Genomic DNA, 115,343 nt, shown 5'->3' with positions numbered 1-115,343 from the left:
GGGCTTTGCCGGTGGCGCGCTGTTGATCGGCTCGGCGATTGCGGTGGTGGTATTGCTCAAGTACTTCACGAAGATTTCGTCGGTGGCGCTGTTCTGGGTGGCGTTCGTGCTGACCCGGCCGTTTGGCGCGACCTTGGGCGACCTGATGACCAAGTCCCATGAGAAGGGCGGACTGGACTTCGGCACCATCGGTTCGTCGGCAGTGCTGGCGGGGATTCTGTTGGTGATGATCGTGGGCGCGTCTTATGCGCAGAAGCGCTATGGCGGCAAACAGGGCGTTGCCGAATTGTCCTGATCGGGAAATCGGACAGGTAAGAAACGCGCGAAGGTCTTGCACCTTCGCGCGTTTTTTTGCGATCAGTCAGTGACGATGCGCGAGTGTTTCTGGGTGTCTTTCATGGTGATGTACACCAGCAGGGACACCGCGATGCACGCGGTCACGTACCAGTAGTAACCGGTTTCCATGCCGATGCTCTTGAACCACAGCGCGATGTATTCGGCGGTGCCGCCGAAGATCGACACGGTCAGTGCATACGGCAGGCCGACGCCCAGGGCGCGGATTTCGGTCGGGAACAGTTCGGCCTTCACCACGGCGTTGATCGAGGTGTAGCCGCTGACGATGATCAGCGCCGCCATGATCAGGAAGAACGCGCCCCACCAGGTCTGGATGGTGTGCAGGGTCATCAGGATCGGCACGGTGAAGATCGTCCCGAGCACGCCGAAGGCGATCAGGATCGGGCGACGACCGATCTTGTCGGACAGGCCGCCGATGATCGGTTGCAGGCACATGAACAGGAACAGCGTGGCGGCGGAAATGGTGGTGGAGTCGGAGATGCTCATGCCGACGGTGTTCACCAGGTATTTCTGCATGTAGGTGGTGTAGGTGTAGAACGCCAGCGTACCGCCCATGGTCAGGCCGACCACGGTGAGCAGTTCCTTCGGATGGCGCAGCAAGGTGCGCATGGCGCTTTCCTTGGACTTCTCTTTCTTGGTGAACGACTCGGTTTCTTCCATGCCGCGACGCAGGTACAGCGCGACGATTGCGCACAGCGCACCGATGGCGAACGGAATACGCCAGCCCCACGCGTACAGTTGCTCGGTGGTGAGCATCTGTTGCAGCACGATCAACACGCCCAGCGCGATGAGCTGGCCGGAGATCAGGGTCACGTACTGGAAGCTGGAGAAGAAGCCGCGACGTTCCTTGGTCGCCATCTCCGACAGGTAAGTGGCGGAGGTGCCGTATTCGCCACCGACCGACAGGCCCTGCAGCAGACGGGCGAACACCAGCAGGATCGGCGCGCCGATGCCGATGGTTTCGTAGTTCGGGCTGAGGGCGATCAGCAGGGAGCCGAAGCACATCAGGTACACCGAGGCCATCAGCGCTTTTTTACGGCCGACCTTGTCGGCGTACAGGCCCATCAGCCAGCCACCGATCGGGCGCATCAGAAAGCCCACGGCGAAGATCGCGGCGGTGTTCATCAACTGGGCGGTGGTGGAGCCGGCGGGGAAGAAGGTCTTGGCGAAGTACAGCGAGAAGGCGGCATAGACGTACCAGTCGTACCACTCGACCATGTTGCCGACGGAACCGCTGAAGATCGACTTGATGCGACTGGCGGTGGTTCGTTCTTTGGCCGGCACGGCAGCCGACCCAAGAGGCAGGGCGTTGGAGTTATCCATTGAAGGATCCTTCGTTTAATTGTTTTTGTGGAGCGCGTTGAAACGCAGCCTGCGGGGGCTATAGCAGGAGCTGTGCCAACGGGGAGAGGGCCGGTTTAGAGGGGGGAGGGGGAGTTGCTGAGCGGTTTTTTGCCGATGAGCCGGAGTGAATGAGCGGATTTCCGCTCATTCAGGTACGAACATTTCCCGGGTCAGTCCATGCCGCTGCATCTTTTCATTGAACGTGCGACGCGGCAGTTGCAGTTCTTCCAGCACGGCTTTCACATCCCCCTTGTGCCGGGTCAACGCCGCCCGCAGACATTGCGCCTCAAACGCTTCCTGCTGCGCGGCCAGCGACTGGCCCGGATCAATGCCCTGCACCGGTTCATCCAGCCCCAGCACCTGCCGCTCGGCGACGTTCGCCAGTTCCCGCACATTACCCGGCCAGTCATGACTCAGCAGGTGACTCAATTGCGCACCACTGAGCGGCGGAAAAGACCGCCCCAATCGCTGGGCAGCGTTCTGCGCGAAGGATTCGAACAACAACGGAATGTCTTCGCGACGATCCCGCAGCGGCGGCAGGCGCAATTCCGCGACGTTCAGTCGATACGCCAGGTCCTCGCGAAAACGCCCGGCCCGGGCTTCGTCCAGCAGATCGGGTTTGGTCGCCGCGACGATCCGCAGGTCCACGCGAATGCTCTGGTTCGATCCCAGTCGTTCAAGTTTCTGTTCCTGCAACACCCGCAGCAGCTTCACTTGCTGGGCCAGCGGCATGCTTTCGATTTCATCGAGAAACAGCGTGCCGCCATCGGCGTATTCCAGCTTGCCGATGCGCTTGCCGGAGGCCCCGGTGAAGGCGCCGCTTTCATGCCCGAACAACTCGGCTTCGAACAACTGCTCGGGGATCGCCGCGCAGTTCAGCGCCACGAAGGGCTTGTCGGCACGCGGGCCGAAGTCGTGCAGGCAGCGGGCGACCAGTTCCTTGCCGCTGCCGGTCTCGCCACGGATCAGCACGTTGACCGGCAGCGTCGCCAGATCCAGCACCTGCCGGCGCAAGGTCTGCAAGCCTCGGGACACGCCCAGTAACGTTGAATCGAGTCTGGCGCGGTTGTCGGCCTGTTCGTGCAGGGCGCGGTTTTCCAGCACCAGTCGGCGCTTGTCCAGCGCCCGGCGCAGGCTGCCCAGCAGGGTCTCGGGGCTGAAGGGTTTTTCTAGAAAGTCGTAAGCGCCATCGCGCATGGCTTCGACCGCCATCGGCACATCGCCGTGGCCGGTGAGCAGAATCACCGGCAGGTCGGCATCCCGGCGCTGCACCTCGGCCAGCAGTTCAAGACCGCTGAGGCCGGGCATGCGCACGTCGCTGACAATCACCCCGGCAAAATGCGCGGGCAGCGCCGCCAGGCATTCCTCGGCGCGGCTGAACAGTTGCACCTCGAAACCGGACAGGCTCAGCCACTGTTCGACGGCACTGCGAATGCTGCTTTCGTCATCGACCACCATCACCGCATTGAGCATCAGATGTGCGCCTCCAGATCGATCGGCAAGGTCAGGCTGAACACCGCGCCGTTGTCGCCGTTCTCGGCGCTCAGGCGCCCGCCGGATTCGTGGACGATGGCGAAGGATACTGCCAGTCCGAGACCGAGGCCGTCACCCACCGGTTTGGTGGTGAAGAACGGATCGAATACCTGACCCAGATGTTCTTCGGCGATGCCGCCGCCATTGTCGATGACGCTCAGGCGCCACAGTTGCTCGTCGGCCTCCAGGCGGATTTCCAGGCGCTTGCACGGTTTGCCCTGCATCGCATCGAGGGCGTTGCGCAGCAGGTTGATCAGCACCTGTTCGAGACGGATCGCATCGCCGCGCACCCAGGCCGGACGGGTCAGGTGCAGCACCAGACTGACCTGTTCGTCGCGCATTCTCGCATCGAGCAATTGCAGGGCCTGATCGACCACCGTCGACAGATCCAGCCGCTCGCGCAAACCGCTGGGGCTCTTGCGGGCGAAGGTTTTCAAATGACCGGTGAGGGCCGCCATGCGCGTGAGCATCTCATCCACCGGTTTGAGTGCCTTGTAGGCGTCATCGACCCGGCCGTGATCGAGCAGCAGCCTCAGCGTTGCAAGCTGCATGCGCTGGGCGGTCAGCGGCTGATTGATTTCGTGGGCCAGGGCGGCGGACATTTGCCCCAGTGCCGCGAGTTTCGCCGATTGCACCAGACCATCCTGGGCGGTGCGCAAATCCCGGGTGCGTTCCTCGACCAGTTGCTCAAGCTCTTCGCGGCTGCGCTGGCGCATCTTCGCCAGACGCCAGCGCTGGTTGAGGAACAACAACAGGAACACCAGCGCCAGCCACACCCCGGCCGCGGCGAGCCCGGCATTGCGCTGGTCTTCGAAGGACAGTTGCGGACGGCGCAACAGGTGCAGGGTCCAGCCTTCGGCGGTCAGCGGCAGGGATTCCCACAGGTAATCCGCCGTGCCTTGCGGAGCCTCGACACGGCGCAGATCGCTGTTGTCGTCGAAGCGGCGCAGGGACAGATGAGTCAGCGGCACCAGCGACTGCTTGTCGTATTGGCGGGTAGCCTTGATCTCTCGGTAATCGGCCGGGGTCAGCGGATGCAACAGGCGATAGCGCCACTCGGGCTGGTTGGCGATGAAGACGATGCCCCGGGCATCGCTGACCAGCAGGGTGTCGTTGCCATGGCTCCATTCGCGTTCAAGCTCCGGGAATTCGAGCTTGACCACCATCGCCCCGAGGAACTCGCCGTTGTCACCCAGTACGGCGCTGGACAGAAAATACCCGGGAATCCCGCTGGTCACGCCGACCGCATAAAAGCGCCCGGTGCCCTGGGTGCGGGTCTGACTGAAGTACGGGCGAAAGCCGTAGTTGTGGCCCACGTAACTGCTGGGCAGGCGCCAGTTGCTGGCGGCCACCGCAAGGCCGGTGTGATCGAGCAGCTCAAGGGTCGAGGACTGTGCGGCGCCGTTGATCTTTTCCAGCTTCAGATTCAGCGCCGCTTGCTGTTCGGCATTCACCGGGCCGGACAGTGCCGCACGCAATTGCGGGTCCAGCGCCAGCACGGCGGGCAGGGCGCGGTAGCGGTCGATCAGGGTGTGCAGCGAATTGGCGTACAGCGCCAGCTGTTGATTGGCCCGCGCGGCGTCTTCTTCCAGCGCCTGGCGCTCGGCGTGGCGGATCGCAAGTGTCGCGGCGAGGGCGGCGCCGGCGAGGATCAGCAGGGTGTACAGCGACAGACGCAGGGTACGGGAAGTCGGCAGCATGCTGGGCAAACGAATGGCAGGTCAGGGCGGGCACGATAGCATGCGGCCGCTTGACCTCGTCAGACGATATTGCATGGGCGCTCAGGCTTCGTGACGGGGCGCAGATTGAGCTGACCTAGCCTTCGCGTGTCCACCATTTATACAACCGGGAATGAGATTTTGTGGCCGGATGGGCTTGCGCTCTCAAGAAACGGTTATCCGTGGTGTTCATTTCCTTGTAGGCGTTGATGCCTGCGAGGCCATGGGCGATCTCGGTGCGGGTGGCGAGGGTTTGCTCGCGCAGGCCGGCCAGGCTGATGGATGGCTGAAGTGGCCCGGTTCCCGGGATGACGTCAACGCCCAACTGACCGAATGCCTCTTCATAGGCAGCAGCATGTTCACCGACAGCCTTTTGCCATTCTTGGTACATGTTTTCTATCTTGCCGATTTTGGCCGGATCCAGGCCGTTTTTAATGTCTTCGACTTCCATGGCCCGGGCAAACATGCTGATTGCGCCTGGGATGATCGATATCCAGCTCGCCATCAACCTGCCCATCACGAACTCAGGATTGAGCACCGAATCGAGGGCCGGGCTCAGACGCTGGGTGACGACGTCTTCCCAGTTGTTGATCTTTTTGCCTGGCGCATCTATGCCGAGCGAGCCATTGATGCTTTCGACCGACATTGTCGATGTTTGGGGAATCAGTGGGCCTGGCCGGACCCCCGCTATGTCTGCAAGGGGATTGAAAACCTGGTCGGCCATCGCCCCTGTCACATCTCCGGCAATGTTGCCTCCGATCACTCCTCCGGACGTCAGATAGGGCACACCCGGTACGCTGGGCAGGATGCTGTCGACGAAGCCGGCCGCCTGGACGCCGGCTTCATATCCAATGACGCCTTTTACTGTCTCGGCTGCGAGGTTGGCGAACAGATTTCGCTTCAGGTGCTTCTGATGGGTGACGTCGTGCATGACCTGATTGGTATGTTCTGCGAAGCCGCCCACGATTGAGATGAAGTCCGAGGCCAGCCTGATTTGCGCTTCTGACTTGTTGCTGCCGGCGGCATCCATATATCGCAGCGGATTGTTCCCGACAAACACATACAGATTCAGTCCGTCCACATCGCCCGCCGGGTCGGCACTGATCCAGCGCCCCAGCCAGTCGGCGTAGTAACGGGCGCCGTAGTAGTACAACCGGGTGACATCCATTTCCTTGCCCGAGTATCGAATGAACCGGTATTCCACTTCGATCAGTGTTCGCGCGGCCATCCACGCAGTGGCGCCAAACGGCAGGTAGCCTTCCTGGCTGATCAGCTGTGCCTTTGCATCCAGTTCCTGAACCGCTGAACCCAGGTGATCCGTCAGCGTGAATCGCAGCTGGTCAGCGCCGATGTTGGCAGGGTCCTTCTCCCAGTGCAGGCAGCGTGCGTCGCCGGCCCCGAAGTCGAGCGTGATGACGTGCAGTTCCTCTCCATTGTCCTGGGTGCGGATCTCCAGCCCCGGCAGATAACGCACTTCGTGGAAGTGACTGACTGTTGTCGTATGGGTGTCGAGGCGTTTGTAGACCCGTTCGCCCTGGCTGTAGCGGTAATACTCTTCATCGTTGGCGCCGCTGCCATTGCGGTCGACCAGGGTAACTTTTTCCAGTTCACCGCGATTGTTCCACTGTGCGGGCAGGCCGGGCTGAAGAAACCGCAGATTGCCGGCCGGGTCGAACAGCCGGGAAAAGTCCGGTACCTGATCGCCGGGTTTCCAGCGCACGCCGCGATTGCTGGCGGGGTCGATGAAGGTTTCGACGATGTGATTGGCGCCCTCACGTTCGTGAGTGGTTTTGACGAGGTTGTTGCCGGGATCGTATTCATAACGCTCGATGTAGTTGCGCCGGTCGTTGGGATCCGTCGGCTGTGGCCGGGCCAGATTGTCCGAAGGCGGGGCATCGGCGTAACCGGTGGCGCGAATCAATCGGTACAACGTGTCATAACCGAACTCTCGATGGCCATCGACTCGCTGGTTGTGAAAGTACGTCGCTCTGTAGGCATGATCGAGAATTCGAGTGATGTTGCCCATCGGGTCGTACTCATGCTCGAAATCCTGAAACGTCTCTCCCGACGCTTTCTGCGCGTAGTGGCGATGCAGACGCCCGTCGCCGGCGCGATAGTGCCAGCGGCTGATCACCCCGTTGCCGGCCTGTTGCTCGATGATGTGTGCGGCGGCGTCGTACCGGGCGCTGTTCAACACGATTTGCCAGTCGGGCTGGCCATTGAGCTTGAACCGGGTGTGCAGGAGCTGCCCGGCAACGTCATAAGACGATTGCCGGGTATGGCCGCAGGCGTCGGTCGTTTCCAGCACTGTGCCTGTCGGACCGAGCATGTGACGGCTGACAAAGGCTTTGCCATCGTGAAAGGTGCGGGTCTCGCGCAGCCCGTTGCCCGTCAGTCCGATGCTGTGAAAATCGAGGGTGCCGGACGGCTCGTTCAGCTTGACCAGTTGCCCGCGCAGGTTGTGTCCGGGATCGGCCGAATGATCGGCATAGGTGAACCTTTCGATATCGGGTGTGCCGTTGACTTCAACAGTTTCAGGGCGCAACTGAGTGTCGTAGGTCATACGTCGGTGATTGCCGTTCGCGTCCCAGGTCTGCCGGGATTCGCCGGCCAGTCCTGGCAGCGTGACGGTCACGCCGGCATCGACGCCGACCATATTCAGCGCCTGCCCGTTCAACGCAAAAACCGTGGTGGCGTTCGGTATCGTCAGACGTGGATCGCGTTGCGCCACCGGCCGGCCGGCGACGTCATGTTGCTGACGGGTGATGAGCGCCTGTGCGGTTTCATCCGCGGCCTTGCGCAGGTACTCGACCTGCCGGATCCCGAGCCCGCGCGGATCATTGACCTGCAACAAGGGGGTGTGCCAATGCACATTGGCGTTCATGACTTGACCCTCTGCGACGGCTTTTTCTGCGCCGGTCCGGCAGTTTTCTTCAAAGGTACTTTCGCCGGTCTGGAAGGGGGCGTGTCGTCTGTGTCATTGAAGTCATAACTGAGCTTGAACCACGGATGCAGAACGTCGAACGCCAGATGTCCGAGCGCATTGATCGTCTGGATCAGCCGGCCCAGTGCATCGTAGAACATCCGGTCGTGGTAGCCGTGCTTGCGCATGGCGCTGTCATTGATGCAGCGATGACTGTTGAGGAAATAGGGCCGGTAGACCCGGATGGTCTCGCCCTTGTGGTTGAATTCCACGCGACTCTGCACCCGCCAGCGCTGAAGGGCTGGCAGTTCAATAGGCTTGCCATCGGCGCCGGTTGCGAGGCCGTCCTCGGCCGTGGCGACAAAGGCATCGCCCGGCGGGACGAGCTGTTTGTTTTGCAACTCGCGGCCGAAGCCGTCGACGTAGCTGATCGTTCTCTGAATCTGTTGCAGCGAGTCGGTGTGGTAGCGGTCTGCGACCATTCTGAGGCTATGCACTGGTTGCCTCAGGGCTGTATGGATGATCTTCAGCAGGGTCTGTTCGCTGGCCGTACGTTTTTTGCGTTGGTTCAACCAGCCCAAGGCTGAGGCACGGATGCGACCATCAGGAAGGATCAGGCCTTTGGCGATCCATTCCTTTCTTTTGAGCGGCAATGTCTTGAGCGGGAGCAACGGCATCCAGCTGAACAGCTCGGTGCGCACTGTTCTGGCTGCGTGGGCGAGAACGAGCTGCGGATTGGCAAGGGCGTATTCGACGCTCAGATCAGACTGCGGCGGGTAGGCGGACAAAGGCGCGAATCCGGCCGGCAATCCCTCTTCGGTGCCATGAAAACTGAGCACCATGGGCTGACCGCCTGCGTCATAGAGAACTTCCTGAATGTTCTCGTTGGGATCGGTGACTTTGAGCGGCAGCAGGGTGTGCATGTCGTAAGTCACCGATGTCACGCAGCCGTCCGGCAGGGTGATGGCAATGGTCAGCAGATGGTCTGCATCCCAGGTGATGTGCGTCACGCCATGGCTGGCGGTCTGCTGCACTTCGGTGACGTGGTAAAAACCGCTGGCATCGGCGTAGGTGAAAAAGCCGCTCAGAGCTGACCACAGATTTAGCAACAGATCCTGTGCTGGATCTTCCGGGAAGAACAGCTTCATGGGGCTGTAGCCGATTTTTCTCAGCTCGTCCCGAATGACTATCGAGACGTCGTCGTAGGCCGCAAGGGCCTTTTTGTCGAACACGGCCTGCTCGGTCGGCCCGGCCAGCGGCGGGTAGAGCATCTTGCCAGCGGATTCCAGATACGTGTGTTGCGAGAGTGAGGTCAGCTCCCGTGCGGCTGTCCACTCGAGGCTGTCTTTATACCGGTCGAATTTTTCGAAACTGATGTCCGCCGCTTGCAGCCCGCCCGGCAGAGCACCCTTTGGCAGCATCATTGCGTTGCTGCGCTGGCGCCAGGGCAAGCCGAGCAGCCAGTGGCCGTCAGTGGTCAGGTGAATGAAGGCAGCGCGTGTTTCCGTCAGATAAAAGTACCGTTGCTGCTCATCGTGACTGTCCACCCAGGCTCGAAGCTGGTCTTCTCGATCGAAGGGCGGTTTGTCCGTCTCGGAGCGACGGCGAGCACAGGCGACCGTCAATCCGTGAGTCAGGTGGCCGTACGCGTCGAATGCCAGATTGACTGCATGCTGGCAGTTCGGGTCGTCCATGAAACGTTCGTATTGATGGGCGCGGGTTTCCAGTTCCAGCACCAAAAGACTGGACGGATTTCCTTTGACGACTCGAACCAGGTAGCGCGATTCGCTCAGGGAGAACAGACGCGCCGGGGCGGGATCGTCTGCCTGACACACCTCGGTGCGCAGTAGACGACCGGCCAGGGCATAGGCGATTTCGGGATCGTCGTCGGTCTTGCGTCGCGTGCGAACACGCTCCTTTCGGCCTTTGGCATCGAACGTTGAAATAACCGTGGGCCCCAGCGGCGTGATTTCGCCGTCGAGTTCGCAGACGCCTTTCAAGTCAGGATTGATGCATCTGCCGGTATGGAACCAGTGAGTCGTCCGCATTGGTGCAGTGTGGCCACTTTCGGCTTTGCCCGGCTCCAGCTCACTGTCGGTCTGGCAGACTTTGCCGAAACCGCGAAATTCACGTTCGTAACCGTCGTAGTAGCCTTCGAAATATTCGTGGAACTGCATCAGGTAATTGCCGGTGATTTCATCGTCCTGGCGCAACCAGTGAAGCACCATCTGGGGAAAGGGCAGAAGGCAGACCGGACGCCGGCGCGCCATCAGTTCCAGACGTTTCTCATCCAGCCAGAATTGCACACTGCTGCGATATTTCAGCGTGGCACCGTAGCCCATGTTGTTGTTGCAACCCGTGAGCAGGTACGGCCTTGCATTGACGAAGTGATACACCCAGTGCTGCGGTTTCATGTGGGGTTTGGTGAACAGCAGGCTGGCGCATCCGATACCTTGCAGATCGGCGAAGGTCACCTGGCAGAGGTTGTCGTAGCGAATGCCTTCCGGCCACGCAACGATGACCGGGACTTGCTCAAAGGCATTGCCCCCGTAATTCCGGTAGATCTCGAAGTGGTCGGAACACAAGCGAATCAACGCCGGTGCGCCAGAGCCGTCGAGATCGGCGAAGCGAATGTGATCGGCATTGAAATCCGGATACTCGAAGGGCAGCGCGCTTATCGCAATCCGTTTGCCGAAATGGCCGTGGCCCAGATTGGCCCAGGTCTCGATCCCGTCGTGACGAACCCTGCACAGCCCCGAGAGGTCACTGGCGTGCAGGTTGCCGAACATCACAAGCTCGGTGCGGGCGTCGCTGAACAGCGGCAAGCGGTTCGGGGTATGGGGTACATCCTTGCCGGGCGCGAATCCGTTCTCCCGAACGTTGGCATACACCCGGACGCTATTCGGGCCGATCAGGGCCATGGAATCCAGGCCATCGCCGCTCAAGTCTCCCAGTTGCGCCAGTTGATGGAAAAACTCCACAGGAAACCGGATGAACGACTTGAACAATGACCAGTTGCCATCCGGATTGAGCGTGTAATACCCGCTGCCACCGGGTTGCGCGACGACCCAGTTCAGGCGCCCGTCACCGGTGAGGTCGATCAGGATCACGACAACAGGCCTGCTGCTATCGGCATTCGGAATCAGCGGCAGCAATGTCCAGGGGCCGTAGACGATTTCGTCCGTACCGTGCGTGCCGCGCAAGGGTTCGCGGTAATACCAGGCATTGTCGTACCGGCAGAGAAAACCGGGCAGGCCTTCACCGTAAAGATCGACGCAATGGTAGGGCTGGCCGTCGTTGAGACCGGGCATGTGATCGAGTTGCAGAAAGGGTTTGGGGGCGGTGTCGAGTATCAGCGCTTCATAAAAGTATTCGAGGGGCGGCATGTGCCTGACGCGACCTTTAGCGTCGTAACTCATGTAGTGCGCGGCTTTTAGTTGGTTGTACCGGTGCTCTGTGGGTTCGTGTTCCAGCAGCAGGCGATTGAGCAGCACCGGAGCGGAACCGGTGTGGTTGAACAACAGAAACTGCCGGCACAGGCGTCGGGTGCCCACTTCGAACCCGTAGCGATGCATGCGAAAAGGGTCGCTGCGCAATGGCCATGCTTGAGTCGGGTCGAATGCCGGTTTTTCGTCTAGCCCGGTGGCACGTTCGCCGTAGCAGACGATCAGTCTGAACAGCCAGTCCAGATCCTGCGGTTTCGGGTGTTCAAGGCACAGCAGACCGGTGCTGGCGGTCTTGTTGCAGTAGCAGACCTGGCGCAGGTAGCGCTGGGCCCGATAGTCAAAGCGAGGGTCAGCGTCGGTGTCGTCGGATTTGTATTCAAAATAAATGTTTTCCCCGACGGCGTTCCTGATTTCCACCAGCAGCCACACGGCAATGCGGGTCTGATCTTCAGAGTCGTAAATGCATGATTGCGGTGAGTTGCCGTAGCAATGTTGCGAGCCGTCGGCACGGAAAACCACCCAGAAGGGATTACCGGAATCGGGTGTCCAGAACTCGTAACGGTCGAACGTGCTTTCCAGGCGAGGGAGGTAGCGCACTACGGAAAACGTTCTGGCCCGCCGGCCCTTGCCACGTGTACGTCGGATTGACTTGATCTTGCCGCGTGTCGTCAGCTCGGGACGCAGATCGGTACCGTCGGCCTGCATGACATCGGCGGCCTCGTATTTCGGCACACCCTTGCTGGTCTTGCGCGAGATGGCGGGCAGCGGTAGATCCCAGCCAAGTCCGCACTTGCCATTGCCCGCGTTGCCGTCATAGACCAGCTGCAACTCGGGATTGAGCGTGCGCGCCTTCAGGATCGGGAGGGGCAGGGTATAAGAACGCTGCCCGGTCGCACCGATCTCTCCCCAACTGCGACCGTTCGTTGCAATGGACGCAGTTTTGGCAATGGAGGGAGGAGTGACGAGCGCATCTGCATCAAGGGCCATGGCAACGCAACCTGTGAACGTCGAGTTTCCACGCTAACAGAGGGTGTTGGCCACGGCACCTGTCAGATCTGACAGGTGCCGACTGACGGCAGGCGAAAAAAAACCGGGCGGTCATCGCTGACCGCCCGGTTTTTCACAAGCAGATGAAGCGCTTACTGCACTTCTACCGCCAGGCTTTCGCTGATCTTCTGTTGCCAGATCGCAGGGCCGGTGATGTGCACCGATTCACCTTTGCTGTCCACCGCGACGGTGACCGGCATGTCCTTGACCTCGAACTCGTAGATCGCTTCCATGCCCAGCTCGGCAAACGCCAGCACCTTGGACTTCTTGATCGCTTGCGCCACCAGGTAAGCGGCACCGCCGACGGCCATCAGGTACACGGCCTTGTTGTCCTTGATCGCGTCGATGGCGGTCGGGCCGCGCTCGGACTTGCCGATCATGCCCAGCAGACCAGTCTGCTCGAGGATCTGACGGGTGAACTTGTCCATCCGCGTGGCGGTGGTCGGGCCAGCCGGGCCAACCACTTCGTCACCGACCGGATCTACCGGGCCGACGTAGTAGATGAAGCGACCTTTCAGGTCTACCGGCAGGGTTTCGCCCTTGTTCAGCATCTCGACCATGCGCTTGTGTGCGGCGTCGCGACCGGTGAGCATCTTGCCGTTGAGCAGGACGGTTTCACCCGGCTTCCAGCTCTGCACGTCTTCCGGGGTCAGGGTGTCGAGGTTGACGCGACGGGCCGACGGACCGGCTTCCCAGACGATTTCCGGGTAGGCGTCCAGCGGTGGCGCTTCCAGCGAGGCCGGGCCGGAACCGTCGAGCACGAAGTGCGCGTGACGGGTGGCGGCGCAGTTCGGGATCATGCACACCGGCAAGGAGGCGGCGTGGGTCGGGTAATCCATGATCTTCACGTCGAGCACGGTGGTCAGGCCACCGAGGCCCTGGGCGCCGATGCCCAGCTGGTTGACCTTCTCGAACAGCTCCAGACGCATTTCTTCGATGCGGTTCTGCGGGCCACGGGCCTTGAGCTCGTGAATGTCGATGGATTCCATCAACACTTCTTTTGCCATCACCGCGGCTTTCTCGGCGGTGCCGCCGATGCCGATGCCCAGCATGCCCGGCGGGCACCAGCCGGCGCCCATGGTCGGAACGGTCTTCAGTACCCAGTCGACGATCGAGTCGGACGGGTTGAGCATGGCCATTTTCGACTTGTTCTCGGAACCGCCGCCCTTGGCCGCCACGTCCACTTCCACGGTGTTGCCCGGGACGATGGAGTAGTGGATGACCGCCGGGGTGTTGTCCTTGGTGTTTTTACGAGCGCCCGCCGGGTCGGCGAGGATCGAGGCACGCAGGACGTTTTCCGGAAGGTTGTAGGCGCGGCGCACGCCTTCGTTGATCATGTCGTCCAGGCTCATGGTCGCGCCATCCCAACGCACGTCCATGCCCACACGCACGAACACGGTCACGATACCGGTGTCCTGGCAGATCGGCCGGTGGCCGGTGGCGCACATGCGCGAGTTGATCAGGATCTGCGCCATCGAGTCACGGGCCGCTGGCGATTCTTCGCGCAGGTAGGCTTCGTGCATCGCCTGGATGAAGTCCACGGGGTGGTAGTAGGAAATGAATTGCAGGGCGTCGGCAACGCTCTGAATCAGGTCGTCTTGCTTGATCACGGTCATGAGTCGCGCTCCTCTAAAAGACGGGAACATTCAATAAGGTGCCTGCGGCTTGGGTGCATCGGTCGGTCGCAGACACCTTTCAAGGCACGCCGGGGCTGCTGGCGCGACGCTAAAAAGGCGCGGCAGTATACCGCGCCTCCCTGGTGGTGACACGCGCCGGTAGTCATTCGTTGGTCGCATGGTTCGGGGAAGATTTGACGATCGGTTTTTCGCTTTCTGACCGCTGCCCTCACCCCAACCCTCTCCCGGGGGGAGAGGGAGCTGGTTTGTGTAGAGCTTGAAATGGATGTTCGACGCGATATTTCAGGATGCCGAAATCCGACAAAATATCACGGTCAGTCCCCTCTCCCTCCGGGAGAGGGCTAGGGTGAGGGGGCTTTTGGCGGTACGCGCAGGTCATGCCTTTGACGCCAAATATCCGGCCCGAAAATCAATGGTCATTTATCGACCGGGCCACTAAAGTGGCAGCCGGTCTGTAGAGTAGGACACTCGGTCAGCCTCTTATCGCACGGTGAGTCAACGATTGACCCATAACGCCATTCAACGTCTTTTGCTCAAACGCTTCGCCCTCGCTGCAGCCACCTACGGATTGGCCTTGCTGCTGCTGTGGCTGGCGTATTTCACCGGACACTACGAAGATTCGCTGGCAGGCGTCGCCGTCGGCAGCGCCCTGGTGGTCATCAGCCAGGCGACCCTGTTCGCGGTGTTTTTCTCGGGCGCCAACCTGCGCTTCTCCGACCCGAGCCTGACCGAAGCGCAAGTGCTGCTCGGTCTCGGCTGGCAGACGTGGCTGATCGCGCATCTGCAAGAGGCCCGGGGCGAGTTCCTGGTCTTCTATGTGCTGATCCTGCTGTTCGGCCTGTTTCATCTGTCGCGGCGGGCCTTCGTGCGCTGCGCGATGTTGGTGTTCTTCAGTTTCTGCGCGATCACGCTGTGGGACGGTTACCACTTCCGGCTGCACGATCCGGCACTGTCCGCGTTGCAGGCCTGCATCCTGCTGATCGTGCTGGCCTGGCTGGTGATCTATGCGCGCTTCGTCCAGACCTCGCGGCAACGCATGCGTCAACGCCGGTTTGCCTTGCAGGCGCATCAGGACACGTTGCGCGGGATGATGCGCCAGCTCGAAGACCTGGTGGCCACCGACGAACTGACCGGGCTGTTCAACCGCCGACATTTCCTGCGCCTGGCCACCCGCGAATTGAACGCGATGGAAGCCGACGTGGTGCACGGTCTGGCGCTGATCGACCTCGACCATTTCAAACGCATCAATGATATACACGGTCATGCGGCCGGCGATCAGGTGCTGCAAGCCTTCGCCGGCGTGGCCGGTGCCTGTCTGCGTGACGGTGATGTGCTGGCCCGTTATGGTGGTGAGGAATTCGTGGTGCTGCTGCCCGATTGCAACGCCGAGCGGCTGACCGCCTGTTGCGAACGGCTGCGCATCGCCTTCACCGACGTCGAACTGGTGGGCCTGAATGTGAAAAACCTTAGCCTGTCGGCGGGCATGACCCTGCTGGAACTCGGCGATGATCTTGACGACGCCTTGCAGCGCGCCGATCAGGCGCTGTACCGGGCCAAACGCGACGGGCGCAACCGTTGCGCCGCCGCGTGGGAGAACGTCGATGCCTGAACTGCGGGTCGGTGAACGACAGTGGTCGGTGGCGGCGGGCAGCAACCTGCTCGATGCCCTCAATCAGAACGGTGTGGCGGTGCCTTACAGCTGCCGCGCCGGCAGTTGCCACGCGTGTCTGGTGCAATGCGTGCAGGGCTTGCCTGCTGACAGTCGCCCGGACGCCCTGAGCGCCGAGCAACGTGATCAGGGTTGGCGGCTGGCCTGCCAGTGTCAGGTGATTGAAGACTTGCAGGTGCATACCTTCGATCCCGTCACCGATGGTCGCCCGGCCACGGTCGAAGCGCTGGACTGGCTCGGCGACAGCGTGCTGCGTTTGCGCCTGACACCCCAGCGACCGTTGCGCTACAGCGCCGGCCAGCATCTGGTGCTGTGGGCCGGCCACATTGCGCGGCCGTATTCGCTGGCGAGCCTGCCGGAAGAAGACCGTTTTCTGGAATTCCACCTCGATTGTCGCCAGCCCGGCGAATTCAGCGATGCTGCGCGCCGCTTGCAGATCGGCGACCCGATCCGCCTCGGCGAACTGCGCGGCGGCGCGCTGCATTACGACCCGGACTGGCACGACCGGCCGCTGTGGCTGCTCGCTGCCGGCACCGGGCTCGGCCCGTTGTTCGGTGTGCTGCGCGAAGCCTTGCGTCAGGATCATCGGGGCGCCATCCGCGTCATTCACATGGCCCATGACGAGCGTGGGCATTACCTGGCCAAACCCCTTGAAGCACTGGCCGCGCAGCGGGAAAACCTCAGCGTTGAACTGTGGACGGCGGCCGAGTTGCCGGGCGCTTTGGCGCAACTGCGCCTTGTCTCCCGACAAACCCTGGCTTTAGTCTGCGGTTCGACTGCCAGCGTCGACGCCTTTGCCAAGCGTCTGTTCCTGGCCGGACTGCCGCGCAATCAACTGCTGGCCGATGTCTTCCTGAGCCGTGGTTGAGCGCTGAATTCTCAGACGCGAGACCTGCCATGCCCGAAGCCATCCTCCTGCACCGCGAACGCGGTTTGCTGACCCTGCGCCTCAACCGCCCGGACAAGAAAAACGCCCTGACCCGCGCCATGTACAGCCAGTTGGCCGATGCGCTCAAGCAGGCCAATCAAGACCCCGAAATCAACGCCGTGCTGATCACCGGCAGCGCCGAGTGCTTCACTGCCGGCAATGACATCGCCGACTTCATCCAGCAACCACCAAGCGACCTCGACAGCCCGGTGTTTCACTTCATGCTCGAACTGCTCGAATGCCGCAAACCGGTGATCGCTGCCGTGGCCGGGGCGGCGGTGGGGATTGGTACGACGCTGCTGCTGCATTGCGATCTGGTGTACGTGGCGCGGGATGCGCGGTTGCGGATGCCGTTCGTTAATCTCGGGTTGTGCCCGGAGTTCGGTTCAAGCCTGATCCTGCCGCGTTTGCTCGGGCAGGCCAAAGCGTCGGAATTGTTGCTGCTCGGTGAAGGTTTTACCGGTGAACAAGCGGCGCAATGGGGGATCGCCACCGAGGCGCTGGGCAGTGGCGAAGCCGCGTTGGCCAAGGCACGGGAGATGGCGCTGCGGTTTGACGAGTTGCCGGCTGAAGCGGTGCGGATCAGCAAGCAACTGATGCGGGCGCCGGATCGCGAGTTGATTCGCAAGGTAATCGAGGAAGAGGGTGCGCTGTTCACCCAGCGGTTACGGTCGCCGGAGGCGTTGGCGGCGTTGACCGGGTTCATTCGTAAACACTAAGAGCCCCTCACCCCAGCCCTCTCCCGGAGGGAGAGGGGGCCGACCGAGTTGTTTGGGCGTTCTACATCGACCTGTTAATTTAAGTTGAGCTCAGGATCTACAAGCGCCGTAATCAGGATTCGGATCGAGCCGAACGCCTATTTTGAAAAGCCCCCGATCGGCTCCCTTTCCCCCTCGCCCCCCTTGGGGGGAGAGGGTTGGGGTGAGGGGGGGAAGGATCTCAAGCCGGGCACAAAATTCAGGTCCAACACACTAAAACCAAAAAAGCCCCGCCATTCACATGGCGGGGCTTTTCATTTACAGCAACCGGTCACTCAGACCTGCGGGTCGCCCACGTGCAGGATCTTCATGCCGTTGGTGCCGCCGGTGGTGTGGTAGCTGTCGCCCTTGGTCAGGATGACCCAGTCGCCTTTCTCCACCACGCCGCGCTTGACCAGCTCGTCGATGGCTTTCTGGCTGACTTCGTTCGGGGCCAGCGAAGCCGGGTCGAACGGCACGGTGTACACGCCACGGAACATCGCCGCGCGGGCCTGGGCTTCGCGGTGCGGGGTGAAGCAGTAGATCGGCACCGACGAGCGGATACGCGACATGATCAGCGGGGTGTAGCCGCTTTCGGTCAGCGCGATGATCGCTTTGACGCCCGGGAAGTGGTTGGCGGTGTACATGGTCGCCAGCGCGATGCTTTCGTCGCAGCGCTCGAATTCCTTGCCGATGCGGTGGCTGGAAGTCTTGCTGGTCGGGTGCTTTTCAGCGCCGACGCAGATGCGCGCCATGGCCTGTACGGCTTCCAGCGGGTAAGCGCCGGCAGCGGATTCGGCCGAGAGCATCACGGCGTCGGTGTAGTCGAGCACGGCGTTGGCCACGTCGGAAACTTCGGCGCGGGTCGGCATCGGGTTCTGGATCATCGACTCCATCATCTGGGTCGCCACGATCACCGCCTTGTTGTGGCGGCGTGCGTGCAGAATGATTTTCTTCTGGATGCCCACCAGTTCGGCGTCACCGATTTCCACACCCAGGTCACCACGGGCAACCATCACCGCGTCGGACGCCTTGATCAGACCGTCGAGGGTTTCGTCGTCGGCCACGGCTTCGGCGCGTTCGATCTTCGCCACCAGCCAGGCGGTGCCGCCGGCTTCGTCGCGCAGTTGACGGGCGTAGTTCATGTCGGCAGCGTCACGCGGGAAGGACACGGCGAGGTAGTCGACTTCCATTTCAGCGGCGAGCTTGATGTCGGCCTTGTCTTTTTCAGTCAGGGCCGGTGCGGTCAGGCCGCCACCGCGACGGTTGATGCCTTTGTGGTCGGACAGCGGACCGCCGATGGTCACCACGCAGTTCAGTTCGGTGGCGGTGGCGGTTTCAACGCGCATCACCACGCGGCCGTCGTCGAGCAGCAGCTCGTCGCCCACGCCGCAGTCCTTGACCAGGTCCGGGTAGTCGATGCCGACCACTTGCTGGTTGCCTTCGGTCAGCGGATGGCTGGTGGAGAAGGTGAACTTGTCACCGATCTTCAGCTCGATGCGCTTGTTGGCGAATTTGGCGATACGGATTTTCGGGCCTTGCAGGTCACCCAGCAGGGCGACGAAGCGGCCGTGCTTGGCAGCCAGGTCACGCACCAGCTTCGCGCGAGCCTTGTGCTCGTCGGGGGTGCCGTGGGAGAAGTTCAGACGGGCGACGTCCAGGCCAGCCAGAATCAGCTGTTCGAGAACTTCCGGCGAGTTACTGGCCGGGCCAAGGGTAGCGACGATTTTGGTACGACGGACGGACATGCAAAGACTCCTCAGGTTCAAGCGCCAGCGAAGGCTACTATGCTCGAAGGGTGTAGTCATTGTTCGTTTGCACTACTTACGATTTTCTTTTTTGAACGCGACAATCGGCGCAAACGGCTCTGAAGATTTCTCACAAAGGGTCGATACAGAGCACAAGACAGGAGAACCCCCATGCGATTGTTGCCCATTGCCGCCCTTGCCCTCAGCGTCCTCGCCGCTTCGGGCTGCACCCGTTGGTCGATGAACCATCATCTGAACAACGCTTACAGCGCCTACGACCGGGGCAATTGCGAGCAGGTGATGCTCGAACTGTCCAAGGTCGAACGCGCCAGCCGCGCCCGCCCATACGTGTGGCCGGAAGTGTCGATGATGCGCGGTCAGTGCCTGGAACGGCAAAAAATGTTTGTCGACGCGGCGCAGACCTACCAGTTCATCATCGCCTCGTACCCCAACAGCGAATACGCCTACCGTGCCCGTGCGCGTCTGGAAACCCTGCAGAGTCTGGGCCACTACCCGACCCGCAGTGCCGCCGTGGTGCCACCCGCCCGCTTCTGATGGCGGTTGTCATACAAAAGCTGGCCGGCTGTATAAGGTGAGCTATAGTCGAATGACACCGGTGCAGATGCACTCTGTACCGGCGCAACACCTGCGACTGGCATGAGCAGTAAGTGGCGAGCGCCACACCGGAAGCGGGGAGAGCGGGCCTGTCGGGCAGGTTCGTTCCGAAGCACAGTGCGGCCCGTTGACCGGGCCCTGCATGGCGATACGCTCATGTTTACCGACCGTCGAATCGAACGGCACCAGTTGCCGTATTTTCTGCGAGTGTTCAACAGCGTCACCGACAAACCCATCGGCTTTCTGGGCAACGTCTCCGAAGACGGGCTGATGCTCATCAGCCAGTTGCCGATGATGATCGGTGCCGAATTCAAATTGCGTCTGAAGATTCCGGTAGGCGATGGCTGCCAGCAGGTGATCGACCTCAGCGCCTGCTGCCTGTGGTGCCATGAAGACGCCACGCCCCGGCATTACGACGCCGGTTTCAGCCTGTTCCGCACGCCGCCGGAATACGGGCAACTGGTCGAGGCGTTGAAGCAGTACTTCAGTTTTCAGCCGTTGCCGGCTTCGGCCTGACAAAACAAAAGGGTCATGACCTGCCGCAGGTCATGACCCTTTTTTGTTACGCGCCTATCGCTATCGCCCGCTCGTTATCCAGCGTCTTTTCCGCCAGCAGCAATCCCATCTCGCTCAACTGATAGATCGCCATCGCCAGATGCCGCGGCTTGTCGTCCAGGCTGTCGGCCAGGTCGAGCAGCAGAATGCTCACCGAGGAAAAGGTCTCGTAGGTCTGGATGGCGATCGCCTCGGAGTTGATCTCGGGATCGACCTTGAACATCTGCATGCCGCGATCCACGGAATTGCGCGGTTTTTCGGCCTTGGGATTGAGGTAGAAGTCGAGGGCCCTGTGGGCTGCGTCATGGAGTTTCTTTGAATCGATTGAAGCGTAGGGGGAGACCGGATCGGGTTGATCGGTCGGGTCCTTTGGATCGGTGTCCGAAGGGGGATTTGGAACTGGCTTCTTCATGTATTTCGTACTCGTCGTTAGGGCCACCATTGGCTCGCGACTAAACGAGAAAAGGGTGGCGGCTGTAAGCAGGTTAGTCGACCGGGAGTACGTACCGGTGCGCCCGAGGGCGCCCTGCGAACAGCCACCATCGAGTGCGGGGATAGGGAATACCCGACTGGATGACGCTTATGCGCAACGTACTAAGACCCCGGGCGACTAAACCCGGCCGCTGATTGCAGCGACACGGATCAAGTTACGGGGCAACGCCAAGGCGCACAAGCCGGCGGATTCTGAGGGATTTGTAGGCAATGGCACAAGGCGTCGTAGCCCGCTGTTACGACTTGCAGGACGTTGTCGGACGGGGCTGTGGGAAGAGTTACCGCTTGTCGGGACTGTCAGATCTGTCAGGTGCGCTGGCATGACTGCTTGCCTTCGAATAGAGGAACAATAATGCGTTCCACACCTTACGCCCCAGATGCTCGGGTTACGGAGACAAGTGATGACTACCGAAATAATTTTGTATGCTGACAGTGAATCTGGCTATCTCGCGGAACTCAAGGTCCGGTACTCATGGAACCTGACAGGTACCGAGTTTACCTGTACGGCATTGCAGTACAGGGCGACAAATAATGGTCGGAAAAGTGGGAATGCGTATCTCAGAATTGTAATCGATGGAAAGAACAATGATTCCGGAGATTTTCTCAATGACAATGGCGTGCAAGATGGCCAATGGCACAACATTCAAAATAAATCATGGACAATTCGAAACGTTGTCGGCATTTTAGCTCAGCTGATATTTACCTGGACCTTCGACATAACGGGATCTGGTGACAAATACTTGGGACCGAACAACCCTCCTACTGTAGTGTTCAAACCTCGCCCCCCGCACATCAACCCGATCAAGAATTTTACTGCGTCACCCATACGCGTGACCGGCATTGACGGGATTCCCGGGTTCACCCTGCGCGTTTACAGAAATTACACCACGGACACGGACACTGCCAGCATTGCTACAAACGGCACATGGTCAGCTAATCTTCGAGTTGCTGATGGTATATCTCATATGGTTATTAATTCTCACCAGTTCAAGGGGGGGGGGGCGCAGTCCGACTATTCCAACGGTTTTCACATGTACCGAGCTGTTATCAATTCACCGGCAAATGGCGAAGTGGTGCCTTTAAAAGATCTTGTATTCGAGGGGGGCGCTGCACCCGGTACTTTAATAAGAGTTCTCAGGGCGGGCGGGACCGTCCTGTCTGTACAGGTCACTACAGACGCATGGGGCAATTGGCGGGCAGCTGCGCAGCCTGACTTGAGCTTGGGCAACGGCGATGCGGTGGTGACGGCTGAAATGGATGGCCGCACTGACGAATACACCAACGCTAGAACAATTAAGATATTGGGTTACCCGAGCATTACCAACACCCAATTGACTGTACCGCTGGGCTTCACACTGACAGGCCGTAACCGTCTATCCGGTGCCACTCTGACTGCCTACATAGGCGCCTCTAACACGGCAGTGGGAACGGCGGTGGCGGCGACAACGGATACGTTTTCCATCACGACAAACAATCTGGATCCGGGCGCTCACGCGCTCACGGTGGAGCAGTTCCATTCAGGCAAGGGGTCTGGTCGTAGCGCAGCCGTCACATTCAATGTCAAACCAGAGCAGCCTACGGTTACTTCCACCATTACAGGTGAACGAGTCAAACTGCATGGCACCGGTTTCAGGGGCGGACAAGTCCATTTTCATCAGCCCGGGAACGGTAATACTCCTTTATTCAGTGTTGATATCCAGCCGAACGGCACATTTGAATACGATGTACCGCAGACTCAGTTGCCGGGGTCTCTTCATTACTCTTGCCGGCAAAGTGTTGCCGGCGTTGGGGCGGCGCGTATTTACAGTGACGGGTGGGTTCAGTTACAGACTAGTGTCCCTGTACCAGCGCCCACGCAACTGACCAGCTCTCGAGACGGCCAGAAGCTGGTGATTTCAGGGAGAGGGTTGCGGTGGGGGGCGACTGCAGGAAAAGTGGTCATTTTCAATAATGGTCAGGACATGGGCCCAGGGGTACCCGCCGTCGAAGTGCCAGTGAATCTGGCCTGGACCACTCGATCCACCGCCGATGTTGCCCCTGGAAATTACACTCAACTGACCGCCAAAATGTGGGTCAATAATCTCTATTCGCAACCTGTGCCGGTCCCTGCGGTAATCATCCCGTCGCCCCCGCCAGTACTCACCCCCTTCACCGCACCTACCGGCCAACGTCCGCAGATCAGAGGCACTATGTGGAGTGGCTCGAAGGTCGAGGTACAAATCAATGGAGGGCCAGCCAAAACCGCTACCACAACGGGTGCCAGTTTTCACCTGGACGCCACGTCTGATTGGGCACCTGCTACTTATACGGTCAGCGTGACAGCGGAATTCGGTGGTCAAACGTCCACCCCTTCCACACAATCGCTCACCGTTCGCGCACCGCAGCCGAAAATCCTTACCACCGGAGCGGTTCCGCTCCAGGCAACCATCATTGGCGATGGCTGGCCGGGCTGCCGGGTCAGGATCTTCACGACCATCGGCAATCAGGAGCTGGGCGCAGATAACGTGAAGTCCGACGGCAAGTTCGAGATAGCCCTGTTGAAGCAAGCGGCGGGTGATCAGACCTTGTATGCCGTGCAGTACCAGTCGGATAATCCCGCAAACGCATCGGTCGAGAGTGAACGTGTGGCGGTGAAATTCGGCATGCCGATGGCCGACATCACAGTTCCACCCGAGGGCGGCATGACGCCGCGAGTGTCGACGTTCAGCGGCACAACGACTGCACGGAGCGGTACCGTCGAGTTGTGGCTTGAAAGCGTTTCGCTCCGCACCAATATTGCGATAACCAGCGGCAACTGGAGCGCGTCCGGTATCAATCTGGCCGCAGGACCTAAAGCAGTAGAGGTTTATATTCGTGATGGTGGTGATCTCAGCGCCGCGACCATTCGCAACGTGAAAGTGGTGCCTGAGAAACTGAAGATCGATTCACCCTTGACGAATCAGTACATCGGTCGTCAATTGCGGATCTCCGGGGTCGTTGCATTCCCGGGTGATAGCGTTATTGTCCAGCGATTGGGAGCCCCGTTCGACTTTCCTCCCGTCACCGTGGATGAGAGCGGTCATTGGACGGCGAACGTCCAGCACAATATGGTTGCCGGCAACACCATCGCTGCCATCGCGCGAGCCGGAGCCGGGCTGGATTCCGAGGCGTCTGACCCGATCATTTCGAAGTTGCTGCATACAGCCCCCCATATCACACAGCCTCAGGCAGGCGACAGGGTCGGCACGAAGCCGGTTTTCTCAGGGCTGGCCAGACCAGAGGCGACGGTGACCATCGCTCAATGGTTCAACAACACGATCGTACTGGCGACGATCACGGCTGATACCGATGGCTACTGGGAAGTGCAAAGCTCTGTTGAGTTGGCCGAGGGGGGGGGCTGGGTTCTGGTGCGCGATACGCTGAACGCTCAGCCTTCGGAATGGCGCAAAAGTGAGCGTTTCGAGGTCAAGGCTGCAGTGGTGGACTTTGCTGCGCCCATTCTTGGCTTCCCGCAGGAGACGCAAGAGGTGGGGCTCCAGCCAGTGTTGTCCGGTAGAGGATTGCCCGGTGCGAAAGTTATTGCCTACAAGAGCGGTGCAGGGTCGGAGGTGCTGGGGGAGTTTTTGGTGGCCCGCGACGGGAACTGGCAAGGGGCTTTGAAAAAACAGTTCCCGCCAGGGGATTTTGGGTGTACGTTGCGGCAGCAACGCGATGGAGCCTATTCGAAATGGATGGTGCCTGATCGGATGTTCAACGCGATTCAGGTGCCGGCTGGTTTTGCAAAACCGGTCATCATTAAGCCTGTAAACAATCCTGCCTTCGGCATCGAGCCAAATCCCGAAATAACGGGTACTGGCTTTCCCGGTGCTACATTGAAAGTCTATTTTCATGCCACCACGACCGTTATAGCCGAGACAACAGTGCAACCGAACGGTCATTGGGTGACCCGTTGCAAGAGCGATCTGGCGGAGGGGCCGCACCAACTGGCGGCGCAGCAGGAACTCGACGGCAAAGTATCCGCATGGTCCGGCATCATTATCAATGTTAACGTCCGCGCCAATCTCACCGATCCTGTCTGTACCAGCCCCACTGATGGCGAGGACGTTTCCAGCAACCTTGTGCTCCGCGGACGGGCCATGCCCGGAGCGGAGCTGGATCTTTATTGGCTACCTGGCGGCAATTACCTGGAAGGTGTTGGTATTGCCAATAAAGACGGATTCTGGATCATAAAGGTGTATGGCCTGCCGCCTGGTGAATCCAGCTACAAAGCCAGGGCGAGGTTTGGCGGGGTTGTTTCTGGATGGACACGAGAAATCAAAGTCAACATACAAAACTTCGGCTGACCCTTCAGCCAGAATCCTACAGGCCCTCCAAGAGGGCCTTTTTTACGAAAGCAGTCAAACACGCCGATCATTAAAATCCCGACCAGTGGTTACCTGACCTGTCAGATCTGACAGTAGCTCACTTATCGAAATCAGCGCTAAATCAGCTTGAAGTCAACAAGGCCAGCTTACGCGTCTTTGGCATTCGTTTTCCATTCAAGAGGAAGCGCCTGAATGAAAGCTTCGCAAACGAGCCCCGTGCATCAACTGGTCAGAGCCGTGTTGGGCCAGGGCAAGAAACGTTTGTCTGTGCCGCGCAAGCTGGATCGTTACCTCGCGGAATTTTCCAGCGTATTCGACCTGATAAAGCACAGTCCGAGTGAGTTGCAGGCACTCGGTTTGACGCACTCTCAGGCCAGGACCCTGCTGCTGCGTGGCAGGGCATTGGCGCTGCAGATCACCCGGTTATACCGCCAGCAGGAATTGCGTGCTGCGCCGGGGCGCAGCAACAAAAAGGCGTTGGTGAGTTTGCCCACCTACGAACAATTGTTCACTCCCAATATTGATGGGGCGGCGCCAAAGGGCAGCCCGGAGCATCATGCCTCCCCGGTCGCCTATCTGGTCAGCCTGCGCGAATTTGTCCGTGACGAAATCGAGAAACACGCGGGACCTGATGCCATTCCGTTGCAAGATCGACGCCCGGATGTCGATCAACTGTTGATTGATCCTGCGGCCATCAACAAAGAGAAGTCCCGGGTCGACATCCACAGCCGGATACTGGAATCGATTCTTTCGAATACGCTGCCTTCCGAGTATTCAACGGTTCAGGAATTTCTGGGCTCGACACGTGTTCCCCTCAGCATGCCGTTCGAGACGGATGCTGTCGGCATCTGGCATGTAGTGGGCCAGGTTGTGCCAAATGGCTCGCTGGGCGAAATCATTCGCAGAATAGACCGCGATTATCCGTATTTCATACGCTCGGGTGGCCGTGGCGCACGCGATCACGCAGCCTGGCAACTGACCTTGCCAATGGGGCGTGAAGCGATGGCGTTGCAGCTCGAGAGCTCGGTGTTTCCATTGAGTGCTGAACTGGCCCGCCTGTCTTTGGACAGGGTTGATCCACTGACAGGTTGCATCGATTCTGACCCGCAAAAAACCTCCACAGACTTTTATCGCAAGAACTATGGGCCGGCCATTTTCGACAATCAGGATCTTCGCCGGCTGGGGCTGTTCAAGATTACGACCCGCCTCTCTCAGTCGGAGGTGGACGGCTTGCTGGCGTGGGATAAATTTACGCCCAAGCTGTCGCCCAACGTTCCTGCGATAGGCAATCCGGAGGAGCTTCTGACGGGGGAGGTTGCTGGGGCGCGTTATGTCAATGGCGGAGAAAAGCCGGCTATCGGGCTAGAAATCGGAGAGATCGATATAAAGCATTTGCTGACGAATATCGGTGAGTTTCCGGCGGTCAAGCTTGAACACCGTGCCGAGCGCATTCACCGCAAGGTGCGTCTGGATAACATCCTGAAATTGCCAAGCCATGAGGTGGACAGGCTACTGGTGGCCGCAATGAACGCCGAGCAGCGCGCAGGCGCCAGTACATCCCTCTGGATTCGCCCCGCTACCCTGAGCTGCCTGGGCCTGTTCGTTGAGCTGATCACCGTTCATGGCTGCACCGCCGAAGAGTGCGCGGGGCTGGTGGATGTGCTGTCGGTCCATGGGCAGAATGGATCACTCGCATTCTTTGATCAGGTTTACAACGAACCTCTTCCCATTGATGACCCGCTGCGCATCGATGGCAGCCGGTTGGCGATCATTCCGGTCACCGCAGCCGAGCAGCATAAGGTGCACCAAGTTTGCACCGCGTTGCGCATCAATGGTGAAACCTGCCGCTACCTGAGTACCGTTATTGCCGAGGCCAAGGGCAAAACGACTTCCCTGGACTGCGATCTGCCTACGCTCTCGGCGTTGTGGCGGCTGGTACGGCTTGCCCGGCTGAGCGAGTTGACGCCGATCGAGTACACCGCGCTGGCGCAAACCCTCGGACTAAGCGTCCAGCTGGCGGCTGAGCCTGTAGTGTCCGATTCGGGGTCCACTGAAGGCGCGGATGTGCTGAGCGCCATCCATGGGTTGATCGAGTGCGCGCAATGGGCCAAGGAATTCAATCTGTCGGTGCTGTGGTTGGTGCAACATCTCAATCCGGTTGTTGTCCCGGCTGTGTGGACTGAAAGCCAGGAACAGTTTCTTCGGCAATTGGCCAGCCAGGCGCAGTCGGTGCTGGTGCAGACCGCGACATTGCTGGCAGCAGGCGCACCGGTACGCTTTCCGCATAACGAACAGATCATCGACTGGTCGTCCTTGTTGAACTTGCTGGTGGACGAGTACGGGCTGGTGATCGGTGAGTACGACCAGACTGAGGAGCAATATCTGGCGTACGCCGAGGAGCAATGCGAAGACGTTGCACGGGATGTTTATCAGGATTTTGGCGATCCGACGCTCGGAGCGAAAAGGCAAGCGTTGAAGGCGCTGCTGCTGTTGATTCTGCTGCGTTGCCGCGATGAGCAGCGCACGTTGGTTGAAGAAAACCTTGCGGTCTATCTGCGGATCGATTCATTACTGACCCGTCAGGTTCTCGCTTGGGCGCAGGGGCATCCCTACAGATTCCTGGCACAGGCACTGAGCATGCCTGCAGAGCGCAAGCGTTGGGCGTTGAAGAAAGCGCTGGAGGAGCCGGATCAGTTTCTGCGATTGTTCGCCGAGCTCGAGCGTCGAGCCCGGATTGCCAGCACGCTCAACGTGAGCCCGTCACTGCTGGAGATACTCCAGGCAAACGAAAACTATCAGTGGTTCAGTCTTGGTGACCGCTACGAAATCTCGATCAATACCCTTTACTACCTGGCGATGTTCGGCCGAATGGTGGAGCAGGCCCGGGAGCCGGAAGAGAAGATTCTCGACTATTTCCTTCAGGTCAACCTTCTCGAGCCCGATCTGAGCGAGGATGCGCGTCGGCTGGTGCGCGATGCGGCGGCTGACAAACTCGCCCGATTCTTCGGCTGCGGCATCAAGCATGTGCTGACAGTCGTCAGCCATTTGAAGGGTGAAGCTCAGGACAGCGACGAACTTCCGCTGCTACAGACTCTGCAAGAGCTTGATGTACTGCGACGCACACTTGAACTGGCAGCCAAAGGGCTGGATGCCGAAGCCGTCGTCAGTCTTGGCAACCTGAATCCGCTGGATACCCAGGCGCAATACGCCAAGGCTGCGCGCAGTTCGCTGGAAAGTTACGATCGTTTCGTCAATCTGCAGACGCTACCGGAGTCGGCCGAGGCAGGCCAGAGCTACACCACCCTGTGCACAGTCGACAATCGCTACCTGATCGCGAACCTGGATCAGGAAGTCTCGGAGTTTCTGCTGCAACTGAAGGATTTCTTCGGCGTTCCCCTCAAGGGTGTGCCGATTCAGTTCAAAACCGATATCGGCGTCGTGCTCACTCCCGAAGTCAAGACCGATAACCAGGGACGTGCGGTGGCGCGCCTGCAGGCCGGCAAAACAATGGGGACCGCCCATATCAGCTACAACCTGCTGCTCAGCGACCCAGTCTACGGTCCGACGGTAACCATAGGGCCTGATATGGAATCCCTGAGACCCGAGCCCGAGTTGAGCTCGAGACTCAAAACCATCCCGCCGCTTCTGGCAGGCAGGCTGGAAGAAGTCATGTTGTTCACTGAGGTACTCGACAAGTATGGCAATCGCCCCGCCAGGTTTCCGCTGGAGTGGCGAACAACGCTTGGCGAGATACGGCCGCGCCAGACTGTCACCGACAAGGATGGCAAAAGCTTAGTGTGGGTATCCAGCCTTTCGGCAGGCTCCGCCCGGTATATGGTCGGGCCTGTCGATCGCTCCCATACCATGACTTTCGCCGATTCGCTGCTGTTCAAGGATTCGCCGCGGATCTCCGCTGAGCCTTACGTTACCGAAGTAGCAAGGGTGGGCGTTCCATTGTCGGTGAGATGCAAGGTCGTCGGACTCGATGGGTTGCCTTCCGAGGGGCAGGTGGTTTCGTGGAGGACGGAGCCTGCCACGACAACAAAAGATGAAACCACCGATGCATCAGGAATCGCTACGTTCTCTGTACCCAACCCTGCGGCCGGGCCTCTGACGATTTTCGCCAGGTTGGGCAGCGACGCCGAGGTCCGACTCACAGTCGAGGTAATCGACACCGCCCAGATCGTGCTTTACCTGGCTAATCCTCCAATGGCGGTGATCGGCGCGCGTCCAACTTCATTGTGGGTGGATGTGGCGGATAAGCCCGGTGCAGATGGCAAGCCCATCGGGCTCTATCCGGTCGTCTGGAAAGTCGAATCGGTTCCTCCTGTCACCGATACCGTCCTGTCGGATGAGCAAGGTCGTTCTGTTTATCCATTCGAGGCGATTGAGGTTGGTAAGCACACGGTGACCGCGACTCTGCAACATCATCCGACGCAAGTGCACAGCTTTACGGTTGAAGCCATCAAGGCGTTCGGATGGAGCGTTGTTCTGTTCACGCTGACACCTGACGGTGACGAGTTGAACCGCGAGCCGATTCTTCCGGCAGGCCCTGGGCGACTCGATTTGTTCAGAGGCACGCGCTATCGCATCGAGATCCAGCCGAGTGATCCTGCCTCCCTCAAAGACAGCCGCGGCGCTGCGGGGTGGAGTTCCCAGTACTCCACGAAGGCACTGGCCATGGACTTCCAGCCGCCCATGGCCGAGTCGTTTACCTATGGTGACACCCCTTACGTTATACAGCTCAGGACAGGAGACGTGCGCAACGGTGACTTCGAGATCAGTGTGCATGCCGACAAGTTACCGCAGGCCCTGGTGATTCCAGGAAGTCTGCGCAAACGACCGCTGGTACGACGCCGTTCAAATAAATCCTGAGATGACCCACTGCCCAAGGCCAGCTGCGGTCGGATTCCCACCGCGAGACAGGGAGAAAAACAATGCCTGCGTCCGTTGATACTTCGTTAAGAGAGCGTTATTTGAAGGCTATGGTCGACGTGGTGGTGGGGCACCGACTGGCCCCCGTCCCTGTCGCCGTCCCTGCTACGGAAACGTTGAGCGACGTGCTGCTGACTGACCTCGAGGACGAGGCTCAGGCGCGAGCCACCGATGTTTCCTCAACGGTGCGCACGTTACAGCGGTACATCCATGGCGTTTATGGCGGTATGGAGCTCGGTTACAAAAACGTTTCTTTCGATCGGGACGACCAGGACTATTGGTGGAAGATCCTGAGCAATTACAGTTCATGGTCGGCCAATGTGCTGCTCAAGGTGCATGCGGCCAACTACATCGAACCGCCATTGCGCCTGAACAAAACCGAGCTGTTCCGTGCACTGGAAGGCGAGCTGATGCAGAGGCGTCTGACTGATGCTTCGGTGAAAGTGGCGCTCATGTCGTACACAAGTGGTTTCGAGAAGCTCAGTAATCTGGAGGTCAGGAGCGGTTATATCGACGGGACGAAAAACCGCAACGCCCCTTATTACCTGGTGGCAAGGAGTCGCACGCAACCGTTCGACCACTACTTGCGCAAGGTCAAGGTCGAGGTGGACGAGCACAGTACAAAAATCAACCCGGCGAACTGGGACGAGTGGCAAAAGTGCAACATCGACACCACTGGCACGGTCGTCGATATCCGTAGTGTGCTGTGGCTTGGCCAGTTGGCGCTGGTCTGGTGTGAATGGATCGATCGCCAGGTCGATGGTAACGGCGTGGTGCAGTCGCCCTGGACCTTGAACATTAAATTGGCGTTCAAGTCGGTCGACGAGACGTGGTCCGCTCCGTTGACGTTGCATAGCCGAAAATGTGAATCGGACGTTTCCGATGGTTGGCTGGCGGTATTTACTGATGGTGATGGAAGTCCGAGCGATGATCGGCTGCGAGTGTGTTACACCAATCTTCACACCGCCGACAGGAACGGTACTCCCGGCGGTATCGAGATCCATGAAGTGCGCGATCATTTGATGAGAAGTGTGGAGGGCGATATTTCCACCTCGCTGGCGATGGTCTACGGACGCTTCAGGAATCGTAACGGCGTGCAACAGAAAGTCGTGCCCGCCGATTATCCGAAAATCGAGATCAAGCCCGAGAATCCACCGGCTGATCCCATCGGTAGCAAACTGGCGGTTGATGTTGTCTTCAGCAGCGAAAGGCTGCAGAGCGGCGGTGTGTCTCAAGTGTTGAGGGTGCGTGGTCGCTGCACTGCCGTGAGCGAAAGCGGGCGGGTTTTACAGCGTTTGTCGATCAACTGGAGAGCATTGCATGCCGGCACTTACACCGATGTGAGTATTCAATACGCTGACGATACGCACGTCACAATCACCTTGACGACGCGTCGACAACCTGTAGCTGTACATGATGTACGCCTCTCCACGGGAAACACTGACTACGAGACTGTCCATGCGTTTGCTGTCACGGATTTCAAGGAAGTCGCACCAGGTGACAGAACCTGGGAAGCGCAATCTGTCGTAAAGCTCACAGCCCCTGCATTGCGCTATCTCGTCGAAAGAACCTCGGAGGAAATTCGGGCCGGCGCCGGTTTTTCTGTCAACCCGCTTGGGGCGACGGTGGTCAACGGTGGCAATCAACTCGAACAGAAAGTTCTCTATGACGCCGTTCCGTTCAGCATAGGCCTCCAGAATCCGACGCCGACCGATCCGGCCCCGTCGCAATTCACCGCCCCGCTGGACGGAGCCGTCACATCGCCGTGGGTTATCTATCTAAGCCCTGTTTTTCCCGTTAACGCTGACATCCCGGTGGACTTCAGTGCGGATGGCGTGAAAGTGACGTTCCTCGTAAAGCTGACGGCCCAACCGAAGGATTACCTGACCCCGACCATCGGTGACACCAATGCTCGGGGCGCGCAATTTCTAAGCTTCAACGACCCGAATCAGGCGCTCAAGCACCTTCGACTGGGTTCCCAGATCGCGGCAGTTCTTACCAGCCGTGCAGCGGTATCGGTGGAGACGCTGATGAGCTTGGAAACCCAGTATTTCGAAGAAGACCCTCTGCCGGACGGCTCGCTCGAACAGAACGGCCTGTTTGACGCTTGCAACGGCAAATACATCTGGGAACTGTTTTTTCATATACCGCATCTGGTGTTCTGGCGACTGTCCGAAGAGGGTCGTTACCAGGAAGCACAACGCTGGCTGGAGTACATCTTTCACCCACTTTCACCTGAGGTGGTGAAAAAGCGCGGCAGTACCAATTTGAATGCACGGCCGGCTTACTGGCTCTGCCGTCCGTTGAAAATCGATCATGTCGATTGCTCGTACGAGCAATTGGCGCCGACGGATCCGGATGCGCTCGGATATTGCGCGCCTGTTCACTTCATGATTGCGGTCTTCCTGCATTACATCCAGAACCTGATTGCGGAAGGCGACGATCTGTTCCGACGGCTTGATTACGACAGCATGGTCCGTGCAGGCCTGCTCTATAGCAAAGCCTGGAGGATGATCGGTGAAAAAAGTGGTGCCGATACGGGCAGCACGTGGAAGTCGCAAACGCTGGATAAATTGCTGGCTGCAATCAAGAATCGGGACCCTCTTAAAGCGTTTGAGACCAGGCTCAACCTTTCACTGGCAGATATACCTATGTCGATGAAGGGGAAACCGCGTCTGGATTTGACCGGTAGTGACGTTTTCAAGGCGGGGGTCAATGAGCGTCCTGCCGCTATTTGGGATTTACTCAAATCGCGTCTGGACAATTTGCGTTCGAACCGCTCGATCGACGGTTACGATCTGGTGCTGCCCCTTTTCACACCGATGGGGGACCCCAGACAACTGCTGATTGCTCAGGGGAATGGCACATTGGGCTCGTCACGCAGTCCGGGTGGCCAGATACAGGTCGTACCTTACAGATTTCAAACCGTCTACGAACTGGCGCGGGACGCCGTCGAGTTTCTGATCCAGCAGGAGGATCAGTTGCGGTCGTGGCTGGAAATGCGTGACCGCAACAAGCTTGAAGAACTGCAACATGAGCATTTGATGGGACTGGCCGAACATACCCGTTCGATTCACGAGGCAACCATCGCCCAGCTTGAGGCCACGGCCGCTTCTTTGCGCCAGAGCGAAAGCATGGTCAACGAACGTGTGCAACATTACGAACGTCTGGTCAGGGAAGGCGTGTCCGATGCCGAGAACAGAGTCATCGAAAAAAACCGCGACGCCCGTCAGATTGCTACGGGGGCTGCGGCACTCGAGACCGTTGGAGCGGGACTCAGGTTGCTGCCCAATGTGTTCGGGACGTCTTTTGGGGGCGTTGATCTGTCGGCAGTTCCCTACACGGGCGCACAGTTGCTCCATTTGGTGGCCCAACAGTGGCGAGGTGAAGCCGAGGAAGCCGGCATCAACGAGACGTATCGTCGGCGCGCTGAAGAATGGACGCTTGAATACAATCAATCCAGCGCCCAGGCACGGGTCTTGCGCGAACAGATATCGGCCCAGGAACACGGGATCAGGGCGGCCAGGGAAAGTCTGGAACAGTCGGAAACGGCCAATACCCAGTCAAAGGAGATTTACCGATTCTACAAGGAACGCAGTACCGGCCCGGATCTGAGCAACTGGATCGTGGGACAGATCAAGACTCTCCTGTACCAGCTCAATGACCTTTGCGTCAGTCTTTGTACGAATGCCGAACGCGCTCTGCAGTATGAAATGGGCGATTTCAAAACGAACATCATTCGTTCCGATGCATGGAATGACACCCGCCATGGATTCAGGTCCGGCGCGGCATTGAAAATGGGCTTGTTACAACTGTCGGCCGCGCGGATCCAGCGCCATGAGCGTCAGATGGAAATGACGAAGACGTTCTCCCTGAGTCAGCTCGTGGGCGAAGATGAATGGAACAACTTCATCAAATCGGGAAGCCTGAGTTTCAGGTTGAAGGAAAGCCACTTCGCCAATGACTATCCGCAGCATTACTGCCGGCAGATAGTGGAACTGACATGCACCTGCCCGGGATTGTTGGGGCCATACGAGAATCTTTGCGCCATCCTGATGCAACTTGGCAGTTCGACAATGCTGCAACCGGATCTCGACACGTTCAAATATCTGCACGATGAAAGTTGCGAACCGAATCCGTGGGCACTGGTGCAGAACCTGCGGGTGTATCAACAGATAGGTCTGTCTCGAGGCGTGGAAGACAACGGTATTGTCGACCGGGCACCTAGCGATCGCCTGCTGCCCTTTGAAGGTACCGGCGTCCATGGGGACTACAAAATTACGTTTCCCAGGCCAACCAGGGACAGTCAGGCCAACCTGTTGCAATCTCTGACAGACTTTATTTTGACTGTGAGCTATCGCGCCCGAGATGGCGGCCCGCTTTTCGGTAGTGCTGTAGAAGCCGAGCTTGCAGCACCGCCTCTGTCCCCGAAAAAACGCCTCGCCACTCGTGCAGGGAAGGTACGGCCATGAACCATAACTTTCTCGTAAATGGTGACTTCATCAATGATTTGGTTCCTTGGGAAACCAATGATTTGGGTTCGGTAAATCACAACATTGATAAATGGAACGGTAACGATGTCCACCTGATGGTTGCCAAGAATCTGGGGGAAGGCTGGCAAGAAATAGTATTGCCGGACAAGCCGCGGCCGAAGGCGGGCAAGGCGGTTTATTGGCTGCATTTCTGGTACGAAGCTACAGGGCTCCTTCCTGGCGCGTACGGAACTGTCCGGATCACTGGGGCCGAGTCAGGCCAGACGAATCTCGAGCTCGTCAATTCACTCAGAGTGCCGACCGAAGAAGAACCTCAAGACGTCTATTTGAACAACTGGAAGGAGGAGCTGAGGCTCGTCGGGAGTGAAAGGAAAATCGAAGTCCGTGTCATCAGTCCTTCAAATGGAGGTATCGGGCCAGGTGCCGTACGTTTCACGCGTGCAGAGGTGTTATTGCTGCTGGAGGATCTGGTGCTGTCGGGCTTGACGGTCGACAGAGTGGCTCAGGTTATGGGTGAGATCCGCCTGTGCATTGGTGGCACCCAGGTGCTCGAATTTTCGGTGGAGAGTGGAAGCGCCTGGCATGAGACAGAAGCAGGGCTGGTCCGGATCGTTGATACCGATGATCTGCTACGGGCAGTTCCGGCGATGGAGCAAGAGCAATCCATCGATGGCGCCTGGCAACTTTCCTGCAAGGATACGAGGGAAGATACGCAGGTTATTGCCACCTTGGCCATACGCAGTAAATACACCGCTGAACTGTATGAGTTAACGGTGATTTGTGATCATTTCTGGCTGGATATCATTGCGGTGGAGGAGCCTTGGTTTTTTCCGGTAATCGACCTGGCTCAGTCCGTGAGGCTGATTGTGCAAGTGCTCAATCACTTCACCAGGATGCCCTTGGCCAATCGCAAGGTCACTTTCAAACTGGGTGGTACGGTGTTGTTGGAGCAGGACTCGGATGCGGATGGCAAGGTTACTTTTTCATGGCTGCCGAATACCTCGGGCAATCACGAAATCAAAGCATCGGTCGAAAGCTACTACCGGCCGGATGAGGCCTTGTACACGTTCAGAATCCGCGCCATCCAGAGCGACCCTTGGGAGACCTTCGCACTTCGACTGGACGAACTCCCTGAGGGGAAATGGGGGAGTAGTACGACCTACGTCAACCGTGGCGCAAGCCATGTGATGACAGCGAGATTTAGCGATGGCGTCTTGAACGAAACTTTGTTGACGATGGAGTTTCCGGGGGACGAGACGCCGGAGTACGTGGGTATAGCGATCACCCCTGACACCCAGCCGGTCGACGGGGGCAACGTGAGCTGGAACGTGGTTTGTGAAAACCGCAGAAACGGTGAAGTTTCATTGTTGCTCAAGTGTTCGAAGTTGCTGCTGGCGTCTCCACTGCTGAAACTGAACCTGGGGCATCACTGGCTATCCATCGTCGATCCGAAGGTTTTAACGAAATTTCCTGTGGCGGGCGGTCCCGATGTACGGTTGTCTGCACGAATTGAATCGCGAGTGCCCGGTGTAGGTGGTGTTCAGAATGTCACCACGTATTGGAGTGACAATGGCGAGCCGGAAACTACAGAGCCGACGGGGCCCGGTGGCAATATTCAGACCTCGTTCGAGCCAGGTCTCGAAGGCGACTCCGAAGTCATTTTGAGAGTTGCCAATTCTTACGATGGAGTGGATGGCCGACACGCGTACAAATTTCAGGTCTTTGGAGAAAGTCCCTGGGCACAGTTGGCGAAGGTGACGCTCGATGGGCGAGAGCAAGGGCGTGTGGGGCTCATCTGTTTTCGCGATGTCGAGGCAGTGCCACTGATAATCGAACCGGTCGGCGAGTTGCTGATAGAGGAAGACTTTTCCATAAACCTTTCAAGTGAGGGGGCAGATCTCGAGTTTCAGGTGTTCCCTGATCCGGCCACCCCTCGCAAAATGCCCGCAGGCGGGCTGATCTACATGGTCAGTTCCGTGTCGCAGTTCAGCGCTTTCTTCTCATTGCAGGTACGCCACCATTCAGAGGATCCGGATTCCGGGCTTCCACCCTATGATCTGGAGGGGCGATTGATATCGACCGTTCTCTCGGAAGAGGGGGAATTGAAACTCGATGACCGGGCGTTGGCTCCCGGGGAGTCGATACCGGCCTGCCTCGGAGCGCTCCATACGTTGCAATTTGTGCCGCTCACGCAAAGTCCCATGGTCGGGCTTGCCATGTCGGCGACATTGCAGGATGGCGACGATCTGGGAATGAAGCTGACGGCCAAAGATCACGAGCCTGTTACCATCCCTGGAAAAAAGTGGGAACTCGATGCCCGTGCCAGTACCGAAAAGGGCGTGCAAGGCATTGTGTTTACCCTCGATGAGGCTGGGTTTGGCTACCCGCCGGTAGTCCTTCCATTGGCACACAACCGAATCCTGGCGCAGGCCGAAGGGCCTGATGTCGATCTGGAAGTGGGACAGTCAACATGGTTGTACCTGATCGCTTATTCGTTTTACTCCAACGAACCTGTTTCGACGCTGCCAGTGACCTTTGAGAATGAAGACGATGTGAAAACAGTGCCTACCAATGAGTCGGGCGAGGCCAGGTATCTTTACACCGCCAAGGCGTCGGGAACGTTCCAGGTTACCGCTACGAGTGACAGCCCTTATGACGCAGATCCACAGGTCAAAACCTTCAACGTACTGGTCATTGGCTCCCCCAATCAAGACGCCAATCCAACCGGTGAATCATCCGTTCCAACTTTACGGAAAAGGGACTGAATCATGTCTAACACAATCATGGCTGGCGAGATTGTCGAAGTAGAGGACGCTTCGTACGATCCGGAGGTTGGTCAATCGATGCGACTGGCGGTCCGGGTAGCCGCTGTCGGCACGGGTGTAGCCCTGGCCAACGCAAACGTTGTATTTGAAACCCTGCCAGGGCCGGTGCAAGTGCGGGTGACGACAGACAGCGAGGGGTGGGCAGCGTTTGTCTACAAGGCCAACGTGCAAGGGAACGCGCAGGTAATGGCTGTAGTCGAGGGGAGCCAGGCGAAGACGGCGTCACATATTTTCGATGTCGCGGTCGTGAAGGCTGGAGTCTGGGACGATGCCACGATGACTCTCAATAGCGTCGTCGCGAGCGAGGCTCGCTGGGGGGCAGAAAGCAAGTTTCCCCGAATCACTCCGGCAGCTCACACCATCACGTTGAACGCTACCGCTGGAAGCGCATTGCTCAATCGTAATGTGCAACTGGGCGTCCTGAGCGAGTCATCTCTGGCTGAGCTGGGTATCACGAATGTGAACCCGGCATTGGGTACCGCGCGGTTATTCACTGCCGCCGGACTGAGTTGGACATTCACCACCAGTACAACGGCCGGGGGGTATTACTTCCTGGTTCTGGCGGCGGAACGCCTGATCAATCAATCGGCAGAAAACCATATGTCGCTGGGGCCAAATCCACCGTCGCCGGGTTTGGCGACCTAAAAAACACCCGTCTTCTTCCAGGCAAGATACCGCGTTACCACCCCGGCCCCCAGTTCTTCGGAGCGGGCCTGCACTACTGCAACACCTTGAGTGCTCAAGCGCTCATGGTGTTGCGCGCTGGCGTTGAGATAATCCACGGCCGCGCAATAGGTCAACGCTTCATCCAGCGTTTGTACCGATCGATGGCGCAGATCATCCAGCGTGGTTTCGCGCAGGCTGGCGACCAGAACCCGGTGTTGCCGGCTCAGATGCTGGACGGCGTTCAGCAGTTCTTCATCAACCTCATCCCGCAAATTGGTCATCAGTACTACCAGCGCCCGCCGTTTTTGCCTGGCCAGCAACTGATTCACCGCCGCCGGATAATCCGCCGAACGTCGCGTGCTCTCCAGATCGTAAACACCGTTGAGCAACACCTTGAGCTGCCCCGCCCCTTTGACTGGTGCAATAAACCGCGGCTGATCACTGGCGAAGGTCATCAACCCCACCGCATCTCCCTGCCTTAACGCCACATAACTCAACAACAGACACGCATTCAACGCATGATCGAAATGCGACAGCTCACCATCCTGACTGCGCATCTGCCGCCCGCAATCGAGCATGAAGATGATCTGCTGATCCCGTTCGTCCTCGTACTCCCGGGCAATCGGCGTGCGATGACGGGCGGTGGCTTTCCAGTCGATCTGGCGCAGGCTGTCGCCTTCGCGAAATTCCCGCAGTTGATGGAACTCCATCCCCTGGCCACGGCGTTGGCGCTGGCGTACGCCGAGCTGGCTGAGCCAGTTGTCGACCGCCAGCAACTGGCCGCCATAGAGGCGGGCGAAGTCGGGGTAGACGCGGGTGTGGTCGGTGATGTTCAGCAGGCGTTTGCCGGACCACAGGCCGAAGGGGCTCGGCAGGTTGAGTTCGCAGGTGTCGAAGGTGAAGTGGCCGCGCTTGAGCGGACGCAGGCGATAGCCGATCAGGCTGCGCTGGCCGGGTTGCAGTTCGATGTCGAGTGGCAGGTTTTCGAAGCTCAGGCCATCGGGGACATGGTCGAAGATTTGTATGGCCAGTGACTGGTCGAAATCGTGTTCGATTTCCAGCCGGATTTCGCTCCAGCGACCGAGGGCCAGGCTGCCGGGCATCTGTCGTTGTACGCGGGGCGAGGGCAGTCGTTTCAGGCGCAGGGCGTCCAGCAGACTCAGTGCAAACAGCGCCAGCAGCAATCCCCAGTTGATCGACAACAAGCTCGACGGCACTTCTACATCCAGCGCCTGTAACGCGCCCAGCACAATGCCGATGGCCAGCAGGATCGCCAGCCAGATCAACAACAGACGCGAGGGTTTCACAGGCGCGGCGCCGGGATCTGGTCAAGCAGTTGCTGGAGCACCTGATCGACCTGCAGACCTTCGATGTCCAGCTCCGGTGCAAGGCGCACCCGGTGACGCAATACCGCCAGCGCGCAGCCCTTGATGTCGTCGGGAATCACGAATTCGCCGCCACGCAACAGGGCCCTGGCGCGGGCGCAGCGCACCAGTGCAATGGAGGCACGTGGTCCGGCGCCGAGGCTCAGCCCCGGCCAGGTGCGGGTGCTGCGAGCGAGGCGCACGGCGTAATCGAGCACCTGATCGTCCAGCGGCAAATCACTGGCGATGCGTTGCAGGGCTTGCACGTCCTTGGCCTGCAACACGGTGCGCAGCGGTTGCACATCAAGCATGTCGGCGCGGGTCGAGCGGCTGACCTGACGCACCATGTCCAGCTCCTGATCGGCGTCGGGGTAATCCATGCGCACCTTGAGCATGAAGCGATCGAGCTCGGCTTCCGGTAGCGGGTAAGTGCCTTCCTGTTCGATCGGGTTTTGCGTGGCGAGCACCATGAACGGCTGGGCAATCGGCAGGGCGCGGCCTTCAAGGGTGACCTGACGTTCCTGCATCGCTTCGAGCAGCGCGGCTTGGGTCTTGGCCGGGGCGCGATTGATCTCGTCGGCCAGCAGCAGGTTGGTGAACAACGGGCCTTTGCGCAGTTTGAATTGCTCGGTTTGCAGGTCGTAGACCGCGTGGCCGGTGACGTCGCTGGGCATCAGGTCCGGGGTGAACTGGATGCGCGCGAACTCGCCGCCGAAGCATTTGGCCAGGGCGCGGACCAGCAGGGTTTTGCCGAGGCCGGGAACGCCTTCGAGCAGCACATGGCCGCCGGCGATCAGCGCGGTCAGCACGTCGTCGATCACCGGGTTCTGGCCGATCAGCGCCTTCTGTAATTCTCCGCGTACCGCTTGGGCCAACTGACTGGCTCGCTGGCGTTGCTGGGCCACGTGGCTGGGCGAGCCGGGTTCGATGTGTTCGGTCATAGCGAGTTCCTCAAGGCTTGCAGGTGGGCGACCTGACGGCAGAATTCGGCGCTGGACAGGCGCCGCTTCGGTGCCGGGCTCAGGGCCTGGCTGATGGCACGGGTCGGCTGGCGGGTCAGGCGCGACAGCGCCAGCCATTGTTCGGCGACGTTCAATTGGTCGAAACCGGGATGACGGTGACGGGCTCGGCGCAGGACGTCCTGCTGCAAGGCTTGCAGCAAGGTCTGTTGACCGTTGTGGCGCAGGATGAAGTCGGCACTGGCGCGCAGGTGTTCCATCAGCTGACGACGACCGCTCGGGGCAGGAGCCTGCACCGGCCCGTGACGCACGCCGACATGCCACAACCACAGACCGATCAGCGCCAGCAGGGCGACGATGGCCTGCGGGAAATAGCGCCAGAGCAAGGTCAGCAGACCGTCGTGTTCGGTGTTGTACAACAGGGTCACGGCGGTGTCGGCGCTCAGGTACCAGAGCAGCCAGGCATTGTCGTGCTGTGCAATGGCCGGGGTTTTCCACAGGTCGGCATCGGTGACCACGGTGATCGTGCCGACGCCGTAGGGCAGTTGCATCATGTGCGTGGCGCGGGCGCTGTTGGCCCAGGCCTGGGCGAGGTTTTTCGGGTCATCGAGGTGGAACGCGGTGTCGAACCCGGCGTAGGCGGGGGCGTCTTCATCTTCCAGATAGAGCTTGGTCAGGTTGGGCCAGGGATCGTCGTCGGCATCCGGCGGCGGGTCTTTCAGATCCTTGCTCAGGGACTGATGCAGCTGCACACGGTCGAGCAGCAGGTCATTGCTCTGGCCGGTCTTCTCATCCCACAGCGACTCGGCGACGAACACCAGTCGTCCGCCGGCCCGGGCCCAGTTCAAGACCTGATCGACCTGACGCGGGGTCATTTTTGAACGGTCGTTGAACAGCAGCAGTGTGTGTCGTCGAGGATCGATTTCGGGCAGCACGGCGAGGCTCTCGGCATGGCCGACGGTAATCCCGTGACCGCGCAGAAACATCTCCGCCGCCAGATAAGGATTGGCTTGCGCGGCGGGGGAGGGGCCGTGATCGACAACGGCCTGGTAAGGCGTGGCCTTGAGGTACAGATAAACGCCCAGCGCACCCAACAGGGCAACAATCAATGCGCCGATCAGCCAGAGTGCGCGCCGGTTCAACGGGCAGCTCCATGGCCGAACAGGGATCGCCAGCCATCGCACAACTCCTGTTGCAGATGCTCCGCCGGTACGCGGTGCCCATAGGCCATGTTCTGCCAGTGGCCGGTGAGATGACGGCTGTAGGCGAGCAGGTCGGGACGCTGCAAATGTTCGATCCGCGCCAGTACTTCGCTTTCGGTGTCGGCCGGTTTCAGGGTCAGGTTGAAGTCGTGCAGCAGGTGACTGAGAAGCGCCCGATACAACAGGCCGAGCGCCGCACGGGGCTGGGTCTGCCAGAGCTGATCGGCGCTGGCGGCGATGTCGTCGGGCAGGGTTTCCTTGCTCAGGTCGAGGCCGAAGGCTTGCTGTGGCACGGGGCGTTTTATCCGCTCGGGCAATCGCGGGCGACGGCTGACGAACGTTTGCAGAAACTCGCGGTAGCGCCAGATCAACCAGCCGACCACCCCGATCACCACAGCCCACAGCAACACTTCAATGGCCTTGGCCAGCCCGTTGAGGTGTTGACCATTGAGCCAGCCCAGCAAGGTTTTCAGCCATTGCGGCGCCTTGCCGTCCTTGGGTTTTTCGGTGGTGGCGGGGTCTTCGCCAAAGCGATAACGGGTGACGGTTTCCTTGTTCTTGAACGGCGGTTGTTCCAGCAAGGCCTTGATGCTGTCGCGGGATGCCTGGCTGGTCAGTGGCTGATTCAAAAGCCGGGGCGCATCCGGGGCGGTGGCAGGATCGGCGGCCCATGCCGAGGGCACTCCCGGCAGCAACAGACAAACCACCAGCAGCAAACCGAGTGCACTGTTGTTCAGGCGTTGGCGCAAACGGCGGAACACCAGTTCGATGTCCCACGCTTCCAATACCGTGCGCCGGTTCAGGTAGAGGCTGAAACCGCAGGCGACGTAGATCGGTTCCCAGATCACCAGTATCAGGGCATAGAAGGCATTGGTCAGGTGTTCGAGCCAGCGCCATTGGTGGTCGGCGGCGAAGATCAGGCTTTGCCAGTCCCAATCGGTTTCGACCTGTTGTGGCAGAAGCAGGTAGAACAACACCATCAGGCCGATCCACAGCGCTGTTTCCAGATGAACGCCGATGATCGTCAGCCACTGGGCTGCGCCGGCATTGCGTTGCAGGAGTACCCGTAAACGTTGCTGGCGTGCGAGGCCACCCAGGCCTTCGAGTTGTACAACCGGCATCAGGAAACTGCGACTGAAGCTCAGGCGTCGCCAGGTCAGGCTCGCCAGCAGTTGCGGTTTGAGCAGTTTTGGCCATTGGTGCAATGCCTGTTTCAGCGTGGGCGTTTCGCCGAACAGGGCTTTGGACAGGATGTACAGCGGCAAGCGTTCATAGGCGGGTTTCAGCCACCAGAAGATGAACACCGCGAGCGACGGTGAATCCCACAGCAACAGGCTAAGAACAACAAACAACGGCAGGGTGACGATGGCCCAACTGGTCATCAGCAAGCGCCGATGTTGCTGGCTCATGCGCACGCCCAGGTCCATGGCTTCCCAGGTATTGCGCGGGCGGATCACCACAGTGGCGTCACTCAGGCGCATGGTGGATCCTTCCGGCGAACAGCAGATACGTCGCCACGCAGAGCCAGAGCCCGGCGCCGACCAGATATTTGGTCTGCGGCGTAACCCCGGTGCGTGATGACCAATAAGCCTCGATAAACGCGGCGATCAACAAAAACAGCATCACCCCGCAGATCAGCAGCACGCTCTGGCGCGCGGCATGTCTCAAGGCCTCGCCGCGCGTAAGACGTCCCGGCGCGATCAATGCCCAACCCAGTTTCAGCCCTGCCGCCCCGGCCAGGGCAATGGCGGTGAGCTCGAAGGCACCGTGCCCGATCACGAACGACCAGAAGGTCTGGCCGTAGCCGATTTCACTCAGGTGCCCGGCCACGGTGCCGATGATCAAACCGTTGTAGAACAGGAAAAACGCGCTGCCTACCCCCAGCAGCAATCCGCTGGCGAAGGTCTGAAAGGCGATGCCGATGTTGTGCATGATGTAGTAGCCGAACATCACCCAGTCTTCGCTCGCCGCGCGTTCGGCGGAGCGCCCGAGGTGGCCGGCGGCGGGGTCGTACATGCTCTGCATTTCGCGCACCTGATCGGCGGGGATCAGGTTGTAGATCAGCTCGGGGAACAGGTACACCAGTAATCCGAAACCGATCAGGCTCCCGAAAAACAGCAATCCGGCGGCCAGCACGAAACGCCATTCGGCGCGTACCAGCCGTGGGAATCCGGCCAGGATGAAGCCCAGCAAATTGGCGCCGAGCTGGCTGCGATGACGGTAAAGCTGTTGATGGCCGCGCAGTACTAACTGTTGCAATGAATCGACGAGGAAACTGCTGTAACCACGTTCCTGCGCCAATGCCAGATGCTGGCAGAGTCGACGATAAGCCTTGGGAAATTCCGCCACCTGCGAAGTGTCCTTGCCGCGTTCCAGGCGTTCGAGGGCGAGGGTGAAGCGCTCCCATTCGGCCTTGTGGCGGGTTTCGAAAAGGCTTTGCTTCATGTCGGCCCCAGCAGGCCGCGGGCGATGCCGTTGAGTTCACCGACGGCTTTCGGCGCGCTGATGTGCAGTGGCTGAGCCAGAAGCGCCGCGAGTTCGTTGACCCGCGCCGTCGACAGTTCACCCTGACGCTCGGCGAAAGCGAGCAGGGCCCGTTGTTCAGTCAGGGTCAGCGGAATCGGTGAGCGGCGAGGTTCGGCATCAGGCAACTGCGGACGCTTGAGCGGGCGTTCGCTGTAGATCACCAGCGTGCCGGCAGCGATGTCGCCGAGGCGTTTGAAGGTCGGGTGTTGCAGGCAACTGATGGCGCCAAGGAAATAGCCGAACGGCATCAGGTCAACGAAACGCAGCAGATTGCGCAGCAAGGAGGCCGACCAGCCCACCGGGGTTCCATCGTCGTGCACTACCCGCAGGCCCATCCATTGCTTGCCCGGCGAACGACCCTGACGCAGCACTTCGAACAGCACCATGTACCACCAGCTCACCGCGAACAGCAGCAACGAACCCAGGCCGATGCCGAGTTTGCCGAGCAGCGCCAGCAGCATGAACAGCAGCCCGAGGATCACCCCGCGCAAAACCAGATCGATGGTGAAGGCCACGGCACGCACCATCAGGCCGGCGGGACGCAGCGGCAGATCGATGCCTTCCGGCGTTTCGACCTGATGCCGTGTGTCCAGCGGCGGGGCCAGCGTTGCTTTCCTTGGCGGTGCTGTGGTCTCGAGCATGGGCTACCTGATGTTGCCGGATCGGGATGCGAGTGAATCCGATGCTAGCAGCCTCTCGGGGGAAAACGACATAACTATGTCATTCACATCGTTCAACCAAAGGTGACTGAATGATGCGGTGCTGGCCGCGACGGCAGTCGAGCGCCTAGACTTTGCCGATCTTCAGTTCAGGAACCGCCCGTGACTTCCATCTTCTGGTACGACTACGAAACCACCGGCATCAATCCGCGATGCGACCGACCGTTGCAGGTGGCCGGGATTCGCACCGACCACGATCTCAACGAAATCGACGAACCGGTCAATCTTTACTGCCAGCCCAGCGAAGACATCCTGCCGCACCCGGCGGCGTGCGCAATCACCGGCATCACGCCGAGTCGCCTTGCCGAACAAGGTTTGAGCGAAGCCGACTTCATGACCCGGGTTCACGCGCAGCTTGCGGCTCCCGGCACATGTGGTGCGGGGTACAACACTTTGCGTTTCGATGACGAGATGACTCGTTACAGCCTGTACCGCAACTTTTTCGATCCCTACGCCCGTGAATGGCAGGGCGGCAACAGCCGCTGGGATCTGATCGATTTGGTGCGCGCCGCTTACGCATTGCGCCCCGACGGGCTGGTCTGGCCGACCGATGACGAAGGCAAGGTCACGCTCAAGCTCGAACGCCTGACTGCCGCCAATGGCATCGATCACGGCAATGCCCACGAAGCGCTGTCGGACGTTCGCGCCACCATCGCTCTGGCCCGATTGATCCGCGAGAAGCAGCCGAAGTTGTATGACTGGTTGTTCCAGCTGCGCAGCAAACAGAAGGTCATGGACCAGATTCGCCTGTTGCAGCCAATGGTGCACATTTCCGGACGCTTCTCGGCGGCGCGCAGTTTTATCGGTGTGGTGCTGCCGCTGGCCTGGCATCCGCGCAACAAGAACGCGTTGATCGTCTGTGATCTGCATCTCGATCCGCAGGGCCTGCTGGATCTGGATGCGCAGACCTTGCGCCAGCGCCTGTATACCCGCCGTAAAGATCTGGCCGAAGGCGAATTGCCGGTGCCGCTCAAGCTCATCCACATCAATAAGTGCCCGGTGGTGGCGCCGTTGTCGGTGTTGAGAGTTGAAGATCAGCAGCGTCTGGGGCTGGACATGGCGCTGTATCAGGCGCGCGCATTGCGACTAAGTGACGCACAACAAGTTTGGAAAGATAAAGTCCCGGCGATTTATGCCAACGAAGATTTCACCCCGAGTGAAGATCCCGAACAACAGTTGTACGACGGATTTATCGGTGATCGTGATCGTCGTTTATGTGAGCAAGTGAGGACGGTGGATCCTGCGCAATTGGCGCGAGAGCAATGGCCGTTCGATGACGAACGTTTGCCTGAATTGTTGTTTCGATATCGCGCACGTAACTTTCCGGATACGTTGAATTTCGAAGAGCAAGAACGCTGGCAAATCTTTTGTCGGCAGCGCTTGTCCGAGCCTGAATGGGGGGCTCCTAATACCTTGCAATCTTTTACAGAGGCCGCGGAGCAATGGTTGCTTAGTGCCTCGCCATTACAGCGCGAGGTGCTGGTTGAATGGCAGAGTTATGTCCATGCATTGCGCAAACGTTTGAATCTTTGAAATCGAACATGTCCGTTGCCTGAACGGCGGGCATAAAAAAACGCCAGCGGATGCTGGCGTTTTTTGTGTCGCGGACGGGTCTGCGACAAGGGTTGCGGCTTAGCCCAGCAGGGTAGCCCAGCCTTCAACCACGTCACCGCCCCACTTGGCTTTCCACTCTTTCAGAGTCTTGTGGTTGCCACCTTTGGTTTCGATGACTTCGCCGTTGTGCGGGTTTTTGTATTGTTTAACTTTGCGTGCACGCTTGGTGCCGGTAGTTTTTACTGCGCCGCCACGTGGGGCCTTGGTTTTGGACTCTGGATCCAGCAGCGCGATGATGTCACGCAGGGACTTGGAGTATTCGCCCATCAGGGTGCGCAGTTTGCCTTCGAATTCCAGCTCGGCTTGCAGTTTGTCGTCTTGCGACAGGTTCTTCAAACGGGCTTGCAGCTCTTTGATGGCTTCTTCGGTGGCACGATATTCGTTGATCAAGGACATGATTACTACCTTATTGGGAGTGCGCGATGGCAGGGGACAGTGCGGCAATAATAGTCAGGCTGTTTCATCAAGTAAACATTTAACCGGGCTTTTTATTTGGATTAGTTACGTTGAAAAGCCCTGAATTGAATATTCAGTTAAATAATGTGATGCAGTCTTCACAGATATTCACAGAGACCGGTTGGTGCAGGGCTATTACCGCGCCATCATCCTGACGATTGCCTGCGTCAAAAAAGCTGCGGCGAGGCCTGGCGGGGCTCAAGGCTCATCGATACTGCAGTTTTGCGGCGTAGTCGCTAGAATGTCCGCCTTTGCGAAGTTCTGGAGTTTCCCCCTCATGCGCACTTTTCGGCTGGTGATTTCTTGCCCGGACCGCGTTGGCATCGTTGCCAAAGTCAGTAACTTTCTGGCGGCCCACAATGGCTGGATCACCGAAGCGAGCCACCACTCGGACAATCAGGTCGGCTGGTTCTTCATGCGTCACGAAATCCGTGCCGATTCCCTGCCTTTCGGTATCGAGGTGTTGCGCGAGAAGTTTGCACCGATCGCCGAAGAGTTCTCGATGGACTGGCGCATCACCGACACCGAGCAGAAAAAACGTGTGGTGCTGATGGCCAGCCGTGAGTCCCACTGTCTGGCCGACCTGCTGCACCGCTGGCACAGCGATGAGCTCGATTGCGAGATCTCCTGCGTGATTTCCAACCACGACGACCTGCGCAGCATGGTGGAGTGGCACGGCATTCCTTATTACCACGTCCCGGTCAATCCGCAGGACAAGCAACCGGCCTTCGACGAAGTCTCGCGCCTGGTCAAGCAGCACGACGCCGAAGTGGTGGTGCTGGCGCGCTACATGCAGATCCTGCCGCCGGACATGTGCCGCGAATACGCGCACAAGGTCATCAACATTCACCACAGCTTCCTGCCGTCGTTCGTCGGTGCCAAGCCGTATCACCAGGCGTCGCTGCGCGGCGTGAAACTGATCGGCGCAACCTGCCATTACGTGACCGAAGAGCTGGATGCCGGCCCGATCATCGAGCAGGACGTGGTGCGCGTCAGCCACAGCGACAGCATCGAAGACATGGTGCGTTTCGGCCGTGACGTCGAGAAGATGGTGCTGGCCCGTGGCCTGCGCTATCACCTGGAAGATCGCGTACTGGTGCACGGCAACAAGACCGTCGTGTTCTGATCGAACCTTTCGGTTGAAAAACCAAGGGCCTGGACGTTCAATCGCTCCAGGCCCTTTTTTTGTTTCAGACCCGGAGAAAACGCCCATGAGCGATCCACTGGACAAAGCCACCTCCAAAGCGCCCGCCACCCTGGGCGAAGGCTGTCTGAGCCGCTATGACCCGGATGACCTGAGCCCGGAGGATGGCACGGACTTCCCCGACGCCGCCGCATTGTGGGAACAGCTCAACGAAGAGAAGCCGGACGATACTAAGCCTGTCGCACCTTCATCAGCTTCCTGAGCAGCGGTCGCCCGAGCATCAGCAGGAAAATCGGCCCGCCGACCAGCAGGTAGAAGTAAAACGTCATCGCCCGCCAGATCAGGATCGCCGCCGCAGCGGTCGACGCCCCCACCATGGGCGCCAGCAGCGCCGCCGACGTCAGTTCCGCCGCTCCGGCCCCACCCGGCAACAGGCTGAATTGTCCCGCCCCCAGCGAAAGCATCTGAATCAGAAACGTCCAGGCCCACTGCACGTCCGCCCCCAGCCCCCGCAGAGCCAGATACAGCACGCTGTAACGCAGCGACCAATGCACGCAGGTCAAGGCAAACACCTTGAACAGCGTTTGTCGCGGCAACTTCAGAGCATCGGTGAACGCCGCAAGAAAATGCAGCAGCTTGCGCGCCCAGCGCCATCGCGTGGCGGGTTGCACGTTCATGCGCGCCAGCAGACGGCCACTCCAGCGAATCAGCATCCGGTGATAACGCGCCACCAGCACACAACCGAACAACCCGCCGAACAACGAAATGGCGCTGACGGTCAGCAGCCATTCCATTCGGTCGCTCAGATGCTGGAACAGCGCATAAATTAGAATCCCGCCCAACGCACACAGGAAGAACAGCAGGTCACTCAATTGATCCATTGCAAACACTGCGCTGCCCCGTGCCGGGCGAACCCCGCTGCGGGCCAGCAGCGCCATGATCGTCAACGGCCCGCCAGTGCCGCCGGGCGTGGCGCACCAGGCGAATTCGGCGGCCATGACCACGCAAAGGCTTTTCAGCGGCGTGACCCGTTCACGCTCATCGCCGAGCAGCAGTCGCAGGCGCAGCGTATTGATGCCCCAGCACAGCAGAACCATGGCCAGCAGGATCGACAGCCAGTGCAGAGGAAAGGCCTGCAGCCGCGTCCAGGTTTCCCCGCCGCCCAGTAACGAAGGGATCAGCACGGCGGCCAGCAGACCGATCAGCAACAGAATGCCGCGACTCATGCGCGATGTCCGTGCTGGCGCGTCAGCGTGATTTCAGCGATATGCACAGTGAACGCCCCTTCGCTCGTTGATGTCCCGTGTTGACCTTACTCCAGAATAGATGTTCGGTCGGGATGTGCGGTGGGGGAGGTTTTGCGGCAGGTGAGATGTCTTCGCGGGCTGACCCGCGAAGACAATCGGGGGAGGGCTTAAATACGGAAGCTGCCGACCAGTTGCTTCAGCCGCGAAGCCTGTTGCTCAAGATCGGAACAGGCACGCAAGGTCGCCTGCAGGTTCTCGACGCCTTCCTGGTTCAGCGTGTTGATCTCGGTGATATCGACGTTGATCGACTCGACCACGGCAGTCTGTTCCTCGGTCGCGGTGGCCACCGACTGGTTCATCCCGTCGATCTCGCCGATGCGCTGGGTCACGCTGTTCAGGCGCTCGCCGGCGAGGTTGGCGATCTCCACGCTGTCCTGGCTGTGGCGCTGGCTGTCGCTCATGGTGCTGACCGATTCGCGGGCGCCGACTTGCAGCTCCTCGATCATGGTCTGCACCTGCTGTGCCGATTCCTGGGTGCGGTGGGCGAGGTTGCGCACCTCATCCGCCACCACCGCAAAACCGCGACCGGCTTCACCGGCCCGCGCCGCTTCGATGGCGGCGTTGAGCGCCAGCAGGTTGGTCTGCTGGGAAATGCTGGTGATCACTTCCAGAATCTGGCCGATGTTCACGGTCTTGCTGTTCAGCGATTCGATGTTGCTGCTCGACGCGCTGAGCATGCTCGACAACTGATTCATCGCCTTGATGCTGCGATCCACCACTTGCTGGCCGTCTTCGGCCAGGCCACGGGCGTCGCTGGCCTGGGTCGAGGCTTGCGCAGCGTTGCGGGCGATTTCCTGAGCGGCAGCGCCGAGCTGGTTGATCGCGGCGGCCACGCTGTTGGTGCGCGAGGCCTGCTGGTCGGAGTTGTACATCGACGAGTTTGAGGCCGCGACCACACGCAGGGCGACTTCGTTGACTTGCCCGGTGGCGGACGACACTTCGCGGATCGAACCGTGAATCCGCTCGACGAAGCGGTTGAATGCCGTGCCCAGTACGCCGAATTCGTCCTGGTTCTGGATGGTCAGACGCTTGGTCAGGTCGCCTTCGCCGTCGGCGATGTCTTCCATGGCGCGGGTCATGACGTGCAGCGGTTGAATCAGGATGCGGATCAGCATGCCGAGCAGGGCGATGATGATGGCCACGGCAATCACGGTCGCGATCACCGCCGAGGTGCGGAACTGGCTGAGCATCGAGAAGGCTTTGTCCTTGTCCACCGACAGGCCGATGTACCAGTTCACCGACGGCAGGCCCTTGATCGGGGCGAAGGTGACGATGCGGGTTTTGCCGTCGACAGAGATTTCACTGAAATCGCTGCTGATGCGCGGAGTGTCCTGCGGATAGGCTTCCTTGAGCGATTTCATCACCAGGGCCTTGTCCGGGTGCACCAGGATCTTGCCGTCGGCGCTGACCAGGAATGCGTAGCCCATGCCGGAGAAGTCCCGGGCACTGAGGGTGTCGATCAGGGTTTGCAGGCTCAGGTCACCGCCCACCACGCCGACGCTCTGGCCGGCCTTTTTCGCGGCGGTGGCGATGGAAATGATGGTCTGGCCGGTGGCCGCGTCGATGTACGGTTCGGTCAGAGTCGAAGTACTGCTGCTTTCGGCACCTTTATACCAAGGGCGGACCCGCGGATCGAAACCGTCCGGCATCTTCGCATCCGGACGGATGGTGAAGTGCCCGGTGGCGTCGCCGAGGTAGGACGCCATGAAGGTCGACGTCAGGGCTTTCTGTTCCAGCAGGCTGGCGACGGCGGCCGGCTCGGGGTTGATCGCAATGTTCTGCGCCGCGTTCTCGATCAGCAGGATGCGCCCGCTGAGCCAGGTCTGGATGTTGTCGGCAGTGACCTCGCCCATCTCGTTGAGGTAGTTGTTCAGGTCGTCGCGGATTGCATTGCGTTGCAGCCAGTCGTTGTACAGCGTGAACGAGGCGAAGGCGGCAATGACGATGAGGGCGGCGGCAAGCAAGATTTTATGGCTGAAGCGTAGATTTTTGTTCATGGCTTGGGGTTCCGCTAAGGTCTTAATGTCCAGGGCGTGCTTTTATAAAGGCGCGCAATATGGGCAGGGGTGAAAGCTCACTGATATTTCCGTCTCTCCTTAGGGAAATCTCAGACCGGACTTTTGATCGGGTCTCTCACTCCTCTCTATCGGCCATGCTCGACAAAGATTAACTATTGGGTGACCAAATGCCTGACTCCTCGCAACTCGTTATCGGCGCCGACCTCGCCGGGCAACCGATCGCCCAGGCGATGCGCCTGGCCAACCGTCACGGATTGGTGGCCGGGGCGACCGGCACCGGCAAGACCGTTACTTTGCAGCGTCTGGCCGAAGCCTTCAGCGACGCCGGGGTCGCGGTGTTCGCCGCTGACATCAAGGGCGACCTGTGCGGTCTCGGCGCTGCCGGCAATCCTCAGGGCAAAGTCGCGGAGCGCATCGCCGGGATGCCGTGGCTCAATTACCAGCCTCAGGCCTATCCCGTGACCTTGTGGGACATTCACGGGGAGTCCGGTCATCCGTTGCGCACCACCCTGAGTGAAATGGGACCGTTATTGATCGGTGCCTTGCTGGAACTGACCGACAGCCAGCAGTCGGCGTTATACGCAGCGTTCAAGGTCGCGGACCGTGAAGGGCTGTTGCTGCTGGATCTGAAGGACCTGAAAGCACTGCTCAATCACCTCAAGGACAACCCGCAGCTGCTCGGCGAGGACGCGGCGCTGTTCACCACCGGCTCCAGTCAGGCGCTGTTGCGCCGTCTGGCGGTCCTTGAGCAGCAGGGCGCCGAAGCCTTGTTCGGCGAACCGGCACTGCAACTGGAAGACATCCTGCAACCGGCCGCCGACGGTCGCGGGCGGATTCATTTGCTCGATGCCAGTCGTCTGGTGCATGAGGCGCCGAAGGTCTACGCGACATTCCTGCTCTGGTTGCTCGCCGAGCTGTTCGAGCAACTGCCGGAGCGGGGCGATGCCGACAAACCATTGCTGGCGCTGTTCTTCGACGAAGCGCACTTGTTGTTCGGCGATACGCCCAAGGCCTTGCAGGAACGTCTGGAACAAGTGGTGCGGCTGATCCGCTCCAAGGGCGTCGGGGTGTATTTCGTCACTCAATCGCCGGGCGATCTGCCGGACAACGTGCTGGCTCAGCTGGGTCTGCGGGTGCAGCACGGTTTGCGGGCGTTCACCGCCAAGGAGCAGAAATCCTTGCGGGCGGTGGCGGATGGTTTCCGGCCGAATCCGGCGTTCGATACGTTGTCGGTGTTGACCGAACTCGGGATTGGCGAGGCGCTGGTCGGCACCTTGCAGGAAAAGGGTACGCCGGAAATGGTCCAGCGCGTGCTGGTGGCGCCGCCGCAATCGCGGATCGGGCCGTTGACCGAGACCGAGCGCACGATGCTGATTGCCGGGTCACCGTTCAAGGGGCGTTATGACAAGCCGATCGACCGCGAGTCGGCTTATGAAATCCTCACCGGGCGCAAGAATCTGGGGCCTGAAGCCGAGGCGTTACCTGGCAAACCGGCGCCTGAAGAGCCGAGTCTGGCGGACAAGGCCGGAGAATTCCTCGGGACAGCGGCGGGGCAGGCGTTGAAGTCGGCGATGCGTCAGGCGGCGAACCAGTTGGGCCGGCAGTTGGTGCGGGGATTGATGGGGTCGTTGCTCGGTGGCAGCAAGCGCCGCTAGGACCTGGGCAGGCGCGCCAGGGTCAGGATTTGGCCTTGGCGTGCGCTGCCAGACGCTCCAGCGCCGCCCGCAGGCTCGGATCGCTGATCCCGTCGGCGGTGGATTGAATGGTTGCTGCGGCATCCGTCGACAGATCCATCGTGTGCCCGGTTGCTCTTGGCTGAGTGACAGGTGGTCGCACCGAGAACTTGATCCGCGTCAGACCGGCGAACTCGTCGAACATCTGCAATTGCCGCAGCAGGCGTTTTTGCTGATAGCGCAGGCGCGTGGCCCAATGACCGTCGGTGACCACCAGCGACAGTTCGCCTTCGCGCCACTTGGCCACATGGCAGTGCTCGCGGGCGGCGGGTTGCAGCTGGCTGTCGAGCAGACGCTGCAGATGGGCCAGGCGTTGAGCATGGCCGAGGATGGCTTTCAACGGCCTGGCTTCGCGTAGCAGAACGGCGGGCGCTCTGGCTGTAAGAGGGCGAAATGCCATGATCCAACACCTGAAGTTGCAAAGGCGCCATGGTAGCAGATGGGCCCCATTTCACTCGCCCATTGCTTTTGTCCCTGCTTTGCCCATTAAATCAACGACTAACTTCTGCCGCCTACGGCTTGAAGTTGAGCAAAACGCCCCTATTTTAAGTGAGCCCCGTCAAAGCGCAGTGCCAGCATCGTGGAATATCGCCACTTTCCTCACCACCGTTTCCGGGTAGAATGCTCGTTCGCATGCGGCCATGAGGGCTGCACGGGCGACTCACGGGGCCGCCCTCCATCCCTTTAGTGTGGAAGATCCTGCCGATATGTTTGCGCCTTTGTTAAAGAAACTTTTTGGAAGCAAGAACGAGCGTGAAGTCAAACGCATGCTCAAGACGGTGCAGCTCGTCAATGCCTTCGAAGAGAAGATGGTCGCCCTCTCGGACGATCAACTGCGCGCCAAGACCGCAGAGTTCAAGGACCGCATTGCCAAGGGGGAGACCCTCGACAAGCTGTTGCCGGAAGCCTTTGCGGTCGCCCGCGAAGCCGGCAAGCGCGTCATGGGCATGCGCCATTTCGACGTCCAGCTGATCGGCGGCATGACGCTGCATGAAGGCCGGATCGCCGAAATGCGTACCGGTGAAGGCAAGACCCTGGTGGGTACCCTGGGCGTTTACCTCAACGCACTGTCCGGCAAGGGCGTGCACGTTGTGACCGTGAACGACTACCTGGCCCGCCGTGACGCCAACTGGATGCGTCCGCTGTACGAATTCCTCGGCCTGACCGTCGGCATCGTGACGCCGTTCCAGCCGCCGGAAGAGAAGCGCGCCGCCTACGCCGCCGACATCACTTACGGCACCAACAACGAATTCGGCTTCGACTACCTGCGCGACAACATGGCGTTCAGCATGGAAGAGAAATTCCAGCGCGAACTCAACTTTGCCGTGATCGACGAAGTCGACTCCATCCTCATCGACGAAGCGCGTACCCCGCTGATCATTTCCGGTCAGGCCGAGGACAGCTCCAAGCTGTACATCGAGATCAACAAGCTGATCCCGAAACTCAAGCTGCACGTTGAAGAAGTCGAAGGCGAAGTCACCCAGGAAGGTCACTTCACCGTCGACGAGAAGACTCGTCAGGTCGAACTCAACGAAGCCGGTCACCAGTTCATCGAAGACCAGCTGACCAGCATCGGTCTGCTGGCCGAAGGCGAGAGCCTGTACTCGGCGCACAACCTGAGCCTGCTGACTCACGTCTATGCCGGCCTGCGTGCGCACAAGCTGTTCAACCGCAACGTCGAATACATCGTACAGGACGGTCAGGTCGTATTGGTCGACGAACACACCGGTCGTACCATGCCGGGTCGTCGTCTGTCCGAAGGCCTGCACCAGGCCATCGAAGCCAAGGAAAACCTGAACATCCAGGCCGAAAGCCAGACCCTGGCCTCGACCACGTTCCAGAACTACTTCCGTCTGTACGAAAAACTGTCCGGCATGACCGGTACTGCGGACACCGAAGCGTTCGAGTTCCACCAGATCTACAACCTGCCGGTCATCGTGATCCCGACCAACAAGCCGTTGGCCCGAAAGGACTACAACGACCTGGTGTTCCTGACCGCCGAAGAGAAATACGCGGCGATCGTCAACGACATCAAGGAAAGCATGGCTGCCGGCCGTCCGGTGCTGGTGGGTACTGCGACCATCGAAACTTCCGAGCACATGTCCGCATTGCTCGTGAAGGAAGGCATCGAACACAAGGTTCTGAACGCCAAGTTCCACGAAAAAGAAGCTGAAATCATTGCACAGGCCGGTCGTCCGGGCGCCCTGACCATCGCCACCAACATGGCCGGTCGTGGTACCGACATTCTGTTGGGCGGCAACTGGGAAGTTGAAGTCGCGTCGCTGGAAAACCCGACCCCTGAGCAGATCGCGCAGATCAAGGCTGACTGGCAGAAGCGTCACCAGCAAGTGCTGGAGTCCGGCGGTCTGCAGGTAATCGCGTCCGAGCGTCACGAATCCCGTCGTATCGACAACCAGCTGCGTGGCCGTGCCGGCCGTCAGGGCGACGCCGGTTCCAGCCGCTTCTACCTGTCGCTGGAAGACAGTCTGATGCGCATCTTCGCCTCCGACCGGGTGAAGAATTTCATGAAGGCCCTGGGCATGCAGCCTGGCGAAGCGATCGAGCACCGCATGGTGACCAACGCCATCGAGAAGGCCCAGCGCAAGGTTGAAGGTCGCAACTTCGACATCCGTAAACAACTGCTGGAGTTCGACGACGTCAACAACGAGCAGCGTAAAGTGATCTATCACATGCGCAACACGTTGCTGGCCGCGGACAACATCGGCGAAACCATCGCCGACTTCCGTCAGGACGTCCTGAACGCCACCGTCAGCGCACACATTCCGCCACAATCGCTGCCTGAGCAGTGGGACGTGGCCGGTCTGGAAGCCGCGATTGCCAGCGACTTCGGCGTGAAGCTGCCGATCCAGCAATGGCTCGACGAAGACGATCACCTGTACGAAGAAACCCTGCGCGAGAAGCTGATGAACGAGCTGATCGCCGCGTATAACGAGAAAGAAGACCAGGCCGGTGCCGACGCACTGCGCTCCTTCGAGAAGCAAATCGTGCTGCGCGTGCTGGACGACCTGTGGAAAGACCACCTGTCGACCATGGATCACCTGCGTCACGGCATCCACCTGCGTGGTTATGCGCAGAAGAACCCGAAGCAGGAATACAAGCGCGAGTCCTTCACGCTGTTCTCCGAGCTGCTGGATTCGATCAAGCGCGATTCGATCCGTGTGCTGTCGCACGTTCAGGTTCGCCGCGAAGATCCGGCCGAGGAAGAGGCGCGTCTGCGTCAGGAAGCCGAGGCACTGGCCGCTCGCATGCAGTTCGAACACGCCGAAGCCCCGGGTCTGGAGCAGCCGGAAGCACTGGTCGGTGAAGAGGTCGATGTGGCCCTGGCCACCGCACCGGTTCGCAACGAGCAGAAGCTGGGCCGCAACGAACTGTGCTACTGCGGTTCGGGCAAGAAATTCAAGCATTGCCACGGGCAGATCCAGTAAACCCCCGTTTCAATCGCTGAAATACCCGCGCCGCGACCGGCACCAGCCGTCGCGGCGTTTTGCCATTTACACCACCGCCACTACGCTTGGCGGTGCTGACATCATTGAGTAAGGAGCGCATTCATGGCTGTTGGTCTTGGTCCTTTGCCAACGTTGCACCCGGTTGCCGGTTTTGAACTCGGTATCGCTTCGGCCGGCATCAAGCGCCCTGGGCGCAAGGATGTCGTCGTGATGCGTTGCGCCGAAGGTTCGACCGTGGCGGGCGTGTTCACGTTGAACGCTTTCTGTGCAGCGCCGGTGATCCTGGCCAAGAAGCGCGTGCAGAACGCTGTGCGCTACCTGCTGACCAACACCGGCAATGCCAACGCCGGCACCGGCGAGCCGGGCCTGGCCGCCGCCGAGCGCACCACCGCCAGACTGGCTGAACTGACCGGCGTGGATGCCAGCCAGATCCTTCCGTACTCCACCGGTGTGATCGGCGAGCCGCTGCCGGTCGAGAAGATCGAAGGAGCCTTGCAGGCCGCGCTGGACGACCTGTCGGAAAACAACTGGGAAGCCGCCGCCACCGGCATCATGACCACCGACACCTTGCCAAAGGGTGCCAGCCGTCAGTTCCAGCATGACGGCGTGACCATCACCGTCACCGGGATCAGCAAGGGCGCGGGCATGATCCGTCCGAACATGGCGACCATGCTCGGCTACATCGCCACCGACGCCAAAGTCTCCCGCGACGTGCTGCACAACCTGATGCTGGACGGCGCCAACAAGTCGTTCAACCGCATCACCATCGACGGCGACACCTCGACCAACGACTGCTGCATGCTGATCGCCACCGGCAAGGCTGCGCTGCCGGAAATCACCCGTGCCGAAGGCGAGCTGTTCGCCAAGCTGAAGCAGGCCGTGTTCGAAGTGTGCATGGACGTGGCCCAGGCCATCGTGCGTGACGGCGAAGGCGCGACCAAGTTCGTGACCGTTGAAGTCAACGGCGGCGGCAATCACCAGGAGTGCCTGGACGTCGGCTACACCGTGGCCCACTCGCCGCTGATCAAGACTGCACTGTTCGCCTCCGACCCGAACTGGGGCCGCATCCTCGCCGCTGTCGGCCGTGCCGGCGTGCCGGATCTGGACGTGAGCAAGATCGACGTATTCCTCGGCGAAGTGTGCATCGCCAGCCGTGGCGCCCGCGCTGCGACCTACACCGAAGCCCAGGGCTCGGCGGTGATGCAGCAGGAAGAAATCACCATCCGTATCGAGCTGGGTCGCGGCGATTGCAGCGAAACCATCTGGACCACCGACCTGTCCCACGAGTACGTGAAGATCAACGCCGAATACCGCACCTGATCCCTGCCGAAGAGGGAGGTCTGCGGACCTCCTTTTCTTCTGTCCCATGAAAGGACCCGAACATGAGCCTTCACCTGATCATCGGCGACAAACTGCTTTCCTCCTGGTCCCTGCGCGCGGCACTGGCGCTTGAGCTGACCGGCGCGCCCTACACCGAAGAGCTGATCAAGCTCGGCAAGCCCGACACCCGCGAGCGCCTGCTCAAGCATTCGTCCACCGGCAAGGTGCCGTTGCTGACCACCGCACGGGGCACCATCGCCGACTCCCTGGCGATTGCCGAATACCTGGCCGAACAGTTTCCTTCCGAGCAGCTCTGGCCGACTGATATCGCGGCCCGCGCTCAGGCACGTTCTGCGTGCGCGCAGATGCACAGCGGTTTCTTCGCCATGCGCAATCACATGCCGTTCAACCTGAGCCACGACGCACCGCTCAACCCGGTGCCACCAGAGGTGAAGGTCGATGTCGAGCGTATGCTCGCGCTGTGGGCTGAATGCCGCGCCGTGGCGACCGAGGCCGGGCCGTTCCTGTTTGGTCGCGTGTCACTGGCCGATGCGTTTTTCGCACCGATTGCCGTACGTCTGCGTACCTATCAGGTGAAACTGCCGGCCGATGATGAAGCCTATGTTGAAACCGTCTACCAATGGCCGGCCTTCAAGGCCTGGCAAAAGGCCGGACTGGAGGAATTGCAGTCGTGAAACGCGTACACGTCGCCGCCGCCGTCATTCGTGACGACAGCGGCAAGATTCTGATCGCCCGCCGGGCCGATACCCAGCATCAGGGCGGTCTCTGGGAATTTCCCGGTGGCAAGGTCGAAGCCGACGAGTCGGTGGAAACCGCGCTGGCCCGTGAGCTGCACGAAGAGCTGGGCATTGTCGTCGGCGCCGCCCGCCCGCTGATCAAGGTGCGCCACGATTATCCGGACAAACAGGTGTTGCTGGATGTCTGGGAAGTCTCGAGCTTCACCGGCGAACCTCACGGCGCCGAAGGTCAACCGTTGGCCTGGGTGTCGGCGAAGGAACTGACGAGCTACGAGTTCCCGGCGGCGAACCAGCCGATCGTCGCGGCGGCGCGTCTGCCTGCTGAATACCTGATCACCCCGGAAGATCTGGAAGCCCCGGCCTTGTTGCGCGGCATTCAGAAGGCGATTGCCGGTGGCATCAAACTGATCCAGCTGCGTGCGCCCAATGGCTATGACCCGAAATACCGCGATCTGGCGGTGGACGCGGTCGGCCTGTGTGCCGGCAAGGCGCAGTTGATGATCAAGGGCCCGTTCGAGTGGCTGGGGGACTTCCCGTCCGCCGGTTGGCACATCACCTCGGCGCAACTGCGCAAGTACGCGGCAGCCGGGCGTCCGCTACCGGCGGAGCGCTGGCTGGCGGCGTCCTGCCACAATGCTGAAGAGCTGGCGCTGGCCGAGCAGATGGGCGTGGATTTCGTCACCCTGTCGCCGGTGCAGCCGACTCTGACTCACCCGGATGCGCAGCCGTTGGGCTGGGAGCAGGCTTCGACACTGATCGAAGGCTTCAGCAAGCCGGTGTTTCTGCTGGGCGGTGTTGGTCCGGCCGAGCGCGAGAAAGCGTGGAATGCCGGGGCTCAGGGTGTGGCGGGGATTCGGGCGTTCTGGCCTGAGGCCTGAATGGGTATCCGATCACTCCCGCGCCACGCGTGGGAGTGATCAGCTTTCGGGTTTTGCCGCCGGCTGCCAGAGGATTTCTGCAATGCCCTGGCGCCGCGCAATCAGCCTCGCCGCTACAAACAACAAATCAGACAAGCGATTGATGTAAGCCAGGCCAACCCCGGCCAATGGTTCGATCCCATTCAAATGCTGACAACGCCGCTCGGCACTTCGCGCCAGGCTGCGACAGACATGGGCCTGGGCAATCAGCATCGAACCACCGGGTAGAATGAAATTCTCCAGCGGCCCCAATTCCTCGTTCCAGACATCGATGGCGGCTTCCAGCCGTTCGATTTCTGCTGCGTTCAGCGCCTGATATTCCGGCATCGCCAGCTCGCCACCGAGATCGAACAATCGGTGTTGGCAGGGCGCCAATACGTCGATCAATTCATTCAGTCCCGGGCAGTTTTCGCGTTCGGCGCCCAACCCGGCCAGCAACACGCCGACCTGACTGTTCAGGGTGTCGACCTCGCCAATGGCCTCGATGCGCGGATGGTCCTTGGGGACGCGGCGACCATCGCCGAGGCCGGTTTCGCCTTTGTCGCCGGTGCGGGTGTAGATCTTCGACAAGCGAAAGCCCATGGTTTACCTCGGTAGTTGATTGGTTTCGGCGGCGATGGGTGCCGGTTGCGCGAGCGGCAGGCGCAGGGTGAAGCAGGTGCCTTGCCCCGGTGCCGACTGCACTTCCATCTGCCCTTTGTGATTGTTGGTGATGATGAAGTACGACACCGACAGTCCGAGCCCCGTGCCCTGGCCGATTTCCTTGGTGGTGAAGAACGGCTCGAAGGTGCGTTTGCGCACGTTCTCGCTCATGCCGATGCCGTTGTCCTCGACCTGAATCTCCGCCCACGGCGGATTGAGCTTCGTGCGCAGAATAATCCGACCCGGCTCGCTGTCGTCTTCGCGCAAATGGATCGCCTGCGCAGCGTTTTTCAGCAGGTTGAGCAGCACTTGTTCCAGTTCGTTGGCAGTGCCCGGAACCGGTCCCAGCGCCGGGTCGAACTGACGGATGATCGCCTGACCCTTGAAGTCGAAGCCGATGGCCAGGTCGAAGTCGTTGCCGGCGATCTCCACGGCCTGATCGATCAGCGCCGGCAGGTCGCACGGCGCCATCTGCCGGGTGCTGCGGCGGCTGAAACTGAGCATGTGAGTGACGATTTTTGCCGCTCGGGCCCCGGCCTGCTGAATGCCGTCGAGCAGTTGCGGGACTTCCCGGCCTTGCAGGTAACGGTTCACGGTTTCCAGTTCGATGCCCAGTTGTTCGGCCTGTTCGAGGTTTTTCGGCAGGTCGGGCGACAGACGCCGGCGAATGTTCTGAACGTTATGCAGAATCGCCCCCAGCGGGTTGTTGATTTCGTGAGCCATGCCGGCCGCGAGGCCGCCGACCGAGAGCATTTTTTCCGACTGCACCATCATGTCTTCCAGCGACAGACGCTGGGTGATGTCGTCGATCCGGATCACCACGCCACGTCCGGCACCGCCCATCAGCGGGTAGAAGGTCAGGGCGTAATGCTTGGGCTCGTCGTCCTTGAACCAGGTCACCCGCTCGATTTTCGCCACGGTATGTTGTTCGACGGTCTGCTTGAGCTGCGGCAGGAACGGCTTGAGCGGTTCGAACGCGAGGAAGATCGGCTGATTCAGCGCTTCGTCCAGCCGGGTTCCCGAGAGGGCGCTTGCCTCCTGGTTCCACTGCGTGACGTAGAGCTGCTCGTCGAGGGCGATCAGCGCCGAGGGCATGGAGTCGATGATGCTGTTGAGGTAATTCTGGAAACCCGTGAGCTTCTTCTCGATCTTGCTGCGCACCTGGACTTCCAGCTCCAGCTTGCGGTTGGTGTGGCGGGTTTCTTCGGCCAGCCCCTGTGCCTGATCGTAGGCGGCTTGCGAGTCATCGCGGGCACGCTTGAGCTGCTGCTCCCGGGCCTCGATGCGTGAAAGCATGGTGTTGAAGGCCTCGGCGAGGCTGCCGATTTCGTCGTGGTTGCCGCGCGAGGCGCGCAGGGCGTAGTTCTCCTCGCGAGTGACCTGGCGGGACAGTTCTTCGAGCTCGTGGATCGGCCGGGTGATCAGGCGCTTGATCTGCCGGGCAATCACCAGCCACAGCAGGACGCTGAAAATCAGGATTCCCAGACTCGCCGTCAGGGTGCCGGTGTAGAACGCCATCGGCAATTCACTGCTGGCCACCAGCAACAGATGACCCGGCGCGGTGCCGGGGCGGGGAAGGGTGATTAGTTGATTGCTGCGAAACTCGGTGAGTTGCCAGGCTTCGATGTGTCGGTAGCGTTCCGGCAGATTGAGTTTGTCGCCGCGTTGCACCTGAGCGATGCGGTCGCCCTTGCCGTCATACAGGGCGGCGGCCCGCAGTGGCGAGTAGCTGTCGAGCTCCTTTAGCAGGCGTTCGGCGCTCTGCGGTGATTGCAGGGCTTCGGCAATCAGGCTCGGGTTCGCCACCAGACGGCCAATGGTCTGCAGCGCCTGGGGCGCCATGCTTTCCTGGGAAATGTAATAGGCCGCGCTGATGAAGGTCAGGTTGGCGACCAGTAACACGGTGGTCAACAGCACCAGCAGGGCGGCCAGCAGTTTCTGGCCGACCGGCAGGTTTTCGAGGCGCTGGCGCAATGGCATCGGGCTTATCGCAACAAAGGAACAAGTGGGCAGCGTAGCCGCTGCTCAGTCCACGGGCAATCCGAGACTGTGCAGATGGGCTGTCAGCCGTTGCTGCAATTGTTGCAGATGCGGCAGGTTGAGCTGATGCCGCTGCGCAGCCTTGCAGGCATGTCCCAACAGATAGCTGATTTCGGTGCGGCGCTTGTTGGCCACGTCCTGATACATGGAGGAGAAATTGGCGGCGGTGGCCGAAATCACCCGTTCGACTTCCTGTTGCAGGTTGTCTGCCGCCGCGGGCTGGCCGCAACGCTCCAGCAACTCGGTCAGTTCGGCGCACAGAGTGGCGACTTCGCAATGGTGTTCCTGCAATCCGCCGTTGCGGCAGTCGTGCAACACCGTCAGTGGATTGATCGCACAGTTGAGCGCCAGTTTTCGCCACAGTCGGGTGAGGATGTCCGCGCTCCATTCATGAGGAATCTTTGCCGCTTCAAGATCATCCAGCCAGAACGGTGCCACGGGATGACCGGCATCGCCGAGCCAGGTGTAACCGTGGCCGGCGAACACCACGCGCCAGTCGCCGTCGCGAAACGCGCCTTCGGTGCTGGAGGCGCTGATGCAGCGGGCCTGCGGGACTTGTGCGGCGACCGCTTCCTGGCTGCCGAGGCCGTTTTGCAAAAGAATCAGTTCGGCGTCCGGCGCCAGACGATGAGCGACGCTGGCCACGGCGCTTTCGGCATCGTAGGCCTTGCACGCCACCAGCAGGCGACGGATCGGTCCGGGACTGTCCGGGGTTTCTCCGGGGATGGCATAACTGCTGGCCACGCCTTGTTCCACCAAGGTCAGGCCGCCCGTCGTTGCATAGTCATGCAAGCGGTCGATGTCGCGCAGGATCAGCCGGACCGGCAATCCGGCCCGGGCCAGGCGCGTGGCCCAGAGGGTGCCGAGACTTCCGGCGCCGAGGATGTGCCAGGGGGTGGACATCAGTTTTTCACTCGGTAAGGTACAGGCATGCAAGGCTCGCCGTGTCGGTGGGAAAAGACCCGTTATAATGAGCCCGATTTTAACCGCAAGCCAAGCGCGCCGCGTCCTGAACGAGCGCGCCTTTTTATTGGAGAGATTACATGCCGTCGTTCGACGTGGTATCCGAACTGGACAAACACGAACTCACCAACGCGGTCGAGAACGCCGTGAAGGAACTCGATCGTCGTTATGACCTGAAAGGCAAGGGCAGCTTCGAATTCAAGGAAAAGGACCTGACCGTCCACCTGACCGCTGAAGCCGATTTCCAGCTGGAAGCGATGATCGAGATCCTCAAGCTGGCCCTGGTCAAGCGCAAGATCGACGTGCAGTGCCTCGAGGTCAAAGACTCCTTCGCCTCGGGCAAGCTGATGAAGCAGGACGCCGTTCTCAAGGAAGGCATCGACAAGGAACTGGCGAAGAAGATCGTCGGCCATATCAAGGAAGCCAAGCTCAAGGTACAGGCTGCCATTCAGGGCGAGCAGGTACGTGTGACCGGCAAGAAGCGTGACGATCTGCAGGAAGCCATCGCTGCCCTGCGTGCCAAGGAATTCGGCATGCCACTGCAATTCAACAACTTCCGCGACTGAGCCATCCGAGTCGGGAACCTCTCGGCGTTTTCAGCGTCCGAGGGCCAAGCAGCGGCAGAAACGATTGAGCCCCCACAGGCCCGATCGTTCTGCCGCTGATTTTTTCAGCCCGGGAAGCCGGCAATCAGGAGATAAAAGATGGATTTGAATGCTGAGGTAGACAACCTGGTCAAGGCGTCCCAGGCGTGGATTCCGATGATCATGGAATACGGCAGCCGTGTGCTGCTGGCGGTGATTACCCTGGCGATCGGCTGGTGGCTGATCAACAAGGTCACGCAAAAGCTCGGTGGCTTGCTGGCCCTGCGCAATGCCGACCTGGCGCTGCAGGGTTTCATCAGCAGCCTGGCCAACATCATTCTCAAGGTGCTGTTGATCGTCAGCGTGGCGTCGATGATCGGCGTCGAAACCACTTCGTTCGTGGCGGCGATCGGTGCGGCCGGCCTGGCCATCGGCCTGGCGTTGCAGGGCAGCCTGGCGAACTTCGCTGGCGGCGTGCTGATTCTGCTGTTCCGTCCTTTCCGCATCGGCGACTGGATCGAAGCTCAGGGTGTGGCAGGTACTGTCGACAGCATCCAGATTTTCCACACCGTACTGCGTACCGGCGATAACAAGACCATCATCGTGCCGAACGGCAATCTGTCGAATGGCATCATTACCAACACCAACCGTCAGCCAACCCGCAAGGTTGTGTTCGATGTGGGTGTCGATTACGAAGCCGATCTGCAAAAGGCCCGTCAGGTGCTGTTGGATCTGGCTAAAGATGATCGCGTTCTGCAGGATCCGGCGCCTCAGGCTGTCATTTCGACGCTGGGTGATAGTTCGATCACTGTTTCGTTGCGTGTCTGGGTCAAGACGGCAGACTACTGGGATGTGATGTTCATGTTTAACGAACAGTCCCGTGATCGTTTGAAGACTGCCGGTATTGATATTCCGTTTCCACAACGAGTGATTCGTGTGGTTCAGGAATCGGCGGTTTAATGATAGGTTGCTAATTAAATGCCTGACTTGTTGGTCAGGCATTTATTACAAGTGACAGATAACAAAAAGGCCCATCCGAAGATGGGCCTTTTTTATGCTACCAAACTAACCACTGACGATTACAAGATGTTCAGTGGGTACTCGGTGATCAGACGGAACTCTTTAACGTCGCCTTCGCCTTGGTCGGCGTTGGCGGTGTGCCAGGCTTGACGAATGCGGAAGGACAGATCTTTCGCAGGGCCAGACTGAACTACGTATTTGGCTTCGAAGTTGGTTTCGTGGTGTTTGCCGTCTTCACCGTACAGCGGTGCGCCAGTGCTGGTGCGGTATTGGCTGTTTGCAGCCAGACCGGTACCGTCGATATCCCAACCTTTAACGTAACGAACCATGAAGCTCAGGCCAGGAACGCCGTACTCAGCCATTTTCAGGTCGTAACGAGCTTGCAGGGATTTCTCGCCTGGGCCGTTGAAGTCAGAGTACTGGATGGAGTTGGCGAGGAAGATCGAGTCGCCGCCACGGTTGTTCTTGCCCACGCCGACGTAGTCGAACGGAGTGTCACCGTTGACCTTCTGGAAGGCCAGGGTGAAGGTGTGTGCTTTCAGGAACGACAGCGCAGTTGCCAGGGAGAAGGCAGTGTTGCTGATGTCGCCAGCCAGCTTGTCACCGGTGTCGGTGGTGCGATAGATGTTGAAGTCAGTGTTCAACGAAGTGTCACCACCGAATGGAGTGGTGAGGTTCACGTTCGCGTAGTACTGGTTCCAGACGTCTTCCAGCTTGGCACCGTAGAGCGATGCGCTCAGGTTTTCGGTGATGCCGTACTTGCCGCCGAAGTAGTCGATGGTTTTGGCTTCTACGCCGGCATAGTTCGCGAACAGGCCGCCATCACGGGCGTTCTTGTCCTGGCTGGTCGCCGAGTAGAAGTGACCGGCTTCGAGGTCAAGGTCTTTGACTTCGCTGCTCTGCAGCTGGAAGCCACTGGCCGTTTGCGGAATGATACGGGAGCCGCCGACAGCGAACACTGGAGCAGTGCTTGGCTGTTGGTCGCCGATTTTCAGCTCGGTCTTGGAAATGCGGAACTTGATGGCAGCGCCGGCTTTGCCTTGGCTGTTGTCAACGTCGTGAGCGTAACCGTTGGCCTTGACGACGTCGCTGCGGCTCATGTTGCCTGTGCCGGTGGTGCCATCGCCGCCATCCAGTTTGATGGCCAGGTAACCGAATGCATCGACACCGACGCCGACGGTGCCTTGGGTATAACCGGAGCTGAAGTTGCCGAGGAAGCCCTGGGTCCAGTCTTTCTGGTCGTGGCCGCCATTCTTGTTGTCGCGGTTGAAGTAGTAGTTCTTCAACGTCTCGGTCAGTTTTGCGTCTTCAACAAAGCCTTTGGCTTCAGATTGATCACTAACAAACGGTGCGGCCGTAGCCAACTGAGTACTGGCTGCTGTAACGGCCAGTGCGATCATGCTCCACTTCATCACGCGCATCGTGATTTGCTCCTTTGGTTTTAGAAGAGTACTGCCGTCCCACCTGTTTTATTATCTGGGCGGCTCTTTCTTTTTGTGTCGGCGCAAACTTATATCACGCCGACAATGTTGGCGATACTTGCACATACAACCTTTCATGTTCTTTACGACGCTGTCGCAAATGGCTTGGTCGATGTCGCAAATTCACAGTACCCACGCAGTCGGGCTGACAACTTTATCGCTGTTTCTGGGCCTTTTTGCATCGGTAAAAAAGAGTCCCTGGCAAAACACTTGAATCTCCATCGGGCAACCCTGCCACTGTTTTTTTCGGGGTTTGAACCACCACTTCCCGTGGCGGGCTCATAGCCCATATGAGTACGAATGCAACAAGCGTGCACAAACCGCAAAATTGATGCGGTTATTTTTCCCGGGCCCCGCTTGTGGCTGTAAAAACCTTGTAAATGCGGGCTCGCGCGCCCCTTTTTGATCAGGGTTGACGCGCTTCCTCGCTTGGTGTTGCCAGGCCCGATTTTGCGCATGACAACCAAAAACGTTACCGGTTCACCCTGTCAGTGAGTATTTGGCGGATGCCCGAGCCATTGAGCGTAGACCCGCTGTACGGTTTTGGTGCAAATAATTTTCCCGGCTGTACTGAATTCAAACACTTGAGCCCTGTCATGACCCTGAACGCGGTAGTGAGTCATGGTCATTTCGGCGTGCTGTCTGGCACGGCGGGTCTCGTGCTGGTGCGTGATCGCCAGAAATGTTCCATGGCGGGGCGCCGCTTCATCGTGAAGGGCAGGGCATTCGAAGGTATGCTGCCGTCCTGTCGTTTAGTGCGCCTTCCACCGGGCAGGTCCACTAAGCTGAATATTGTCAATCAGCCGGGAGTACACCCAGTGTTTGCTTTAGATTCACGCCTTCAACAGGACACGCTGACCATCGGCGACTTCCCGCTCTGCCGGTTGCTGCTGTCCAACGACGCCAACTACCCGTGGTTCATCCTGGTGCCTCGTCGCGACGATATCAGCGAGTTGTTTCAATTGGATGTCGCCGATCAGCAGCGTCTGTGGCAGGAAACCACGGCCCTGGCGGAGGTGCTCAAGGACTCGTTCGATGCCGACAAGATGAACGTTGCCACACTGGGTAACGTCGTCAGCCAGATGCACATGCATGTGATCGTGCGCAAACGTGATGACGCTGCGTGGCCGGCGCCGGTCTGGGGCAAGCACCCGGCCAAGCCTTACAGCGCCGAACAGGTGGCCGCGATCCGTGAGCGCCTGCGTCTGGTGCTGGACGAAGATTTCAAGTTTCTGGAGGGCTGATCATGAGCCTGGAACAACGCGTTACCGAACTGGAAAGCCGTCTGGCATTTCAGGACGACACCATTCAGGCATTGAACGATGTGCTGGTGGAGCAGCAGCGAGTCGTGGAGCGTCTGCAGTTGCAGATGGCCGCGCTGCTCAAGCGTCAGGAAGAAATGGTCGGCCAGTTCGGATCCTTTGAAGAAGACGCACCGCCGCCGCACTACTGAGTTTGCGCATTTTGCAAGGGCAATAAAAAACCGCGAACAGCCAGGCTGTTCGCGGTTTTTTCGTTCTGGATCAGCGACGCGGCAAGGCGGCGATCACGTCTTCGGCTTGCAGGCCTTTGTCGCGGTTCATTACCGAGAACTCCACGCGCTGGCCTTCGACCAGGACGCGGTGGCCTTCGCCACGGATGGCGCGAAAGTGCACGAAAATATCATCGCCGGAATCCCGGGAGATAAAGCCGAAGCCCTTGGAGGTGTTGAACCACTTGACGGTGCCGGTATCGCGGTTGCTCATGTCGTAGCTTTGCGCGGCGGCGGCCGGTGAGGATTTGTAGAAGCTGACGGCCAGGTGCAGGACCACGGCGACCAGGGCGATCACCAGGCTGAACAGCACGGCTGGCTGGCCGGCGATGACAGGCATCGGCGCGATCAGGGTCAGGGTTTGCAGGACGACGGTCAGCACCAGCAATGCGCTGACCAGATTTTGCAGATGCTGGCGCGGGCCTTTGTTCCAGTAAGGGATCACCGGGGCAATGACCAGGTTCAGCAGGCCGAAAAAGGCCAGGTAAAGTGCATCGGGTTGTTGCAGGTAAGGAACGGCTTCGGATTTCAAGCTAGGTATGAACGACAGCAGCAACGCCGCTGCGCCCATTAGCAGGTGGACGATTTTCAACATTTTTATTGACTCACGTTATGACGGCTCACAAGGAAGAGCTGAAGGCGCACGGTTCGCTTCGAAACAATAAGAGGCGTTGGACACGTGCCCGGCATCAGCCTATGCGCAACGCCCGGAAAACAGGGCATAGCGACACACTGCCTATTTAACAGCAAAGCCTGCGGCTACTCAAATCACGCCGGCTAGCGGCAACGCGTGGGGCGATTTGTCGCCTCTATCGGTTCGATACGGGGGCTGCCATGGGAGGGAGGCCTTGCTACAGTGAGCCGACACCTGCTGGATGAATTCAATCGCCGTTAGGGGGTAAGCATGGCAATCGATATCGGTATCAGTGAAGAAGACCGCAAATCCATCGTTGAAGGGCTGTCGCGTCTGCTGTCGGACACCTACGTGCTCTATTTGAAGACTCACAACTTCCACTGGAACGTCACCGGACCGATGTTCCGGACCCTGCACCTGATGTTCGAGGAGCAATACAACGAACTGGCACTGGCCGTGGATTCGATCGCCGAACGCATCCGCGCCCTGGGTTTCCCAGCGCCGGGTGCCTATGCGACTTACGCGCGTCTTTCCTCTATTAAAGAAGAGGTGGGCGTGCCGAGTGCCGAAGACATGATCAAACAGCTGGTCGAAGGCCAGGAGGCGGTCACTCGCACGGCGCGGGGGATTTTCCCGCTGCTGGATAAGGTCAGTGACGAGCCGACGGCTGATCTTCTGACCCAGCGCATGCAAGTCCACGAGAAAACCGCGTGGATGCTCAGGGCGCTGCTCGAAGCCTGATCGCCCGTGGCGCACGGACACGAATTGTCGGCCGTGCGCCCGTCCTGGCGAGGAAAAAGCACACGCGTTTGTAGGATGCGAGGAAAGCACTTCGCTGGTCCATGATCCTCCCTTTTCTGTTGGCTTATCCTACGAGGACGGTCAAAAAGTCGTCTGGCCATGCCTTTGTCCCTGCGCTTTTAATGAGGTCACAGGATGTTGCCTTGGCAACAAGCAGAGATGGCAAAGGAGTGTCAACGATATGGAAGTTGGAGACAGGCGAAGCGGAATCATCATCGGCTCGCGGCAGGACAGGGCCGTGGCGCCGTTTCTTGAAGAGTTCGACATGGCATTGATCCGGCCATTGGCCCGGTCGGTGCGTTTGAACGGGTTTGCGACCTGCATGCGGCTGGAGCAGGTCTACTGGAATATTCTGGGCCGTATGGCCGAGGATAATTGCTGTTCGGTCGGCACCTTGCTGTCCCGTGTCGATCGTGAGGTGCACTTGCGTCACGGTGGCGTGAAGAACTTCAGCGGTCTGGTGCGGGTGGTGTGTGTCGTGCACGGCCTGCGGGATGCCCCGGTGACCGTCGGGGGGTGCCAGTGACCGGGCGGCCCGTGCAGTCTTCCGGCTGCACAGGCCGCATTTAATGGATATAATCCCGCTCTTTCGCCACACCGCCCTGCGGGAGCTGGCAATCTGATCGCCGAGACAACTCCATGCCGATGTACGATTACCAATGTGCTTCCTGTGGTCATCAGTTGGAAGCCATTCAAAAGATCAGTGATGCACCGCTGGTCGATTGCCCTGCCTGTCAGGCACCAGAGCTCAGGAAACAGCTGTCCATGCCAGGCTTTCGCCTCAGCGGCAGCGGTTGGTACGAAACCGATTTCAAGACCGGCGCGAAGAAGAATCTGGCCGGTGGCGACAAATCTGACTAGGGTTCAAGCCCAGGTCATACGACACGCGCGAGCATCCACCGGTCGCACAGAGCTTGAGTGCGGCGGATCTCCACCGAATTTCGAATTACGAGAAGCGAAACCACTACCATGATGCGCAGCCATTATTGCGGCCAACTGAACGAAAGCCTGGAAGGCCAGGAAATTACCCTTTGCGGATGGGTTCACCGTCGCCGCGACCACGGCGGGGTGATCTTCCTCGATATCCGTGATCGTGACGGTCTGGCCCAGGTGGTCTTCGATCCGGATCGCGCCGAGAGCTTCGCCGCCGCCGATCGCGTGCGCAGCGAATACGTCGTGAAGATCACCGGCAAGGTGCGTCTGCGTCCGGCCGGTGCCACCAACGCCAACATGGCGTCGGGCATGATCGAAGTCCTGGGCTACGAACTGGAAGTGCTGAACGAGTCGGAAACCCCGCCGTTCCCGCTGAACGAGTTCTCCGACGTCGGTGAAGAAACCCGTCTGCGCTATCGTTTCCTCGACCTGCGTCGTCCGGAAATGGCCGAGAAGCTGCGTCTGCGTTCGCGCATGACCACCAGCATCCGTCGCTACCTCGACGAGAACGGCTTCCTCGACGTGGAAACGCCGATCCTGACCCGCGCTACTCCAGAAGGCGCGCGCGACTACCTCGTGCCGAGCCGTACCCACGCCGGTTCGTTCTTCGCACTGCCGCAATCGCCTCAGCTGTTCAAGCAACTGCTGATGGTCGCCGGCTTCGACCGTTACTACCAGATCGCCAAGTGCTTCCGCGACGAAGACCTGCGTGCCGACCGTCAGCCTGAGTTCACTCAGATCGACATCGAGACCAGCTTCCTCGACGAAAAAGACATCATGGGCCTGACCGAAGGCATGATCCGCAACCTGTTCAAGGAAGTGCTGGATCTGGAATTCGGCGAATTCCCGCACATGACGTTCGAAGAAGCCATGCGCCGTTACGGTTCCGACAAGCCGGACCTGCGTAACCCGCTGGAGCTGGTGGACGTTGCCGATCAACTGAAAGAAGTTGATTTCAAGGTGTTCAGCGGCCCGGCCAACGACCCGAAATGCCGTATCGCCGCACTGCGCGTTCCAGGCGGGGCGAGCATGCCGCGCAAGCAGATCGACGACTACACCAAGTTCGTCGGCATCTACGGTGCCAAGGGTCTGGCGTACATCAAGGTCAACGAGCGTGCTGCCGGTGTTGAAGGTCTGCAATCGCCGATCGTGAAAAACATCCCGGAAGCCAACCTGAACGTGATCCTCGATCGCGTCGGTGCAGTCGATGGCGACATCGTGTTCTTCGGCGCCGACAAGGCCAAGATCGTCAGCGAAGCCCTGGGCGCGCTGCGGATCAAGCTCGGTCACGACCTGAAGCTGCTGACCTGCGAGTGGGCACCGATGTGGGTCGTCGACTTCCCGATGTTCGAAGAGAACGATGACGGCAGCTTCTCCGCCCTGCACCACCCGTTCACCGCGCCGAAGTGCACCCCGGAAGAGCTCGAAGCCAACCCGGCTGGCGCGCTGTCCCGTGCCTACGACATGGTTCTGAACGGCACCGAGCTGGGTGGCGGTTCGATCCGTATCCACCGCAAAGAGATGCAGCAAGCGGTATTCCGTCTGCTGGGCATCAACGAAGCAGAACAGGAAGAGAAGTTCGGCTTCCTGCTCGACGCGCTGAAGTACGGTGCACCGCCGCACGGTGGTCTGGCCTTCGGTCTGGACCGTCTGGTGATGCTGATGACCGGCGCCCAGTCGATCCGTGAAGTGATCGCCTTCCCGAAAACCCAGAGTGCTGCCGACGTGATGACGCAGGCGCCGGGTGTCGTGGACGCCAAGGCACTGCGCGAACTGCACATTCGTTTGCGCGAAACACCAAAGGCTGAGTAAGACGGGCCTGAAGGCGCATCTTCGGATGCGCCTTTTTTCTTTCTATAGAGAGCAGGTCGAGATTTTTTTGTTTGCTGGCTGTGCGATGTGCACGGCGGGCAACGTTTCAAAGAGAATTCGGAGCGAGATATGGCAGGTCATTCCAAGTGGGCGAACATCAAGCACCGCAAAGAACGTCAGGATGCCAAACGAGGCAAGATCTTCACCAAGTGGATCCGTGAGCTGACCGTTGCGGCCCGTCAGGGCGGTGGCGATCCGGGTTCCAACCCGCGTCTGCGTCTGGCCCTGGACAAGGCGCTGGGTGCCAACATGAGCCGTGACATCATCGATCGTGCGGTGGCCCGTGGCGCCGGCGCGACCGAAGCGGACAACGTTGAAGAGCTGACCTACGAAGGTTACGGCCCGGGTGGCGTGGCGGTGATGGTCGAGTGCATGACCGACAACCGTAACCGTACCGCCGCGGCCGTGCGCCATGCGTTCAGCAAGTGTGGCGGCAACCTCGGTACCGACGGTTCGGTGGCCTACCTGTTCGAACGCAAGGGCCAGATCAGCTTCGCGCCGGGTGTCGACGAAGATGCGCTGACCGAAGCGGCGCTGGAAGCCGATGCCGACGACGTGGTCACTCATGAAGACGGCTCGATTGACGTGTTCACCTCGTTCACCAGTTTCTATGCCGTGCGAAACGCGCTGGAAGCAGCCGGTTTCAAGGGGGATGACGCGGAAATCGTCATGCAACCGACCACCAGTGCCGAACTGGATCTGGAAGGCGCGGAGAAGGTGCTCAAGCTGATCGACATGCTCGAGGATCTGGATGACGTGCAGAACGTCTATTCCAATGCCGACATTCCGGAAGACGTGGCGGCTCAGCTCGGCTGATAACGGCTAGGCTTCAATGTGGGAGATTTCATGTTTGAGGGTTCATCTCGAACATGGAATCTCCCACATTTGTTTTTGTGTTTTTTCGAACCTGCAGGCTTATGACTTTAATTCTTGGTATCGACCCCGGTTCGCGCATCACCGGATATGGCGTGGTACGCGATACCGGGCGTGGTTGTGTCTACGTGGCTTCCGGTTGCATTCGTACCGGCGCCGGCGAGTTGCATGAGCGTCTGCAGATCGTCTATCGCGGCGTGCGGGAAATCATCCAGACCTACGGTCCGGTGACCATGGGCATCGAAAAGGTGTTCATGGCGAAAAACGCCGATTCGGCGCTGAAGCTCGGGCAGGCCCGTGGGGCCGCGATCGTTGCGGGTGCCGAAGAGAGCCTGGAGATCGCCGAGTACACGGCAACCCAGGTCAAGCAGGCCGTGGTTGGCACCGGTGCAGCCAATAAGGAACAGGTGCAGATGATGGTCATGCACATGCTCAAACTGACCAGCAAGCCACAAATCGATGCCTCGGACGCCCTGGCCATTGCCATTTGCCATGCGCACACCCGCTCCAGCCTGTTGCCTCACGGCCTGGGAACCGCACGCAGTCGTGGCGGGCGCCTGCGTCTCTGATAGCATCAGCAATCAATTTTCCGGTATACGGATTTTGTGCCTGGGTCGTCGGCCCGAATCCGTATTCCGTTTTCCCGCCAGCCCACGGCTGGCCAACGCTCAAGGATCTGAAACGTGATTGGACGCTTGCGCGGCACCCTCGCTGAAAAACAGCCGCCGCACCTGATTCTGGATGTAAACGGCCTCGGGTATGAGCTGGAAGTGCCCATGACCACCCTGTATCGCCTGCCGTCGGTCGGTGAACCGCTGACCTTGCACACCCATTTGGTCGTACGTGAAGACGCGCAGTTACTCTATGGTTTCGCTGGCAAACGTGAGCGAGACTTTTTTCGTGAGTTGATCCGTCTCAATGGTGTGGGGCCGAAACTGGCCCTGGCCTTGATGTCGAGTCTGGAAGTCGATGAGCTGATCCGTTGCGTGCAGTCCCAGGACACCTCGGCGCTGACCAAAGTGCCGGGTGTGGGCAAGAAAACCGCCGAGCGTCTGCTGGTCGAACTCAAGGACCGCTTCAAGGCGTGGGAAACCTCGCCGGCCATGTTTGCGCTGGTACCGAACCAGCCGGACGGCCCGGCACCGGTCAATACCGCCGAGAACGACGCGGTCAGCGCGCTGATTTCCCTGGGCTACAAACCACAGGAAGCGAGCAAGGCGATTTCCGCGATCAAGGAGAAAGGCTTGAGCAGTGAAGACATGATCCGACGCGCCCTGAAGGGAATGATTTAAGTGATTGAAGCTGATCGTCTGATCGCCGCCACGCACAGTCCGCGTGAGCGCGAAGAAGTCCAGGATCGGGCGATACGTCCCGTCAGTCTGGCCGAATACATTGGCCAGCCGACCGTTCGCGAGCAGATGGAACTGTTTATCCAGGCCGCCCGTGGTCGTAGCGAATCCCTCGACCACACCCTGATCTTCGGCCCGCCGGGGCTGGGCAAGACCACCCTGGCCAACATCATTGCCCAGGAAATGGGCGTGTCGATCAAGAGTACGTCGGGCCCGGTGCTCGAACGGCCGGGGGATCTGGCCGCGCTGTTGACCAACCTTGAACCCCACGATGTGTTGTTCATCGATGAAATCCATCGTCTGTCGCCGATCGTCGAAGAAGTGCTGTACCCGGCGATGGAAGATTTCCAGCTCGACATCATGATCGGTGAGGGGCCGGCGGCGCGTTCGATCAAACTTGATCTACCGCCGTTCACCCTCGTTGGCGCGACGACGCGGGCGGGGATGCTGACCAATCCGTTGCGTGACCGGTTCGGTATTGTCCAGCGTCTCGAGTTCTACAGCACCGCAGACCTGGCGACGATTGTCAGCCGTTCGGCGAACATCCTCGGTCTGCCGCTGGATCCGGAAGGCTCTTTCGAGATTGCCCGGCGTGCCCGTGGCACACCGCGGATCGCCAACCGGCTGCTGCGCCGGGTGCGGGATTTCGCCGAAGTCCGGGCCAAGGGGCACATCACCAAGTCCGTTGCTGACCTGGCACTGAATCTGCTGGATGTCGATGAGCACGGCTTCGATCATCAGGACCGGCGATTGCTGCTGACCATGATCGAGAAGTTCGATGGCGGCCCCGTTGGCATCGACAGCCTGGCGGCCGCGATCAGTGAAGAGCGCCACACCATCGAAGATGTGCTGGAGCCGTACCTGATTCAGCAGGGCTACATCATGCGTACACCGCGGGGCAGGGTGGTGACCCGGCACGCGTATCTGCATTTTGGTTTAAACATTCCGTCACGAATGGGCGAAATGCCCGTGGCAGACGAGTTTCTCGATGCCGTGGACGATTGATACACATTTATTGGCGATTTATTCAGCGTTTGTACTGTCTCAGGACGGTACTTTTGCGGTAAAGCCTTCGAACTATGAAAAACAGTTGCCTGGCCGGATTGGCAACCCGAGGAGTAAGCACTAGAGTATGCGCGCGCAAAACGGGCTTGAGCCGTTCGCACATCGTTGTCGCGTTTATTACGAGGACACCGATGCGGGCGGCATCGTGTATTACGTTAATTACCTCAAGTTTATGGAACGGGCTCGAACCGAGCGGCTCCGGGAGCTGGGCTTTGCCCAGTCGGCGCTGGCAGGGGAGGACCTGTTGTTCGTCGTGCACTCCAGCGAAGCGCGTTATCACGCGCCGGCGCGACTGGACGACGAGCTGCTGGTAAGCGCTGATGTAATCGAATTGAACCGTGCCAGCCTGCGCTTTCGACAGCAGGTCAGGCGGGCAACGGATAATGTGCTGCTCTGTGAGGGGCAGTTTCTGGTGGCCTGTGTGCGCACTAACAGTTTGAAACCCCGGGCCCTTCCCGAAGACTTGCGTGCGGCTTTCGCCGACGCGGTCGGCACGGGTACACACTTGAAGCAGGAGATAAAGCGTGGAAGCTAACGTCGTCGACCATTCCTCCATGTGGAGCCTGGTCAGCAATGCCAGCATCGTGGTGCAGTTGGTAATGTTGACCCTGGTAGCCGCATCGGTGACCTCATGGATCATGATCTTTCAGCGCAGCAATCTGCTGCGCGCCGGTCGACGTGCCCTGGAGAGCTTCGAGGAGCGCTTCTGGTCGGGTATCGACCTGTCCAAACTGTACCGCCAGGCCGGCAGCAACCCGGATCCGGATTCGGGCGTCGAGCAGATCTTCCGTGCCGGTTTCAAGGAATTCTCGCGTCTGCGCCAGCAGCCGGGCGTTGACCCAGAAGCGGTCATGGAAGGCGTGGCCCGTGCCATGCGCGTAGCGATCTCCCGCGAGGAAGAGAAACTCGAGCAAAGTCTGCCGTTCCTCGCCACCGTCGGTTCGGTCAGCCCGTACATCGGTCTGTTCGGTACCGTGTGGGGGATCATGAACTCCTTCCGTGGTCTGGCCAGCGCACAACAGGCCACCCTGGCCACTGTGGCCCCAGGTATCGCCGAAGCCCTGATCGCCACCGCGATCGGCCTGTTCGCCGCGATCCCGGCCGTTATCGCTTACAACCGTTTCTCTGCCCGCAGTGAAACCTTGCTGAGCCGCTACTACACCTTCGCCGATGAATTCCAGGCGATCCTGCACCGCAAAGTGCACACCAGCGAAGAATAAGCAGGTATTTACCGATGGCTTTAATCACTCGAGCCCGACACAAGCGCAAGCCGGTCGCCGAGATGAACGTAGTGCCTTACATCGACGTGATGCTGGTGCTGCTGGTCATCTTCATGGTGACTGCGCCGATGCTCAATCAGGGCGTGAAAGTGGATCTGCCCAAGGTTTCCAGCGAAGCCTTGCCGCAGGACAACAACACCCAGGTGCTGACCATTTCGATCAAGGCTGACAAGACCTACTACTGGAACCTTGGCAGCGAAGTCGACACCGAGAAGCAACAGGACCGGGCCATGACCCTGCCACAGATGACCGATGCGGTGACCAAGATCATCCGCGCCGGCACTGAAGGCGGCAAGCGCACCCAGGTCTTCATCCGTGGCGACAAGTCCGTCGATTATGGCTCCGTCATGGGCGCCATGGGCGGGTTGCAGAAAGCCGGGGTCGGTAATGTTGGCTTGATCACCGAGGCCCCCTGATGCAGCAACAGCGAGAGCCGTCCGCCTCGGAAAGCTACTTCTGGCCCAGTGTCTGGGCGATTGGCTTGCACGTGCTGGTGTTCGGCATGCTGTTTGTCAGTTTCGCCATGACACCGGAGCTGCCGCCGGCCAAGCCGATTGTCCAGGCGACCCTTTACCAGCTGAAATCGAAAAGTCAGGCAACCACCCAGACCAATCAGAAGATTGCGGGTGAGGCGAAGAAATCCGCCGCGCGCCAGACCGAAGTCGAGCAGATGGAGCAGAAAAAGGTCGAGCAGGAAGCGGTGAAGGCTGCGGAACAAAAGAAAGAAGAAGCGGCTCAAAAGGCCGAGGAAGCCAAGAAGGCCGATGAGGCGAAGAAAGCGGAACAGGCGAAGAAGGCTGACGAAGCCAAGAAAGCCGAAGACGCGAAGAAAGCCGCCGAAGCCAAGAAGGCAGAAGAGAAACAATTGGCTGATATAGCCAAGAAGAAAGCTGAAGAAGAAGCCAAGAAGGCTGCTGAAGAAGAGGCCAAGAAAGAGGCCGCTGAAGAAGCCAAGAAGAAAATCGTCGAAGACGCGAAGAAGAAAGCCGCCGAAGACGCCAAGAAGAAAGCCGAGGCTGAAGAGGCGAAGAAGAAAGTCGCCGATGAAGCCAAGAAGAAAGCTGCTGCCGATGCTGCGAAGAAGAAAGCGCAGGACGCGGCACGCAAATCGGTCGAGGACAAGAAGGCCCAGGCTCTGGCCGACCTGCTGTCCGACAAGACCGAGCGTCAGCAGGCTTTGGCGGACGAACGTGGTGACGAAACCGCAGGCAGCTTCGATGACTTGATTCGTGCGCGGGCAGCGGAAGGTTGGGCACGTCCTCCTTCGGCACGCAAAGGCATGACGGTTGTACTGCAGATCGGCATGTTGCCGGACGGTACGGTGACTACGGTCAGCGTGGCCAAGTCCAGTGGCGACGGTCCGTTCGATGCGTCGGCAGTAGCGGCGGTCAAGAATATTGGACGTTTGACGGAAATGCAGGGAATGAAGCCGAGCGATTTCGCTCCGTATCGTTCATTCAAGATGACATTCACACCTGAGGATCTAGCCTTGTGAGAAACCTTCTTCGAGGAATGCTGGTCGTGATCTGCTGCATGGCAGGGATCGCGATGGCGGATGAAAAGAACATTCTGGTCACCAGCGGCAGCGATCGGGCGACCCCGATCGCCGTCGTACCGTTCGGTTTCCAGGGCGGTGCCGTCCTGCCGGATGACATGGCTGAAATCATTGGCAACGACCTGCGGAACTCGGGTTATTACTCGCCGATTCCAAAACAGAACATGATCAGCCAGCCAAGCCAGCCGAGCGAAATCATTTTCCGTGACTGGAAGGCTGTAGGTGCCCAGTACATGATGGTCGGCAATATCACGCCGGCCGGTGGTCGCCTGCAGGTTCAGTGGGCGTTGTTCAACGTTGCCACCGAGCAGAAAGTGGCGGACGGCAGTGTTTCCGGTACCACCGAACAACTGCGGGACATGGCGCACTTCATCTCTGACCAGTCGTTCCAGAAACTGACCGGTATCGACGGTGCGTTCTCGACTCGCCTGCTGTACGTGACGGCTGAACGCTTCTCCGAGAAGAACACCCGTTACACCCTGCAGCGTTCGGACTATGACGGTGCCCGCGCCGTGACTCTGCTGCAATCGCGCGAGCCGATCCTGTCGCCGCGTTTCGCACCGGACGGCAAGCGTATTGCCTATGTATCGTTCGAGCAGAAGCGTCCGCGCATCTTCATGCAGAACATCGACACCGGTCGCCGTGAGCAGATCACCAACTTCGAAGGCCTGAACGGTGCTCCGGCCTGGTCTCCGGATGGCAATCGCCTGGCGTTCGTGCTGTCGAAGGACGGTAACCCGGACATCTACGTGATGAACCTCGGTTCGCGCCAGATCACTCGTGTGACCGCAGGTCCCGGCATCAACACCGAACCGTACTGGGGCAAGGATGGCTCGACCATCTACTTCACTTCCGACCGTGGCGGCAAGCCGCAGATCTACAAAACCAGCGCCAATGGCGGTGGTGCCGAGCGTGTGACGTTCGTGGGCAACTACAACGCCAACCCGAAGCTGTCGGCTGATGAAAAGACCCTGGTGATGATCCATCGTCAGGACGGTTTCACCAATTTCAAAGTGGCGGCTCAGGATTTGCAGCGCGGAAGTGTAAAAATCCTCACTGATAGCACTCTGGACGAGTCGCCTACTGTTGCGCCCAACGGCACCATGGTAATCTACGCCACCCGCCAACAGGGCCGGGGAGTCTTGATGCTCGTGTCCATTAATGGACGCGTTAGGCTCCCGCTTCCTACCGCTCAAGGCGAAGTCAGAGAACCGTCCTGGTCCCCTTACCTGAAGTGAGCGGGCGCTACACGTTTTACTTAACACACTGGGGTTCATTAGGAGTTTCACGATGGAAATGCTGAAGTTTGGTAAATTTGCTGCGCTGGCTCTGGCCATGGCTGTAGCTGTAGGTTGCTCGTCCAAAGGCGGCGACAACGCCGGTGAAGGCGCTGTTGATCCAAACGCTGGTTACGGCGCAAACACTGGTGCCGTTGACGGTTCCCTGAGCGAAGAAGCTGCTCTGCGCGCAATCACCACCTTCTACTTCGAATACGACAGCTCGGACCTGAAGCCAGAAGCCATGCGCGCTCTGGACGTTCACGCCAAAGACCTGAAAGCAAACGGCGCTCGCGTTGTTCTGGAAGGCAACACCGACGAACGTGGTACTCGTGAGTACAACATGGCACTGGGCGAGCGTCGTGCGAAAGCCGTTCAGCGCTACCTGGTACTGCAAGGTGTTTCCCCAGCTCAGCTGGAACTGGTTTCCTACGGCGAAGAGCGTCCAGTTGCTACCGGCAACGACGAGCAGTCCTGGGCTCAAAACCGTCGCGTCGAACTGCGTAAGTAATTCGATATGCGAACGTGCCGTCGTGCTGTAACTGTTCTGGCTCTCAGCCTCGCGCCGCTTGCGGCGTGGGCTGCGGTTCCTGTGGTCGATGACAACTCCGGTTATAACAATAGCGGGAGCAGTTATCCGCCTGCAGGTTACGGTACGAACGGCGCCTATGCCGGGGGAGCGGCTTCGGCCCCTGCCTCGGCACAAGGCATGCTGTTCAACCAACTGCAACAAATGCAGGATCAGATATCGCGCCAGCAAGGCGTGATCGAAGAACTGCAGAATCAGGTTGCGCGCATGAAGCAGGAGTCCCTGGAGCGATACCAGGATCTTGATCGGCGCATAGGATCCGGTGCTGCACCTGCCGCGACTCCCGAGAATTCTTCTGCCGGTGGCGATGCAAGTGCTGCTGCCGGTGCCGCTGCTGGAGCCGGGGCTGCTGCCCAGGCACCTGCCGCGAGTGGCGAACCGGCTGATCCGGCCAAGGAAAAGCTGTATTACGATGCAGCCTTCGACCTGATCAAGGCCAAGGATTTCGACAAGGCCAGCCAGGCTTTCGCCGCGTTCCTGCGTAAATACCCGAACAGCCAATACGCGGGCAATGCCCAGTACTGGTTGGGTGAAGTGAACCTGGCCAAAGGCGATCTGCAAGGTGCAGGTCAGGCTTTTGCCAAGGTTTCGCAGCTGTATCCCAAGCATGCAAAAGTGCCGGATTCGCTGTACAAGCTGGCTGACGTAGAGCGCCGCCTCGGTCACACCGACAAGGTCAAAGGCATTCTGCAACAAGTGGTGTCCCAGTATCCGGGTACCTCCGCTGCCCAGTTGGCCCAACGCGATCTGCAACGCATGTAATACTGTTTGACCCGTTTGGAAGAAACCCGCGCTTGTCGCGGGTTTTTTCGTTAGAATTCACGCCCTTTTATGAAACACGCTTCTGGTGATCTACGCGTTGGCGGGGTTGCCTGAAGTGCCTGACGGAGGCGGACAGCCTGTTTAGCTGTTACGCCCGTGGCGACTATGCAAGACACATTGAGAATCACCGAAGTTTTCTACTCGTTGCAGGGGGAAACGCGGACTGCCGGGCTGCCCACTGTTTTTGTGCGCCTGACCGGTTGCCCGTTGCGTTGCCAATACTGCGACAGTGCCTATGCGTTCAGCGGCGGCACCATTCGTACACTCGACGACATCCTCGAGCAAGTGGCCGGGTTTCGCCCGCGCTACGTTTGTGTCACTGGCGGTGAGCCGCTGGCACAGCCCAATGCCATCCCTTTGCTCAAGCAGTTGTGCGATGCCGGCTACGAAGTCTCGCTGGAAACCAGCGGCGCCCTCGACATTTCAGCGGTTGATCCGCGGGTCAGTCGGGTCGTCGATCTGAAGACGCCCGATTCGAAAGAAGCCCATCGCAACCGTTACGAGAACATCGAACTGCTGACGCCCAACGATCAGGTGAAGTTTGTCATCTGCTCGCGGGACGACTATGACTGGGCGGTATCCAAACTGATCCAGTACGGGCTTGACCGGCGTGCCGGCGAAGTCCTGTTTTCTCCAAGTCACCATGACCTGAACGCGAGGGATCTGGCGGACTGGGTGGTGGCGGATAACCTGCCAGTGCGGTTGCAACTGCAGCTGCACAAATATCTATGGAATGATGAGCCGGGGCGCTGAGATGACTGAACAACTGAACACCAACGCAAAACGTGCGGTAATCCTGCTGTCGGGTGGTCTGGACTCTGCTACGGTCGTGGCGATGGCCCGCGCTGAAGGCTACGCCTGCTACACGATGAGTTTCGATTACGGTCAGCGTTCCCACGCCGAACTGCATGCCGCTGCTCGCGTCGCCCGAGATCTGGGCGTGGTCGAGCACAAGGTCATAGGCCTGAACCTGAATGGCATGGGTGGTTCGGCCCTGACCGACACCAGCATCGATATCCCGGAAGAGTTGGGCGAGGGCATTCCGGTCACTTACGTGCCGGCACGCAATACTGTGTTCCTGTCGCTGGCATTGGGCTGGGCTGAAGTACTCGGCGCCCGTGACATCTTTATCGGCGTCAACGCCGTGGATTACTCCGGTTACCCGGACTGCCGTCCCGAGTTCATCGAGTCGTTCGAGCGCATGGCCAATCTGGCGACCAAGGCCGGTGTGGAAGGCAATGGTTTCCGCATCCAGGCCCCGCTGCAGAATCTGAGCAAGGCACAGATCGTCCAGGCTGGCGTGAAGCTGGGTGTTGATTACGGGCTGACGGTTTCCTGCTATCAGGCGGACGATAACGGCCGTGCCTGCGGCAAATGCGACAGCTGCCGACTGCGTGCAGAAGGCTTTGCAGCGGCCGGAATCAGCGACCCGACACCTTATTTTTGATTTTTTTCAAATTAGGTGTTGAATAGTCCTTAAAAATCAGTATTATACGCGCCACCACACAGCGGGTCGTTAGCTCAGTTGGTAGAGCAGTTGGCTTTTAACCAATTGGTCGTAGGTTCGAATCCCACACGACCCACCATATTTGGCGGTTTAGAAAATCCGGAAGGCCCACGAAAGTGAGGATTTCCGGGTTTTTTTTTGCCTGCGATTCGGCGTCACTCCTTTTGGCGGTCGTTGCGCTGACACAGGTCAGAATCATCTTTTGCATCATCGGGATATTCTGTAGCCTTGCGCAGCTTCAACGCTGTCCGTGCCTGATAAAACTCACTCTCCCGGCGGTACCCTCAAGCGGTCCGGAGCCGGGTGTATACTCGACTTTCGCGCGAATGCGCCTGCAGGTCTTGCGAACATGACGCAGATTTCCGAACGCCTTCTGGTACAAGCCCACCTCGACGCCAAGCAGCCCAAGCCGCTGACGGCCGAGGAAGAGGCTTATTACCGTTCCGCCATCGCCGCCGAGCTCAAGGCTCAGGACGCGGTGCTGGTTGCCCACTTTTATTGCGATCCGATCATTCAGGCCCTCGCCGAAGAAACCGGTGGTTGCGTTTCCGACTCTCTGGAAATGGCCCGCTTCGGCAACGCTCACCCGGCCAAGACCGTAGTGGTTGCCGGGGTGAAATTCATGGGTGAAACCGCGAAGATTCTCAACCCGGAAAAACGCGTGCTGATGCCGACTCTGGAAGCGACTTGCTCGCTGGATCTGGGTTGCCCGGTGGATGAGTTCTCGGCGTTCTGCGATCAGCATCCCGAGCGCACCGTGGTGGTGTACGCCAACACCTCGGCCGCGGTCAAAGCCCGGGCCGACTGGGTGGTGACATCGAGTTGCGCGCTGGAGATCGTCGAAAGCCTGATGGATAACGGCGAGACCATCATCTGGGGCCCGGACAAGCACCTGGGCACCTACATTCAGCGTCAGACCGGCGCCGACATGTTGCTCTGGGACGGTGCCTGCATCGTTCACGAAGAGTTCAAGTCCAAGCAGCTGGAAGACATGAAGGCGCTGTACCCGGACGCGGCCATTCTGGTGCACCCGGAGTCGCCGACGTCGGTGATCGAGCTGGCGGATGCCGTCGGTTCCACCAGTCAGTTGATCGCTGCCGCGCAATCGCTGCCGAACAAGACCCTGATCGTCGCTACCGACCGCGGCATCTTCTACAAGATGCAGCAGCTGTGCCCGGACAAGGTCTTCATCGAGGCGCCAACGGCCGGTAACGGCGCGGCGTGCCGCAGTTGCGCACATTGCCCGTGGATGGCCATGAACACCCTTGAGCGCACGCTGAAGTGCCTGAAGGAGGGTTCGAACGAGATCTTCGTCGACCCGGCGCTGATTCCCCAGGCGATCCGCCCGCTCAAGCGCATGCTCGACTTCACTCAGGCTGCACGGATGAAGCTGGCAGGCAACGCCTGACCTTGAGCCGCAAACAAAAACGCCCCGATTCGATCGGGGCGTTTTTGTTTCTGCCGGGTTACTTCGCTTTCTTCGGAATCCGCACCAATTGCGTGTCCGAGTAGATGTCATGCCAGGCGCGCTTGCGCTTGTCGAACAGCGACCAGAAGAACCCCACGCCGAGGCACAGCCACGACGCGATCGACACCATGAACCGCAGCAGCGCCTGCCACAGGCTGATCGCGGTGCCATCGGCGTTCTGTACGCGGATGCCCCAGACCTGCATGCCCAGGGTCTGGCCGGCGTGAGTCCAGAATTTGGCGAAGAAACCGAACAGCACCAGCAGCAGCACGGTGGAGTACAGCGGGTCGCCGTCCAGTTTGCCGGCGTCGGTCATGGCGCGCAGACGTTCTTCGCCGATGATTGCGGCCTGGATCAGCTTATAGATGAAGCCGGTGACGATCAGCAGAGCGGTGCACAGCAGAAAATCGTAGAACATCGCTGCCAGGCGACGGCCGAGACCGACGGCAGGAAAGTCGCCCTGGGGAAGGAGCAGGTGTTTCGACATGGCAGCCTCTGGACGGAAAATGAAGCGCCATTTTACGGATTCGCGCGCACAAAAAAGCCCCTGATATCAATATCAGGGGCTTTTTCGTTACAGAAAATCAGGCTTCAGCGATGACTTCATCAGCCTGCATGCCTTTCTGGCCTTGTACGGCAACGAAAGTCACTTTCTGGCCTTCTTTCAGGCTCTTGAAGCCGTTGCCCTGAATAGCGCGGAAATGCACGAACAGATCCGGACCGCTTTCTGGAGTGATAAAACCAAAACCTTTCTCGTCGTTAAACCACTTGACGGTGCCGCTCTGACGTGTGGACATTTCTTATTTCCTTTGACGCAAAAATTGATGACAGTCTCTTCCTCATGAAAGAGTACTGGGGCTGGTTGCAGGAGAGTAAGAAGACGTCGAACGGGATGTAGCTAACTTGTAGGCTACTGCCCAGGTCACGATTCCAAGCTGACCCATGCAAACACAGTGGACAAACTCTACGCCAACTACAGGAGAAAAAACAAGCCCTGTGAAGGCCCCGGTTTTCCTGAGCTTGCCGGCTGTTAGTCAGTCCACTAGTCGGGCTTATACGATTAGCTTGTTCAATTGTTTTCGAACGTTATAAGCCAAGTTCATATTCGAATCGAATGTAAGGGAAGTGCACTGTTTTATGGCGATTGCGTTACACATTAGTGCACGCATAACGCAATCGCGTTACTTATAGAAACAGTCAATCAACCACGATAGTAGCGTTGTGGAACGAATGGCATTTTGCTTACAAGCATTTGCACCTTTTTCCCACGAACGATGGCCCAGACTGGTGTGTCCAGTGCGACATAAGCGCTGTCGAGGTAACCCATCGCCAATGGCCCGCCCAGGGTCGGGCCGAAACCACCGCTGCACACGCTGCCGATGATTTCGCCGGCTTCGTTGACGATCTCTGCACCTTCACGGACCGGCGTGCGCTCCTGCGGCAGCAGGCCAACGCGTTTGCGTGCGACACCGTTCTGCTGCTGGCCGAAAACCTGTTCTGCACCCGGGAAGCCGCCGGCCCGCGCACCATCGGCACGACGTGGCTTGGAGATGGCCCACAACAGGCTGGCTTCGATTGGTGTGGTGTCGGTGTTCATGTCGTGGCCGTACAGGCACAGGCCGGCTTCCAGACGCAGCGAATCCCGGGCACCAAGGCCGATGGCGGCGACTTCCGGTTCGGCCAGCAGGGCGCGGGCGAGTTTTTCCGCATCGGCTGCCGGTACGGAGATTTCGAAACCGTCTTCACCGGTGTAGCCCGAGCGGCTGACGAAGCAATCCACACCCAGCAGCGTCACGCGGGCGAACTGCATGAAAGTCATCTTCGCCACTTCCGGCGCCAGACGTGCCAGTACGGTTACGGCCGCCGGACCTTGCAACGCGAGCAGGGCGCGGGCTTCGAACAGCTCGGTAATGGTGCACTGATCGCCGATGTGTTTTTGCAGATGCGCCAGGTCCTGATCCTTGCATGCGGCGTTGACCACCAGGAACAGTTCGTCGTTGCCCAGATTGGCGACCATCAGGTCATCGAGGATGCCACCGGTTTCGTTGGTGAACATCGCGTAGCGCTGCATGCCAACCGGCAGGTCGATGATGTCCACCGGCACCAGGGTTTCCAGGGCTTTGGCGGCATTGGCGCCGGTCAGGCGGATCTGGCCCATGTGCGAGACATCGAACAGCCCGGCCTGCTCACGGGTGTGCTGGTGTTCTTTCATCACGCCCAGCGGGTATTGCACCGGCATGTCGTAGCCGGCGAACGGCACCATGCGGGCGCCGAGTTCGATGTGCAGAGCGTGCAGCGGGGTTTTCGACAGTTGTTCGGTGGACATGCGTGACTCCTTGATTCACACCAACCCTCTCCCGGCGGGAGAGGGGGCTAATTAACACTCGATAATGTTGACCGCCAGACCGCCGCGGGCGGTCTCCTTGTATTTGCTTTTCATGTCGGCGCCGGTCTGGCGCATGGTGCGGATGACCTTGTCGAGGGAGACGAAGTGCTGCCCGTCGCCGCGCATGGCCATGCGCACGGCATTGATCGCCTTGACCGAGCCCATGGCGTTGCGCTCGATGCACGGCACTTGCACCAGCCCGCCAATCGGGTCGCAGGTCAGGCCGAGGTTGTGTTCCATGCCGATTTCAGCGGCGTTTTCCACTTGTTGCACGCTGCCGCCGAGGACTTCGCACAACGCGCCGGCCGCCATCGAACAGGCCACGCCGACCTCGCCCTGACAGCCGACTTCGGCGCCGGAGATCGAGGCGTTTTCCTTGTACAGAATGCCGATGGCCGCCGCGGTGAGCAGGAAGCGCACCACGCCGTCATCGTTTGCGCCGGGAATGAAGCGCATGTAGTAATGCAGCACCGCAGGAATTATCCCCGCCGCGCCGTTGGTCGGTGCCGTGACCACGCGCCCGCCGTTGGCATTTTCTTCGTTGACGGCGAGGGCGTAGAGGTTGACCCAGTCCAGCACCGACAGCGGATCGCGCAGCGACGATTCCGGGTTCTTGCACAGTTGCCGGTGCAACGCCGCCGCCCGCCGTTTGACCTTCAGGCCACCCGGCAGAATGCCTTCGTTGCGACAGCCGGCAGCCACGCAGTCCTGCATCACTTGCCAGATTTTCAGCAGGCCGGCGCGGGTTTCCGCTTCCGGGCGCCAGGCGCTTTCGTTGGTCAGCATCACCTGACTGATCGACAGCCCATAAGTGGCGCAGTGACCGAGCAAGTCCTTGGCACTTTTGAACGGGAAGGTCAGCGGTGTGGCGTCTTCGACGATACGGTCGGCACCGGCCGCGTCTTCGTCGACCACAAAACCGCCGCCAACCGAGTAGTACTCGCGGCTGCGGATCTGCAATCCCGCCGCATCGAAGGCACGGAAAATCATGCCGTTGGGGTGATAGGCCAACGGTTTGCGGATCATTGCCAGATGTTCTTTCTCGTTGAACGCAATGCTGTGTTCACCGAGCAGGTTCAAACGCCCGCTGCCGCGAATCTGCGTGAGACGTGCGGCGACGGTTTCGGTATCCACGGTATCCGGGTGCTCACCTTCCAGGCCCAGCAGCACGGCCTTGTCGCTGCCGTGACCCTTGCCGGTGGCGCCGAGGGATCCATACAGCTCGACCCTGACGCTGGTGGTGGCCGACAACAGGTTTTCCCGACGCAGGCCTTCGACGAAGCGCGCAGCAGCGCGCATCGGGCCGACGGTGTGGGAGCTGGAGGGGCCGATGCCAATCTTGAACAGGTCGAACACGCTTAACGACATGGTTGTTCTCCGGTTTCTTGTTATAGGCACATCAGGCACACATGAAAGGGGCGGGCGAACCCGCCCCCTTACAGGTCAAGCGTAGCTTTCGATCGACGGGCAGGCGCAGACCAGGTTGCGGTCGCCGAACACGTTGTCGACGCGACCGACCGGCGGCCAGTACTTGCCTTCGATCAACGACGCCACCGGGTACACCGCTTGCTCGCGGCTGTACGGGTGAGTCCACTCGCCAACCAGCTCTGCGGCGGTGTGCGGTGCGTTCTTCAGCGGGTTGTCGTCCTTGTCCAGAGTGCCGTTTTCCACTGCGCGGATTTCTTCGCGGATGCGGATCATGGCGTCACAGAAGCGGTCCAGTTCTTCCTTGGATTCGCTTTCGGTCGGTTCGATCATCAGCGTGCCGGCCACCGGGAACGACATGGTCGGGGCGTGGAAACCGAAGTCGATCAGGCGCTTGGCGACGTCATCGACGCTGATGCCGCTGCTGTCTTTCAGTGGGCGCAGATCGAGGATGCACTCGTGCGCCACCAGACCGTTGCTGCCGGTGTACAGCACCGGGTAGTGCTCTTCCAGGCGACGGGAAATGTAATTGGCATTGAGGATCGCCAGTTGCGAAGCGCGCTTCAGGCCTGCGCCACCCATCATGCGAATGTACATCCAGGTGATCGGCAGAATGCTCGCGCTGCCGAACGGCGCCGCGCAGACCGCGCCTTCCTTGCGTTCCATGTGGCCATGGCCCGGCAGGAACGGGGTCAGATGCGACTTCACGCCGATCGGGCCGACACCCGGGCCGCCACCGCCGTGCGGAATGCAGAAGGTCTTGTGCAGGTTCAGGTGCGAGACGTCGCCGCCGAACTTGCCCGGTGCGCAGAGACCGACCATTGCGTTCATGTTGGCGCCGTCGATGTACACCTGGCCGCCGTTGTCGTGAATGATGCCGCAGATTTCGCGGATGCCTTCTTCGAACACGCCGTGGGTCGACGGGTAGGTGATCATCAGCGCGGCGAGGTGTTCGCGGTGCTCGATGGCCTTGGCGCGCAGGTCTTCGATGTCCACGTTGCCACGGGCGTCGCAGGCGGTCACGACCACGCGCATGCCAGCCATGTTGGCGGTGGCCGGGTTGGTGCCGTGGGCGGACGACGGGATCAGGCAGATGTCGCGACGGTCTTCGCCACGGCTCTGATGGTAGGCACGGATCGCCAGCAGGCCTGCGTATTCACCCTGGGAACCGGCGTTCGGCTGCAGCGAGATCGCGTCGTAACCGGTGGCGGCGCAGAGCATCGCTTCCAGTTCATCGGTCAGTTGCTGGTAACCGGCGCTTTGCTCGGCCGGGGCGAATGGGTGCAGGGCGCCGAATTCGGCCCAGGTCACCGGGATCATTTCGCTGGCAGCGTTGAGCTTCATGGTGCAAGAGCCCAGCGGAATCATGGTGCGATCCAGAGCCAGGTCCTTGTCCGCCAGTTTGCGCAGGTAGCGCATCAGCTCGGTTTCCGAGTGATAACGGTTGAACACCGGGTGGCTGAGGATCGGCGACTGACGCACCAGTGCGGCTGGAATAGTGCTCTGCACAGCAGCGGCGAGGGCGGCGAAATCAGGCAAAGCCTTGCCGTGGGCGAACAGGCCCCACAGGGTTTCGATGTCGGCCTGGGTGGTGGTTTCGTCGACCGACAGACCCAGACGCTGGGCATCGATCACCCGGAGGTTGATCTGTTGGGCGCGGGCCTTGTCGTGCAGCGCAGCAGTTTGCGCGCCGGTGGACAGGGTCAGGGTGTCGAAGAAGCTGGTTTGCTCGACGGTCACGCCCAGTGCGCTCAGGCCCTTGGCCAGGATCGCGGTCAGGTGATGCACACGGTTGGCGATCCGGGTCAGGCCTTTCGGGCCGTGGTACACGGCGTACATGCTGGCGATGTTGGCCAGCAGCACTTGCGCGGTGCAGATGTTCGACGTGGCCTTCTCGCGGCGGATGTGTTGCTCGCGGGTCTGCATTGCCAGACGCAGGGCCGGCTTGCCGAAACGGTCAACCGAAACACCGACCAGACGGCCCGGCATGTCGCGCTTGAACGCATCTTTGGTGGAGAAGTAAGCCGCGTGCGGGCCGCCGAAGCCCAGCGGCACGCCGAAACGTTGAGCGCTGCCGATGGCCACGTCCGCGCCGAATTCCCCCGGCGGGGTCAGCAAGGTCAGGGCCAGCAGGTCAGCGGCTACGGCTACCAGTGCGTTGGCTGCGTGGAAGCGCTCGGTCAGTTCGCGGTAGTCGAACACATCACCGTTGCTCGCCGGGTATTGCAGCAGGGCGCCGAAGAACGGTGTCACGTCGGTCAGTTCACGCTCGTCGCCGACCACCACTTCAATGCCCAGCGGCTCGGCACGGGTGCGCAGCACGTCGAGGGTTTGCGGGTGGCTGTGGATCGAGGCGAAGAACTGGTGGCTGCCCTTGTTCTTGCTCAGGCGTTTGCAGAAGGTCATGGCTTCGGCAGCGGCGGTGGCTTCGTCGAGCAGGGACGCGTTGGCGATCGGCAGGCCGGTGAGGTCGCTGATCAGGGTCTGGAAGTTCAGCAGCGCTTCGAGACGGCCCTGGGAAATTTCCGGCTGGTACGGGGTGTAAGCGGTGTACCAGGCCGGGTTTTCCAGCAGGTTGCGCAGGATCGGCGACGGCGTGTGGCAGTTGTAGTAGCCCTGGCCGATGTAGGTCTTGAACAGTTGGTTCTTGCCGGCGATGCCTTTGATCATTGCCAGGGCATCGGCTTCGCTCAGGCCATCGTCGAGGCCGAGCACGCTGGTGCCCTTGATGCTTTCCGGGATGACGCTCGCGCTCAGGGCTTCGAGCGAGTCGAAGCCGAGGCTGTTGAGCATGGCTTGCTCGTCACCGGCGCGCGGGCCGATGTGACGGGCGATGAATTCGTTGGCGGTGCCGAGATTAACTTGGGTCATGTCAGGTTCCTCAGGCTTCGGCTTGGGCTTTGATCAGACGGTCGTAGGCGTCCTGATCCAGCAGCTTGGCGACGGCGGAAGCGTCGGCTGGCTTGAAGCGGAAGAACCAGCCTTCGCCCAGCGGATCTTCGTTGACCAGTTCAGGGCTGTCCTCGAGGGCCGGGTTGGTGGCCAGGACTTCCCCGTCCAGCGGCATGTAAACGCCGCTCGCGGCTTTTACCGATTCCACGGTGGCGGCTTCGGCGCCTTTCTCGTAAGCCTGCAGTTCAGGCAGTTGCACGAACACCACGTCGCCCAATGCGTTCTGCGCGAAAGCGGTGATGCCAACGGTGACAGAACCATCGGCTTCGGCGCGCAGCCATTCGTGATCTTCAGTAAAACGCAACTCGCTCATGGAATCTCCTAAGGGCCAGACTCGTCTGGTGGACGCAGTGGATTACTTGGGCGGTAATGCCCTGATTTTATGAACGGTTACTTAGCAAGAACGCGGCCAACGTAAAAATATCGTTATAAATCAGTGAGTTGATATTTTATCGATGGGCTTTGAGGGTGGGGCTTGTAGCGAAATCGCTACAGCTCGGGGCGAAGAAAAAAGCTGAAGCGGATCAAAGCCTTGCACGGCGGTGATCGGAGAAGGGTGTAGCGATATCGTTCCGCTGTAGCGCTTTCAGTACAGATGGAGGTCGCTTTTGGCGGGGTCAGGCTTTTCCCGGAATCCCGTACTTGCGCAGCCGATGGGCAATCGCCGTGTGCGAAGTCTGCAGGCGGCCGGCCAGTTGGCGGGTCGAGGGGTAGCTGACGTAGAGTTTTTCCAGCAGCGATTTCTCGAAGGCTTCCACCGCTTCTTCCAGACTGTCGACGTCGGTGTCGGTCTGCCGCGCCACGGAGGTGCCGGCGATGTCGAGGTCGCCAATGTCTACCAGGCTGCTTTCGCAGATGGCGGCGGCGCGGAAGATCACGTTCTGCAATTGCCGCACGTTGCCCGGCCAGCGGTTGCCGAGCAGCGCCGGATAGGTGCCGGGCGCGAGGCGGCAGACCGGGCGCTGGATCTGCGCGCAGGCCTGCTGCATGAAATAGCGCGCCAGCAACAGAATGTCCTGACCGCGTTCGCGCAACGGCGGCACTTCGACGTTGAGCACGTTGAGGCGGTAGAACAGGTCTTCGCGGAACAGGCCTTCGCTGACCATTTTTTCCAGGTCACGGTGGGTCGCGCTGAGGATCCGCACATCGACTTTGACTTCTCGATCACCGCCCACCCGACGGAAGCTGCCGTCGTTGAGGAATCGCAGCAGCTTGGCCTGCAAGTACGGCGACATCTCGCCGATCTCGTCGAGAAACACCGTGCCCTGGTTGGCCAGTTCCATCAGTCCCGGTTTGCCGCCCCGTTGTGCGCCGGTGAAGGCGCCGGGGGCATAGCCGAACAGTTCGCTCTCGGCGAGGTTCTCCGGCAGGGCCGCGCAGTTCAGCGCCAGAAACGGTGCGTTGTGCCGGGCGCTGATGGCGTGACAGGCGCGGGCCACCAGTTCCTTGCCGGTACCGGTTTCGCCCTGGATCAACAGCGGTGCGTCGAGTGCCGCCACCCGTTGCGCCCGGGCCTTGAGGGTGCGGATTGGCGGCGATTCGCCGAGCAGCGCATCGAAACCTTCGGCATGGTCGTGGTGCAGCGCCGAGAGCTGTTCGCCGATGCGGTTCGGTTGATACAGGGTCAGCAGGGCGCCGGCGTCGGTGATCGGCGTGGCATCCAGCAACAAGGTCTGGCCGTTGACCGTGATCTCCCGCAGCGGCAAGCGAAAGCCCTGTTCGAGCAGGGTTTCGAGCAGGCCCGGATCGTTGAACAGCTCCGAGACACTTTCACCCGCCGGCTCGCGACCGTACAGGGCGATCAGCGCCGGGTTGGCCAGCAGCACCTTGCCGGCGCTGTCGAGGGCCAGCACCGGGTCGGTCATCGCCGCGAGCAACGCGTCGAGCTGCAAGTGCCGACGCTGGCCGGGGAGGATGTCGACCACCACCACGGCTTCCACGCCGCGCACCCGGAACAGCGCATCTTTCAGTTCTTCGAGCACTTGCGGGCTGAGGGTCGGGGCGTCGATGTAGACGTTGGGCGGGACCATTTCCACCGCATCCAGATTGAGATTGCGCCCACCGAGAATCGCCAGGACTTCCTGGGTGATGCCGACGCGGTCGATGAAGCTGACGTGGATACGCATGGGGCGGTTCTGGGTTCTGGAGTGCGGAGGGGGGCAAGTATGCCTTAAATCAAAAGCCCCCTCACCCCAGCCCTCTCCCGGAGGGAGAGGGGGCCGACCGAGGTGTCTTGCGTGATACATCGACCTGAAGAATCGAGGCGATTATGGATTCGATAAGGCAGGATCAGGTCGGCGTAGCTCTGAAGCATCCCCCGGTCAGCGCCCTCTCCCTCCGGGAGAGGGCTGGGCGGGCGGCGTTCCGATGAGGGGAAGCTTTTGGGGTCACTCGAAATGCTCTGGATTGACCGGATCCCCGGATTTCATATTCAACTGCGTACGAATGTCTTCAAACATCAAATCGTAATGTTTGTGCACCGAGCCGATCTGGCTGTGGCTTTTGGGGATGCCGTATTTTTCGGCAATCTGCGTCACGTTGCGCGCGAAGTTGTAGGCCTCTTCCTTGGGCAGAAAGAACGGTTCGTTGACCTCTTTGCCCTGGATGCTTCCAACCAGCCGGAACTGTATCCCTTTGCCTTTTTGCGGATCCTGCGACACCTCGTATTCGAGGCGGATGTTGTAGTTGACGTCATCTTTGGTCAACGCGTGCCGCTCGATGTGCAAATGACCGGGTTCGAACTGGGCCATGGTGTTCTCTCCTTTCAAGGCATGGGAGAAGGGCAGACCTGGAGTCTGCCCCAGTATTTCTTTTTTATCGGTAGGTGATGCCGGGTTTCGAGGTGCTCACCCGCGTACCGGCGGTGCCCTGGACGATGGCTTCGATGTCCGCCAGCGAACCGATTACCGCGACCTTGCCAGTATGGCGTGCAAACTCGCAAGCTGCCTGCACCTTCGGCCCCATGGAACCTGCGGCGAAGCCCAGGCGTTCGAGTTCGTCCGGGTGGGCCTGGGCGATGGCTTTCTCGGTGGGTTTTTTGAAGTCGATGTACGCCGCGTTGACGTCGGTGGCGATTACCAGCAAGTCCGCTTCCAGCTGTTCGGCGAGCAGTGACGAGCACAGGTCCTTGTCGATGACCGCCTCAATGCCTTTGAGGTTGCGCTTCTCGTCGTACATGGTCGGGATGCCGCCACCGCCGGCGCAGATCACGATGCTGCCCTTGTCCAGCAGCCACTTGATCGGGCGGATTTCGAAGATGCGCTTGGGTTTCGGGCTGGCCACCACGCGACGGTATTTGTCACCGTCGGCCTTGACCACCCAGCCTTTCTCTTTGGCCAGGCGCTCGGCTTCTTCTTTGGCATAGACCGGGCCGATGAATTTGGTCGGATCCTTGAAAGCCGGATCCTTGGGATCGACTTCGACCTGGGTGAGCAGGGTGGCGAACGGGACTTCGAAGTCCAGCAGGTTGCCCAGTTCCTGTTCGATGATGTAGCCGATCATGCCTTCGGTTTCGGCACCGAGCACGTCCAGAGGGTAGGCTTCATCGGGTTTATAGGAGAGGCCCTGCAACGACAGCAGGCCGACTTGCGGGCCATTGCCGTGGGCGATGACCAGTTGATTGCCGGGGTGGATCTTGGCGATTTGCTCGGTGGCGATGCGGATGTTGGCGCGCTGGTTGTCAGCGGTCATCGGCTCACCACGGCGGAGCAGGGCGTTACCGCCCAGAGCTACGACGATACGCATAATGCAGTCCTTTCAGAATTCGGTGAGCCTGCGGGGCAGCCTTCGGCGGCGCCCGCAGGTCAAGGGCAACGCTTAAAGATCAGCCAGGGTCGATACCAGAATCGCCTTGATGGTGTGCATGCGGTTTTCCGCTTGCTCGAAGGCGATGCAGGCCGGCGACTCGAACACGTCATCGGTCACTTCGATGCCGTTGGCCAGGTGCGGATACTGTTCGGCGATCTGTTTGCCGACCTTGGTATCGCTGTTGTGGAACGCCGGCAGGCAGTGCATGAACTTGGTGCGCGGGTTGCCGGTGGCTTTCATCAGTTGTGCGTTGACCTGGTACGGCAGCAGTTGCTCGATGCGCTCGGCCCAGGCTTCAACCGGTTCACCCATCGATACCCAGACGTCGGTGTGGATGAAGTCCACGCCTTTGACGGCGGCTTTCGGGTCTTCGGTCAGGGTGATGCGGGCGCCGCTTTCTTCTGCGTATTTCTTGCAGCGCTGCACCAGATCATCGTGGGGCCACAGGGCTTTCGGCGCGCAGATGCGCACGTCCATGCCGAGTTTGGCGCCGACCAGCAGCAGCGAGTTGCCCATGTTGTTGCGAGCGTCGCCCAGGTAGGCGTAGCTGATCTCGTGGATCGGCTTGTCGGCGTGCTCACGCATGGTCAGCACGTCGGCGATCATCTGGGTCGGGTGATATTCATCGGTCAGGCCGTTGAACACCGGCACACCGGCGAACTTGGCCAGCTCTTCGACGATTTCCTGCTTGAAGCCACGGTACTCGATGGCGTCGTACATGCGACCCAGCACGCGGGCCGTGTCCTTCATGCTTTCCTTGTGGCCGATCTGCGAGGAATTCGGGTCGATGTAGGTGACGTTGGCGCCCTGGTCATAGGCGGCGACTTCAAACGCGCAGCGGGTGCGGGTCGAGGTTTTTTCGAAGATCAGGGCGATGTTGTTGCCCTTCAGGTGTTGCTGCTCGGTGCCGGTGTACTTGGCGCGCTTCAGGTCGCGGGACAGGTCGAGCAGGTAACGCAGCTCACGTGGGGTGTGGTGTTCCAGGCTGAGCAGGTTACGGTTGTGAATGTTGAACGCCATGATGATTCTCCTTGGATTCGGTAATCGGCCCGGCCGCTACAGGGTCAGTGCGGCCGGGGAGATGGTCGTTTAGTAGTCGATTGGGTCGCGCACGATCGGGCAGGTCATGCAGTGGCCGCCGCCACGGCCACGGCCCAGTTCGCCGGCGCTGATGGTGATGACCTCCACGCCAGCCTTGCGCAGCAGGGTGTTGGTGTAGGTGTTGCGGTCGTAGCCGATGACCACGCCCGGTTCCACGGCCACCACGTTGTTGCCGTCATCCCATTGCTCGCGTTCGGCGGCGAAGCTGTTGCCGCCTGTTTCCACGACGCGCAGGTTCGGCAGGTTCAGCGAGTTGGCCACGACTTCGAGGAACGTTTTGTTCTCCCGTCGTACGTCCAGACCGTAAGGTTTGCTTTCGTCAGGACGGATGATGAACGGCACGATTTCCTTGACCACTTCCGGGAAGACCGTGACCAGGTCGCGGTCGCAGAAGCTGAACACGGTGTCCAGGTGCATCGCCGCGCGGGATTTCGGCAGGCCGGCGACCACGACTTTTTCCACGGCGCCTTTGGCGAACAGCGACTGTGCGAGTTGGCCAATGGCCTGACGCGAAGTGCGCTCGCCCATGCCGATCAACACCACGCCATTGCCGATCGGCATGACGTCGCCGCCCTCGAGGGTGGCCTTGCCGTGGTCCTTGTCCGGGTCGCCGTACCAGACTTCGAAGTCGGCGCCGGTGAAGTCAGGGTGGAATTTGTAGATGGCGGTGGTCAGCAGGGTTTCCTGACGACGGGCCGGCCAGTACATCGGGTTGAGGGTCACGCCGCCGTAGATCCAGCAAGTGGTGTCGCGGGTGAACTGGGTGTTGGGCAGCGGGTCGAGCAGGAAGCTGGAGTGGCCCAGGTAGTCGCGGTACATCTTGATCACGCTGGCGCCTTCGCTGTCCGGCAGATCCTCGCCGGCCACGCCGCCGATCAGGAACTCGGCGAGCTTGCGTGGCTCCAGGCCTTCGAGCCAGCTGCGCACTTCGTTGGTCAGGCCGACGCCGACGGTGTCCGGGGTGATCTTGCGATCCAGAATCCATTTCAGCGCTTCGGGGTTGCCGACGATGTCGGTCAGCAGGTTGTGCATTTCCAGCACTTCGATCCCGCGCTCGCGCATCTTGGTGACGAAGTCGAAGTGGTCGCGCTTGGCCTGATTGACCCAGATCACATCGTCGAACAGCAGTTCGTCGCAGTTGCTCGGGGTCAGCCGCTGGTGGGCCAGACCTGGGGAACAAACCATGACTTTGCGCAGTTTGCCGGCTTCGGAATGGACGCCGTACTTAACTTTTTCCGTGGTCATTTCAGTGATCCTCCAGAGATAAAACGTTTGGCAATTACAGAGTCAGGAAGCCGTCGTAGAGACCGTAGGCCGCCACTAGGGCACCCACGACCACCGCGGCGAAAATCAGCTTCTCGACGTTGGTGAAAACCGGTTGTTTGAGTTCGAGCTTGGCCTTGGCGAACAGGATCGCGCCGGGCGCATAGAGCAGGGCCGAGAGCAGCAGGTACTTCACGCCGCCGGCGTAGAGCAGCCAGACCGCGTAGATCAGGGCGATGCCGCCGATGATCAGGTCCTTGCGCCGTTCGGCCGCGAAGCCCTCGTAACTTTCGCCGCGCACCGCCAGCAGCAGGGCGTAGGCCGCCGACCACAGGTACGGCACCAGAATCATCGAAGTGGCGAGGTAGATCAGCGACAGGTAAGTGCTGGCCGAGAACAGCGTGATGACCAGGAACAGCTGCACCATCGCGTTGGTCAGCCACAGGGCGTTGACCGGCACGTGGTTGGCGTTCTCCTTGCGCAGAAACTCCGGCATGGTGTGGTCTTTGGCGGCGGCGAACATGATCTCCGCGCACAGCAGCACCCACGACAGCAGCGCCCCGAGCAGCGAGATGATCAGGCCGACGCTGATCAGCACCGCGCCCCAGTGACCGACCACGTGCTCCAGCACGGCGGCCATCGACGGGTTCTGCAGTTTGGCCAGTTCCGGCTGAGTCATGATGCCCAGCGACAGCACGTTCACCAGCACCAGGAACAGCAGCACGGTGATGAAGCCGATCACGGTCGCTTTACCCACGTCCGAACGTTTTTCCGCCCGGGCCGAGAAGATGCTCGCGCCCTCGATGCCGATGAACACCCACACGGTGACCAGCATCATGTTGCGCACCTGGTTCATCACGCTGCCCAGGTCCGGGTTTTTCACGCCCCAGATGTCGGCGGTGAAGATGTCCAGTTTGAAGGCGAAGAGTGCGATCAGGACGAACAGCAGCAGCGGCACGACCTTGGCGACGGTGGTCACGAGGTTGATGAACGCCGCTTCCTTGATCCCGCGCAGCACCAGAAAGTGCACGGCCCACAGCAGCACCGAGGCACCAATCACGGCGGCAACGGTGTTGCCTTCACCGAAAATCGGAAAGAAATAGCCAAGGGTGCTGAACAGCAGAACGAAGTAACCGACGTTGCCCAGCCAGGCACTGATCCAGTAGCCCCAGGCGGACGAGAAACCCATGTAGTCGCCGAAACCGGCCTTGGCGTAGGCGTACACGCCGCCGTCCAGGTCAGGTTTGCGATTGGCGAGGGTTTGAAAGACGAAAGCGAGGGTGAGCATGCCGACGGCGGTGATGGCCCACCCGATCAGTACCGCACCGACGTCGGCGCTGGCGGCCATGTTTTGTGGCAAAGAGAATATCCCGCCACCGATCATTGATCCGACTACCAGGGCAACCAGTGCACCTAGTCGTAGTTTTCCGGGAGCTTCAGACATTGCATGACTCCATTGCAGGAGAGAAGAGTTCACAGCGTAGTTCTGTTGACTGTTCAAACAGCTGACATAGATCAGTGCATGGCCACATTCCATTGTTAATGAATGACTTATGAATCCACTGCAGGCATAAGGCTACTGTCTGGAAGGCCCGTCCCAGAGGCCTTTGGTCGATTTGATTGGGAATGGATCCTATTACTTTCGAGTTATCACGCTAGTTGCTTTTCAGGTTTTGGCAAATTTTTCACATCTGTTTTCAGTACAGAATTGATTTATTAGGATCGGCGCACAAAACTGACTTAACGTGCTAGGCGTTAGCGTCATCCGCTATATATAAGTGGGCGTTTGTTGGCATTACCTGATAAACGTCTTCGACTGTTAGCCGTTTAGTTAATAGTTGTTACAAATAAAACCTCACCACATCTTCCAAGGAGATTTGTATGTCGCAACCGACGCAAAAGCTGCGCCTTGGCGCGCTGATCGCCCTGGTGGTGGGTTCGATGATTGGCGGGGGGATTTTCTCCTTGCCGCAGAACATGGCGGCTCGTGCCGACGCCGGCGCCATCCTGATCGGCTGGGGAATTACGGCCATCGGGATGCTGACCCTGGCGTTCGTGTTCCAGACCCTGGCCAACCGCAAGCCGGAGCTGGATTCCGGCGTCTACGCCTACGCCAAGGCCGGCTTCGGTGACTACATGGGGTTCTCTTCCGCGTGGGGTTACTGGATCAGTGCCTGGCTGGGCAACGTCGGGTATTTCGTGTTGCTGTTCAGCACCCTCGGCTACTTCTTTCCGGTGTTCGGCCAGGGCAACACGCCGATCGCCATCGGTTGCGCTTCGGTGCTGCTGTGGGCCGTGCACTTTCTGGTGATGCGCGGGATCAAGGAGGCGGCGTTCATCAATCAACTGACCACCGTGGCCAAGATCGTGCCGCTGATCATGTTCATCGTCATCGCTGCCGTGGCGTTCAAGGCTGACGTGTTTACCCGCGACATCTGGGGCCGCAGCAACCCGAACTTCGGCGGGGTGATGGATCAGGTGCGCAACATGATGCTGGTCACCGTGTTCGTGTTCATCGGTATCGAAGGTGCCAGCGTGTATTCGGCGCGGGCCGAAAAGCGCGCGGATGTCGGCCGGGCCACGGTGATCGGTTTCATCGGCGTGCTGGCGCTGCTGGTGCTGGTTAACGTGCTGTCGCTGGGAATCATGAGCCAGCCGGAACTGGCGACCCTGCAGAACCCTTCGCTGGCGGCGGTGCTGGAACACATCGTCGGGCCGTGGGGCGCGCTGGCGATCAGTATCGGTCTGGCGATTTCGTTGCTCGGCGCGTTGCTGTCCTGGGCGCTGTTGTGTGCCGAAATCCTCTTCGCTACCGCCAAGGACAAGACCATGCCGGCGTTCCTGAAAAAGGAAAACGCCAACCATGTGCCGGTCAATGCGCTGTGGCTGACCAACGTGATGATCCAGATTTTCCTGTTGATCACGCTGTTTTCCGCCGGCACTTACACCAGCCTGATCTACCTCGCGTCGTCGATGATTCTGGTGCCGTACTTGTGGTCGGCGGCCTATGCGGTGCTGTTGAGCGGGCGCGGCGAAACCTACGAACATGCCTCGGCCGAACGCACCAAGGACCTGCTGATCGGCGGCATCGCCCTGTGCTACGCGGTGTGGTTGCTGTATGCCGGCGGGGTGAAATACCTGCTGTTGTCGGCGCTGCTGTATGCCCCGGGGGTGATCCTGTTCGCCAAGGCCAAGCATGAGCAGGGCGAGCCGCTGTTCACCACCATCGAAAAGGGGATTTTCACCTGCGTGATCGCCGGGGCCGGGCTCGCGGCCTACGGGTTGTACAGCGGCTTGCTGTCACTGTGAGGCTGCGGCTCGAATACCAGGGACCCTACGACTGGCCGGCGATGCTCGGGTTTCTCGCCGCGCGGGCGGTGGTCGGGATGGAGGCGGTGATCGATGGCGTGTATTCGCGCAGCATCGGTTTGGACGGCGTTCACGGCACGGTTTCGGTCTGGCCCGGTGACGGCGATGCGCTGGAGGTGGAACTGGATTTCCCCGATCCGTCATCGGTTCCCGAGATCATCATGCGCTTGCGTCGGCTGTTCGATCTGGACGCGGATCTGCCGACGATGCAGCGGCATTTGAAGGCAGATCCGCTGCTGGCGCGATTGATTGCCGAGCGTCCGGGATTGCGGGTGCCGGGGGCGTGGGACGGACTGGAACTGGCGTTTCGGGCGGTGCTGGGGCAGCAGATTACCGTGGTCGGGGCGATCCGGCTGGCGGGGAAACTGCTGGCGCAGTATGGCGAGCCGTTGCGTTCATCGGTGCCTGGACTGACTCACGTCTTTCCTCGGGCAGCCGTTTTGGCGAACGCCGATCTGGCGACGCTGGGCATGCCGAAAAGTCGCGGGCGCACCTTGTCCGGGGTGGCGCAAGCGTTGCTGGATGATCCGCTGCTGTTTGCCTCCGGGACCGCGCGGTTGCTGGCGCTGCACGGGATTGGCGACTGGACGGCGCAGTACATTGCGCTGCGGCAGTTGCGGGACATGGACGGGTTCCCGACCGGGGATGTGGGGTTGCTGCGAGCACTGGAGGTGCTGGAAGGGGAGCGGATGACGGCGCGGGAGTTGTCAGCCCGCGCCGAGGCTTGGCGGCCGTTTCGCGGTTATGCGGCGCAGTTGCTGTGGACATCGTCGAGTCGTGCGGATTGATATCCGCACACCTTCAAAACCATCGCGGTTGATGTGAACCCAACTCAGTGGCCGGCAATGACCACTGTAATGGCGTCCCGCTGATCTTCAAAGGCGCTTGCAGCCGATGCGCCGGCCCCCAGGGCGTCTGCTCCACCTGCGAGTTTTGATCCTGTTCATCTTCCGGCCGTAATGCTTCGTTCGTGCCCGGCTCCTGCTCGATCAACAACTTCGCCGTCCGCGCCAGCGACAGTCGAGCGGACCCACCTCGACCACTGCGTAACCTTTCAGCCAGCAACCTGATCACACTCGCCGCCATCAGATACCCCGTCGCATGATCCAGTGCCTGCACCGGCAACGGCGTCGGTTTGTCCGCCTGTTTCCAGCGCTGCCCCGCCTCGGCAATCCCGCTGCTCATCTGCACCAGACTGTCGAAGCCCCGACGGTTCTGCCATGGGCCACTCCAGCCGTAGGCATTGAGGCAGACATCGATCAGCCCCGGTGCCAGTTGTCGGCGACGTTCAGCACCGAAACCGAGGTGCTCAAGCGCATCGGCGCGATAGCCGTGCAGCAGAATGTCGGCATCCTTGAGCAAACTTTCGAACACCGCACGATCTGCCGGTTGATGCAGATCCAGTCGTGCACAGCGTTTGCCGAGGGTCACTTCCGGCACCACGCCGGGTTCGTTCCAGGTCGGCGGGTCGATGCGCAGGACATTGGCGCCGAGCCCGGCGAGAAAGCGGCTGGCGGTCGGACCGGCGAGGACGCGGGTCAGATCGAGCACCTTGAGCCCGGCCAATGGCTGCGCCACCGAGCCTTGCCAGGGTTGATGGTTTTCGTCTTTCCCGCCACTGAAATGCACCAAGGGTTCGGTATTCACCGCCAACCCTTGGGGATGTTTTTGCCACTGTTCCCAACTGCGCATTTCGGCTGCACAACCCTTGGCATCGACCACTGCTTGCTCCAGATCGGCACTGGTCCATTGCGCGACTTTCGCTGCCATGGCCGCACGGTCGGCACAGGCGCCGAGCACGCTTTCAGCGGCGGCACGATGATGCGGGGCGTTGGTGTGCAGGCGGATCCAGCCGTCCCGGGTCGCGTAGTCTCCGGCCACCGGATCCCACAGCGGCGGCACTTCCCAACCTATCGGACGCAGCGAAGTGGCGAACCAGAACGAGGCGAGGCGGCGGTCAATTTCTACGCCGGGCAGTTGGCCGGTCTGCTGCCGGAGCAATTCGCCGACCGCGTGCCCGGCCGCGGCAATGCTCGCGCAGGCAAGGTCGGTGACGGCAAACGTCGAGGGCAGGGCGCCCTCGGCGGTGAACGGAATCGGCGTGTGGGGCAAGCCGAGTGCGGCTTGAATGGACGTGAGCAGATCAGTCATCAAAGGCCCTCCGGGAGAGGGCCTGATCATAGATCAAATCAGACGCGGAACTGATCCATCAATTTCATCTGCTGACTCGCCAGAGCATTCAACTGGCTGCTGATCGCCGCCGATTCGGTGGCCTGTTCGGTCAGGGTTTCAGTGACGGTACGAATGGCCGAGACGTTGCGGTTGACCTCTTCGGCCACGGCGCTTTGTTGTTCGGCGGCGCTGGCGATCTGCAGGTTCATGTCGCTGATGACGGTGACCGCGTCGCTGATCTTGCCGAGGGCGTCCACGGCCTGGCGGATCTGTCCGGCGTTGTTGTGGGCCTGGGTCTGGCTCGAATGCATGGTCGCGACCACGCCGCGGGTGCCGGTCTGGATGCGTTCGATCACCACGCGGATCTCCTCGACCGAATCCTGAGTGCGCTTGGCCAGGTTACGCACTTCGTCGGCAACCACCGCGAAACCACGACCGCTTTCACCGGCACGGGCTGCTTCGATGGCGGCGTTCAGCGCCAGCAGGTTGGTCTGTTCGGCGATGCTGCGGATCACTTCCAGCACCGAACCGATCTGCTCGCTGTTGACCGCCAGTTCTTCAACCTCGGTCACCGCTTTGCTGACTTCGTCGGCCAGTTGATTGATGTCGCGGGTACTGCGCTCGATGATCGACATCCCGTCCTTGGCCGACTGATCGGCGCCCTTGGCGGCATTGGCAGCGTTCGAAGCGCTGTTGGCCACGTCGTGGGCGGTGGCGCTCATTTCGTTGGACGCGGTGGCAACCTGATCGATTTCGCGGAACTGCACCTGCATGCCTTCGCTGGTCTGGCGGGCGATTTCCGACGACTGATCGGCGGTGCCACGGGCTTCGGTGATGCTTTGTTTGATCTGGGCGATGGTCGGTTGCAGCTTGTCGAGGAAGCGGTTGAACCAGTTCACCAGTTCGCCGAGTTCATCCTTTTTGGTGTAGTTCAGGCGCTGGGTCAGATCGCCTTCGCCGCTGGCGATGTTCTTCAGCATCTCGGCGACGCTGTTGATCGGCCGGGTCACGCCCGAGGCGGTAAGCCAGATCAGCACCAGGCCGATCAGGCCGGCGATCACGGCCACCGCCAACGCGGTCATCACGCCGGTTTGCTGAGCGTCATCGAGCACCGCTTGCAGCTTGACCGAGTCGGCCAGCAGCACTTGTTTTGGCAGGTCGATGACCACGCCCCAGGCGCGGGAGTTGCCGATCGGATCGACCGGGTAAACGGCGCGGATCAGGTCGCCCTGTTCGAGAATCTTCGGTGTGCCGGCGCTCAGCAGTTGCAGGATGTCCTTGCCTTCGGCGCCGAGAGTTTCGGCGATGCCTTTGCCGACTTTGGTCGCGTCGGTGCTGTAAGCACCGAGCACGCCGCTGCCGGAGACGATCAGCATGTGCCCGGCACCGTTGAACAGTTCACGTTGGGAACCCACGGCCGCCGCTTGCAGGGCGTCGAGGGCGATGTCGATGCCGACCACGCCGATGGCCTTGCCGTCCACCAGCAGCGGCACGGAAATGGTGGTCATGAGCATTTCTTTGGTGCCCACGGTGTCGGCGTACGGGTCGAGCAGGCAGGTGCGCTTGTTGTCGCGAGGGCAGGTGTACCAACTGTTGTAGGGCGTGCCGCTGACGCTGAGGGTGGTCTTGGTCATGTCTTCTTCGACCATGATCGTGTTCAGCGCGGAACCGGCGGCGCGGCTCCAGTAAGTGGCGAAGCGCCCGGCTTCGTTGGACTGGCGCGCGGCGTCGTTGACGAACTCGCTGTCCTTGCCGTCCAGGCCGTTGGGTTCGAAGGCCAGCCAGATGCCCAGCACCTTGCTGTTGCGCTCGAACGCGGTTTTCAGGCTCAGGTTCAATTCTTCACGCAAGGCCCCGGCGTCCAGCGAACGCTTGGCGGCCATGACGCGCATGTCCTTGATCTGGTCGGCCAGTGCGGTGATCACCAGCAGGCTCTCGCCGAAGGTTTTCTGCACCTGCACCGCCTGTTCGGCCGCCTTGGCCTGCAGCAGGTTCTGCACGCTGGCGGTGAGCATTTTGCTGCTCGAGTCGCTGACCAGTTCGTCGTTCTGGTTGGTCTGGTAGATGTTGATGCCGACGATCAGCGCAACCACGCCGAGCAGGCACAGCCCGGACAGCAGGACGATTTTCAGGCGAATGGACAGGGAGTCGAACATGGGGTGTTCTCGCGAATGAATGAACTGTTGGCTACGGGGCACGGAGTTGCCCGGTTCGCCAAATCCATTCAGCGCCATTCATTGCTCATCGGCGCGGGGCGAGGGTGCATGAGGCGCCTGCCGACGAACGGTCACGGCAAAACGTTTGCGCGGGCAAAAGCCCTGAAAAGAAGGGAAAAATCAGGAAATCTTCGGCAGCGATTCCGGGCGTGACCAGATCCACAGGTTGCCCAGGGTCATGCCGGCAATCGCCAGATAGACCGGCCAGCCGTGATCGAGCACCACCAGCATCAGGGTGGCACACAGCAACATGCTGACGGTGGCGCTGACCTTGGCCTTGCGGGCGATGATCTTGCCGTTGCGCCAGTTGCTCAGGATCGGCCCGAACAGCCGATGGTTTTCCAGCCAGGCACTCAGGCGCGGCGAACTGCGGGTCGCGGCCCAGGCGGCGAGCAGGATGAATTCGGTGGTCGGCAGGCCGGGCACGACGATGGCGATCAGGCCGATGCCGAGGCTGACGTAGGCGAGCAGGCCGAACAGCAGGCGGGCGAGTCGGGAGGAGGCGGGTTGGGGCATGGGCTCGAAGTGTGTGAGGCGAAACGGGGATTCTACAGGCTTGCTCGGTTCCCATGTGGGAGCGAGCCTGCTCGCGATGGCGGTATATCAGTCGACATCTGAATCGCTAGCAGGCTAGCTCCCACATTGGGGAGTCGGTGTCGCTTCAGGCCGGTTCGGCTTCCGTGGCGTAAGCCTGTTCCAGCAGCACGGTGAAGCGGTTGAATGCGTCGATCGCACCTTGCTCCACTTCGGCTTCTTCTTCGGCACTGAATTGCAGCGAATCGAGGGTGCGCACGAAGCTCTTCCAGCCTTCGGCGCGGCCGCCTTCAGGCTCGCCCAGGTGACGGGCGCCGAAGGTTTCGCTCAGTTCCAGCGCGACGGCGCGTTTGATCAGGAACGCAGCGCCGAGCTTGGAACCCTCGGACACGAAGATCCAGCCCAGGGCGCGGGCCTTGCTCGGGTTTTTCACTGCACCGGCCACCGGGCCAGGGACTTCGGTGTCCAGATCGGCGAGGTCAGCCTTGGCGGCTTCGGCGCGGCAGCGGGCCGGCAGGTCAGGGACGATAGCGGTCAGTTCTGCATCGTTGTACAGCGAGACCAGTTCCGACTGGAACAGGTACTGCGCGACCACGAAGCGGGCGAAATTGGCGCGGGTTTCGAACGGCGCATGGGCCTTCACCAGCGCATCGAGCTTGCTGTGCGGCTCGTGAGTGATCTGGTTCAGGCGTTGCGAACGCAGGGCTTTTTCCGGGGTGCTCATGAGATGTCCTTGATAAAAGAGGCGCTTGATAACGAGACGAACGGGCAAGCGCCGGACAGTAAAAAAACCTCACGGCGCGACAATGCACGCACCGTGAGGTCATCCGGATCAGATATCCCAGACCAGATTGATCGCGAAGTTGCGACCCGGCTGGGTCAGGCGATCAAGGTTGGCCGGTTGTGTCACCGACGCTTCGCCGACGCTGTCGTAACCGCGCACGTCATCCCACAACCAGTACTTCTTGTCCGTCAGGTTGTAGATGCCGCCGCTGACGGTGACGTCGTCGGTCACCTTGTAGTAGCCGGCCAGATCGAGAATGCCGAAGCCTGGGGACTTGAATTGACTGCTGACACCGTCCGGCGACTTGAAGTTGGTGTCGTCGACGCGATCCTTTTTCTTCACCACGGTCCAGCTCAGCAGGCCGCCGTAGTTGTCCTGGTCATAACCCAGACCGAATACGCCGGTCAGCGGGTTGACGCTGTTCAACGGCTCGCCGTTGTCGTTGTTGCGTCCATAGGCGTAGGAGATCGAACCCTGGGTGTACAGACCTTGCGGCGCGCCGAAGGAATCCAGGTTCAGGCGACCTTTGACTTCGGCACCCTTGATGGTGGCGTGCTTGATGTTGCTGGACTGGAAGGTCAGCTCGCTGTAGCCCGGGGTGACGGCGTCTTCGTTGATGAAGTCGCGGTACTTGTTATAGAACACCGCCACGTCGAACGAGCCTTGCTCGAAGTTGCCGCGCAGACCGGTTTCATAGCTTTTGCTCTTTTCCGGTTCCAGGTTCGGGTTCGGCGCCACGTTGTAGCCGGTGGTGCTGTTCTCGAAGCGGCCGTACAGCGCTTTCGCGGTCGGGGTGCGGAAGCCTTCGGCGTACTGGCCGTACCAGGTGTAGTTGTCGGTCAGGGCGTAGGTCAGGCCGAATTTCGGCGAGACTTTATGCCAGGTCTTGTTTTCGTCGCTCACCGTGCCTTTGCCATCGGCAGCCACGGTGTTGAGGAATTCCTGAGTGATGTGTGGCTTGAGCTGCGTGTAGTCGTACCGCAGGCCCGGCAGGAAGGTCCACTTGTTCCAGCTGATTTGATCCTGGGCGAACAGGCTGTAGGTGTTGATGGTCGGGTCCGGGAAATCGCTGGACTTCTTCAGCACGTCCGCCGCACTGGTGGCGCCGATGGCGGTGCAGCCGCGACCGACTGCCAGGCACTTGCCGTCGCCGCTGCGTGAACCGGTGACTTTCTGTTGCTTGATCGTGGTGCCGTAGGTCAGCACGTGATCGGTGTCACCGATGGCGAATGCCTTGTCCAGTTGCGCATCGAACACCCACTGTTTTTCCTCGTAGATCGTGTCGCGGGTACGCAGCACTTTACGGGTCATCGGGTAGTAGAACTCTTCGGTGCTCTGGTCGGTCTTGGCAACCTGGTGGTTGAGGCTCCACTTCACGTTGTCCGCCAACAGGCTGTCGAGGGCGAAGCTGTGTTCCAGGCCGAAACGCTCACGGGTGACGGTGTCGTTGCCGGTACGCCACTGGTACATGCCGCCGGGCAGCATGCTGTTGGGAATGGTCGGAGCGCCATTGAAGAACGGGCCGCCGTAAGCACTTTTCTGATCGGTGTCGCGATCGTCCTTGTACTTCTCATAAGTCAGGCCCAGACGCGAACCTTCGCTGTAGTTCCAGCCGATCTTGGCCAGCACGTTGGAGGCTTTCACGTCCTCCGGGTTGGCGGCAGTGCGCTCAAGACCGGTGCCGTTGTTGCTGCCGTAGGAATCGGTTTCATGACCGTCGCGCTGGCTGTAGTGCAACAAGCCGTCGAACTGCTCGGCGCGACCGGCGACGGTGGCGGATTTCAGCCAGCTGTCGTCGGCGGAGCTGTAGCCGGTCTTCAGGCGGGCGCCGACGTCTTGGCCGGGCTTGATGATGTCGTCCGGGTCGAGAGTGTAGTAGCTGACCGCGCCACCGATAGCGTTGCTGCCGTACAGCACCGAGGCCGGGCCGCGAAGGATTTCCACGCGTTTGACGATTTCCGGATCGACGTAGTTGCGTTGAGTCTTGGCGTACGGGCCGTTGAAGAAGCCGTCCGGTACTTCGACACCATCCACTTGAGTCAGGATGCGATCACCGTCGATGCCGCGAATGTTGTAGCCGCTGATACCGCCGCGCTGACCGGCGCCGCCGACGGAGACGCCCGGCTCGTAGCGCACCAGATCCTTGATGGTGTTGACGTTGTTGCGGTCCAGGTCCTGACGGGTCTGCACGGTGACGGTGGCCGGTACGCTGTTGACCGACTGTTCCTGACGGGTGGCGCTGATGGTCACCTGGTCGAGGTTGAGTGCGCCGCTGTTGTTGCGCTTTTCCAGCACGACGTTGTTGTTGCTCAGCTTGCGGAAGCTCAGGTTGGTCCCCACCAACAGGCGCTCCAGGGCCTTTTCCGGTGGCAGCGAACCGCGCACGCCCGGGGACGACACGCCTTTACCCAATTCAGCCGGCAAGCCGACTTGCCAGCCGGTGACGGCGGTGAACGCGTTGAGCGCCGACACCAGCGGTTGCTGGCCGATGGCGAACGAGTAATCACCCATGTTGCGTGCCGGTTGCTCGGTGGCGGCCATCAGCGGCGCAGTGCCGGCCATCAGGATGGCGGCGGTCAGCAACGACAGCACGCGGGAAGGGGAAGAAGTCTGGCGGGTAAGGCGTGAGGACATCGATAGCGCTCCGTGTCGCACGAATCTTTATAGGTGCTGATTTGCGTCCGAAGATGCGAATCAATTGCATTGGCTATAACGAGACGAACGAGCTTTAGCTATCGAGTAAAAATAATTCTCATTTAGTTCAAAATCACCAGCGCCGGGAATTCCTGAAGCTTGGCCGAGGTGATGTGAGCGAGCGAACGCACCACGTCCAGCGGCTGGTCGAGGCGGTAATTGCCGGTGACGGCGACGTCGGCCAGATGTTCGTTGGTGTTGATGATGAAGCCCGGGTAGTAGCGGCGCAGTTCGGCCAGCACCTGATTTAGCGGACAGTTCTCGAAGATCAACCGACCCTGCACCCATGCCAGATCGGTGGCTGCATCGACCTTGGCCGGCCGGTCGAAACCGTTTGGACCGATGCGGATGCTTTCCCCGGCGGACAAACGCACCCGGGCATCGTCACGGGTCGCACGCAGATCGACATCGCCACGCTGCACTCGAACCTGCGCCACGCCATCCAGATAACGCACGGCGAACGCGGTGTCGCGCACGCTGGCCTTCACCGGACCGGCGTCAATTTCCAGCGGCTGGCTGCGGCTGGCCGGGATCTCGAAAAACGCTTCGCCCTGATACAGCCGCGCAACGCGCTGACGATCGTTGATCGTGCTGGAGAAGGCGGAATTGGTGTTGAGCAGAACTTTCGAGCCGTCTTCCAACTGCAAACGTTGCCGCTCGCCGACCACGGTCAGGTGATCGGCCTGCAGACGCATCGGCAGGTTGCTGAAACTGAACAGACCGAGAATCAGCACCGCAGCGGTGGCCAAGGGTTTCCAGTGCGGGCGCAGGCGTGTGAGGACGGTGACTTTCTTCGGTTTGGCCGCAAGCTCTTGCGCGCACTGGGCGATCTGCGGGCCGTCCCAGATCGACTGGGCCTTGGCGAATGCCTGGGCGTTCAACGGATCGGCCGCCAGCCAGGCATGAAACTGCCGGGTCTGCTCCTCGTCCGGGCTGCCGAGCACGATGAGCCAGTCCAGAGCCTGGTCCATTGCGTTGGCGGCGTCCTGCGCCGTGTCGGGCGAAGGAGGGCGGTGGGTGTCCGTCACGGTGTTTCCTCGGCAGTGTCTGTGCACGGCTGTTTTTTTAGTGAAGCGTAAAAGTCGGGCAAGGGTAACAAAGGCCGATGATCAGTGCAGTCGATCCTGGCACTTAGAGAAAAAACCTACAGCATCAGTCGCCATTCAAGCGCTCGGCGACACCGATGCAAATGGTCATGATCAATTTGAGTTCTTTCTGCACCGTGCTGAGAGACACGCTGAGTTCTTCGGCGATTTCCTGATAGCTGTGCCCGTGCAGGCGGCTGAGGATGAAGATTTGCTGCTGACGGGGGCTGAGTTCACCGAGGCTCACGTTCAGGCGCTCCAGCAATTGTTCGGCGTGGGCGGCGTCTTCCGCGCTGCTGGCGGGGGCGGCGACGCTGTGCACCACGTCCTGCGGCACGTCGTCGACCATGGTCCGCGAATGAATCTTGCGTGCACGCAAATGGTCCAGCGCCAGGTTGCGCGCAGTCTGGAAGACAAAGGGTTCAAGGTGATCGATGGCCCGTTCGCTCAGCGCCCGCGTGACGCGCAGGTAGGTTTCCTGCAGCAGGTCTTCGGCGGTGCTGTGGTTGTTGACCATGCGTTCCAGCGTTCGCAGCAATGAAGTGCGCTGGGCGAGGAAAACGTGATTGAACTGCGACTGACTCACGGGAGGACCTGATCCATTTCGAGCGAATGATAATGCTTATCATCCGCCCGAATGGTCAAGTGTTGATTTGTCAAAGGTTGGTAAAGCCACTACCCGCCTTCAAATCGGCAGTAGCGGTTTTATTCCGCGTTGCACAGCGCCAGGCAGTTATCGAGCATGCGGTTGGAGAAGCCCCACTCGTTGTCGTACCAGGCCAGCACCTTCAGCAGTTTGCCGCTGGATTTGGTGTGGTTGGCGTCGAAGATCGACGACAACGGGTTGTGGTTGAAGTCGCTCGATACCAGCGGCAGGGTGTTGTAGCCGAGGATTTTCGAGTGCTGGCTCGCGGCTTTCATCAGTGCGTTCACTTCATCGGCCGAGGCTTCGCGCTTCAACTGCACGGTCAGGTCAACCAGCGACACATTGATCACCGGCACGCGCACGGCCATGCCGGTCAGCTTGCCCGCCAGTTCCGGCAGTACCAGGCCCACGGCTTCGGCAGCGCCGGTCTTGCTCGGAATCATGTTCTGGGTGGCGGAGCGGGCGCGGTACGGGTCGGTGTGGTAGACGTCGGTCAGGTTCTGGTCGTTGGTGTAGGCGTGAATCGTGGTCATCAGACCGCTTTCGATGCCCAGTTCGCGGTGCAGCACCTGGGCCACCGGGGCCAGGCAGTTGGTGGTGCACGAGGCGTTGGAAATGATCTGGTGCGACTGGCGCAGGATGTCGTGGTTCACGCCATAGACGACAGTGGCATCGGCGCCCTTGGCCGGGGCCGAGATGATGACTTTGCGCGCCCCGGCAGTAATATGCGCGGCGGCTTTGGCCCGGTCGGTGAACAGACCGGTGCATTCGAACACCACATCAATCTTTTCCGCAGCCCATGGCAGTTCGGCAGGGTTGCGGATGGCGCTGACCGAAATACGGTCACCGTTGACGGTCAGACTCTCGTTGTCATGCGCAACTTCGGCATCGAACGTGCCGTGAACGGTATCGTATTTGAGCAAGTGCGCATTGATCGCGCTGTCGCCCAGATCGTTGATGGCGACGATCTGCAAATCCTGACGATAGCCTTGGGTATACAGTGCGCGCAGGACATTACGGCCGATGCGGCCAAAACCATTGATTGCGATTCGAAGAGTCATTGAACAGCGCCGCCGTCGTTTTGTTGTTGGAATTACAAGATTATTCGCATAAAAATAGAAAACAAGCCTTTTTAGTGGCAATATTTTGTTTTATCTACAACGAGTGACCTGAATCAACTGGTCCGAATGGTCAAGGAAACCGCCCGTCATCCCACACGTGCGGGCGCTTTGGTCAGCATAGACAATCAGGTCGCCACATCCGTTAGCCTGGAGTTCTACACATGCATCCCCGCGTTCTTGAGGTCACCGAACGGCTTATCGCCCGCAGCCGCGCCACGCGTCAGGCTTACCTTGCGCTCATTCGCGGCGCCGCAACCGACGGGCCGATGCGCGGCAAGCTGCAATGCGCCAACTTCGCCCACGGCGTGGCCGGGTGTGGCAGCGAAGACAAGCACAGCCTGCGGATGATGAACTCGGCGAACATCGCCATTGTGTCGTCTTATAACGACATGCTTTCGGCGCACCAGCCGTACGAAGTCTTCCCGGAACAGATCAAGAACGCCCTGCGCGAAATCGGCTCGGTCGGCCAGTTCGCCGGCGGCACGCCTGCCATGTGCGACGGCGTGACCCAGGGCGAGCCGGGCATGGAGCTGAGCTTGCCAAGTCGCGAAGTGATTGCGATGTCCACGGCTGTGGCGCTCTCCCACAACATGTTCGACGGCGCGCTGATGCTTGGCATCTGCGACAAGATCGTGCCGGGGCTGATGATGGGCTCCCTGCGTTTCGGTCACCTGCCGACGATCTTCGTACCGGGCGGGCCGATGGTCTCGGGGATTTCCAACAAGGAAAAAGCCGACGTGCGGCAGAAATACGCCGAAGGCAAGGCGACCCGCGAAGAGCTGCTGGAATCGGAAATGAAGTCCTACCACAGCCCGGGCACCTGCACCTTCTACGGCACCGCCAACACCAACCAGTTGTTGATGGAAGTCATGGGCCTGCATTTGCCGGGCGCTTCTTTCGTCAACCCGAACACGCCGCTGCGCGAGGCCCTGACCCGCGAAGCCGCGCATCAGGTGACGCGCCTGACCAAACAGAACGGCAACTTCCTGCCGATTGGCGAAATCGTCGACGAGAAGGCGCTGGTCAACTCGATCGTCGCGCTGCACGCCACCGGCGGCTCGACCAACCACACCCTGCACATGCCGGCCATCGCCATGGCGGCGGGCATTCAACTGACCTGGCAGGACATGGCCGACCTCTCCGAAGTCGTGCCGACCCTGAGCCACGTCTATCCGAACGGCAAGGCCGACATCAACCACTTCCAGGCGGCGGGCGGCATGTCGTTCCTGATCCGCGAACTGCTCGAAGCCGGCCTGCTGCACGAAGACGTCAACACCGTGCTCGGCCACGGCTTGAGCCAGTACACCAAGGAGCCGTTCCTCGATAACGGCAAACTGGTGTGGCGCGAAGGCCCGACCGACAGCCTCGACGAAAACATCCTGCGTCCGGTGGCCCGTGCGTTCTCGGCAGAGGGCGGCTTGCGGGTGATGGAAGGCAACCTCGGTCGTGGCGTGATGAAAGTGTCCGCCGTGGCGCTGGAAAACCAGATTGTCGAAGCGCCGGCCATGGTGTTCCAGGATCAACAGGATCTGGCCGACGCTTTCAAGGCCGGTCTGCTGGAGAAGGATTTCGTCGCGGTGATGCGCTTCCAGGGCCCGCGTTCCAACGGCATGCCGGAGCTGCACAAGATGACGCCGTTCCTCGGCGTGCTGCAGGATCGCGGCTTCAAAGTGGCGCTGGTGACTGACGGGCGGATGTCCGGCGCGTCGGGGAAAATCCCGGCGGCGATTCACGTCAGCCCCGAAGCTTATGTCGGCGGCGCTTTGGCTCGCGTGCAAGAGGGCGATATCATCCGCGTCGATGGCGTCAAAGGCACCCTGGAACTCAAGGTGGACGCCGCCGAATTCGCAGCGCGCGAACCCGCCAAAGGCCTGTTGGGCAACAACATCGGCAGCGGTCGCGAACTGTTTGGCTTCATGCGTTTGGCATTCAGCTCGGCAGAGCAGGGCGCCAGCGCCTTCACTTCTGCCCTGGAGACGCTTAATTGAAACTGGCTTTGGTCGGTGACATCGGAGGCACCAACGCGCGGTTTGCGTTGTGGAAAGATCAGCAGCTCGAATCGGTGCAGGTACTGGCCACGGCCGACCATGCCAGCCCGGAAGAGGCGATCAGCCTCTATCTGAGCGGGCTCGGCCTGGCACCGGGCGCCATCGGTTCGGTGTGCCTGTCGGTGGCAGGTCCCGTCAGCGGCGATGAGTTCAAGTTCACCAACAACCACTGGCGCCTGAGCCGCAAGGCTTTTTGCCAGGCGTTGCAGGTCGAGCAGTTGCTGCTGGTCAACGACTTCTCCGCCATGGCACTGGGCATGACCCGTTTGCAGCCCGGCGAATTCCGCGTGGTCTGCGAAGGCGAACCGGAACCGTTGCGTCCGGCGGTGGTGATCGGTCCGGGCACCGGCCTGGGCGTCGGCACCTTGCTCGATCTGGGCGAAGGCCGGTTTGCCGCGTTGCCGGGGGAGGGCGGTCACGTCGATCTGCCGCTGAGCAGTCCGCGTGAAACCCAGCTCTGGCAGCACATCCACAACGAGATCGGCCACGTCAGCGCGGAAACGGCGTTGAGCGGCGGTGGCTTGCCTCGGGTGTATCGGGCGATCTGTGCGGTGGATGGTCATGAACCGAAACTCGACACGCCGGAAGCGATCACTGCAGCCGGCCTTGCCGGTGACCCGATTGCCCTGGAAGTGCTGGAGCAGTTCTGCTGCTGGCTCGGTCGCGTAGCCGGCAACAACGTGCTGACCACTGGCGGTCGCGGCGGGGTTTATATCGTTGGCGGCGTGATTCCGCGCTTTGCCGATTTCTTCCTCGAAAGCGGTTTCGCCCGCAGCTTCGCCGACAAGGGTTGCATGAGCGATTACTTCAAGGGAATTCCGGTGTGGCTGGTAACCGCGCCGTACTCGGGTCTGGTCGGTGCAGGAGTGGCGCTCGAACAATCCGGTAAATGAACATTCCCACGCCGAGCGTGGGAACCCTCGGCACATCAGGCATAATCCGCCCAATTCCAACAACAAGGATGCCTTCGAAGTGAGTTCAGTCAACAAGTCGATTTTGTTGGTCGATGACGACCAGGAGATACGCGAGTTGCTGGAAACCTACCTGACCCGTGCGGGTTTTCAGGTACGGGCCACGGCCGACGGCGCCAGTTTCCGCCAGGCGCTGAATGAGGCGCCGAGCGATCTGGTGATCCTTGATGTGATGCTGCCCGATGAAGACGGCTTCAGCCTGTGCCGCTGGGTGCGCCAGCATCCGCGTCAGGCCCAGGTGCCGATCATCATGCTCACCGCCAGTTCCGACGAGGCCGATCGGGTGATCGGCCTGGAACTGGGCGCCGACGACTACCTCGGCAAACCTTTCAGCCCCCGCGAATTGCAAGCGCGAATCAAAGCCCTGCTGCGCCGTGCCCAGTTCGGTCAGGAACGCAGCGGCAGCGAGGTGCTGGCGTTCGATGAGTGGCGACTGGACATGGTCAGCCATCGGCTGTTTCACACCGACGGCGAGGAAGTGATTCTGTCCGGCGCCGACTTCGCCTTGCTCAAGCTGTTCCTTGATCACCCCCAGGAAATCCTCGACCGCGACACCATCGGCAACGCCACCCGCGGCCGCGATCTGATGCCCCTCGATCGTATCGTCGACATGGCCGTCAGCCGCTTGCGCCAGCGTCTGCGCGACACCGAAAAGCCGCCACGGCTGATCCGCACCGTGCGCGGCAGCGGCTACCAACTGGCAGCCAATGTGGTTGCCGGCAATGGTCACTGAGTTCCTGCGCAACACCGCGCGCAAAGTGCCGATGCCCCGTTCGCTGCTCGGGCGGATGCTGCTGCTGACATTGCTCGCGGTGTTGTTCGCCCAGACGCTGTCCAGCGTGATCTGGGTTTCCCAGTTGCGCGCGACCCAGCTCGAAGGCCTGGTCACCAGCGCCCGCAGCCTCGCCCATTCGATGACCGCCAGCGTCAGTTATTTCCGCTCGTTGCCGGTGGCTTATCGGCCGTTGGTG

At 60.1% G+C, this 115,343-nt stretch carries 90 protein-coding genes, 1 tRNA gene and 2 pseudogenes (2 of these 93 cut by a window edge); 48 read left to right on the top strand and 45 right to left on the bottom strand.

The annotated features are described in order from the left end of the window. Positions 1–295 carry the final stretch of a hypothetical protein gene (locus tag M5B98_RS09760; protein ID WP_119427823.1) on the top strand. 464 nt of this gene lie to the left of the window's left edge, so the window shows 295 of its 759 coding nt (coding positions 465–759); its start codon lies off the left edge, out of view; it ends in the stop codon at positions 293–295. A 62-nt stretch (positions 296–357) separates the two neighbouring features. Here M5B98_RS09760 and M5B98_RS09755 read toward each other — a convergent pair whose 3' ends face one another. From M5B98_RS09755 to M5B98_RS09730, 6 genes are all read right to left on the bottom strand, one after another. Next, positions 358–1,677: an MFS transporter gene (locus M5B98_RS09755; protein WP_248742584.1), complete on the bottom strand. Its 1,320-nt coding sequence runs from the start codon at positions 1,675–1,677 to the stop codon at positions 358–360. A gap of 165 nt (positions 1,678–1,842) precedes the next feature. Further along, positions 1,843–3,171 (bottom strand): sigma-54-dependent transcriptional regulator, encoded by a 1,329-nt coding sequence (locus tag M5B98_RS09750; RefSeq protein WP_248742583.1) that lies wholly within the window; start codon positions 3,169–3,171, stop codon positions 1,843–1,845. Next, a complete protein-coding gene (locus M5B98_RS09745) occupies positions 3,171–4,931 on the bottom strand; it encodes a sensor histidine kinase (RefSeq protein ID WP_248742582.1) in 1,761 nt (586 codons plus the stop codon). Before M5B98_RS09745 ends, M5B98_RS09750 begins: the two co-directional genes overlap by 1 nt. A gap of 115 nt (positions 4,932–5,046) precedes the next feature. After that, positions 5,047–7,833, bottom strand: a complete 2,787-nt coding sequence (locus tag M5B98_RS09740; RefSeq protein WP_248742581.1) for an RHS repeat-associated core domain-containing protein — start codon at positions 7,831–7,833, stop codon at positions 5,047–5,049. Continuing rightward, positions 7,830–12,305 carry a SpvB/TcaC N-terminal domain-containing protein gene (locus M5B98_RS09735; protein WP_248742580.1) on the bottom strand — a complete coding sequence of 1,492 codons (4,476 nt, stop codon included), beginning with the start codon at positions 12,303–12,305 and terminating at the stop codon, positions 7,830–7,832. The genes M5B98_RS09740 and M5B98_RS09735 overlap by 4 nt, the downstream gene beginning before the upstream one ends. 152 nt (positions 12,306–12,457) lie before the next feature. Beyond that, positions 12,458–13,981, bottom strand: a complete 1,524-nt coding sequence (locus tag M5B98_RS09730) for a fumarate hydratase (RefSeq protein ID WP_007960181.1) — start codon at positions 13,979–13,981, stop codon at positions 12,458–12,460. 523 nt (positions 13,982–14,504) lie between these two features. Here M5B98_RS09730 and M5B98_RS09725 point away from each other — a divergent pair. From M5B98_RS09725 to M5B98_RS09715, 3 genes are read left to right on the top strand one after another with little or no spacing between them, the layout of a single operon-like run. After that, positions 14,505–15,611: a sensor domain-containing diguanylate cyclase gene (locus M5B98_RS09725; RefSeq protein WP_248742579.1), complete on the top strand. Its 1,107-nt coding sequence runs from the start codon at positions 14,505–14,507 to the stop codon at positions 15,609–15,611. Further along, positions 15,604–16,539: an iron-sulfur-binding ferredoxin reductase gene (locus M5B98_RS09720; RefSeq protein ID WP_248742578.1), complete on the top strand. Its 936-nt coding sequence runs from the start codon at positions 15,604–15,606 to the stop codon at positions 16,537–16,539. Before M5B98_RS09725 ends, M5B98_RS09720 begins: the two co-directional genes overlap by 8 nt. Positions 16,540–16,568: 29 nt before the next feature. Beyond that, positions 16,569–17,318 carry an enoyl-CoA hydratase-related protein gene (locus M5B98_RS09715; RefSeq protein ID WP_248742577.1) on the top strand — a complete coding sequence of 250 codons (750 nt, stop codon included), beginning with the start codon at positions 16,569–16,571 and terminating at the stop codon, positions 17,316–17,318. A gap of 314 nt (positions 17,319–17,632) precedes the next feature. Here the strand turns inward: M5B98_RS09715 and pyk are convergent, their stop codons facing one another. Continuing rightward, positions 17,633–19,084: a pyruvate kinase gene (gene pyk / locus M5B98_RS09710; RefSeq protein WP_085697206.1), complete on the bottom strand. Its 1,452-nt coding sequence runs from the start codon at positions 19,082–19,084 to the stop codon at positions 17,633–17,635. Between the two features lie 171 nt (positions 19,085–19,255). Between pyk and M5B98_RS09705 the strand changes: the two genes are divergently transcribed. Further along, positions 19,256–19,639, top strand: a complete 384-nt coding sequence (locus M5B98_RS09705; protein ID WP_085709591.1) for a tetratricopeptide repeat protein — start codon at positions 19,256–19,258, stop codon at positions 19,637–19,639. A gap of 216 nt (positions 19,640–19,855) precedes the next feature. Then, positions 19,856–20,215, top strand: coding sequence for a PilZ domain-containing protein (locus tag M5B98_RS09700; protein WP_119427833.1), 360 nt, complete (start codon positions 19,856–19,858; stop codon positions 20,213–20,215). Between the two features lie 46 nt (positions 20,216–20,261). On the opposite strand, the gene M5B98_RS09695 is transcribed toward M5B98_RS09700, so the two are convergent. After that, positions 20,262–20,666, bottom strand: a complete 405-nt coding sequence (locus M5B98_RS09695; RefSeq protein ID WP_114885113.1) for a DUF6124 family protein — start codon at positions 20,664–20,666, stop codon at positions 20,262–20,264. A gap of 481 nt (positions 20,667–21,147) precedes the next feature. Between M5B98_RS09695 and M5B98_RS09690 the strand changes: the two genes are divergently transcribed. The 5 genes from M5B98_RS09690 (at position 21,148) to M5B98_RS09670 (ending at position 37,987) form a co-directional block, all read left to right on the top strand. After that, positions 21,148–25,068, top strand: a complete 3,921-nt coding sequence (locus M5B98_RS09690; RefSeq protein ID WP_248742576.1) for a hypothetical protein — start codon at positions 21,148–21,150, stop codon at positions 25,066–25,068. Positions 25,069–25,281: 213 nt separating this feature from the next. Continuing rightward, the gene (locus M5B98_RS09685; RefSeq protein WP_248742575.1) at positions 25,282–29,964 is read left to right on the top strand and encodes a Tc toxin subunit A; all 4,683 of its coding nucleotides are present in this window, start codon (positions 25,282–25,284) and stop codon (positions 29,962–29,964) included. A gap of 62 nt (positions 29,965–30,026) precedes the next feature. Continuing rightward, positions 30,027–34,496 (top strand): neuraminidase-like domain-containing protein, encoded by a 4,470-nt coding sequence (locus M5B98_RS09680; RefSeq protein WP_248742574.1) that lies wholly within the window; start codon positions 30,027–30,029, stop codon positions 34,494–34,496. Continuing rightward, positions 34,493–37,282 carry a hypothetical protein gene (locus M5B98_RS09675; protein ID WP_248742573.1) on the top strand — a complete coding sequence of 930 codons (2,790 nt, stop codon included), beginning with the start codon at positions 34,493–34,495 and terminating at the stop codon, positions 37,280–37,282. The genes M5B98_RS09680 and M5B98_RS09675 overlap by 4 nt, the downstream gene beginning before the upstream one ends. Before the next feature lie 3 nt (positions 37,283–37,285). Further along, a complete protein-coding gene (locus M5B98_RS09670) occupies positions 37,286–37,987 on the top strand; it encodes a hypothetical protein (protein ID WP_248742572.1) in 702 nt (233 codons plus the stop codon). On the opposite strand, the gene M5B98_RS09665 is transcribed toward M5B98_RS09670, so the two are convergent. The 6 genes from M5B98_RS09665 to M5B98_RS09640 are packed head-to-tail and all read right to left on the bottom strand — an operon-like array spanning position 37,984 to position 44,700. After that, entirely contained in the window at positions 37,984–39,315 is a 1,332-nt protein-coding gene (locus M5B98_RS09665) for a DUF58 domain-containing protein (protein WP_248742571.1), read from the bottom strand. The two genes, M5B98_RS09670 and M5B98_RS09665, sit on opposite strands and share 4 nt — an antisense overlap. Then, on the bottom strand, positions 39,312–40,313 hold the full coding sequence (locus M5B98_RS09660; protein WP_085610826.1) for an AAA family ATPase: 1,002 nt from the start codon (positions 40,311–40,313) through the stop codon (positions 39,312–39,314). The genes M5B98_RS09665 and M5B98_RS09660 overlap by 4 nt, the downstream gene beginning before the upstream one ends. Then, the gene (locus M5B98_RS09655) at positions 40,310–41,473 is read right to left on the bottom strand and encodes a DUF4350 domain-containing protein (RefSeq protein ID WP_248742570.1); all 1,164 of its coding nucleotides are present in this window, start codon (positions 41,471–41,473) and stop codon (positions 40,310–40,312) included. Before M5B98_RS09655 ends, M5B98_RS09660 begins: the two co-directional genes overlap by 4 nt. After that, on the bottom strand, positions 41,470–43,014 hold the full coding sequence (locus M5B98_RS09650) for a DUF4129 domain-containing protein (RefSeq protein ID WP_248742569.1): 1,545 nt from the start codon (positions 43,012–43,014) through the stop codon (positions 41,470–41,472). The genes M5B98_RS09655 and M5B98_RS09650 overlap by 4 nt, the downstream gene beginning before the upstream one ends. Then, positions 43,001–43,978, bottom strand: coding sequence for a stage II sporulation protein M (locus M5B98_RS09645; RefSeq protein ID WP_248742568.1), 978 nt, complete (start codon positions 43,976–43,978; stop codon positions 43,001–43,003). The genes M5B98_RS09650 and M5B98_RS09645 overlap by 14 nt, the downstream gene beginning before the upstream one ends. Next, positions 43,975–44,700 (bottom strand): RDD family protein, encoded by a 726-nt coding sequence (locus M5B98_RS09640; RefSeq protein ID WP_248742567.1) that lies wholly within the window; start codon positions 44,698–44,700, stop codon positions 43,975–43,977. Before M5B98_RS09640 ends, M5B98_RS09645 begins: the two co-directional genes overlap by 4 nt. A gap of 180 nt (positions 44,701–44,880) precedes the next feature. Here M5B98_RS09640 and sbcB point away from each other — a divergent pair, with 180 nt between their 5' ends. Further along, positions 44,881–46,311 (top strand): exodeoxyribonuclease I, encoded by a 1,431-nt coding sequence (gene sbcB, locus M5B98_RS09635; RefSeq protein ID WP_248742566.1) that lies wholly within the window; start codon positions 44,881–44,883, stop codon positions 46,309–46,311. Positions 46,312–46,410: 99 nt separating this feature from the next. Here sbcB and mvaT read toward each other — a convergent pair whose 3' ends face one another. After that, the gene (gene mvaT / locus M5B98_RS09630) at positions 46,411–46,788 is read right to left on the bottom strand and encodes a histone-like nucleoid-structuring protein MvaT (protein WP_046054737.1); all 378 of its coding nucleotides are present in this window, start codon (positions 46,786–46,788) and stop codon (positions 46,411–46,413) included. A 337-nt stretch (positions 46,789–47,125) separates the two neighbouring features. Here mvaT and purU point away from each other — a divergent pair, with 337 nt between their 5' ends. Both purU and M5B98_RS09620 read left to right on the top strand, forming a co-directional pair. Beyond that, positions 47,126–47,974 (top strand): formyltetrahydrofolate deformylase, encoded by an 849-nt coding sequence (gene purU / locus M5B98_RS09625; RefSeq protein WP_007912774.1) that lies wholly within the window; start codon positions 47,126–47,128, stop codon positions 47,972–47,974. 85 nt (positions 47,975–48,059) lie between these two features. Beyond that, positions 48,060–48,254, top strand: a complete 195-nt coding sequence (locus M5B98_RS09620) for a hypothetical protein (protein WP_248742565.1) — start codon at positions 48,060–48,062, stop codon at positions 48,252–48,254. On the opposite strand, the gene M5B98_RS09615 is transcribed toward M5B98_RS09620, so the two are convergent. The 3 genes and pseudogenes from M5B98_RS09615 to M5B98_RS28805 all read right to left on the bottom strand — a co-directional run. Next, positions 48,223–49,218, bottom strand: coding sequence for a lysylphosphatidylglycerol synthase transmembrane domain-containing protein (locus M5B98_RS09615; protein ID WP_248742564.1), 996 nt, complete (start codon positions 49,216–49,218; stop codon positions 48,223–48,225). The genes M5B98_RS09620 and M5B98_RS09615 overlap by 32 nt on opposite strands. Positions 49,219–49,406: 188 nt before the next feature. Then, positions 49,407–50,171, bottom strand: coding sequence for a methyl-accepting chemotaxis protein (locus tag M5B98_RS28810; protein WP_371320922.1), 765 nt, complete (start codon positions 50,169–50,171; stop codon positions 49,407–49,409). A 93-nt stretch (positions 50,172–50,264) separates the two neighbouring features. Beyond that, positions 50,265–51,296, bottom strand: a pseudogene (locus tag M5B98_RS28805) (cache domain-containing protein); the annotation flags it as partial. A gap of 188 nt (positions 51,297–51,484) precedes the next feature. Between M5B98_RS28805 and M5B98_RS09605 the strand changes: the two are divergent. Then, positions 51,485–52,972 (top strand): helicase HerA-like domain-containing protein, encoded by a 1,488-nt coding sequence (locus M5B98_RS09605; protein WP_248742562.1) that lies wholly within the window; start codon positions 51,485–51,487, stop codon positions 52,970–52,972. Positions 52,973–52,994: 22 nt separating this feature from the next. On the opposite strand, the gene M5B98_RS09600 is transcribed toward M5B98_RS09605, so the two are convergent. After that, positions 52,995–53,450: a DUF721 domain-containing protein gene (locus M5B98_RS09600; RefSeq protein WP_248742561.1), complete on the bottom strand. Its 456-nt coding sequence runs from the start codon at positions 53,448–53,450 to the stop codon at positions 52,995–52,997. 307 nt (positions 53,451–53,757) lie between these two features. Here M5B98_RS09600 and secA point away from each other — a divergent pair, with 307 nt between their 5' ends. The 4 genes from secA to M5B98_RS09580 all read left to right on the top strand — a co-directional run bounded on the left by secA (position 53,758) and on the right by M5B98_RS09580 (position 59,473). Continuing rightward, positions 53,758–56,496 carry a preprotein translocase subunit SecA gene (secA, locus tag M5B98_RS09595; protein WP_085709609.1) on the top strand — a complete coding sequence of 913 codons (2,739 nt, stop codon included), beginning with the start codon at positions 53,758–53,760 and terminating at the stop codon, positions 56,494–56,496. 123 nt (positions 56,497–56,619) lie between these two features. After that, positions 56,620–57,837, top strand: a complete 1,218-nt coding sequence (gene argJ / locus M5B98_RS09590; protein WP_085709610.1) for a bifunctional glutamate N-acetyltransferase/amino-acid acetyltransferase ArgJ — start codon at positions 56,620–56,622, stop codon at positions 57,835–57,837. Positions 57,838–57,899: 62 nt separating this feature from the next. Further along, a complete protein-coding gene (locus tag M5B98_RS09585; protein WP_248742560.1) occupies positions 57,900–58,532 on the top strand; it encodes a glutathione S-transferase family protein in 633 nt (210 codons plus the stop codon). Then, positions 58,529–59,473 (top strand): Nudix family hydrolase, encoded by a 945-nt coding sequence (locus M5B98_RS09580; RefSeq protein WP_248742559.1) that lies wholly within the window; start codon positions 58,529–58,531, stop codon positions 59,471–59,473. Before M5B98_RS09585 ends, M5B98_RS09580 begins: the two co-directional genes overlap by 4 nt. A gap of 39 nt (positions 59,474–59,512) precedes the next feature. Here M5B98_RS09580 and M5B98_RS09575 read toward each other — a convergent pair whose 3' ends face one another. Genes M5B98_RS09575 through M5B98_RS09565 form a run of 3 tightly spaced genes read right to left on the bottom strand, consistent with a single transcriptional unit; the run spans position 59,513 to position 63,097 of the window. Further along, complete coding sequence (locus M5B98_RS09575; protein WP_248742558.1) at positions 59,513–60,094, bottom strand: cob(I)yrinic acid a,c-diamide adenosyltransferase; 582 nt, start codon at positions 60,092–60,094, stop codon at positions 59,513–59,515. Positions 60,095–60,097: 3 nt separating this feature from the next. Then, positions 60,098–62,134: an ATP-binding protein gene (locus M5B98_RS09570; RefSeq protein WP_134827891.1), complete on the bottom strand. Its 2,037-nt coding sequence runs from the start codon at positions 62,132–62,134 to the stop codon at positions 60,098–60,100. A 45-nt stretch (positions 62,135–62,179) separates the two neighbouring features. Further along, positions 62,180–63,097, bottom strand: coding sequence for a putative 2-dehydropantoate 2-reductase (locus tag M5B98_RS09565; protein WP_248742557.1), 918 nt, complete (start codon positions 63,095–63,097; stop codon positions 62,180–62,182). Positions 63,098–63,237: 140 nt separating this feature from the next. On the opposite strand from M5B98_RS09565, the gene M5B98_RS09560 reads away from it, so the two are divergent. Continuing rightward, the gene (locus tag M5B98_RS09560) at positions 63,238–63,723 is read left to right on the top strand and encodes a YajQ family cyclic di-GMP-binding protein (protein WP_007951218.1); all 486 of its coding nucleotides are present in this window, start codon (positions 63,238–63,240) and stop codon (positions 63,721–63,723) included. 138 nt (positions 63,724–63,861) lie between these two features. Next, a complete protein-coding gene (locus M5B98_RS09555; RefSeq protein WP_007951217.1) occupies positions 63,862–64,701 on the top strand; it encodes a mechanosensitive ion channel family protein in 840 nt (279 codons plus the stop codon). A gap of 119 nt (positions 64,702–64,820) precedes the next feature. On the opposite strand, the gene M5B98_RS09550 is transcribed toward M5B98_RS09555, so the two are convergent. Beyond that, positions 64,821–66,182 (bottom strand): OprD family porin, encoded by a 1,362-nt coding sequence (locus M5B98_RS09550; RefSeq protein ID WP_248742556.1) that lies wholly within the window; start codon positions 66,180–66,182, stop codon positions 64,821–64,823. Between the two features lie 878 nt (positions 66,183–67,060). Here M5B98_RS09550 and M5B98_RS09545 point away from each other — a divergent pair. Together M5B98_RS09545 and M5B98_RS09540 are read left to right on the top strand one after the other, a co-directional pair. Further along, positions 67,061–67,486 (top strand): HIT family protein, encoded by a 426-nt coding sequence (locus M5B98_RS09545; RefSeq protein ID WP_085709617.1) that lies wholly within the window; start codon positions 67,061–67,063, stop codon positions 67,484–67,486. 2 nt (positions 67,487–67,488) lie between these two features. Next, positions 67,489–67,695, top strand: coding sequence for a SlyX family protein (locus tag M5B98_RS09540; RefSeq protein WP_248742555.1), 207 nt, complete (start codon positions 67,489–67,491; stop codon positions 67,693–67,695). A 70-nt stretch (positions 67,696–67,765) separates the two neighbouring features. Here the strand turns inward: M5B98_RS09540 and M5B98_RS28725 are convergent, their stop codons facing one another. Further along, the gene (locus M5B98_RS28725; RefSeq protein ID WP_114885073.1) at positions 67,766–68,368 is read right to left on the bottom strand and encodes a cold-shock protein; all 603 of its coding nucleotides are present in this window, start codon (positions 68,366–68,368) and stop codon (positions 67,766–67,768) included. Between the two features lie 309 nt (positions 68,369–68,677). On the opposite strand from M5B98_RS28725, the gene M5B98_RS09530 reads away from it, so the two are divergent. From M5B98_RS09530 to nadA, 19 genes are all read left to right on the top strand, one after another. Next, positions 68,678–69,148, top strand: coding sequence for a Dps family protein (locus tag M5B98_RS09530; protein WP_039766007.1), 471 nt, complete (start codon positions 68,678–68,680; stop codon positions 69,146–69,148). Between the two features lie 241 nt (positions 69,149–69,389). After that, a complete protein-coding gene (locus tag M5B98_RS09525) occupies positions 69,390–69,734 on the top strand; it encodes a ribbon-helix-helix domain-containing protein (RefSeq protein ID WP_248742554.1) in 345 nt (114 codons plus the stop codon). Positions 69,735–69,847: 113 nt separating this feature from the next. Continuing rightward, entirely contained in the window at positions 69,848–70,069 is a 222-nt protein-coding gene (locus M5B98_RS09520) for an FmdB family zinc ribbon protein (RefSeq protein WP_065258528.1), read from the top strand. Between the two features lie 108 nt (positions 70,070–70,177). Further along, entirely contained in the window at positions 70,178–71,953 is a 1,776-nt protein-coding gene (aspS, locus tag M5B98_RS09515; RefSeq protein WP_085709621.1) for an aspartate--tRNA ligase, read from the top strand. 129 nt (positions 71,954–72,082) lie between these two features. Then, positions 72,083–72,829: a YebC/PmpR family DNA-binding transcriptional regulator gene (locus tag M5B98_RS09510; RefSeq protein ID WP_085709622.1), complete on the top strand. Its 747-nt coding sequence runs from the start codon at positions 72,083–72,085 to the stop codon at positions 72,827–72,829. A 101-nt stretch (positions 72,830–72,930) separates the two neighbouring features. Further along, positions 72,931–73,455, top strand: a complete 525-nt coding sequence (ruvC, locus tag M5B98_RS09505) for a crossover junction endodeoxyribonuclease RuvC (RefSeq protein WP_065258525.1) — start codon at positions 72,931–72,933, stop codon at positions 73,453–73,455. A gap of 114 nt (positions 73,456–73,569) precedes the next feature. Beyond that, positions 73,570–74,178: a Holliday junction branch migration protein RuvA gene (ruvA, locus tag M5B98_RS09500; protein WP_007951205.1), complete on the top strand. Its 609-nt coding sequence runs from the start codon at positions 73,570–73,572 to the stop codon at positions 74,176–74,178. Further along, positions 74,179–75,240, top strand: coding sequence for a Holliday junction branch migration DNA helicase RuvB (gene ruvB / locus M5B98_RS09495; protein WP_085709623.1), 1,062 nt, complete (start codon positions 74,179–74,181; stop codon positions 75,238–75,240). A gap of 127 nt (positions 75,241–75,367) precedes the next feature. Next, positions 75,368–75,835 carry a tol-pal system-associated acyl-CoA thioesterase gene (gene ybgC, locus M5B98_RS09490; RefSeq protein WP_085709624.1) on the top strand — a complete coding sequence of 156 codons (468 nt, stop codon included), beginning with the start codon at positions 75,368–75,370 and terminating at the stop codon, positions 75,833–75,835. Continuing rightward, positions 75,825–76,520, top strand: coding sequence for a protein TolQ (gene tolQ / locus M5B98_RS09485; protein WP_007912733.1), 696 nt, complete (start codon positions 75,825–75,827; stop codon positions 76,518–76,520). The genes ybgC and tolQ overlap by 11 nt, the downstream gene beginning before the upstream one ends. Positions 76,521–76,543: 23 nt before the next feature. After that, positions 76,544–76,996, top strand: a complete 453-nt coding sequence (gene tolR / locus M5B98_RS09480) for a protein TolR (protein ID WP_162803534.1) — start codon at positions 76,544–76,546, stop codon at positions 76,994–76,996. After that, complete coding sequence (tolA, locus tag M5B98_RS09475) at positions 76,996–78,075, top strand: cell envelope integrity protein TolA (RefSeq protein WP_085709625.1); 1,080 nt, start codon at positions 76,996–76,998, stop codon at positions 78,073–78,075. The genes tolR and tolA overlap by 1 nt, the downstream gene beginning before the upstream one ends. A 17-nt stretch (positions 78,076–78,092) precedes the next feature. Beyond that, on the top strand, positions 78,093–79,373 hold the full coding sequence (tolB, locus tag M5B98_RS09470) for a Tol-Pal system beta propeller repeat protein TolB (RefSeq protein ID WP_248739404.1): 1,281 nt from the start codon (positions 78,093–78,095) through the stop codon (positions 79,371–79,373). A 52-nt stretch (positions 79,374–79,425) separates the two neighbouring features. Next, positions 79,426–79,923 carry a peptidoglycan-associated lipoprotein Pal gene (gene pal, locus M5B98_RS09465; protein ID WP_003178634.1) on the top strand — a complete coding sequence of 166 codons (498 nt, stop codon included), beginning with the start codon at positions 79,426–79,428 and terminating at the stop codon, positions 79,921–79,923. 6 nt (positions 79,924–79,929) lie between these two features. Further along, the gene (gene ybgF / locus M5B98_RS09460) at positions 79,930–80,763 is read left to right on the top strand and encodes a tol-pal system protein YbgF (protein WP_114885069.1); all 834 of its coding nucleotides are present in this window, start codon (positions 79,930–79,932) and stop codon (positions 80,761–80,763) included. A 165-nt stretch (positions 80,764–80,928) separates the two neighbouring features. After that, positions 80,929–81,576, top strand: a complete 648-nt coding sequence (queE, locus tag M5B98_RS09455; RefSeq protein ID WP_041068581.1) for a 7-carboxy-7-deazaguanine synthase QueE — start codon at positions 80,929–80,931, stop codon at positions 81,574–81,576. A gap of 1 nt (position 81,577) precedes the next feature. After that, on the top strand, positions 81,578–82,270 hold the full coding sequence (gene queC, locus M5B98_RS09450; RefSeq protein ID WP_248742553.1) for a 7-cyano-7-deazaguanine synthase QueC: 693 nt from the start codon (positions 81,578–81,580) through the stop codon (positions 82,268–82,270). Positions 82,271–82,333: 63 nt separating this feature from the next. Next, a tRNA-Lys gene (locus M5B98_RS09445) sits at positions 82,334–82,409 on the top strand. 270 nt (positions 82,410–82,679) lie between these two features. Then, a complete protein-coding gene (gene nadA / locus M5B98_RS09440) occupies positions 82,680–83,738 on the top strand; it encodes a quinolinate synthase NadA (protein ID WP_039766022.1) in 1,059 nt (352 codons plus the stop codon). A gap of 58 nt (positions 83,739–83,796) precedes the next feature. Here nadA and M5B98_RS09435 read toward each other — a convergent pair whose 3' ends face one another. The 12 genes from M5B98_RS09435 to arcD (M5B98_RS09380) all read right to left on the bottom strand — a co-directional run bounded on the left by M5B98_RS09435 (position 83,797) and on the right by arcD (M5B98_RS09380) (position 98,176). Beyond that, positions 83,797–84,285, bottom strand: coding sequence for an RDD family protein (locus M5B98_RS09435; RefSeq protein WP_085730269.1), 489 nt, complete (start codon positions 84,283–84,285; stop codon positions 83,797–83,799). A 97-nt stretch (positions 84,286–84,382) separates the two neighbouring features. After that, entirely contained in the window at positions 84,383–84,595 is a 213-nt protein-coding gene (locus tag M5B98_RS09430; RefSeq protein ID WP_007951194.1) for a cold-shock protein, read from the bottom strand. Positions 84,596–84,999: 404 nt separating this feature from the next. Then, a complete protein-coding gene (gcvT, locus tag M5B98_RS09425; RefSeq protein ID WP_248739187.1) occupies positions 85,000–86,124 on the bottom strand; it encodes a glycine cleavage system aminomethyltransferase GcvT in 1,125 nt (374 codons plus the stop codon). 51 nt (positions 86,125–86,175) lie between these two features. Beyond that, positions 86,176–87,552 (bottom strand): L-serine ammonia-lyase, encoded by a 1,377-nt coding sequence (locus M5B98_RS09420; RefSeq protein WP_085730271.1) that lies wholly within the window; start codon positions 87,550–87,552, stop codon positions 86,176–86,178. A gap of 75 nt (positions 87,553–87,627) precedes the next feature. Next, positions 87,628–90,480, bottom strand: a complete 2,853-nt coding sequence (gene gcvP, locus M5B98_RS09415) for an aminomethyl-transferring glycine dehydrogenase (protein WP_248742552.1) — start codon at positions 90,478–90,480, stop codon at positions 87,628–87,630. A gap of 10 nt (positions 90,481–90,490) precedes the next feature. Continuing rightward, the gene (gcvH, locus tag M5B98_RS09410; RefSeq protein WP_007951190.1) at positions 90,491–90,874 is read right to left on the bottom strand and encodes a glycine cleavage system protein GcvH; all 384 of its coding nucleotides are present in this window, start codon (positions 90,872–90,874) and stop codon (positions 90,491–90,493) included. Positions 90,875–91,178: 304 nt separating this feature from the next. Continuing rightward, a complete protein-coding gene (locus tag M5B98_RS09405; RefSeq protein ID WP_114885058.1) occupies positions 91,179–92,687 on the bottom strand; it encodes a sigma-54-dependent transcriptional regulator in 1,509 nt (502 codons plus the stop codon). Between the two features lie 261 nt (positions 92,688–92,948). Then, positions 92,949–93,311, bottom strand: a complete 363-nt coding sequence (locus M5B98_RS09400) for a DUF5064 family protein (RefSeq protein WP_085709636.1) — start codon at positions 93,309–93,311, stop codon at positions 92,949–92,951. A gap of 64 nt (positions 93,312–93,375) precedes the next feature. Further along, a complete protein-coding gene (arcC, locus tag M5B98_RS09395; protein ID WP_248739185.1) occupies positions 93,376–94,305 on the bottom strand; it encodes a carbamate kinase in 930 nt (309 codons plus the stop codon). A gap of 72 nt (positions 94,306–94,377) precedes the next feature. After that, positions 94,378–95,388 carry an ornithine carbamoyltransferase gene (locus M5B98_RS09390; protein WP_025126828.1) on the bottom strand — a complete coding sequence of 337 codons (1,011 nt, stop codon included), beginning with the start codon at positions 95,386–95,388 and terminating at the stop codon, positions 94,378–94,380. A gap of 69 nt (positions 95,389–95,457) precedes the next feature. Next, the gene (gene arcA, locus M5B98_RS09385) at positions 95,458–96,714 is read right to left on the bottom strand and encodes an arginine deiminase (RefSeq protein WP_248742551.1); all 1,257 of its coding nucleotides are present in this window, start codon (positions 96,712–96,714) and stop codon (positions 95,458–95,460) included. A 34-nt stretch (positions 96,715–96,748) separates the two neighbouring features. Next, positions 96,749–98,176 carry an arginine-ornithine antiporter gene (gene arcD, locus M5B98_RS09380; protein ID WP_248742550.1) on the bottom strand — a complete coding sequence of 476 codons (1,428 nt, stop codon included), beginning with the start codon at positions 98,174–98,176 and terminating at the stop codon, positions 96,749–96,751. A gap of 437 nt (positions 98,177–98,613) precedes the next feature. Here arcD (M5B98_RS09380) and arcD (M5B98_RS09375) point away from each other — a divergent pair, with 437 nt between their 5' ends. After that, the gene (arcD, locus tag M5B98_RS09375) at positions 98,614–100,041 is read left to right on the top strand and encodes an arginine-ornithine antiporter (protein WP_248742549.1); all 1,428 of its coding nucleotides are present in this window, start codon (positions 98,614–98,616) and stop codon (positions 100,039–100,041) included. Beyond that, positions 100,038–100,889: a DNA-3-methyladenine glycosylase family protein gene (locus M5B98_RS09370; protein ID WP_248742548.1), complete on the top strand. Its 852-nt coding sequence runs from the start codon at positions 100,038–100,040 to the stop codon at positions 100,887–100,889. The genes arcD (M5B98_RS09375) and M5B98_RS09370 overlap by 4 nt, the downstream gene beginning before the upstream one ends. Positions 100,890–100,902: 13 nt before the next feature. Here the strand turns inward: M5B98_RS09370 and M5B98_RS09365 are convergent, their stop codons facing one another. The 9 genes and pseudogenes from M5B98_RS09365 to gap all read right to left on the bottom strand — a co-directional run bounded on the left by M5B98_RS09365 (position 100,903) and on the right by gap (position 111,293). Beyond that, a complete protein-coding gene (locus M5B98_RS09365; RefSeq protein WP_248742547.1) occupies positions 100,903–102,252 on the bottom strand; it encodes a CoA transferase in 1,350 nt (449 codons plus the stop codon). 38 nt (positions 102,253–102,290) lie between these two features. Further along, a complete protein-coding gene (locus M5B98_RS28800; RefSeq protein ID WP_371320921.1) occupies positions 102,291–103,046 on the bottom strand; it encodes a methyl-accepting chemotaxis protein in 756 nt (251 codons plus the stop codon). A gap of 102 nt (positions 103,047–103,148) precedes the next feature. Beyond that, positions 103,149–104,156: pseudogene (locus M5B98_RS28795) on the bottom strand (HAMP domain-containing protein); the annotation flags it as partial. A 453-nt stretch (positions 104,157–104,609) separates the two neighbouring features. Continuing rightward, positions 104,610–105,005, bottom strand: a complete 396-nt coding sequence (locus tag M5B98_RS09355; RefSeq protein WP_085709643.1) for a YbaN family protein — start codon at positions 105,003–105,005, stop codon at positions 104,610–104,612. A gap of 145 nt (positions 105,006–105,150) precedes the next feature. Further along, positions 105,151–105,747, bottom strand: a complete 597-nt coding sequence (locus M5B98_RS09350) for a biliverdin-producing heme oxygenase (RefSeq protein ID WP_248742546.1) — start codon at positions 105,745–105,747, stop codon at positions 105,151–105,153. A 108-nt stretch (positions 105,748–105,855) separates the two neighbouring features. Continuing rightward, positions 105,856–108,441, bottom strand: a complete 2,586-nt coding sequence (locus tag M5B98_RS09345) for a TonB-dependent receptor (protein WP_248742545.1) — start codon at positions 108,439–108,441, stop codon at positions 105,856–105,858. A 122-nt stretch (positions 108,442–108,563) separates the two neighbouring features. Next, positions 108,564–109,529: a FecR family protein gene (locus tag M5B98_RS09340; protein WP_248742544.1), complete on the bottom strand. Its 966-nt coding sequence runs from the start codon at positions 109,527–109,529 to the stop codon at positions 108,564–108,566. A gap of 124 nt (positions 109,530–109,653) precedes the next feature. After that, positions 109,654–110,172 carry an RNA polymerase sigma factor gene (locus M5B98_RS09335; protein WP_085709647.1) on the bottom strand — a complete coding sequence of 173 codons (519 nt, stop codon included), beginning with the start codon at positions 110,170–110,172 and terminating at the stop codon, positions 109,654–109,656. Between the two features lie 119 nt (positions 110,173–110,291). After that, positions 110,292–111,293 carry a type I glyceraldehyde-3-phosphate dehydrogenase gene (gene gap, locus M5B98_RS09330; protein ID WP_085709648.1) on the bottom strand — a complete coding sequence of 334 codons (1,002 nt, stop codon included), beginning with the start codon at positions 111,291–111,293 and terminating at the stop codon, positions 110,292–110,294. A 221-nt stretch (positions 111,294–111,514) separates the two neighbouring features. On the opposite strand from gap, the gene edd reads away from it, so the two are divergent. The 4 genes from edd to M5B98_RS09310 all read left to right on the top strand — a co-directional run. Continuing rightward, entirely contained in the window at positions 111,515–113,341 is a 1,827-nt protein-coding gene (gene edd, locus M5B98_RS09325; RefSeq protein WP_064598951.1) for a phosphogluconate dehydratase, read from the top strand. Then, entirely contained in the window at positions 113,338–114,294 is a 957-nt protein-coding gene (locus tag M5B98_RS09320) for a glucokinase (RefSeq protein WP_085709649.1), read from the top strand. Before edd ends, M5B98_RS09320 begins: the two co-directional genes overlap by 4 nt. A gap of 79 nt (positions 114,295–114,373) precedes the next feature. Then, positions 114,374–115,105: a response regulator gene (locus M5B98_RS09315; RefSeq protein WP_025112821.1), complete on the top strand. Its 732-nt coding sequence runs from the start codon at positions 114,374–114,376 to the stop codon at positions 115,103–115,105. Between the two features lie 31 nt (positions 115,106–115,136). After that, positions 115,137–115,343: the start of an ATP-binding protein gene (locus M5B98_RS09310; RefSeq protein ID WP_162803532.1), read on the top strand. 1,221 nt of this gene lie beyond the right edge of the window; only the first 207 of its 1,428 coding nucleotides appear in the window; the start codon lies at positions 115,137–115,139; its stop codon lies beyond the right edge, outside the window.

This window comes from Pseudomonas sp. MWU12-3088 (assembly GCF_023242405.1).
GTDB classification, from domain to species: Bacteria; Pseudomonadota; Gammaproteobacteria; order Pseudomonadales; family Pseudomonadaceae; genus Aquipseudomonas; species Aquipseudomonas kribbensis.
The sequence above is the reverse complement of the archived record's forward strand: the minus strand, read 5'-3'. Positions and strand labels throughout refer to the sequence as shown.

What these genes read in the sequence shown, in the direction of transcription:
- M5B98_RS09350 (WP_248742546.1), bottom strand. Translation starts at nt 105,747, where the DNA reads ATGAGCACCCCGGAAAAAGCCCTGCGTTCGCAACGCCTGAACCAGATC.
- M5B98_RS09685 (WP_248742575.1), top strand. Translation starts at nt 25,282, where the DNA reads ATGAAAGCTTCGCAAACGAGCCCCGTGCATCAACTGGTCAGAGCCGTG.
- M5B98_RS09615 (WP_248742564.1), bottom strand. Translation starts at nt 49,218, where the DNA reads ATGAGTCGCGGCATTCTGTTGCTGATCGGTCTGCTGGCCGCCGTGCTG.
- M5B98_RS09605 (WP_248742562.1), top strand. Translation starts at nt 51,485, where the DNA reads ATGCCTGACTCCTCGCAACTCGTTATCGGCGCCGACCTCGCCGGGCAA.
- M5B98_RS09700 (WP_119427833.1), top strand. Translation starts at nt 19,856, where the DNA reads ATGTTTACCGACCGTCGAATCGAACGGCACCAGTTGCCGTATTTTCTG.
- gcvH (WP_007951190.1), bottom strand. Translation starts at nt 90,874, where the DNA reads ATGAGCGAGTTGCGTTTTACTGAAGATCACGAATGGCTGCGCGCCGAA.
- M5B98_RS09600 (WP_248742561.1), bottom strand. Translation starts at nt 53,450, where the DNA reads ATGGCATTTCGCCCTCTTACAGCCAGAGCGCCCGCCGTTCTGCTACGC.
- secA (WP_085709609.1), top strand. Translation starts at nt 53,758, where the DNA reads ATGTTTGCGCCTTTGTTAAAGAAACTTTTTGGAAGCAAGAACGAGCGT.
- queC (WP_248742553.1), top strand. Translation starts at nt 81,578, where the DNA reads ATGACTGAACAACTGAACACCAACGCAAAACGTGCGGTAATCCTGCTG.
- M5B98_RS09400 (WP_085709636.1), bottom strand. Translation starts at nt 93,311, where the DNA reads ATGGCCCAGTTCGAACCCGGTCATTTGCACATCGAGCGGCACGCGTTG.
- M5B98_RS09620 (WP_248742565.1), top strand. Translation starts at nt 48,060, where the DNA reads ATGAGCGATCCACTGGACAAAGCCACCTCCAAAGCGCCCGCCACCCTG.
- M5B98_RS09530 (WP_039766007.1), top strand. Translation starts at nt 68,678, where the DNA reads ATGGCAATCGATATCGGTATCAGTGAAGAAGACCGCAAATCCATCGTT.
- M5B98_RS09390 (WP_025126828.1), bottom strand. Translation starts at nt 95,388, where the DNA reads ATGGCGTTCAACATTCACAACCGTAACCTGCTCAGCCTGGAACACCAC.
- purU (WP_007912774.1), top strand. Translation starts at nt 47,126, where the DNA reads ATGCGCACTTTTCGGCTGGTGATTTCTTGCCCGGACCGCGTTGGCATC.
- tolA (WP_085709625.1), top strand. Translation starts at nt 76,996, where the DNA reads ATGCAGCAACAGCGAGAGCCGTCCGCCTCGGAAAGCTACTTCTGGCCC.
- M5B98_RS09430 (WP_007951194.1), bottom strand. Translation starts at nt 84,595, where the DNA reads ATGTCCACACGTCAGAGCGGCACCGTCAAGTGGTTTAACGACGAGAAA.
- M5B98_RS09740 (WP_248742581.1), bottom strand. Translation starts at nt 7,833, where the DNA reads ATGAACGCCAATGTGCATTGGCACACCCCCTTGTTGCAGGTCAATGAT.
- M5B98_RS09510 (WP_085709622.1), top strand. Translation starts at nt 72,083, where the DNA reads ATGGCAGGTCATTCCAAGTGGGCGAACATCAAGCACCGCAAAGAACGT.
- M5B98_RS09645 (WP_248742568.1), bottom strand. Translation starts at nt 43,978, where the DNA reads ATGAAGCAAAGCCTTTTCGAAACCCGCCACAAGGCCGAATGGGAGCGC.
- M5B98_RS09565 (WP_248742557.1), bottom strand. Translation starts at nt 63,097, where the DNA reads ATGTCCACCCCCTGGCACATCCTCGGCGCCGGAAGTCTCGGCACCCTC.
- M5B98_RS09435 (WP_085730269.1), bottom strand. Translation starts at nt 84,285, where the DNA reads ATGTCGAAACACCTGCTCCTTCCCCAGGGCGACTTTCCTGCCGTCGGT.
- M5B98_RS09575 (WP_248742558.1), bottom strand. Translation starts at nt 60,094, where the DNA reads ATGGGCTTTCGCTTGTCGAAGATCTACACCCGCACCGGCGACAAAGGC.
- argJ (WP_085709610.1), top strand. Translation starts at nt 56,620, where the DNA reads ATGGCTGTTGGTCTTGGTCCTTTGCCAACGTTGCACCCGGTTGCCGGT.
- M5B98_RS09560 (WP_007951218.1), top strand. Translation starts at nt 63,238, where the DNA reads ATGCCGTCGTTCGACGTGGTATCCGAACTGGACAAACACGAACTCACC.
- gap (WP_085709648.1), bottom strand. Translation starts at nt 111,293, where the DNA reads ATGACTCTTCGAATCGCAATCAATGGTTTTGGCCGCATCGGCCGTAAT.
- M5B98_RS28810 (WP_371320922.1), bottom strand. Translation starts at nt 50,171, where the DNA reads ATGTACAACTCCGACCAGCAGGCCTCGCGCACCAACAGCGTGGCCGCC.
- pyk (WP_085697206.1), bottom strand. Translation starts at nt 19,084, where the DNA reads ATGTCCGTCCGTCGTACCAAAATCGTCGCTACCCTTGGCCCGGCCAGT.
- ybgC (WP_085709624.1), top strand. Translation starts at nt 75,368, where the DNA reads ATGCGCGCGCAAAACGGGCTTGAGCCGTTCGCACATCGTTGTCGCGTT.
- nadA (WP_039766022.1), top strand. Translation starts at nt 82,680, where the DNA reads ATGACGCAGATTTCCGAACGCCTTCTGGTACAAGCCCACCTCGACGCC.
- arcD (WP_248742549.1), top strand. Translation starts at nt 98,614, where the DNA reads ATGTCGCAACCGACGCAAAAGCTGCGCCTTGGCGCGCTGATCGCCCTG.
- M5B98_RS09690 (WP_248742576.1), top strand. Translation starts at nt 21,148, where the DNA reads ATGACTACCGAAATAATTTTGTATGCTGACAGTGAATCTGGCTATCTC.
- pal (WP_003178634.1), top strand. Translation starts at nt 79,426, where the DNA reads ATGGAAATGCTGAAGTTTGGTAAATTTGCTGCGCTGGCTCTGGCCATG.
- M5B98_RS28800 (WP_371320921.1), bottom strand. Translation starts at nt 103,046, where the DNA reads ATGCAGGTGCAGTTCCGCGAAATCGATCAGGTTGCCACCGCGTCCAAC.
- M5B98_RS09660 (WP_085610826.1), bottom strand. Translation starts at nt 40,313, where the DNA reads ATGACCGAACACATCGAACCCGGCTCGCCCAGCCACGTGGCCCAGCAA.
- arcC (WP_248739185.1), bottom strand. Translation starts at nt 94,305, where the DNA reads ATGCGTATCGTCGTAGCTCTGGGCGGTAACGCCCTGCTCCGCCGTGGT.
- M5B98_RS09345 (WP_248742545.1), bottom strand. Translation starts at nt 108,441, where the DNA reads ATGTCCTCACGCCTTACCCGCCAGACTTCTTCCCCTTCCCGCGTGCTG.
- gcvT (WP_248739187.1), bottom strand. Translation starts at nt 86,124, where the DNA reads ATGTCCACCGAACAACTGTCGAAAACCCCGCTGCACGCTCTGCACATC.
- M5B98_RS09520 (WP_065258528.1), top strand. Translation starts at nt 69,848, where the DNA reads ATGCCGATGTACGATTACCAATGTGCTTCCTGTGGTCATCAGTTGGAA.
- M5B98_RS09695 (WP_114885113.1), bottom strand. Translation starts at nt 20,666, where the DNA reads ATGAAGAAGCCAGTTCCAAATCCCCCTTCGGACACCGATCCAAAGGAC.
- M5B98_RS09730 (WP_007960181.1), bottom strand. Translation starts at nt 13,981, where the DNA reads ATGACCGTGATCAAGCAAGACGACCTGATTCAGAGCGTTGCCGACGCC.
- M5B98_RS09745 (WP_248742582.1), bottom strand. Translation starts at nt 4,931, where the DNA reads ATGCTGCCGACTTCCCGTACCCTGCGTCTGTCGCTGTACACCCTGCTG.
- aspS (WP_085709621.1), top strand. Translation starts at nt 70,178, where the DNA reads ATGATGCGCAGCCATTATTGCGGCCAACTGAACGAAAGCCTGGAAGGC.
- M5B98_RS09405 (WP_114885058.1), bottom strand. Translation starts at nt 92,687, where the DNA reads ATGCGTATCCACGTCAGCTTCATCGACCGCGTCGGCATCACCCAGGAA.
- gcvP (WP_248742552.1), bottom strand. Translation starts at nt 90,480, where the DNA reads ATGACCCAAGTTAATCTCGGCACCGCCAACGAATTCATCGCCCGTCAC.
- M5B98_RS09550 (WP_248742556.1), bottom strand. Translation starts at nt 66,182, where the DNA reads ATGCGCGTGATGAAGTGGAGCATGATCGCACTGGCCGTTACAGCAGCC.
- M5B98_RS09570 (WP_134827891.1), bottom strand. Translation starts at nt 62,134, where the DNA reads ATGCCATTGCGCCAGCGCCTCGAAAACCTGCCGGTCGGCCAGAAACTG.
- M5B98_RS09365 (WP_248742547.1), bottom strand. Translation starts at nt 102,252, where the DNA reads ATGACTGATCTGCTCACGTCCATTCAAGCCGCACTCGGCTTGCCCCAC.
- arcD (WP_248742550.1), bottom strand. Translation starts at nt 98,176, where the DNA reads ATGTCTGAAGCTCCCGGAAAACTACGACTAGGTGCACTGGTTGCCCTG.
- M5B98_RS09555 (WP_007951217.1), top strand. Translation starts at nt 63,862, where the DNA reads ATGGATTTGAATGCTGAGGTAGACAACCTGGTCAAGGCGTCCCAGGCG.
- ybgF (WP_114885069.1), top strand. Translation starts at nt 79,930, where the DNA reads ATGCGAACGTGCCGTCGTGCTGTAACTGTTCTGGCTCTCAGCCTCGCG.
- ruvC (WP_065258525.1), top strand. Translation starts at nt 72,931, where the DNA reads ATGACTTTAATTCTTGGTATCGACCCCGGTTCGCGCATCACCGGATAT.
- M5B98_RS09670 (WP_248742572.1), top strand. Translation starts at nt 37,286, where the DNA reads ATGTCTAACACAATCATGGCTGGCGAGATTGTCGAAGTAGAGGACGCT.
- edd (WP_064598951.1), top strand. Translation starts at nt 111,515, where the DNA reads ATGCATCCCCGCGTTCTTGAGGTCACCGAACGGCTTATCGCCCGCAGC.
- M5B98_RS09355 (WP_085709643.1), bottom strand. Translation starts at nt 105,005, where the DNA reads ATGCCCCAACCCGCCTCCTCCCGACTCGCCCGCCTGCTGTTCGGCCTG.
- M5B98_RS09420 (WP_085730271.1), bottom strand. Translation starts at nt 87,552, where the DNA reads ATGTCGTTAAGCGTGTTCGACCTGTTCAAGATTGGCATCGGCCCCTCC.
- M5B98_RS09540 (WP_248742555.1), top strand. Translation starts at nt 67,489, where the DNA reads ATGAGCCTGGAACAACGCGTTACCGAACTGGAAAGCCGTCTGGCATTT.
- M5B98_RS09525 (WP_248742554.1), top strand. Translation starts at nt 69,390, where the DNA reads ATGGAAGTTGGAGACAGGCGAAGCGGAATCATCATCGGCTCGCGGCAG.
- M5B98_RS09755 (WP_248742584.1), bottom strand. Translation starts at nt 1,677, where the DNA reads ATGGATAACTCCAACGCCCTGCCTCTTGGGTCGGCTGCCGTGCCGGCC.
- M5B98_RS09640 (WP_248742567.1), bottom strand. Translation starts at nt 44,700, where the DNA reads ATGCTCGAGACCACAGCACCGCCAAGGAAAGCAACGCTGGCCCCGCCG.
- mvaT (WP_046054737.1), bottom strand. Translation starts at nt 46,788, where the DNA reads ATGTCCTTGATCAACGAATATCGTGCCACCGAAGAAGCCATCAAAGAG.
- M5B98_RS09705 (WP_085709591.1), top strand. Translation starts at nt 19,256, where the DNA reads ATGCGATTGTTGCCCATTGCCGCCCTTGCCCTCAGCGTCCTCGCCGCT.
- M5B98_RS09650 (WP_248742569.1), bottom strand. Translation starts at nt 43,014, where the DNA reads ATGCGCCTGAGTGACGCCACTGTGGTGATCCGCCCGCGCAATACCTGG.
- M5B98_RS09680 (WP_248742574.1), top strand. Translation starts at nt 30,027, where the DNA reads ATGCCTGCGTCCGTTGATACTTCGTTAAGAGAGCGTTATTTGAAGGCT.
- M5B98_RS09735 (WP_248742580.1), bottom strand. Translation starts at nt 12,305, where the DNA reads ATGGCCCTTGATGCAGATGCGCTCGTCACTCCTCCCTCCATTGCCAAA.
- M5B98_RS09750 (WP_248742583.1), bottom strand. Translation starts at nt 3,171, where the DNA reads ATGCTCAATGCGGTGATGGTGGTCGATGACGAAAGCAGCATTCGCAGT.
- M5B98_RS09720 (WP_248742578.1), top strand. Translation starts at nt 15,604, where the DNA reads ATGCCTGAACTGCGGGTCGGTGAACGACAGTGGTCGGTGGCGGCGGGC.
- M5B98_RS09715 (WP_248742577.1), top strand. Translation starts at nt 16,569, where the DNA reads ATGCCCGAAGCCATCCTCCTGCACCGCGAACGCGGTTTGCTGACCCTG.
- arcA (WP_248742551.1), bottom strand. Translation starts at nt 96,714, where the DNA reads ATGACCACGGAAAAAGTTAAGTACGGCGTCCATTCCGAAGCCGGCAAA.
- M5B98_RS09585 (WP_248742560.1), top strand. Translation starts at nt 57,900, where the DNA reads ATGAGCCTTCACCTGATCATCGGCGACAAACTGCTTTCCTCCTGGTCC.
- tolB (WP_248739404.1), top strand. Translation starts at nt 78,093, where the DNA reads ATGCTGGTCGTGATCTGCTGCATGGCAGGGATCGCGATGGCGGATGAA.
- M5B98_RS28725 (WP_114885073.1), bottom strand. Translation starts at nt 68,368, where the DNA reads ATGTTGAAAATCGTCCACCTGCTAATGGGCGCAGCGGCGTTGCTGCTG.
- M5B98_RS09675 (WP_248742573.1), top strand. Translation starts at nt 34,493, where the DNA reads ATGAACCATAACTTTCTCGTAAATGGTGACTTCATCAATGATTTGGTT.
- queE (WP_041068581.1), top strand. Translation starts at nt 80,929, where the DNA reads ATGCAAGACACATTGAGAATCACCGAAGTTTTCTACTCGTTGCAGGGG.